The sequence below is a fragment of the Saccharothrix sp. HUAS TT1 genome (assembly GCF_040744945.1).
In the GTDB taxonomy this organism is placed as follows: domain Bacteria; phylum Actinomycetota; class Actinomycetes; order Mycobacteriales; family Pseudonocardiaceae; genus Actinosynnema.
This window is the reverse complement of the sequence record NZ_CP160453.1, coordinates 8,271,247-8,384,293: the sequence shown is the minus strand read 5'-3', so window position 1 is coordinate 8,384,293 and position 113,047 is coordinate 8,271,247. Positions and strand designations below refer to the sequence as shown.

The 113,047-nt window shown below is 72.3% G+C and carries 107 protein-coding genes (1 of these 107 cut by a window edge); 55 read left to right on the top strand and 52 right to left on the bottom strand.

Going from position 1 to position 113,047, the window contains the following annotated elements; all coding sequences use genetic code 11:
* Together AB0F89_RS36760 and AB0F89_RS36755 are read right to left on the bottom strand one after the other, a co-directional pair.
* On the bottom strand, positions 1-925 hold the 5' portion of the coding sequence (locus AB0F89_RS36760; RefSeq protein ID WP_367131018.1) for an aldo/keto reductase family protein. The gene continues 62 nt to the left of window position 1, outside the view; 925 of the gene's 987 nt are visible here — the first part of the coding sequence; the start codon lies at positions 923-925; its stop codon lies off the left edge, out of view.
* Between the two features lie 60 nt (positions 926-985).
* On the bottom strand, positions 986-1,618 hold the full coding sequence (locus tag AB0F89_RS36755) for a DUF3043 domain-containing protein (protein WP_367131016.1): 633 nt from the start codon (positions 1,616-1,618) through the stop codon (positions 986-988).
* 42 nt (positions 1,619-1,660) lie between these two features.
* Here AB0F89_RS36755 and AB0F89_RS36750 point away from each other — a divergent pair, with 42 nt between their 5' ends.
* Both AB0F89_RS36750 and AB0F89_RS36745 read left to right on the top strand, forming a co-directional pair.
* Positions 1,661-2,674 carry a glycerate kinase gene (locus tag AB0F89_RS36750; RefSeq protein WP_367131014.1) on the top strand — a complete coding sequence of 338 codons (1,014 nt, stop codon included), beginning with the start codon at positions 1,661-1,663 and terminating at the stop codon, positions 2,672-2,674.
* Between the two features lie 88 nt (positions 2,675-2,762).
* On the top strand, positions 2,763-3,137 hold the full coding sequence (locus AB0F89_RS36745) for a HesB/IscA family protein (RefSeq protein WP_367131012.1): 375 nt from the start codon (positions 2,763-2,765) through the stop codon (positions 3,135-3,137).
* A gap of 103 nt (positions 3,138-3,240) precedes the next feature.
* Here AB0F89_RS36745 and AB0F89_RS36740 read toward each other — a convergent pair whose 3' ends face one another.
* Both AB0F89_RS36740 and asnB read right to left on the bottom strand, forming a co-directional pair.
* A complete protein-coding gene (locus tag AB0F89_RS36740) occupies positions 3,241-3,411 on the bottom strand; it encodes a hypothetical protein (RefSeq protein ID WP_367131010.1) in 171 nt (56 codons plus the stop codon).
* A 97-nt stretch (positions 3,412-3,508) separates the two neighbouring features.
* Positions 3,509-5,437: an asparagine synthase (glutamine-hydrolyzing) gene (asnB, locus tag AB0F89_RS36735; protein WP_367131008.1), complete on the bottom strand. Its 1,929-nt coding sequence runs from the start codon at positions 5,435-5,437 to the stop codon at positions 3,509-3,511.
* A gap of 209 nt (positions 5,438-5,646) precedes the next feature.
* Between asnB and coxB the strand changes: the two genes are divergently transcribed.
* Complete coding sequence (gene coxB / locus AB0F89_RS36730; RefSeq protein ID WP_367131006.1) at positions 5,647-6,579, top strand: cytochrome c oxidase subunit II; 933 nt, start codon at positions 5,647-5,649, stop codon at positions 6,577-6,579.
* A 12-nt stretch (positions 6,580-6,591) separates the two neighbouring features.
* Positions 6,592-7,008 carry a cytochrome c oxidase subunit 4 gene (locus AB0F89_RS36725; protein ID WP_367131004.1) on the top strand — a complete coding sequence of 139 codons (417 nt, stop codon included), beginning with the start codon at positions 6,592-6,594 and terminating at the stop codon, positions 7,006-7,008.
* Between the two features lie 50 nt (positions 7,009-7,058).
* On the opposite strand, the gene AB0F89_RS36720 is transcribed toward AB0F89_RS36725, so the two are convergent.
* From AB0F89_RS36720 to AB0F89_RS36695, 6 genes are all read right to left on the bottom strand, one after another.
* Positions 7,059-7,724: a lysophospholipid acyltransferase family protein gene (locus tag AB0F89_RS36720; protein WP_367131002.1), complete on the bottom strand. Its 666-nt coding sequence runs from the start codon at positions 7,722-7,724 to the stop codon at positions 7,059-7,061.
* A gap of 23 nt (positions 7,725-7,747) precedes the next feature.
* Positions 7,748-8,197 (bottom strand): hypothetical protein, encoded by a 450-nt coding sequence (locus AB0F89_RS36715; protein ID WP_367131000.1) that lies wholly within the window; start codon positions 8,195-8,197, stop codon positions 7,748-7,750.
* 39 nt (positions 8,198-8,236) lie between these two features.
* Entirely contained in the window at positions 8,237-8,419 is a 183-nt protein-coding gene (locus AB0F89_RS36710; RefSeq protein ID WP_367130998.1) for a hypothetical protein, read from the bottom strand.
* Positions 8,420-8,562: 143 nt separating this feature from the next.
* Entirely contained in the window at positions 8,563-9,618 is a 1,056-nt protein-coding gene (gene trpD, locus AB0F89_RS36705) for an anthranilate phosphoribosyltransferase (RefSeq protein WP_367130996.1), read from the bottom strand.
* A gap of 5 nt (positions 9,619-9,623) precedes the next feature.
* On the bottom strand, positions 9,624-10,034 hold the full coding sequence (locus AB0F89_RS36700; protein ID WP_367130994.1) for a hypothetical protein: 411 nt from the start codon (positions 10,032-10,034) through the stop codon (positions 9,624-9,626).
* Positions 10,035-10,085: 51 nt separating this feature from the next.
* Positions 10,086-10,478 carry a hypothetical protein gene (locus AB0F89_RS36695; protein WP_367130992.1) on the bottom strand — a complete coding sequence of 131 codons (393 nt, stop codon included), beginning with the start codon at positions 10,476-10,478 and terminating at the stop codon, positions 10,086-10,088.
* An 84-nt stretch (positions 10,479-10,562) separates the two neighbouring features.
* Between AB0F89_RS36695 and AB0F89_RS36690 the strand changes: the two genes are divergently transcribed.
* Genes AB0F89_RS36690 through AB0F89_RS36675 form a run of 4 tightly spaced genes read left to right on the top strand, consistent with a single transcriptional unit; the run spans position 10,563 to position 14,813 of the window.
* Positions 10,563-11,171, top strand: coding sequence for a heme-copper oxidase subunit III (locus AB0F89_RS36690; protein WP_367130991.1), 609 nt, complete (start codon positions 10,563-10,565; stop codon positions 11,169-11,171).
* A gap of 44 nt (positions 11,172-11,215) precedes the next feature.
* Positions 11,216-12,025: a c-type cytochrome gene (locus tag AB0F89_RS36685; protein ID WP_367130989.1), complete on the top strand. Its 810-nt coding sequence runs from the start codon at positions 11,216-11,218 to the stop codon at positions 12,023-12,025.
* Positions 12,022-13,146: a ubiquinol-cytochrome c reductase iron-sulfur subunit gene (locus AB0F89_RS36680; RefSeq protein ID WP_367130988.1), complete on the top strand. Its 1,125-nt coding sequence runs from the start codon at positions 12,022-12,024 to the stop codon at positions 13,144-13,146. Before AB0F89_RS36685 ends, AB0F89_RS36680 begins: the two co-directional genes overlap by 4 nt.
* The gene (locus AB0F89_RS36675; RefSeq protein ID WP_367130986.1) at positions 13,143-14,813 is read left to right on the top strand and encodes a cytochrome bc complex cytochrome b subunit; all 1,671 of its coding nucleotides are present in this window, start codon (positions 13,143-13,145) and stop codon (positions 14,811-14,813) included. Before AB0F89_RS36680 ends, AB0F89_RS36675 begins: the two co-directional genes overlap by 4 nt.
* 70 nt (positions 14,814-14,883) lie before the next feature.
* On the opposite strand, the gene AB0F89_RS36670 is transcribed toward AB0F89_RS36675, so the two are convergent.
* The 3 genes from AB0F89_RS36670 to AB0F89_RS36660 all read right to left on the bottom strand — a co-directional run bounded on the left by AB0F89_RS36670 (position 14,884) and on the right by AB0F89_RS36660 (position 17,666).
* Positions 14,884-15,060 carry an Imm1 family immunity protein gene (locus tag AB0F89_RS36670; RefSeq protein ID WP_367130984.1) on the bottom strand — a complete coding sequence of 59 codons (177 nt, stop codon included), beginning with the start codon at positions 15,058-15,060 and terminating at the stop codon, positions 14,884-14,886.
* A gap of 574 nt (positions 15,061-15,634) precedes the next feature.
* Complete coding sequence (locus tag AB0F89_RS36665; protein WP_367130982.1) at positions 15,635-15,919, bottom strand: Lrp/AsnC family transcriptional regulator; 285 nt, start codon at positions 15,917-15,919, stop codon at positions 15,635-15,637.
* Positions 15,920-15,962: 43 nt separating this feature from the next.
* On the bottom strand, positions 15,963-17,666 hold the full coding sequence (locus AB0F89_RS36660) for a DEDD exonuclease domain-containing protein (RefSeq protein ID WP_367130980.1): 1,704 nt from the start codon (positions 17,664-17,666) through the stop codon (positions 15,963-15,965).
* A 168-nt stretch (positions 17,667-17,834) separates the two neighbouring features.
* On the opposite strand from AB0F89_RS36660, the gene AB0F89_RS36655 reads away from it, so the two are divergent.
* The 4 genes from AB0F89_RS36655 (at position 17,835) to AB0F89_RS36640 (ending at position 22,941) form a co-directional block, all read left to right on the top strand.
* Positions 17,835-19,145, top strand: coding sequence for an NYN domain-containing protein (locus AB0F89_RS36655; protein WP_367139160.1), 1,311 nt, complete (start codon positions 17,835-17,837; stop codon positions 19,143-19,145).
* A 297-nt stretch (positions 19,146-19,442) separates the two neighbouring features.
* Entirely contained in the window at positions 19,443-20,483 is a 1,041-nt protein-coding gene (locus tag AB0F89_RS36650) for an NlpC/P60 family protein (protein ID WP_367130978.1), read from the top strand.
* Between the two features lie 61 nt (positions 20,484-20,544).
* Entirely contained in the window at positions 20,545-21,801 is a 1,257-nt protein-coding gene (locus AB0F89_RS36645) for a hypothetical protein (RefSeq protein WP_367130976.1), read from the top strand.
* Positions 21,802-21,810: 9 nt separating this feature from the next.
* Positions 21,811-22,941, top strand: coding sequence for a glycosyltransferase family 4 protein (locus AB0F89_RS36640; protein WP_367130974.1), 1,131 nt, complete (start codon positions 21,811-21,813; stop codon positions 22,939-22,941).
* 116 nt (positions 22,942-23,057) lie between these two features.
* On the opposite strand, the gene AB0F89_RS36635 is transcribed toward AB0F89_RS36640, so the two are convergent.
* Both AB0F89_RS36635 and AB0F89_RS36630 read right to left on the bottom strand, forming a co-directional pair.
* The gene (locus AB0F89_RS36635; protein ID WP_367130972.1) at positions 23,058-26,003 is read right to left on the bottom strand and encodes a BTAD domain-containing putative transcriptional regulator; all 2,946 of its coding nucleotides are present in this window, start codon (positions 26,001-26,003) and stop codon (positions 23,058-23,060) included.
* Positions 26,004-26,291: 288 nt separating this feature from the next.
* Positions 26,292-28,100 carry a long-chain fatty acid--CoA ligase gene (locus tag AB0F89_RS36630; protein WP_367130970.1) on the bottom strand — a complete coding sequence of 603 codons (1,809 nt, stop codon included), beginning with the start codon at positions 28,098-28,100 and terminating at the stop codon, positions 26,292-26,294.
* A gap of 111 nt (positions 28,101-28,211) precedes the next feature.
* On the opposite strand from AB0F89_RS36630, the gene AB0F89_RS36625 reads away from it, so the two are divergent.
* The 7 genes from AB0F89_RS36625 (at position 28,212) to AB0F89_RS36595 (ending at position 33,451) form a co-directional block, all read left to right on the top strand.
* The gene (locus tag AB0F89_RS36625) at positions 28,212-28,592 is read left to right on the top strand and encodes a polyketide cyclase / dehydrase and lipid transport (RefSeq protein ID WP_367130968.1); all 381 of its coding nucleotides are present in this window, start codon (positions 28,212-28,214) and stop codon (positions 28,590-28,592) included.
* A gap of 11 nt (positions 28,593-28,603) precedes the next feature.
* Positions 28,604-29,392 (top strand): metallophosphoesterase, encoded by a 789-nt coding sequence (locus AB0F89_RS36620; protein WP_367130967.1) that lies wholly within the window; start codon positions 28,604-28,606, stop codon positions 29,390-29,392.
* A 26-nt stretch (positions 29,393-29,418) separates the two neighbouring features.
* Positions 29,419-29,856 (top strand): SRPBCC family protein, encoded by a 438-nt coding sequence (locus tag AB0F89_RS36615; protein ID WP_367130965.1) that lies wholly within the window; start codon positions 29,419-29,421, stop codon positions 29,854-29,856.
* Entirely contained in the window at positions 29,853-31,061 is a 1,209-nt protein-coding gene (locus tag AB0F89_RS36610; protein WP_367130964.1) for an ArsA family ATPase, read from the top strand. The genes AB0F89_RS36615 and AB0F89_RS36610 overlap by 4 nt, the downstream gene beginning before the upstream one ends.
* Positions 31,062-31,066: 5 nt before the next feature.
* Positions 31,067-31,447, top strand: coding sequence for a hypothetical protein (locus AB0F89_RS36605; RefSeq protein ID WP_367130962.1), 381 nt, complete (start codon positions 31,067-31,069; stop codon positions 31,445-31,447).
* Positions 31,441-32,412, top strand: a complete 972-nt coding sequence (locus AB0F89_RS36600) for an ROK family protein (RefSeq protein WP_367130960.1) — start codon at positions 31,441-31,443, stop codon at positions 32,410-32,412. Before AB0F89_RS36605 ends, AB0F89_RS36600 begins: the two co-directional genes overlap by 7 nt.
* A 109-nt stretch (positions 32,413-32,521) precedes the next feature.
* Positions 32,522-33,451, top strand: a complete 930-nt coding sequence (locus tag AB0F89_RS36595; protein WP_367130958.1) for an anti-sigma factor RsbA family regulatory protein — start codon at positions 32,522-32,524, stop codon at positions 33,449-33,451.
* Positions 33,452-33,611: 160 nt separating this feature from the next.
* Here AB0F89_RS36595 and AB0F89_RS36590 read toward each other — a convergent pair whose 3' ends face one another.
* The gene (locus AB0F89_RS36590; protein WP_367130956.1) at positions 33,612-34,079 is read right to left on the bottom strand and encodes a hypothetical protein; all 468 of its coding nucleotides are present in this window, start codon (positions 34,077-34,079) and stop codon (positions 33,612-33,614) included.
* Positions 34,080-34,279: 200 nt separating this feature from the next.
* On the opposite strand from AB0F89_RS36590, the gene AB0F89_RS36585 reads away from it, so the two are divergent.
* The 3 genes from AB0F89_RS36585 to AB0F89_RS36575 all read left to right on the top strand — a co-directional run bounded on the left by AB0F89_RS36585 (position 34,280) and on the right by AB0F89_RS36575 (position 36,667).
* A complete protein-coding gene (locus AB0F89_RS36585; RefSeq protein ID WP_367130955.1) occupies positions 34,280-35,026 on the top strand; it encodes a lysophospholipid acyltransferase family protein in 747 nt (248 codons plus the stop codon).
* Positions 35,027-35,048: 22 nt separating this feature from the next.
* Entirely contained in the window at positions 35,049-35,561 is a 513-nt protein-coding gene (locus AB0F89_RS36580; protein ID WP_367130954.1) for a polyadenylate-specific 3'-exoribonuclease AS, read from the top strand.
* A gap of 80 nt (positions 35,562-35,641) precedes the next feature.
* On the top strand, positions 35,642-36,667 hold the full coding sequence (locus tag AB0F89_RS36575; RefSeq protein WP_367130953.1) for a 6-phosphofructokinase: 1,026 nt from the start codon (positions 35,642-35,644) through the stop codon (positions 36,665-36,667).
* A gap of 56 nt (positions 36,668-36,723) precedes the next feature.
* Here AB0F89_RS36575 and AB0F89_RS36570 read toward each other — a convergent pair whose 3' ends face one another.
* On the bottom strand, positions 36,724-37,743 hold the full coding sequence (locus tag AB0F89_RS36570; RefSeq protein ID WP_367130952.1) for a DUF2891 domain-containing protein: 1,020 nt from the start codon (positions 37,741-37,743) through the stop codon (positions 36,724-36,726).
* A 64-nt stretch (positions 37,744-37,807) separates the two neighbouring features.
* On the opposite strand from AB0F89_RS36570, the gene AB0F89_RS36565 reads away from it, so the two are divergent.
* Complete coding sequence (locus AB0F89_RS36565; RefSeq protein ID WP_367130951.1) at positions 37,808-39,196, top strand: class II 3-deoxy-7-phosphoheptulonate synthase; 1,389 nt, start codon at positions 37,808-37,810, stop codon at positions 39,194-39,196.
* A gap of 69 nt (positions 39,197-39,265) precedes the next feature.
* On the opposite strand, the gene AB0F89_RS36560 is transcribed toward AB0F89_RS36565, so the two are convergent.
* Positions 39,266-41,341, bottom strand: a complete 2,076-nt coding sequence (locus AB0F89_RS36560) for a PASTA domain-containing protein (RefSeq protein ID WP_367130949.1) — start codon at positions 41,339-41,341, stop codon at positions 39,266-39,268.
* 185 nt (positions 41,342-41,526) lie between these two features.
* Between AB0F89_RS36560 and AB0F89_RS36555 the strand changes: the two genes are divergently transcribed.
* Entirely contained in the window at positions 41,527-41,892 is a 366-nt protein-coding gene (locus AB0F89_RS36555) for an Rv2175c family DNA-binding protein (RefSeq protein WP_367130947.1), read from the top strand.
* 131 nt (positions 41,893-42,023) lie between these two features.
* On the opposite strand, the gene mptB is transcribed toward AB0F89_RS36555, so the two are convergent.
* From mptB to AB0F89_RS36540, 3 genes are all read right to left on the bottom strand, one after another.
* A complete protein-coding gene (mptB, locus tag AB0F89_RS36550) occupies positions 42,024-43,565 on the bottom strand; it encodes a polyprenol phosphomannose-dependent alpha 1,6 mannosyltransferase MptB (RefSeq protein ID WP_367130945.1) in 1,542 nt (513 codons plus the stop codon).
* 364 nt (positions 43,566-43,929) lie between these two features.
* Positions 43,930-45,423, bottom strand: coding sequence for a phytoene desaturase family protein (crtI, locus tag AB0F89_RS36545; protein WP_367130943.1), 1,494 nt, complete (start codon positions 45,421-45,423; stop codon positions 43,930-43,932).
* Between the two features lie 2 nt (positions 45,424-45,425).
* Positions 45,426-46,493, bottom strand: a complete 1,068-nt coding sequence (locus AB0F89_RS36540; RefSeq protein ID WP_367130941.1) for a polyprenyl synthetase family protein — start codon at positions 46,491-46,493, stop codon at positions 45,426-45,428.
* A gap of 104 nt (positions 46,494-46,597) precedes the next feature.
* On the opposite strand from AB0F89_RS36540, the gene AB0F89_RS36535 reads away from it, so the two are divergent.
* Positions 46,598-47,482 carry a methylenetetrahydrofolate reductase gene (locus tag AB0F89_RS36535; RefSeq protein ID WP_367130939.1) on the top strand — a complete coding sequence of 295 codons (885 nt, stop codon included), beginning with the start codon at positions 46,598-46,600 and terminating at the stop codon, positions 47,480-47,482.
* A 49-nt stretch (positions 47,483-47,531) separates the two neighbouring features.
* Here the strand turns inward: AB0F89_RS36535 and AB0F89_RS36530 are convergent, their stop codons facing one another.
* Entirely contained in the window at positions 47,532-48,185 is a 654-nt protein-coding gene (locus tag AB0F89_RS36530; protein ID WP_367130938.1) for a DUF3153 domain-containing protein, read from the bottom strand.
* Between the two features lie 105 nt (positions 48,186-48,290).
* Between AB0F89_RS36530 and AB0F89_RS36525 the strand changes: the two genes are divergently transcribed.
* Positions 48,291-49,970 (top strand): DUF885 domain-containing protein, encoded by a 1,680-nt coding sequence (locus AB0F89_RS36525; RefSeq protein ID WP_367130936.1) that lies wholly within the window; start codon positions 48,291-48,293, stop codon positions 49,968-49,970.
* Between the two features lie 87 nt (positions 49,971-50,057).
* On the top strand, positions 50,058-50,684 hold the full coding sequence (locus tag AB0F89_RS36520) for a CHAP domain-containing protein (RefSeq protein WP_367130934.1): 627 nt from the start codon (positions 50,058-50,060) through the stop codon (positions 50,682-50,684).
* 39 nt (positions 50,685-50,723) lie between these two features.
* Here the strand turns inward: AB0F89_RS36520 and AB0F89_RS36515 are convergent, their stop codons facing one another.
* Positions 50,724-51,284 carry a GNAT family N-acetyltransferase gene (locus tag AB0F89_RS36515; protein WP_367130932.1) on the bottom strand — a complete coding sequence of 187 codons (561 nt, stop codon included), beginning with the start codon at positions 51,282-51,284 and terminating at the stop codon, positions 50,724-50,726.
* Entirely contained in the window at positions 51,281-51,781 is a 501-nt protein-coding gene (locus AB0F89_RS36510; RefSeq protein WP_367130930.1) for a YbaK/EbsC family protein, read from the bottom strand. The genes AB0F89_RS36515 and AB0F89_RS36510 overlap by 4 nt, the downstream gene beginning before the upstream one ends.
* 182 nt (positions 51,782-51,963) lie before the next feature.
* Between AB0F89_RS36510 and AB0F89_RS36505 the strand changes: the two genes are divergently transcribed.
* The 3 genes from AB0F89_RS36505 (at position 51,964) to AB0F89_RS36495 (ending at position 55,182) form a co-directional block, all read left to right on the top strand.
* Entirely contained in the window at positions 51,964-52,377 is a 414-nt protein-coding gene (locus tag AB0F89_RS36505) for an SAV_6107 family HEPN domain-containing protein (RefSeq protein WP_367130928.1), read from the top strand.
* Complete coding sequence (locus tag AB0F89_RS36500; protein WP_367130926.1) at positions 52,374-53,138, top strand: maleylpyruvate isomerase N-terminal domain-containing protein; 765 nt, start codon at positions 52,374-52,376, stop codon at positions 53,136-53,138. The genes AB0F89_RS36505 and AB0F89_RS36500 overlap by 4 nt, the downstream gene beginning before the upstream one ends.
* Before the next feature lie 340 nt (positions 53,139-53,478).
* Entirely contained in the window at positions 53,479-55,182 is a 1,704-nt protein-coding gene (locus AB0F89_RS36495; RefSeq protein WP_367130924.1) for an AIPR family protein, read from the top strand.
* Between the two features lie 25 nt (positions 55,183-55,207).
* On the opposite strand, the gene AB0F89_RS36490 is transcribed toward AB0F89_RS36495, so the two are convergent.
* Complete coding sequence (locus tag AB0F89_RS36490; protein ID WP_367130922.1) at positions 55,208-56,782, bottom strand: alkaline phosphatase D family protein; 1,575 nt, start codon at positions 56,780-56,782, stop codon at positions 55,208-55,210.
* A gap of 308 nt (positions 56,783-57,090) precedes the next feature.
* Here AB0F89_RS36490 and AB0F89_RS36485 point away from each other — a divergent pair, with 308 nt between their 5' ends.
* The 3 genes from AB0F89_RS36485 to AB0F89_RS36475 all read left to right on the top strand — a co-directional run bounded on the left by AB0F89_RS36485 (position 57,091) and on the right by AB0F89_RS36475 (position 60,794).
* Positions 57,091-58,716: a vWA domain-containing protein gene (locus AB0F89_RS36485; protein WP_367130920.1), complete on the top strand. Its 1,626-nt coding sequence runs from the start codon at positions 57,091-57,093 to the stop codon at positions 58,714-58,716.
* 430 nt (positions 58,717-59,146) lie between these two features.
* Complete coding sequence (locus tag AB0F89_RS36480) at positions 59,147-59,797, top strand: GntR family transcriptional regulator (protein ID WP_367130919.1); 651 nt, start codon at positions 59,147-59,149, stop codon at positions 59,795-59,797.
* Position 59,798: 1 nt separating this feature from the next.
* Complete coding sequence (locus tag AB0F89_RS36475) at positions 59,799-60,794, top strand: 1-aminocyclopropane-1-carboxylate deaminase (RefSeq protein WP_367130917.1); 996 nt, start codon at positions 59,799-59,801, stop codon at positions 60,792-60,794.
* 4 nt (positions 60,795-60,798) lie between these two features.
* Here AB0F89_RS36475 and AB0F89_RS36470 read toward each other — a convergent pair whose 3' ends face one another.
* From AB0F89_RS36470 to AB0F89_RS36455, 4 genes are all read right to left on the bottom strand, one after another.
* Entirely contained in the window at positions 60,799-61,698 is a 900-nt protein-coding gene (locus AB0F89_RS36470) for a helix-turn-helix domain-containing protein (protein WP_367130915.1), read from the bottom strand.
* Positions 61,699-62,436: 738 nt separating this feature from the next.
* Positions 62,437-63,411, bottom strand: coding sequence for a hypothetical protein (locus AB0F89_RS36465; protein WP_367130913.1), 975 nt, complete (start codon positions 63,409-63,411; stop codon positions 62,437-62,439).
* Positions 63,408-63,641 (bottom strand): hypothetical protein, encoded by a 234-nt coding sequence (locus AB0F89_RS36460; protein WP_367130911.1) that lies wholly within the window; start codon positions 63,639-63,641, stop codon positions 63,408-63,410. The genes AB0F89_RS36465 and AB0F89_RS36460 overlap by 4 nt, the downstream gene beginning before the upstream one ends.
* A 638-nt stretch (positions 63,642-64,279) precedes the next feature.
* Entirely contained in the window at positions 64,280-68,923 is a 4,644-nt protein-coding gene (locus tag AB0F89_RS36455; protein WP_367130909.1) for an ATP-dependent helicase, read from the bottom strand.
* A 76-nt stretch (positions 68,924-68,999) separates the two neighbouring features.
* On the opposite strand from AB0F89_RS36455, the gene AB0F89_RS36450 reads away from it, so the two are divergent.
* Together AB0F89_RS36450 and AB0F89_RS36445 are read left to right on the top strand one after the other, a co-directional pair.
* On the top strand, positions 69,000-70,955 hold the full coding sequence (locus AB0F89_RS36450; RefSeq protein WP_367130907.1) for an Hsp70 family protein: 1,956 nt from the start codon (positions 69,000-69,002) through the stop codon (positions 70,953-70,955).
* Between the two features lie 52 nt (positions 70,956-71,007).
* Positions 71,008-72,231, top strand: coding sequence for an MFS transporter (locus tag AB0F89_RS36445; RefSeq protein ID WP_367130905.1), 1,224 nt, complete (start codon positions 71,008-71,010; stop codon positions 72,229-72,231).
* Here the strand turns inward: AB0F89_RS36445 and AB0F89_RS36440 are convergent, their stop codons facing one another.
* Positions 72,232-72,357: a hypothetical protein gene (locus AB0F89_RS36440; RefSeq protein WP_367130903.1), complete on the bottom strand. Its 126-nt coding sequence runs from the start codon at positions 72,355-72,357 to the stop codon at positions 72,232-72,234.
* A 109-nt stretch (positions 72,358-72,466) separates the two neighbouring features.
* On the opposite strand from AB0F89_RS36440, the gene AB0F89_RS36435 reads away from it, so the two are divergent.
* From AB0F89_RS36435 to AB0F89_RS36420, 4 genes are all read left to right on the top strand, one after another.
* Positions 72,467-72,661, top strand: coding sequence for a DUF3046 domain-containing protein (locus AB0F89_RS36435; protein WP_367130901.1), 195 nt, complete (start codon positions 72,467-72,469; stop codon positions 72,659-72,661).
* 171 nt (positions 72,662-72,832) lie between these two features.
* A complete protein-coding gene (gene recA / locus AB0F89_RS36430) occupies positions 72,833-73,876 on the top strand; it encodes a recombinase RecA (protein ID WP_367130899.1) in 1,044 nt (347 codons plus the stop codon).
* Between the two features lie 51 nt (positions 73,877-73,927).
* Positions 73,928-74,470, top strand: a complete 543-nt coding sequence (locus tag AB0F89_RS36425; protein WP_367130897.1) for a regulatory protein RecX — start codon at positions 73,928-73,930, stop codon at positions 74,468-74,470.
* A 168-nt stretch (positions 74,471-74,638) separates the two neighbouring features.
* Positions 74,639-75,028, top strand: coding sequence for a hypothetical protein (locus AB0F89_RS36420; RefSeq protein WP_367130895.1), 390 nt, complete (start codon positions 74,639-74,641; stop codon positions 75,026-75,028).
* Here AB0F89_RS36420 and AB0F89_RS36415 read toward each other — a convergent pair.
* Positions 75,009-75,698, bottom strand: coding sequence for a hypothetical protein (locus tag AB0F89_RS36415; protein WP_367130893.1), 690 nt, complete (start codon positions 75,696-75,698; stop codon positions 75,009-75,011). The two genes, AB0F89_RS36420 and AB0F89_RS36415, sit on opposite strands and share 20 nt — an antisense overlap.
* 55 nt (positions 75,699-75,753) lie before the next feature.
* On the opposite strand from AB0F89_RS36415, the gene AB0F89_RS36410 reads away from it, so the two are divergent.
* Complete coding sequence (locus AB0F89_RS36410) at positions 75,754-76,395, top strand: HAD family hydrolase (RefSeq protein WP_367130891.1); 642 nt, start codon at positions 75,754-75,756, stop codon at positions 76,393-76,395.
* A 43-nt stretch (positions 76,396-76,438) separates the two neighbouring features.
* Here AB0F89_RS36410 and eda read toward each other — a convergent pair whose 3' ends face one another.
* Both eda and edd read right to left on the bottom strand, forming a co-directional pair.
* Positions 76,439-77,089: a bifunctional 4-hydroxy-2-oxoglutarate aldolase/2-dehydro-3-deoxy-phosphogluconate aldolase gene (eda, locus tag AB0F89_RS36405; protein WP_367130889.1), complete on the bottom strand. Its 651-nt coding sequence runs from the start codon at positions 77,087-77,089 to the stop codon at positions 76,439-76,441.
* Positions 77,086-78,951, bottom strand: coding sequence for a phosphogluconate dehydratase (gene edd / locus AB0F89_RS36400; RefSeq protein ID WP_367130887.1), 1,866 nt, complete (start codon positions 78,949-78,951; stop codon positions 77,086-77,088). Before edd ends, eda begins: the two co-directional genes overlap by 4 nt.
* Before the next feature lie 226 nt (positions 78,952-79,177).
* Here edd and AB0F89_RS36395 point away from each other — a divergent pair, with 226 nt between their 5' ends.
* The 4 genes from AB0F89_RS36395 to AB0F89_RS36380 all read left to right on the top strand — a co-directional run bounded on the left by AB0F89_RS36395 (position 79,178) and on the right by AB0F89_RS36380 (position 82,995).
* Entirely contained in the window at positions 79,178-79,474 is a 297-nt protein-coding gene (locus AB0F89_RS36395; protein WP_367130885.1) for a hypothetical protein, read from the top strand.
* 118 nt (positions 79,475-79,592) lie between these two features.
* Positions 79,593-80,354, top strand: a complete 762-nt coding sequence (locus AB0F89_RS36390; RefSeq protein ID WP_367130884.1) for a hypothetical protein — start codon at positions 79,593-79,595, stop codon at positions 80,352-80,354.
* Positions 80,355-80,363: 9 nt separating this feature from the next.
* On the top strand, positions 80,364-82,241 hold the full coding sequence (locus AB0F89_RS36385; RefSeq protein WP_367130882.1) for a fumarate reductase/succinate dehydrogenase flavoprotein subunit: 1,878 nt from the start codon (positions 80,364-80,366) through the stop codon (positions 82,239-82,241).
* A gap of 1 nt (position 82,242) precedes the next feature.
* Entirely contained in the window at positions 82,243-82,995 is a 753-nt protein-coding gene (locus tag AB0F89_RS36380) for a succinate dehydrogenase/fumarate reductase iron-sulfur subunit (protein WP_367130880.1), read from the top strand.
* Positions 82,996-83,399: 404 nt separating this feature from the next.
* Here AB0F89_RS36380 and AB0F89_RS36375 read toward each other — a convergent pair whose 3' ends face one another.
* The 7 genes from AB0F89_RS36375 to AB0F89_RS36345 form a co-directional block, all read right to left on the bottom strand.
* Positions 83,400-84,371, bottom strand: a complete 972-nt coding sequence (locus AB0F89_RS36375; RefSeq protein ID WP_367130878.1) for an ADP-ribosylglycohydrolase family protein — start codon at positions 84,369-84,371, stop codon at positions 83,400-83,402.
* 58 nt (positions 84,372-84,429) lie between these two features.
* A complete protein-coding gene (locus AB0F89_RS36370; RefSeq protein ID WP_367130876.1) occupies positions 84,430-84,789 on the bottom strand; it encodes a cytotoxic translational repressor of toxin-antitoxin stability system in 360 nt (119 codons plus the stop codon).
* A gap of 65 nt (positions 84,790-84,854) precedes the next feature.
* Positions 84,855-85,271, bottom strand: a complete 417-nt coding sequence (locus AB0F89_RS36365; RefSeq protein ID WP_367130874.1) for a type II toxin-antitoxin system HicB family antitoxin — start codon at positions 85,269-85,271, stop codon at positions 84,855-84,857.
* A 124-nt stretch (positions 85,272-85,395) separates the two neighbouring features.
* Positions 85,396-85,923, bottom strand: a complete 528-nt coding sequence (locus tag AB0F89_RS36360) for a hypothetical protein (protein ID WP_367130872.1) — start codon at positions 85,921-85,923, stop codon at positions 85,396-85,398.
* Between the two features lie 324 nt (positions 85,924-86,247).
* Positions 86,248-89,097: a vitamin B12-dependent ribonucleotide reductase gene (locus tag AB0F89_RS36355; RefSeq protein ID WP_367130870.1), complete on the bottom strand. Its 2,850-nt coding sequence runs from the start codon at positions 89,095-89,097 to the stop codon at positions 86,248-86,250.
* 100 nt (positions 89,098-89,197) lie between these two features.
* The gene (gene nrdR / locus AB0F89_RS36350) at positions 89,198-89,656 is read right to left on the bottom strand and encodes a transcriptional regulator NrdR (protein WP_077007489.1); all 459 of its coding nucleotides are present in this window, start codon (positions 89,654-89,656) and stop codon (positions 89,198-89,200) included.
* A gap of 346 nt (positions 89,657-90,002) precedes the next feature.
* Positions 90,003-90,500 (bottom strand): LysM peptidoglycan-binding domain-containing protein, encoded by a 498-nt coding sequence (locus AB0F89_RS36345; RefSeq protein ID WP_367130868.1) that lies wholly within the window; start codon positions 90,498-90,500, stop codon positions 90,003-90,005.
* 256 nt (positions 90,501-90,756) lie between these two features.
* On the opposite strand from AB0F89_RS36345, the gene lexA reads away from it, so the two are divergent.
* Positions 90,757-91,419, top strand: coding sequence for a transcriptional repressor LexA (gene lexA, locus AB0F89_RS36340; protein ID WP_367139158.1), 663 nt, complete (start codon positions 90,757-90,759; stop codon positions 91,417-91,419).
* A gap of 58 nt (positions 91,420-91,477) precedes the next feature.
* Here the strand turns inward: lexA and AB0F89_RS36335 are convergent, their stop codons facing one another.
* Genes AB0F89_RS36335 through AB0F89_RS36325 form a run of 3 tightly spaced genes read right to left on the bottom strand, consistent with a single transcriptional unit; the run spans position 91,478 to position 94,494 of the window.
* Positions 91,478-92,479 carry a hypothetical protein gene (locus AB0F89_RS36335; protein WP_367139157.1) on the bottom strand — a complete coding sequence of 334 codons (1,002 nt, stop codon included), beginning with the start codon at positions 92,477-92,479 and terminating at the stop codon, positions 91,478-91,480.
* 31 nt (positions 92,480-92,510) lie between these two features.
* Positions 92,511-93,956 (bottom strand): GTPase HflX, encoded by a 1,446-nt coding sequence (gene hflX, locus AB0F89_RS36330; protein WP_367130866.1) that lies wholly within the window; start codon positions 93,954-93,956, stop codon positions 92,511-92,513.
* Positions 93,957-93,999: 43 nt separating this feature from the next.
* Entirely contained in the window at positions 94,000-94,494 is a 495-nt protein-coding gene (locus tag AB0F89_RS36325) for an ArsR/SmtB family transcription factor (protein ID WP_367130864.1), read from the bottom strand.
* 53 nt (positions 94,495-94,547) lie between these two features.
* Here AB0F89_RS36325 and AB0F89_RS36320 point away from each other — a divergent pair, with 53 nt between their 5' ends.
* Both AB0F89_RS36320 and AB0F89_RS36315 read left to right on the top strand, forming a co-directional pair.
* A complete protein-coding gene (locus tag AB0F89_RS36320) occupies positions 94,548-95,771 on the top strand; it encodes an MFS transporter (RefSeq protein WP_367130862.1) in 1,224 nt (407 codons plus the stop codon).
* Positions 95,772-95,782: 11 nt separating this feature from the next.
* Complete coding sequence (locus AB0F89_RS36315) at positions 95,783-96,640, top strand: SMP-30/gluconolactonase/LRE family protein (protein ID WP_367130860.1); 858 nt, start codon at positions 95,783-95,785, stop codon at positions 96,638-96,640.
* 6 nt (positions 96,641-96,646) lie between these two features.
* Here AB0F89_RS36315 and dapF read toward each other — a convergent pair whose 3' ends face one another.
* The 3 genes from dapF to AB0F89_RS36300 are packed head-to-tail and all read right to left on the bottom strand — an operon-like array spanning position 96,647 to position 99,047.
* On the bottom strand, positions 96,647-97,447 hold the full coding sequence (gene dapF, locus AB0F89_RS36310) for a diaminopimelate epimerase (protein ID WP_367130858.1): 801 nt from the start codon (positions 97,445-97,447) through the stop codon (positions 96,647-96,649).
* Between the two features lie 9 nt (positions 97,448-97,456).
* On the bottom strand, positions 97,457-98,359 hold the full coding sequence (miaA, locus tag AB0F89_RS36305) for a tRNA (adenosine(37)-N6)-dimethylallyltransferase MiaA (protein ID WP_367130856.1): 903 nt from the start codon (positions 98,357-98,359) through the stop codon (positions 97,457-97,459).
* 4 nt (positions 98,360-98,363) lie between these two features.
* Positions 98,364-99,047, bottom strand: a complete 684-nt coding sequence (locus AB0F89_RS36300; RefSeq protein ID WP_367130854.1) for a hypothetical protein — start codon at positions 99,045-99,047, stop codon at positions 98,364-98,366.
* Between the two features lie 185 nt (positions 99,048-99,232).
* On the opposite strand from AB0F89_RS36300, the gene AB0F89_RS36295 reads away from it, so the two are divergent.
* Entirely contained in the window at positions 99,233-100,567 is a 1,335-nt protein-coding gene (locus AB0F89_RS36295) for a DUF349 domain-containing protein (RefSeq protein ID WP_367130852.1), read from the top strand.
* On the opposite strand, the gene AB0F89_RS36290 is transcribed toward AB0F89_RS36295, so the two are convergent.
* Genes AB0F89_RS36290 through miaB form a run of 3 tightly spaced genes read right to left on the bottom strand, consistent with a single transcriptional unit; the run spans position 100,564 to position 103,063 of the window.
* Positions 100,564-101,121 carry a GNAT family N-acetyltransferase gene (locus AB0F89_RS36290; RefSeq protein ID WP_367130850.1) on the bottom strand — a complete coding sequence of 186 codons (558 nt, stop codon included), beginning with the start codon at positions 101,119-101,121 and terminating at the stop codon, positions 100,564-100,566. The two genes, AB0F89_RS36295 and AB0F89_RS36290, sit on opposite strands and share 4 nt — an antisense overlap.
* Before the next feature lie 2 nt (positions 101,122-101,123).
* On the bottom strand, positions 101,124-101,597 hold the full coding sequence (locus tag AB0F89_RS36285; RefSeq protein ID WP_367130848.1) for a hypothetical protein: 474 nt from the start codon (positions 101,595-101,597) through the stop codon (positions 101,124-101,126).
* Positions 101,597-103,063, bottom strand: a complete 1,467-nt coding sequence (gene miaB, locus AB0F89_RS36280) for a tRNA (N6-isopentenyl adenosine(37)-C2)-methylthiotransferase MiaB (RefSeq protein ID WP_367130846.1) — start codon at positions 103,061-103,063, stop codon at positions 101,597-101,599. The genes AB0F89_RS36285 and miaB overlap by 1 nt, the downstream gene beginning before the upstream one ends.
* A gap of 57 nt (positions 103,064-103,120) precedes the next feature.
* Between miaB and AB0F89_RS36275 the strand changes: the two genes are divergently transcribed.
* Both AB0F89_RS36275 and AB0F89_RS36270 read left to right on the top strand, forming a co-directional pair.
* Entirely contained in the window at positions 103,121-104,068 is a 948-nt protein-coding gene (locus AB0F89_RS36275) for a TAXI family TRAP transporter solute-binding subunit (RefSeq protein ID WP_367130844.1), read from the top strand.
* A 255-nt stretch (positions 104,069-104,323) separates the two neighbouring features.
* Positions 104,324-105,259, top strand: coding sequence for a beta-propeller fold lactonase family protein (locus AB0F89_RS36270; protein ID WP_367130842.1), 936 nt, complete (start codon positions 104,324-104,326; stop codon positions 105,257-105,259).
* Between the two features lie 76 nt (positions 105,260-105,335).
* Here AB0F89_RS36270 and AB0F89_RS36265 read toward each other — a convergent pair whose 3' ends face one another.
* Together AB0F89_RS36265 and AB0F89_RS36260 are read right to left on the bottom strand one after the other, a co-directional pair.
* A complete protein-coding gene (locus AB0F89_RS36265; protein WP_367130840.1) occupies positions 105,336-106,715 on the bottom strand; it encodes an ATP-binding protein in 1,380 nt (459 codons plus the stop codon).
* Entirely contained in the window at positions 106,716-107,387 is a 672-nt protein-coding gene (locus AB0F89_RS36260; protein WP_367130838.1) for a response regulator transcription factor, read from the bottom strand.
* A gap of 161 nt (positions 107,388-107,548) precedes the next feature.
* Here AB0F89_RS36260 and AB0F89_RS36255 point away from each other — a divergent pair, with 161 nt between their 5' ends.
* The 4 genes from AB0F89_RS36255 (at position 107,549) to AB0F89_RS36240 (ending at position 110,813) form a co-directional block, all read left to right on the top strand.
* Entirely contained in the window at positions 107,549-108,277 is a 729-nt protein-coding gene (locus AB0F89_RS36255) for an amino acid ABC transporter ATP-binding protein (RefSeq protein WP_367139155.1), read from the top strand.
* Positions 108,278-108,339: 62 nt separating this feature from the next.
* The gene (locus AB0F89_RS36250; RefSeq protein WP_367130837.1) at positions 108,340-109,224 is read left to right on the top strand and encodes a glutamate ABC transporter substrate-binding protein; all 885 of its coding nucleotides are present in this window, start codon (positions 108,340-108,342) and stop codon (positions 109,222-109,224) included.
* 69 nt (positions 109,225-109,293) lie between these two features.
* Positions 109,294-109,968 carry an amino acid ABC transporter permease gene (locus AB0F89_RS36245; RefSeq protein ID WP_367130835.1) on the top strand — a complete coding sequence of 225 codons (675 nt, stop codon included), beginning with the start codon at positions 109,294-109,296 and terminating at the stop codon, positions 109,966-109,968.
* Positions 109,965-110,813, top strand: a complete 849-nt coding sequence (locus AB0F89_RS36240; RefSeq protein WP_367130833.1) for an amino acid ABC transporter permease — start codon at positions 109,965-109,967, stop codon at positions 110,811-110,813. The genes AB0F89_RS36245 and AB0F89_RS36240 overlap by 4 nt, the downstream gene beginning before the upstream one ends.
* A gap of 58 nt (positions 110,814-110,871) precedes the next feature.
* Here the strand turns inward: AB0F89_RS36240 and AB0F89_RS36235 are convergent, their stop codons facing one another.
* Positions 110,872-111,951, bottom strand: coding sequence for a Vms1/Ankzf1 family peptidyl-tRNA hydrolase (locus AB0F89_RS36235; protein WP_367130831.1), 1,080 nt, complete (start codon positions 111,949-111,951; stop codon positions 110,872-110,874).
* A gap of 48 nt (positions 111,952-111,999) precedes the next feature.
* Here AB0F89_RS36235 and AB0F89_RS36230 point away from each other — a divergent pair, with 48 nt between their 5' ends.
* Positions 112,000-112,698, top strand: coding sequence for an EcsC family protein (locus tag AB0F89_RS36230; protein WP_367130829.1), 699 nt, complete (start codon positions 112,000-112,002; stop codon positions 112,696-112,698).
* Positions 112,699-113,047: the final 349 nt, after the last annotated feature.

Below are 113,047 nucleotides of genomic sequence, written 5' to 3'. Positions count from 1 at the left end.
TCTTCAGCAGCTCCTCGTCCAGCTTCACGCCGGCCGCCTTCACGTTCTCGTGCACCTGCTCGGGACGCGAGGCGCCGATGATCGCGCTGGCCACGTTCGGGTTCTGCAGCACCCACGCCACGGCGAGCTGGGCGAGCGACAGGCCCGCCTCGTCGGCCAGCGGCTTGAGCTGCTGCACCTTGGTGAGCACGTCGTCGTTCAGGAAGCGCTGGATGAACTTCGAGCCGGTCTCGTCGGTCGCCCGGGAACCCTGGGGCACCGGCTGGCCCGGCAGGTACTTGCCGGTCAGCACGCCCTGGGCGATGGGGGACCAGACGATCTGGCTGATGCCCTCGCGCTCGGACGTCGGCACGACCTGCGACTCGATGACCCGCCACAGCATCGAGTACTGCGGCTGGTTGGAGATGAACGGGACGTTCAGCTCGCGCGCCAGCGCCGCGCCGCGGGCGATCTGGTCGGCGTTCCACTCGGAGACGCCGATGTAGAGCACCTTGCCCTGCCGCACGAGGTCGGCGAAGGCGAGCATCGTCTCCTCCAGCGGCACCGACTTGTCGTAGCGGTGGGCCTGGTAGAGGTCGACGTAGTCGGTCTGGAGGCGCTTGAGCGAGCCGTTGATCGACTCCGCGATGTGCTTGCGGCCGAGGCCCTTGTCGTTGGGGCCGCCGGGGCCGGTCGGCCAGAAGACCTTGGTGAAGATCTCCAGCGACTCGCGGCGCTGCCCGGCCAGGGCGCGGCCGAGCACCGCTTCGGCCTTGGTGTTCGCGTAGACGTCCGCGGTGTCGAACGTGGTGATGCCCGCGTCGAGCGCCGCCCGGACGCACGCCGTCGCCTGGTCCTCCTCGACCTGCGATCCGTGGGTGAGCCAGTTGCCGTACGAGATCTCGCTGATGTTCAGGCCACTGCGGCCGAGGCGTCGGAACTCCATGCCGCCAAGCCTAGTACCGGGTCGTTCGGGTTGCTAATGAACTCCGGTCGACCGGGGCCGTCAGACCTTGTCGCCGGGGCTGACCCGGGGCTTGGGCACGCGCAGCCTGCGCAGCTGGCTCGCCCTGATGAACGAGTACCAGCCGATGGACAGGCCGCGGGTGGTGTCGGTCGGGAACTTCAGCCGCACCCGCTTGTTCACCAGGCGGCCGAGGAAGAAGCCCTCCACGATCATCGCCAGCAGCATGAACGTGGTCAGCAGCGTCGCGTACTGCTGGATCGCGGGCATCGGCACGAGCAGCGCGACGAACACCAGGATGGCCAGCGGCATGAACAGGCCCATGAGGTTGCGCCGCGAGTCGACCAGGTCGCGGATGTAGGCCTTCACGGGGCCGCGGTCGCGGGGCAGGAGGTACTTGTCCTCGCCCGCCATCATCCGCTGCCGGCGCTCGACCGCCGCCGCGCGGCGCTCCTCCTTGGAGACCTTGCTGCCGCGCGAGCGCTTCAACGCCTCGCGCTGCGTGCGGGGTGGCGGTGGGACGGGACCGCGCCGCTTGCCCTCGGCCTCGCGCCGCTTCGGCGTGGGCCGCCCCTTGCCGGGGGTGCGCGACGGATCGGCCGGGCCCACCTCCGCGGGGGCGTCCTCGGCGGTGGTCTCGGCGGCTTCGTCGGCGTTGCGGCGCAGGAACCTCACCGCACCAGAGTAGGAGATGCCCCGATAAGTACTGTTCGCCAGGTGCGAGTTGTTATTGCGCCGGACTGCTTCGGCGGAACGCTGACCGCGCGGGAGGTCGCCGAGGCCGTGGCCCGGGGCTGGCGCCGCACCGCCCCCGACGACGAGTTGAGCCTGCGCCCGCTGGCCGACGGCGGGCCCGGGTTCGTGGACGTCCTGCACGCCGCGCTGGGCGGTGCCCTGCGCACCACGACCGTGACGGGGCCGCTGGGCACGCCCGTCGACGCGCGGTGGCTGGAGCACGACGGCACCGCCTACGTCGAGTCGGCGCAGGCGTGCGGCCTGCACCTCGTCCCGCCCGACCGGCGGTCGGCGACCGCCGAGACCGCCACCACCAGGGGCGTCGGCGAGCTGGTCAACGCCGCTCGCGGCGCTCACACGATCGTGGTCGGCCTGGGCGGCTCGGGCACCACGGACGGTGGCGAGGGACTGCGGGAGGCCCTGCTCCCGGTCACGGCGCGCCTGGTGGCCGCGGCCGACGTGGAGAACCCCCTGCTCGGCCCGCACGGCGCCGCGCGCACGTTCGGCCCGCAGAAGGGCGCGTCACCCGAGGCGGTGGACCGGCTGGAGGCGCGGCTGGCCGCGATGACCGAGCTGGCCGACGTGCGCGACCTGCCCGGCGCAGGGGCCGCCGGCGGCCTGGGCGCCGCGCTGCTGGCCCTGGGCGCGACCGTCGCGTCCGGGGCGGGGATGGTGCGCGAGCTGACCCGGCTGGACGAGGCGCTGGACCACGCCGACCTCGCCGTCACCGGCGAGGGCAGCTTCGACTGGCAGTCGCTGCGCGGGAAGCTGGTCACCGCCGTGGCTGGCGGCGCGGCGGAGCGCGGCGTGCCGTGCGTGGTGCTGGCCGGCCAGGTGGCCGTCGGCAGGCGGGAGGCCGCGGCGGCGGGCGTTCAGGAGTCGTACGCGGTGGCCGAGCACGCCGGATCGGTCGAGCGCAGCCTGGCCGACCCGGCCGGCACCCTGGCGGACCTGGCCGAACACGTGGCGAGGCACTGGTCACACCCCCGGCGCTGACGTCTGTGCGACCATGGGGGCAGGAACAAAGCGGGTACTTCCCGTGTTGCCCGGAACAGATGCCCGCAAAGGACCTCTGAGGAGAGCCATGACGACCGCTCAGGACGCAGTCACCTCGACTCCTGAAGCCCCGCCCACCCACGGCGTGAAGCTGACCGACGCGGCTGCCGTGAAGGCCAAGGCGCTGCTCGACCAGGAGGGGCGCGACGACATGCACCTGCGCATCGCCGTCCAGCCCGGTGGCTGCGCGGGGCTGCGCTACCAGCTGTTCTTCGACGAGCGCACGCTCGACGGCGACGCGCTGCGCGACTTCGACGGCCTGAAGGTGGCCGTGGACCGCATGAGCGCCCCGTACGTCGAGGGCGCCGTGATCGACTTCGTCGACACGATCGAGAAGCAGGGTTTCACGATCGACAACCCGAACGCCGGCGGTTCGTGCGCCTGCGGCGACTCGTTCCACTGATCGACCGCTGGAACCGCAGTTCGGGAAGGGCCCTCGCCACGCGGCGGGGGCCCTTCCCGTTCCCGTGGGGCGTCCGTCGACGTCGAACGGTCGAGCGCAGGGCTCAGACGTACACCTCCAGCTCGGCGACCTGCGCGTAGTTGGCGTCGTCCACCTGCCACGGCGCGGCGGTCTCGGGGTCGGGGACGGGCTCGGCCTCGCCGCGCAGCTCCCGCGGCAGGTCGGTGCAGTCCTCGATCAGCTGGTCCAGCGTGTCCGCTTCGGTGTTCCTCACCCGCTCGACCGTATTCGGGTGCGGGCCTTGACAAAAGCCTTACCGGGCGGTAATCGCACGACGAAGGCCCCCGTCGCCGGGGGCCTTCGCGGTGGGACTAGAGCTTGACGGGGTAGTGCGGCTCCGGGACGACCGGGCGGATCCGGCCCTCCACGAAGATCCCGTGCCAGATCATGAACACCAGCAGCGCCCAGATCCGCCTGCTGTGGTCCGCGACACCGGACCGGTGCTCCTCGATGACCCGCAGCACCGCGTTCTTGTCGATGTACTGGTCGGTCTGCGACTGGCGGACGGTGTCCACCGCCCACTCGTGCATCTCGTCCTTCAGCCAGTGCCGGATCGGCACCGGGAAGCCGAGCTTGCGCCGGTTGAGCACGTGCGCGGGCACGATGTCGCGGATCGCCCGGCGCAGCGCGTGCTTGGTGGTCTCCCTGGTCAGCTTCAGCTCCGACGGCACCTGCGACGCGATCCGGAACACCTCGGGGTCCAGGAACGGCACCCGCAGCTCCAGCGAGTTCGCCATCGTCATCTTGTCGGCCTTGACCAGGATGTCGCCGCGCAACCAGGTGAACAGGTCGACGTGCTGCATCCGCGTCACCGGGTCCCAGCCCTCGGACTCCCGGTACACGTGCGCGGTCACGTCCTTGTGCGACACGTTCGGGTCGTACGTGCGCAGCACCTGCCGCAGCTGGTCGTCCATGAAGATCCGCGCGTTGCCGTAGTAGCGCTCCTCCAGCGTGAGCGCGCCCCGCCGCAGCAGGTCCTTGCCGCGCACGCCCTGCGGGATCTTCGTGGACACCTTGCCCATGGCCTTGCGCAGCGCGCCCGGCACCTTCTCGAACGGCGCCAGCGACAGCGGCTCGCGGTAGATCGTGTAGCCGCCGAACAGCTCGTCCGCGCCCTCGCCCGACAGCACGACCTTCACGTGCTCGCGCGCCTCGCGGGCGATGAACCACAGCGGCACCAGCGCCGGGTCCGCCACCGGGTCGTCCAGGTACCAGGTGATCAGCGGCAGCGCGTCCATCATCTCCTGCGCCGTCACCGCCCGGACCACGTGCTTCACCCCGATCGCGGCGGCCGACTCGGCGGCCACGTCGATCTCGGAGTAGCCCTGCCGCTCGAACCCGGTGGTGAACGTGATCAGGTCCGGGTTGTGCTCCTTGGCCAGCGCCGCGACCACGGTCGAGTCGATGCCGCCGGACAGGAACGAGCCGACCGTCACGTCCGCCCGCATGTGCTTGGCGACCGAGTCGCGCAGCGCCTCGGTGATCTCGTCGTACAGCCGGTTCTCGTCCGCGTCGCCGCGCACCGCGCGCGGCCGGAACGTGGCCGGGAAGTACCGCTCGACCACCGGCGTGCCGCCCGGCTTGAGCGTGAACGACGTGCCCGACTCGATCCGGTGGATCTCGGTCTGCAGCGACTCCGGCTCCGGCACGTACTGCAGGATCAGGTAGTGCTGCAGCGCCTTCTCGTCCACCCGCGGCCGGATGCCGATCGCCGGCGCCAGCTCCAGCACCGACTTCTTCTCGCTGGAGAACGCCACGCCGCCCGGGCCGGCCGCGTAGTACAGCGGCTTGATGCCGAACGGGTCGCGCGCGCCGAACACCACCCGGCGCGCCTTGTCCCAGATCAGGAACGCGAACATGCCGCGCAGCCGGGCCACCGCGGCCGGGCCCCAGTAGTGGTAGGCCGCCACGATCGTCTCGGTGTCGCCGTCGGTGGCGAACACCGCGCCGAACTGCTTGGTCAGCTCCGCGCGCAGCTCCACGTAGTTGTAGATCTCGCCGTTGAACAGGATCGCGTACCGACCCTGCTGGTCGTGCGGCCCCCAGTGCAGGGGCTGGTGCGAGTGCTCGATGTCGATGATGGACAGCCGGTTGAAGCCGAAGACGACCTCACCGCCCTGCCAGGTGCCGCTCTCGTCGGGGCCGCGGTGGCGCATGCAGCGCAGTGCCCCCGCCACCGCCGAGCGCGCCCGCTCGGCCTCGTTCTCGCCAGGGCAAACCAGTCCTACCAGGCCGCACACGCCGTAACACCCTTCGTGTCGTGTGGAGAAGAGTCCAGTATGCCGGGGTGCCCGTGTGTGACCGAAACTGCACTCCACGGGGACGGCCCCCGAGGGGTGACCTGCCGTGCGCTGAGCTACGCTCCCGCATGATCCGGCACGGGGCCCAAGGCGGCCCCTGCCTGCGAGCTTTGAGTAGCGGTTGAGGGCGACTGAGGAGGCGGCGAGCAGTGGGCCTGAAGGAGGGCACCAGGGCAGCCCGGCTGGCGAAGGTCGGCGGGCTGGTCGGCCTGGTCGGCGTCGGGGCCACGGGTTGCTCCACGGAAGAGGTGCTGCGCTTCGGCTGGCCGGTGGCCGTGACGCCGCAGGCCGAGGCGATGCGCGAGCTGTGGACCTGGTCGGTCGTCGCGGCGCTGGCGGTCGGCGTGATCGTGTGGGGCCTGATCCTCTGGTCGGTCGCGTTCCACCGCAAGAAGAGCGAGGAGCTGCCCCGCCAGGTCGCCTACAACCTGCCGCTGGAGCTCGTGCTGCTGGTCGTGCCGACGATCATCGTCGCGGTGCTGTTCTACTTCACCGCCGTGACGCAGAACTACGTCACGGACAAGTCCGAGGACCCGGACGTGACGGTCGACGTGATCGCCTTCCAGTGGAACTGGGAGTTCCGGTACCCGGAGTTCAAGACCGAGGAAGGCGACCTGCCGGTGAGCACCGTCGGCACGTCCGGCGAGATCCCGCTGCTGGTCCTGCCGCAGGGCAGGTCGGTCCGGTTCAACCTGGAGTCGACCGACGTCATCCACTCGTTCTACGTGCCCGAGTTCCACTTCAAGCGGGACGTCTTCCCGGAGCCGAAGAAGAACAACCAGGACAACGCGTTCCAGATCGACCAGATCGACCGGACCGGGTCCTTCGTCGGCCGCTGCGCCGAGCTGTGCGGCGTCTACCACGCGGTGATGAACTTCGAGGTCAGGGCGCTGGAGCAGGCCGACTTCGACCGCTACATCGAACTGCGGCAGCAGACGAACGCCGACACCGGCCAGCCGTACACGGCGGCCGAGGCGCTGACCGAGCTGGACTGCGGTGAGCTGTGCACGCCGCACGCCGTGACGACCAAGCCCTTCGACACCGACCGGACTGTCCGCGAGGCGTCCGACGGTGGGAAGTAGGAGGACGCTGCGATGAAGGTCGAAGCCCGCATTTTTGACTTGGTGATGGCGTTCTCGTTCCTGGTGGCCGTCGTGTACGGCTACTGGACGTGGGCGGACACCGGCGCCGTCGAGCCGACCGGCACGGTGGCGCTGGCCCTGACCGGCGGCCTGGCGCTGATCGTCGGCACGTACTTCCGGTTCGTCGCCCGGCGCATCGAGGTGCGGCCCGAGGACAACGCGGACGCCGAGGTCAGCGACGGCGCCGGTGAGCTGGGCTTCTTCAGCCCCGGCAGCTACTGGCCGATCGGCCTGGCGGCGGCGGCCGCGACGGCGGGCGTGGCGATGGCGTTCTGGCACGTGTGGCTGCTGGTGATCGCCGTCGTGCTGCTGCTGATCGCCGTCGGCGGCCTGGTGTTCGAGTACCACACCGGTCCGAGCCACGACTGAGCACTGATCGTCGAAGGGGGTCACCCGGTCGGGTGGCCCCCTTTCGCGTGTCAGGCGGCTTTCGAGTTCTGGTAGCGGTCCACGTACTCCTGTTCGGACAGTTCCAGGATGCGGTAGACGATCTCGTCGGTGACCGAGCGCAGCACCGGCAGCGACTCCTGCATGCCCGCGTAGCGGTCGAAGCGCAGCGGCCGGCCGAACCGGACGGTCACCGGGTGGACGCGCGGCAGCCTGCGGTCGACCGGCTGCACCTGGTCGGTGCCGATGAGGCCGACCGGGACGACTGGCGCGCCGGACTCCAGCGCCATCCGGGCCACGCCGGTGCGGCCGCGGTGCAGCCGGCCGTCCAGCGAGCGCGTGCCCTCCGGGTAGATGGCGAACGCGCCGCCGCCGTCCAGGATCTCCTTCGCGGTGTCCAGCGAGGCCCTGGCGGCCCGGCCGAGGCCGCGGCGCACCGGCACGTGGCCCAGCGAGCCGAAGAAGTAGCGGGAGAGAGCGCCCTTGACGCCCTTGCCCTCGAAGTACTCGGCCTTGGCCAGGAACGACACGCGGCGCGGCACCACCATGGGGATGACGATGCTGTCGATGAACGACAGGTGGTTCGGCGCGAGGATCACCGGACCGTCGACGGGCACGTTCTCCAACCCCTCGACCGTCGGCCGGTAGACCAGCCGCGCCGTGGGCGCCACCACTCGCTTCATGACCGTGTAGAGCATGCTCACAGCATGACCGGTCGCTGTTACCCGGCGGTGAAAAGGTGGTCGTCGTCTCGGCCCGGGTGGGGCAGTTCCGCGCACAGGCAGCCGATGCCCTTGTCGACCCACTCGCGACCGGACCACTCCGGGCGCCGCTCGACCACCGGCGCCGCGACCTCGGCGGCGATCGCCTCCTCGGCCATGCCCGCGGCGCTGCGCGACCACGTCTCGTCGCGCAGCAGCCGGAGGTGGTCGCAGGCTTCGGTCAGCAGCCGGGCGCCGCCCACGTCGCCGGGCCCGGGAACGACGGTCCGCGCGCCCTCGGCGACGAGGCGGTCCAGCACCGCGAGCCAGCGGGCGCCGGAGACGTCGGCGAGCCTGCGCGCCACCGCCGGGTCGAGGCCGCGGAACATCTCCAGGTAGCCGGGGCCCTTGCGGGCCAGGTCGTCGGCCTGGTCCCGGTTGACCAGGTAGGTCGCCGCGCCGGCGAACACCTGCGCCGAACGCGTGCTCCGGGTGGAAGTGGGTCGTGGTCAGGTCTCGACCACGAGCACCGAGTGCGTGCCGCCGATGACGCCGATGTCGGGCACGAGCGGCAGGCCGCCGTCCGGGACGACCACCAGGTCGCGGGCGAGCTGGCGGGCGTCGGTGGCGTCGACGGCGGGATCGGGCAGGGCGTGCTGGGGCAGGTCGGGCCGGGGAGTCGGTTCGGTCATGCGACCAGTCGACCCCGGCACCGGTCCGCGCGTCCAAACCGGTGCCGACCAGGCCATACCTCGCGGGTATCGCGCCTGGTGACGGACCTGCGCGAGCTGCCTTAGGGCGGGGGCGAGCGTTGACGGGGCGGGTCCGCCGGGGCTCACCCGTCGCTGAGCGCTGCCTTCAGCTCCGACGACCGCGCCGCCCACCGCCGCAGCAGGTCCGCCGCCGCGCCCGAGTCGATCGCGCCCGCGGCCCGGGCCATCGAGCCCGCCAGGTCCGCGTGCAGGTCGCCGGAGAGCCCGCCGTGCGCGGCGAGCGCGCCCGCCGCGTTGAGCAGCACCGCGTCCCGCACCGCGCCCGGCTTCCCGGCCACCAGGTCGCGCACCACCTCGGCGTTCACCGAGGCGTCGCCGCCCTTCAGGTCCTGCGGCAGCGCCGGCGCGATGCCCAGCGCCGACGGGTCGACCCGGTCGGTCCGCACCTCGCCGCCGTCGACCACCCACACCGACGTCGTCGTGGTCGTGGTGATCTCGTCCATCCCGTCGTCACCGCGCACGACCAGCATGGTGTTGCCCCGACGTGCGAAAACACCCGCGATCAGCGGCGCGAACGCCACCCGCGCGCACCCGACCAGGCCGACCTTCGGCTGCGCCGGGTTGGTCAGCGGCCCGAGCAGGTTGAACGAGGTCGGGATGCCGATCTCGCGCCGCGGCCCGCCCGCGTGCCGGAAGCCGGGGTGGAACACCGGGGCGAAGCAGAACCCGATGCCGACCTCCTCCACCGTCCGCTGCACGCCCGCCGGCGGCAGGTCGATGGCCACGCCCAGCGCTTCGAGCACGTCCGCGGTGCCGCACTGCGACGACGCCGCGCGGTTGCCGTGCTTGACCACGGGCACCCCGGCGGCGGCGGTGACGATCGCCGCCATGGTCGAGATGTTCACCGACCCGGAGTTGTCGCCGCCCGTGCCGACGATGTCCGCCGCACCCACGTCCACGGTGAACCGGCGGGCGTGCCGGAGCATCATCGACGCGATGCCGTCGACCTCCTCCGGCGTCTCGCCCTTGGCCCGCAGCGCCACCGCGAACGCGGCGATCTGCGCGGGCGTCGCGGCGCCCGACATCACCTGGTCCATCGCCCAACCGGTGTCGCCCTCGGTCAGGTCGACCCGGTCGATGAGCCGGTTCAGCAGTAACGGCCAGGTGCGTTCGTCCACGGCGGTCAGCCCCGGACGACGGGCAGCGTCGTCGAGCGCAGCACCTCGGCCACGGTCTCGGCGGCGGCCAGCGGGTCGAGCGGGTGCACCAGCACCGCGTCCGCCTGCGACCACGTGGCCAGCCAGCGGTCGTCCTTGCGGCGGACCGCGACGACGATCGGCGGGCAGTCGGTGATCTCGTTCTTGAGCTGCCGGGACAGCCCCATGCCACCGGTCGGCTGGGCCTCGCCGTCCAGGATCGCCAGGTCGACGGTGTTGTTGTCCATCTCGTACAGCACGTCGGCGATGGCGCCGACCTCGACGTACTCGACGCGGCCCAGGTCCGGCGCGGGACGGCGACCCACCGCAGTGATGATCGTCTCACGCACCTCGGGGCGGTGGCTGAACACCAGGATCCTGGTCGTCTGCGTGCTCATCGGCGCGGTCCTCCGGCGGGTCGGGGTGCCAGGTGGACTGATGCTATCCGGCTAGCGCCGCGTGACTTGCAGTGCGTCCCACCCGATCCAGTCGCCGCCCAGCCGCTGGGCCAGGCCCGCCATCCGGGCCCGCTCCCGCGCGCACCCCAGCGCGTCCAGCTCCTGCACCCGCAACGCGTGCCAGTGATCGTCCCGGCGCAGCTCCCAGCCGTCCGGCGCGAGCAGTTCGCGCGCGCGTTCTACCTGGTCAGGGGGCAGTTCGAGGTGGTGCCGGAGCACCGCGGGCCGGTCCGGGGACCACCTCGGCGACCTGGCCAGCGCGGCCGAGTCGGCCTCGGCGACGTCGAACGCCTCCACCACCACCTCCAGCCCCGGTGAATCGACCTCCAGCGCGGGTCCACCCCGTCGTGCGCGTCGATCGCGCAACCGGCTCAACCACCCCATGACCACCCTCACCCCGTGTGTGACCCAGATGACCTGCGCACGTGCCCCGGACCCGATGGGCGGAGCGAAAACCTGCAAGCAATAATGCGTCGTGTGACAACGGCAGCGCCCTCAATCGGCCAGCGCGTGCACTCGCTGAACCGCCCGAACATGGTCAGCGTCGGCACGATCGTCTGGCTGTCCAGTGAGCTCATGTTCTTCGCCGGGCTCTTCGCCATGTTCTTCACGGTGAAGGCCCAGAACGAGGGGCACTGGCCACCGGCACCCACCCACCTGAACGTGCCCTACGCACTGTTCTTCACGATCATCCTGGTGGCCTCCTCGTTCACCTGCCAGTGGGGCGTGTTCGCCGCCGAGCGCGGTGACGTGTTCGGCCTGCGCCGCTGGTACTTCGTGACGCTGGTGATGGGTGCGATCTTCGTCGCCGGCCAGGCCGGTGAGTACGTCACGCTCGTGAGCGAGGGCACGACGATCCCGGCGTCGGCCTACGGCACCGTGTTCTACCTGACGACCGGCTTCCACGGCCTGCACGTGATCGGTGGTCTGATCGCGTTCGGCTACCTGCTGGTCCGCACGAAGCTGAGCAAGTTCACGCCCGCGCAGGCGACCTCCGCGATCGTCGTGTCGTACTACTGGCACTTCGTCGACGTCGTCTGGATCGGCCTGTTCGCCATCATCTACATCGTGCCCTGACCAGCTCGAACCCCGAACTCACACCAGCAAGGGTTGCCGCACACATGACCACCAACACCACACGGGCCCGGAAGCGCGGCACCAAGCTGCGCAGGCGGATCTCGGGCCTGCTCGCGCTGGGCTTCGCGCTGCTGGCCGCGGGCTTCCTGTTCAGCGCCCTCGCGCCGCAGCCGCAGACCGCGCAGGCGCAGGACGACCCGGCGCAGGTGCGACTGGGCGAGCAGCTCTACAACAACGCCTGCATCACCTGCCACGGCAAGAACCTCGACGGCGTCGAGGACCGCGGCCCGAGCCTCATCGGCGTCGGCGAGGCGGCCGTGTACTTCCAGGTGTCCTCCGGCCGCATGCCGATGGCCCGCCAGGAGGCGCAGGCGCAGCGCAAGCCCGCCAAGTTCACGCCCGAGGAGGTGGACGCGCTCGGCGCGTTCATCCAGTCCCGCGGCGGCGGCCCGCAGAACCCCGAGGAGCGCGGTGAGGCGCTGCGCGGCGAGGACCCGGCCCGCGGCGGCGAGCTGTTCCGGTTGAACTGCGCGGCGTGCCACAACTTCACCGGTCGCGGCGGGGCGCTGTCGTCCGGCAAGTTCGCACCCGAGCTGGACGGCGTGACCGAGGAGCAGATCTACACCGCGATGCTCTCGGGTCCGCAGAACATGCCGAAGTTCTCCGACCGGCAGCTCACGCCGGAGGAGAAGGAAGACATCATCGCGTACATCAAGTCGGTGACCGACGGTAACAACAACCCCGGCGGTGCCTCCCTCGGCGGCTTCGGGCCGGTACCGGAGGGACTGATCGCGTTCATCGTGGGTATCGCCGCCCTGATCGGCGTGACCCTCTGGATCGGAGCCAAGGCATGAGCGGCGAGAAGCCGACCACCGTGCCCGGTGAGGCCGAACTCGCCGGCATGAGCAGGGACGAGCTGGTCAAGCTCGGCACGAACCTGGACGGCGTGGAGCTGGTCCACTACGAGGAGCGCTGGCCGGTCAAGGGCACGCGCGCGGAGAAGCGCGCGGAGCGCCTCGTGGCGCTGTGGTTCCTCATCGCCGCCCTCGGCGGCATCGCGTTCCTGGTCGCCTTCATCTGGTGGCCGTGGAAGTACGAGGCCCCGAACACCGAGCACCACTTCCTGTACAGCCTGTACACGCCGGTCATCGGCCTGACCCTGGGCATCGCGGTCCTGGGCCTGGGCGTCGGCGCGCTGCTCTACACGAAGAAGTTCATCCCGGAGGAGCTGGCCGTCCAGCAGCGCCACGACGGGGGGTCCTCCGAGGTCGACAAGGCCACCGTGCTGGCCGAGCTGGCCGACGCGGGCGAGCGGTCCACCCTCGGCCGCCGGTCGCTCATCAAGCGCACCGCGGGCCTCGGCGCCGGCGTGTTCGGCCTGGGTGTCCTGGCCGTGCCGCTGGGCGGCCTGATCCGCGACCCCTGGGCCGACAGCGACTCCAAGGACTCGCTGTGGCACACCGGCTGGAAGTCGGAGAACGGCGAGAAGGTCTACCTGCGCAACTACACCGGCGACCCGCACGAGGTCGTCCTGGTGCGCCCCGAGGACCTGGACGCGGGCGGTTACATGACGGTCTTCCCGTTCCGGGAGTCGGAGCGGGAGGACGAGCACGCGCTCATCGTGGCGACCAAGCGGGTCGACAACCCGGTCCTGCTGCTCAAGTTCCGCCCGAACCAGCAGATCGTGAAGCGCGCGGGCCAGGAAGACTTCAACTACGGCGACCTGTACGCGTACTCGAAGATCTGCACCCACCTCGGGTGCCCGGCCTCGCTGTACGAGCAGCAGACCGGCCTGCTCCTGTGCCCCTGCCACCAGTCGCAGTTCGACGTCTTCCACTACGGCAAGCCCCGGTTCGGCCCGGCGACCCGTGCCCTGCCGCAGCTTCCGATCACGGTGGACGAGGACGGATACTTGATTGCCCGCAGCGATTTCATCGAGGCTGTGGGTCCGGCGTTCTGGGAGCGTAAGTCATGAGCGGCATCACCACGCCGACGAAGCGGCAGGGCGCGGGCGCCCGCGCGGCGGGTGGCGCCGCCAAGTGGGCCGATGACCGGTACCACATGGCCGGTGGCATCCGGAAGCAGCTGAACAAGGTCTTCCCCACGCACTGGTCGTTCCTGCTGGGCGAGATCGCGCTGTACAGCTTCATCATCCTGCTGCTGTCCGGCACGTACCTCGCGCTCTTCTTCGACCCGTCGATGGAAGAGATCATCTACGACGGCGTGTTCACGAACCTCCAGGGCATCCCGATGTCCCGGGCGTTCGAGTCGACCCTGGAGATCTCGTTCGAGGTCCGCGGTGGTCTGTTCGTCCGCCAGGTGCACCACTGGGCCGCGCTGCTGTTCATGGCCGCGATCGTCGTGCACATGTTCCGGATCTTCTTCACCGGCGCGTTCCGGCGCCCGCGTGAGATCAACTGGGTCATCGGCATCCTGCTGTTCATGCTGGGCGCGATCGAGGGCTTCCTCGGCTACTCGCTGCCCGACGACCTGCTGTCCGGCACCGGCCTGCGGGTGATGGCGGCGCTGATGCTGTCGTTCCCGGTGGTCGGCACCTGGATCAACTGGCTGGCGTTCGGCGGCGAGTTCCCCGGCACGGAGATCATCCCGAGGCTCTACACGCTGCACATCCTGGTCATCCCGGCCATCATCCTGGCGCTGATCGCGGTGCACCTCGGCCTGGTCTGGTACCAGAAGCACACCCAGTTCCCGGGGGTGGGCCGCAAGGAGAACAACGTCGTCGGCGTGCGCATCATGCCGGTGTTCGCGGCCAAGGGCGGCGGCTTCTTCGCCGTCGTCGTGGCGGTCACGGCCATCATGGGCGGCGTCTTCCAGATCAACCCGATCTGGAACCTCGGCCCGTACAACGCGGGCCAGGTGTCCGCGGGCGTGCAGCCCGACTGGTACATGGGCTGGACCGACGGCCTGATCCGGCTGTGGCCCGCGTGGGAGCTGTACCTGGGCAACTACACGGTGCCCGAGCCGTTCCTGCCGTTCATGCTGGGCCTGCCGCTGCTGACCGGCATCGCGGCCGTGTACCCGTGGATCGAGCGCAAGCTGACCAAGGACTACGCGCACCACAACCTGCTCCAGCGCCCGCGTGACGTGCCGGTCCGGACGTCGCTCGGCATGATGGCGATCGCGTACTTCATGGTGCTGCTGATCTCGGGCGGCAACGACATCATCGCGCTGAAGTTCGACATCTCGCTGAACGCGATGACGTGGATGGGCCGCATCGGCATGCTCCTCGTCCCGCCGCTGACGTACCTCATCACCTACCGCATCTGCATCGGCTTGCAGCGGGCGGACCGCGAGGTGCTGGAGCACGGCGTCGAGACGGGCATCATCAAGCGCCTGCCGCACGGCGAGTTCATCGAGGTGCACCAGCCGCTCGGCCCGGTGGACGACCACGGCCACCCGCTGGAGCTGGCCTACCAGGGCGCTCCGGTGCCGAAGAAGATGAACAAGCTGGGGTCGGCCGGCCACCCGGTGCCGGGCAGCTTCATGACCCCGGACCCGCCGGAGGAGACCTCCGCCCTGGCGCGGGCCCGTGCCCGGCACGGCGTCTCCGGCGACTCCCTGTCCGCCGAGAACAAGCCCGCGGGCGAGCTGGCCGGGAAACCGTCCCAGCCCGAGGACTGACCGCAGGACGACGAGAGGGCCCCGCACCTGATGCCAGGTGCGGGGCCCTTCCGCGTGGTCGGTCGCCGGCTCACCCGGCGGTCTGCCACTCAATGCCCTCGGGACGTCGTCCGGTCGTCAGGTAGTCGACCACCGCCGCTTCCAGCTCTGCCACCGGCAGCTCCGCGTGCGGCGGGAACTCGCTGTCCGCCGGAGGGCTGTCCTCCCCGGCGTAGCGCAGGCCCCCCTTGTCCCCGTCGATCCCCACCGTCAGCTCCGATGCCCAGGGGTCATCCATCGGCGGGCACGACCGTCACGAGCAGGGCAGTGCCCGCCGAGCACTTCGCCCGCACGGCTGCGAACAGGTCCCGGACGTCGTCGGGAGTGGTCACGACAACCGGATCGGCTGTGTGCTGCTTCTCGTAGTAGGCGTTCAGCGCTTGCGCCGCGGTGGGGTGGCCCCTCCTCGGTGTGAGCCGCGATGTCGGGCAGTCCGCGTCGGAACCCTGTGGCGGGAAAAGTTCCCTCGCGCTCGTCCAGGCGTCCGCCGTAACGGCTCACCAGCGGACGCACCTCCCGTCAGGGGTGATCCACCTGCCGTGCGTCTTCTGCCCGGTGTTGGGCATCACGGGCGGCGGCAACTCGCGCCGCAGTCGTTCGACCCCGCTCGGCGTGATCGCGGGCGGGTGGTCTGGCTCGGCCCCGGAGGGTCGAGGGCTGGGCCGGCCGGGAAGTGAAGTCCTCGGCGGCTTTCACGGCTTCGTCGAGCAACGGCCGCGTCGGATTCGAGGTGGCGCGCACCCGCCACCGCGCGAGCCGTCACCGATCGGGTGAGGGCTGGGTCAGGCGTCTTCCAGGCCGATGGCGAAGGCCGCGTCGGTGTCCCGCTTCGAGTACGACCGGAACGAGATGTGGGTGTCCGTGTTCAGCACGCCGGGCACCTTGGAGATGCGGCCCGGGACCAGGTCGGCCAGGTCCTCGTGCCGGGCGACCTTGACCAGCGCGATCAGGTCGACGTCGCCCGCGCACGAGTAGACCTCGGTGACGCCCTCGATGTCGGCGATCGCCTGCGCCGCGTCCGGGATGGTGTCGGCGGCGGCCTGGATCAGCACGATCGCGGTGATCACAGCGGTCCTCCACAAGTCGTCGGGGGTATCGACCGACCACATGCTAGTGGCCCGCCACCCGGTACTGGTCGCGACCGGCCTCGGCGCGGGTCACCCAGTCGCGCCACGCGCCGGCGGCGTGCGCGGGCGACGTCCACGGGCGCGCGCAGCTCACCAGCCGGGTGCCCGGCCGGTCGATCCACCGCAGCACCACGCCGACCTCCTCGGCGGGCGCGCCGAGCAGCGGGCCGTCGCCGGGCAGCACCGTCTCCGCGGCCGCCACCAGCGCGTCCACCACCGGCATCGGGCGGGTGCCGCGCCGCGCGACCCCGGCCGACGCCAGCCGCCCGTGCCGCACCACGGCGAACTCCCACCCGCCGGAGCCGTCCGGCCGCGCGGCCACCACCTCCGGCAGCGCGGCGAGGCCGGCCAGCCGCTGCGCCCGGTCCAGCGATCGCACCAGCACCGACATCCGGTCGCGGCGGGCGGCGGCGTCCTCGAAGCGGTGGGCCTCGGCGAGGGCGTCGATCTGCGCGGTGAGGCCGTGCAGCGGCGTGACGTCCGCGCCGGCGACCAGCCGCCGGAACGCGTCGGCGGCGGGGGAGTAGTCGGCCACCGGCTGCCGCCCCGCGCACGGCGCCTTGCAGCGGCCGAGTTCGAGCAGCGCGCACGGCGAGGCGGACGGGTTGCGCGCGGGGATGCGGATCGAGCACGCCCGCAGCGGCACGGCCTCCAGCACGGCCTCCAGGGCCGCCTCGGCCAGCCGCCGGGACCGGAACGGGCCGAACGCCCCCTCGCGCGGCGTGCGGACCACGGAGAGGCGCGGGAACGCCTCCTCCGTCAGCACGAGCCACCACGCCTGCGCCTGGTTCTTGGAACGCCGGTTGTACGCGGGCTTGTGCGCGGTCAGCAGCCGCAGCTCCCGCACCTCCGCCTCCAACGAGTGCGCGCACTCCACCGCGTCCACCCGGACGGCCAGCGAGACCATCTCCCGCAACCGCCGCCGACCCTCACTGGCGGTGAAGTACTGCCGCACCCGCCGCCGGAGGTCGGACGCCGTGCCGACGTACAGCACCTCCTCCGACGGGCCGCGGAACAGGTAGACGCCGGGCGTGGACGGCAGGTGCGCGGCGAGGTTGCGCTTGCGCCGCTGCGCCGGCGTCACCTCCGGCAGGTAGGCGACCAGCTCCTCCAGCGAGTGCACCCCGACCGACCCGACCCGCTCCAGCAGGTGGTGCAGCACCTCGACGGTCGCGCGGGCGTCGACCAGCGCCCGGTGGTTCGGCTGCTCGGGCACGCCGAACAGCTCGGCCAGCGCCGACAGCCGGCAGCTCGGCGCCTCGTCCCGGCTCAGCACCCGGCGGGCCAGCTTCACCGTGCACACGACGGTCGGCTTCGGCCACGTGTACCCGTGCCGGGCGCAGGCGGCCTTCATGAAGCCGACGTCGAAGCCGGAGTTGTGCGCCACCAGCACCGCGCCGGCGGCGAACTCCAGGAACGCGGGCAGCACGGCGTCCAGCCGCGGCGCGCCGGTCACCATCAGCTGGGTGATCCCGGTCAGCGCCACGACCTGCGGCGGGATGCCGCGCTCCGGGTCCACCAGGGTGCCGAACTCGCCGATCACCCGCCCGCCGCGCACCTTCACCGCGCCGATCTCGGTGATCGAGTCCTCGTCCGCCCGCCCGCCGGTGGTCTCCAGGTCGAACACGACGAACGTGGTCTCGCGCAGCGGGGTGCCCAGTTCGTCGAACGTGAGCTGAGTAGTCATCGCGCGGCACGGTAGCCGCCCCCACCGACAGTCCCGACCGACAGGCCCGTCGGCGGTCCGTCGGCGGTCCGCCGTCGAGCAGCGGTGATCGAGGACGGCGACCCCGTCGGGCACAGCTAGCCTGTACGGGTGCAAGACCCGACAGCGCCCGCCGACGGTGCCGACGACCTGGAGCCCGAGCAGGCCGTCGAGTCCACTGTGGACTGGTCCGCGCTGCCCGAACCGCTGCGGGCCAGGCTCGCGGAGCTGAGCGCGGACGCGCTGACCGACCTGGCGAAGGTGGACGTCCCGCAGTCCCTGCGCGCGGTGGCGAGGTTCGCGCCGACCAAGCGGGCCCGGCTGGGCGGCCCGGCGCTGATCGGCGGGCTGAGGGCGTCGGCGAACTTCCGCGCCGCCGTCGTGGACTGGCTGCGGAACAACCGGCCCGCGGTGCTGGAGGTGACGTCGCCGGACCCGGTGGCGGCGGGCGCGGCGGCGATCCTGCAGGGCGAGGAGGTCGCCGGCCACTTCATCGAGCTGGTCGGCAGGCGGGCGGCGGACGCGGCGCTGCGCTCCGAGCGCGACCTGGCCGTGCAGCGGCTGGAGCGCCTTGAGGTCGAGCTGGACCGGTTGAAGGCGGAACGGGCCGAGACCGGCGGCGCGGTGGACAAGATCCGCCAGGAGGCCGACGTCGAGCTGGAACGGCTGCGCAAGCGGTTGCGCGAGCAGGGCGTGCGGCTGCGCGAGGCCAAGGACCGGGCCGAGTCGGCGGCGGCCGAGGTGGAGCGGGCGCGCGCGGAGGCCGACGCCGATCTGCGCCGGCTGACCGCCGAGCGGGACCGCGAGCGCGAGCGCGCCGAGCACGAGCGGGCCAAGGCGCAGCGGGCGGTGGCCGACGCCGAGGTGGCGCGCCAGTCCGCCAGGGAGGCCCGCCAGGCCGACGAGGTGCGGTTGGCGCTGCTGGTCGACACCCTGGACGGCGCGGTGAACGGCCTGCGCCGCGAGCTGGCCCTGGGCGGCGCCGGACCGCGGCCCGCCGACCTGGTCCGGGGCGCGAGCGCGGCGCAGGGCGCGGTCGGCCGGGTGGAGGACCCGGCGGCGTTGGACCGGCTGCTGGCGCTGCCGGCCGTTCACCTGATCGTGGACGGCTACAACGTCACCAAGACGGGTTACCCGGAGCTGTCCCTCTCGGACCAGCGGGACCGGTTGGTGCACCAGTTGGCGGTGTTGGCGGCGCGCACCGGCGCGGAGGTGACGCTGGTGTTCGACGGCGCCGGCGTGGTCGCCGTGCCGACGTCCGCGCCGCGCGGGGTCCGCGTGCTGTTCAGCGATCCCGGCGTGCTGGCCGACGACGTGATCCGGGCGTTGGTGACGGCCGAGCCCGAGGGCCGTCCGGTCGTCGTGGTGACGTCCGATCGGGCGGTGGCCGACTCCGTCCGGCGGCGGGGCGCGCACCCGGTGCCGTCCGCGGTGCTGTTGGCCCGGCTGGGCCGGGTGTGACACAGATCGTGTTTTTAACACCACTGGGGGTCACACGACCAGGTCACGGCTGGACCGTTCGTGAACTCAGCGGAACAATCGTCGATTTCCCCGCCCAGCCGGTGGACGGCGGCACTCACTTTTCGTAACCTAGCCGAGATCTCGCGGCGGGCAGTGGTCCAACCTGGGCCGCGACGCGGGTTCACCGCCGAGTCGGCCTGTCGGGGAGCCGAGCCGGAACTCGAACACGAGGGCAGTCGGGTCGCGTCACGCGCCCGATCGGCAGGCGGGTCCAGATGTGAGGAGACACACGCGACTGTGGCGTCGCAACGACTCAAGCGCGGCCTGCGCGGGGCGATGGCGGCCACGGCGGTGGCCGCTGCCGCGGTGGGCGTCCTGCCCGTACCCGCCGGAGCCCAGCCGAACACCCCCGCGAACGCCTCCGAGGCGCTGAAGAAGTACAACGAGCTGGCCGAGCAGGCCACCAAGCTCAACGAAGAACTGCTGCGCGCCGAGGAGCAGCGCGACGCGAACCAGGCGGAGCTGGACAAGGCCAACGCCGACCTCGCGCAGGCGACCCAGGCGGGCGAGCAGGCCAGGACCGACGAGGAGAACTTCCGGGTCCAGGTCGACAAGCTGACCGAGGCGTCGTTCGAGGGCGCGCGGTTCAACCAGCTGTCGGCGCTGCTGGTGTCGGACTCCCAGCAGGACTTCCTCAACCGCATGTCGGCGCTCGGCGTGCTCGCCTCGGACAGCAACGAGTCCCTGGCCCGGCTCTCCGGCGCGGTCGACGCGGCCGAGGACGCGAAGAAGAACGCGGCCGACGCTCAGGGCCGCGCGCAGGCCGCCACCGACGAGGCGACCCGGATCGCCGATGACGTCAAGAAGCGGCAGACCGAGCTGCAGGGCCAGATCACCGAGGTCAAGAACCAGCTCAACCGGCTGAACGCGCAGGAGCGCAGCACGCTCACCAGCGTCGGCGAGCGGGTCAGCACCAACGTGCCCGCGGGCGCGGCGGGCGCGGCCCTCCAGTTCGCCCTCGACCAGCAGGGCGACATGTACCTGTACGGCGCGACCGGTCCGGACCGCTGGGACTGCTCCGGCCTGACGTCGAGGGCGTACGCGTACGCCGGCGTGACCATCCCGCGCACCTCCGGCGGCCAGGCGGGCGCCGGGCGGCCGATCAGCCGCGGCGAGGTCGGCCCCGGCGACCTGATCATCTACAACGGCGGCAACCACGTGGGGATGGCGGTGGACAACGGGCGGGTCGTGCACGCGTCCACCGACGGCGTCCCGGTCAAGGTCGTGTCGCTGGAGGCCCCGGGCTCGATCTACGCGATGCGCCGCATCGCGGGCTGACAGCCGTGCGCCGGCAGGGCCATCCTGGTCTGGGTGGCCCTGCCGACGACTTTGGAGGCCCGTGAGCCGCTTCAGGGTCCTGCTGGCCGCGCTGGTGGCCGCGACCTTCCTGGCCGGGCTGACCGCGGCCGTGACGCCGGCGAGCCCGACCCCGGTCGACGCCGCCGCCCCCGCTCGCGCGGACGCCGTCCGGTCGCTGCTCGACCGGCGGGCGCGAGCGCTGCTGGACCGCGACGAGACGGCGTTCACCGCGGACCTCGACCCGCTGGCCGACGCGGGGTTCCGGCAGCGGCAGCGCGACTTGTTCCGCAACCTGTCCGCCGTGCCGCTGGCCGAGTGGGCGTACGCGACCGGCGGGGCGGGCGCGGACCTGTCGTCCCTGAAAACGCCCGTCGCCGACGAGTCGTGGGCGCCGGACGTGCGGCTGGCGTACCGGCTGCGCGGCGTGGACGTCGAGCCGAGCAGCCAGGAGATGGCCTACCTGTTCACCCGGCGCGGCGACCGCTGGTACCTCAACTCCGACACCGCGCTGGAACCGCTCGGCAAGCGCACCTGGCGCGGGCCGTGGGACTTCGGGCCGTGCCAGGTGCTCACCGGCACGGGCGGGTTCGTGCTGAGCCACCCCGGCGGCGAGGCGCTGGCCGCGCGGGTGCTGGCGGAGCTGGACGGCGCCGTGACGGCGGTGACCGAGGTGTGGGGGCAGGCGTGGGCGCGCCAGGTGGCCGTCCTGATCCCGGCGAGCCAAGCCGAGGTGGTCGCGCTGGTCGGGCCGGGGTTCGCCACCGGGTCGATCGCCGGGGTGGCGGTGGCCGACCGGGTCGACCCCGACACGCGCACGGCCCGCGGCCAGCGGGTCGTGCTGAACCCGGACAGCGCCGGCGCGCTGTCGCCGCTGTCGCTGCGGGTGCTGCTGCGGCACGAGATCACGCACATCGCCGCGCGTGGCGAGACCGTGGACGGCGCGCCCATGTGGGTGCTGGAGGGGTTCGCGGACTACGTGGGCTACCGGCACAGCGACGTGCCGCTGCACCGGGCCGCGCCGCTGCTGGCCGCCCAGGTCCGGGAGGGGTTGCCGACCGCGTTGCCGTCCGACGCCGACTTCCGCGGGGCCGCGATGGAGCTGGCCTACCAGCAGTCGTGGTCGCTGCACCTGCACCTGGCGTCGGTGCTCGGCGAGCCGGGGCTGGTGAGGCTGTACCGGCGGCTGGCGCGGGTTCGGGCGTCCGAAGTGGACGGCGTGCTGGTCGAGGTGACCGGCGAGGGCGCGGCGGCGCTGGTGCGCGGGTGGCAGGACTTCCTGCGGCGCGGGTTCCCGTAACGTGGGCGCGTGCGTCGGACCCTGTTGGTGACCAATGACTTCCCGCCGCGGCCCGGTGGGATCCAGGCCTACCTGCACGCGCTGGCCGTGCGGCTGCCCGAGCTGGTGGTGTACGCGCCGTCGTGGGAGTCGCCCACCGGGTCGCACCCGGAGTTCGACGCCGCGCAGCCGTTCGAGGTGGTGCGGCACCCCGGGACGTTGATGCTGCCCACGCCGGACGTCGTGCGGCGGGCGTCGGACATCCTGCGCGGAGCGCGCTGCGACGCCGTGTGGTTCGGGGCGGCGGCGCCGTTGGCGTTGATGACGTCACGGCTGCGCGCGGCGGGCGCTGAGCGGGTGGTGGCGTCGACGCACGGGCACGAGGTCGGCTGGTCGATGCTGCCGGGCGCGCGGCAGGCGTTGCGGCGCATCGGGTCGGACGCGGACGTGGTGACGTTCGTGAGCCGGTACACGCGGTCCCGGTTCGCGGCGGCGTTCGGCCCGCTGGCGGCGTTGGAGCACCTGCCCTCCGGGGTGGACACGTCGGTGTTCGCGCCGTCGGCGTCGGCGCGGGCGGAGGTGCGGGCCCGGTACGGGTTGGGCGACCGGCCGGTGGTGGTGTGCGTGTCGCGGCTCGTGCCGCGCAAGGGGCAGGACGTGCTGGTGCGGGCGTTGCCGGAGATCCGGCGGCGGGTGCCGGGCGCGGCGTTGCTGCTGGTGGGCGGTGGGCCGTACCGGGGGAAGCTGGAACGGCTGGCCGCGTCGGTCGGGGTGTCCGAGCACGTGGTGCTGACCGGGTCGGTGCCGTGGGAGGAGCTGCCCGCGCACTACAACGCCGGTGACGTGTTCGCCATGCCGTGCCGGACGCGTGGCCGCGGGCTGGACGTCGAGGGCCTGGGGATCGTGTACCTGGAGGCGTCGGCCACCGGCCTGCCCGTCGTGGCCGGCCGCTCCGGCGGCGCGCCCGAGACGGTGCGCGACGGCGTCACCGGGCGCGTGGTCGACGGCCGCGAGGTCTCCGAGGTGGCCGACTCCGTCGCCACCCTGCTCGCCGACCCCGACACCGCCGCCAAGATGGGCGCCGCCGGCCGCGAGTGGGTGACCGCCAACTGGCGCTGGGACGCCCTGGCCGACCGCCTGACCACCCTGATCAACACCTGAGCGTTGAACTCGGGGCACCTGAGTGTTCGACTCGCGCGGCCCGAACGTACGACTCTCGCGCGAGTCGTACGTTCAGATACCGCGAGTCGAACACTCAGGGGCGGTGAGTTGAACGGTCAGGGGTGGCCGATGCGGGCTTGGAGGTCGGCGGCGCGGGTGGCTTCGGTGGCGGCCGCGGCCTCGTCGCCCAGGGTGCGGTGGACGGTGGCCAGTTCGGTGCGGGCGGTGCGCTCGGTCAGCCGCAGGCCGAGGCGCGAGGTGATGCCCACGGCCTGGGTGGCCAGGGACCTGGCCTCGGTCGACTGCCCCAGGAGCCTGCGGACGCCCGCCAGGCCGACCAGCGCCCGCGCCTCGCCGGGCAGGTAGCCGATCCGGCGGGCCTTGGTCAGCGCCTGCTGGAACTGCTCGTCCGCCGTGCGCAGGGACCCGAGGCCGCGGTTCGCCGACGCCATCACCACCAGCACGTTCGTGGTGATCCGCTGGTCACCGTCCTCCCGCAGCTCGGCCAGCGCCCGGTCGGCCAGCTCCAACGCCTCGGCGGGCTCGCCCAGGTCCAGTCGCACGGACGCGATGCTCTCCAACACCCGCGCCGTCGCCTCGCGGAAACCCCCCTCGGTCGACAACCGCAACGCGCCGGCGAGGTGGGTGAGCGCGCGCTGCGGCTCACCCATGAGCCGTGACGCCACGCCCAGGAACGTCAACGCGGTGATCTCACTCCCGCGCAGCCCGTGCTCCACGCTGATCGCCAACGCCTCGCCCAGCAGGTCCAGCGCCTCCGCCAGCTCGCCGGTCTCGATCGCCAGCACGCCCAACCCGGTCAGCACGCTCGTGTCACCCGACCGCGGCCCGCCCGACTCGCGCTTCAACGCCAGGCACGTCTCCAGGTCGTTGCGCGCCGACGCCAGGTCGCCGGACTCCAGCCGCACCACGCCGAGGTTCCCGCGCACCTCCGCCTCCGCGGCCAGGTCGCCGGACAGCCGGTGCAGCTCGACGGCCCGCGTGTAGTGCGCGACCGACGTCTCGAACTCGCCCAGCCGCCAGTGCAGCGTGCCCAGGTTCTGGTGCATCGCCGCCTCGCCGGCCACGTCGCGCTGCTCGTGCGCGGCGTCCAGCCCGTACTGCGCGGTCGACAGCCACTCGGTGACGTGCTTGCCGATCCACAGGTAGCCGCGCAGCCCGTCGGCCAGCCGCCACGACACCGCGGCCGGCCCGCGCTTGGCCGCCGAGCGGATCGCCGCCGCCAGGTTCGACCGCTCCGCGTCCAGCCACGCCCGCGCCTGCGCCGCCGTCTCGATCCGCGGCAGCCGCACCGCCCGCCCGGCGGGCGTCGGCAGCCGCATCAGGTCCGGGTACAGCAGCTCGGCGCAGTGGTCCACCGCGCGCACGTAGAACTCCAGCAGCCGCACGCGGGCCGCGCCGACGTCCTCACCGCCCGCCTCGGCCATCTGCGCGGCGAACACCGCCAGCTCGTCGTGGAGCGCGTACCGGTCGCCGGTGGACCCGACCAGCCGCGCCCCGGTCAGCCTGCCGAGCAGCGCGGCGGCCTCCGGCACCGGCAGGTCGGCCGCGTTGGCCGCCGCCTCGGCCGTGAAGTCCGGCCCCGGCACCACGCTGAGCAGCCCGAACAGCCGCCGCGCGGCCGGGGGCAGGGCGGCGTGCGCCAGGTCCAGCGGACGGCGGTCGCCCAGCCGCTCCAGGTACCGCGCCACCGAACCACCGCCCACCGACGCCGCCGCGACGTGCAGCGCCAGCGGCAGGTGGCCGCAGCGCCGCGCCAGCTCCTCGGCCGCCTCCCCGGACCGGTGCAGCAGGGCCAGCGACTCGTGCGGCTCGAACACGTCCAGCCCGACCCGCCGGGCGCCGTCGACGGCGATCAGCCCGCGCAGGTCGTCCCGGCTGGTCACCAGCACCGGGCAGCTCGCCGCGCCGGGCAGCAGGGGCCGCACCTGGTCCGGCGCGGCGGCGTTGTCCAGCACCAGCAGCATCCGCCGACCGGTCAGCAGCGAGCGGAACAGCGTGCTCTGCTCGTCGGGGTCGGCCGGGATCTGCTCCGGCGGCACGCCGAGCGCCCGCAGGAACCGGGTCAGCACCTCCACCACCGGCGTCGCCGGTCCCGACGCGTACCCGCGCAGGTCCACGTACAGCCGGCCGTCCGGGAACCGCTCCCGCAACCGGTGCGCCACGTGCACCGCCAGCGCCGTCTTGCCCACCCCCGGCACGCCGGTCAGCGCCACGATCGGCACCGCCGTGCGCGGCCCGTCCGGCGCGATCAGCCGCGAGATCCGGTCGACCAGCTCGGCCCGGCCGACGAACCCGGGCACGTCCGGCGGCAGCTGGTCGGGCACGTCCGGGTCGACGCCCCCGGTCGGCGCGGCCAGGCTCGGGTCGCCGACCAGGATCGCCTGGTGCAGCTCGCGCAGCGCCGTGCCCGGCTCGATGCCCAGCTGCTCGTCGAGCATCCGGTCGACCAGCCGGAACGCCTCCAGCGCCTCGGCCTGCCTGCTGCCCCGGTACAGCGCCACCATCAGCTGCGCCCAGAGCCGCTCCCGCAGCGGGTGGTCCGCGGTCAACGACCGCAGCACCGGCACCAGCCGCTCGTGGTTGCCCAGCGCCAGCTCGACGTCGTTGCGCTCCTCGTGCACGACCAGCAGCCGCTCGGCCAGCCGCGGCACCTCCTCGTCGCGCAACGCGTCCGACGGCACGTCCGACAGCGCCGGACCGCGCCACAGGCCGAGCGCCCGGGCGTACAGCTCGGCGGCATCGGCCAGGTGCCCGGACTGCGCGGCCTGCCTGGCCAGGCCCGCCGTGGTGGTGAACCGGTGCACGTCCACCTGCTCCGGCGGCACGACCAGCCGGTAGCCGTCCGATGTGGTCCGGATCAGCGACGGGTCGCCCAGCAGCTGCCGCAACCGCATGACGTAGGTCTGCAACGTGCCGCGCGTGCGCGCCGGCGGGTCGCCGCCCCACAGGAACGAGACCAGCTCGTCAACCGGGACGACCCGCCCCGCGCGCAGGGTCAGCGCAGCCAGCAGCGCCCGGTGCTTGCCTGCCCGAACGGACACCGGTTGTCCCTGAATGCGCACCTCAAGCGGGCCGAGAAGGCCGAACCACGGCCCAGCGCCCATCCGTCTGCGTCCCCTCGTTCCGCCTCCCCGGGACACAGCCTAGGGCGATCGCTGACGGCGCGAGTCATCGCCGCGTCAGCGATACGACAGCGCGTTGCGGCACTCTATGAGTCGTCCCGGTTGGGGGACCGGGACAACAAAGCTTCTCGGGTCCGCGTCAGCGGATACGCGATCACTGGGGGTCGAGTGGCCCGCACCTAGTCGGTGCGGGCCACTCGTCTTGTGTCAGGCGCTGTAGATCGCTTCGATGTCCTGCTTGTAGGTGCTGGCGACCACGGACCGGCGCAGCTTCAGGCTCGGCGTCATCTCGCCGCCCGCCTCGGTGAAGTCCACCGGCAGGATGCGGAACTTCTTGATCGCCTCCGCCTTGGACACCGCCTGGTTGGCCTCGTCCACCGCCGCCTGGATCTCGGCGCGCAGCGTCTCGTCGTCCACCAGCTCGGCCACGGTCGCCGACGCCGGCTTGCCGTTCTGCTCCTTCCACGCCGGGAAGAACTCGGGGTCGACGGTGATCAGCGCCCCGATGAACGGCTGCGCGTCGCCGACCACCATGCACTGGCTGATCAGCGGGTGGGCGCGCAGGCGGTCCTCCAGCACGGCGGGCGAGACGTTCTTGCCGCCGGCGGTGACGATGATCTCCTTCTTCCGGCCGGTGATCCGGAGGAAGCCGTCCGCGTCCAGCTCGCCGATGTCGCCGGAGTGGAACCAGCCCTCCTCCAGCGCCTCCTCGGTGGCCGAGGGGTTGTTCCAGTAGCTGCGGAACACGATGTCGCCCTTGATCAGGATCTCGCCGTCCTCGGCGATGCGCACCGAAGTGCCGATCACCGGACGTCCGACCGTGCCGACCCGGAAGGCCGCCGCCGTGTTCACGCACGCCGCCGCGCTGGTCTCGGTGAGGCCGTAGCCCTCCAGCACCGGCACGCCGATGCCGCGGAAGAAGTGCGCCAGCCGCTCGCCGAGCGGCGCGCCGCCGGACACCGCGTTGGTGCACCGGCCGCCGAGCGCCGCCTGGAGCTTGCTGTAGACGAGCTTCGAGAACAACGCGTGCTTGAGCTTGAGCCCCAGGCCCGCGCCACCGGTGTCCAGCGCCTGGCTGTAGGCCACCGCGGTCTCCTCGGCGGCGTCGAAGATCTTGCCCTTGCCCGCCGCGTGCGCCTTCTGCTTCGCGCCGTTGTAGACCTTCTCGAACACCCGCGGCACGGCCACCACGAACGTCGGCCGGAACGACTGGAGGTCCGCCACCAGCTTCGTCACGTCCGAGGTGTGGCCCATGGTGACGCGGGTGTACACACCGCACACCGACAGGGCGCGGGCCAGGATGTGCGCCAGCGGCAGGAACACCAGCAGCGAGTTGCCGGCCTGCATGAGCTGCGGGAACGCGGTGATCCCGCCGCGCACCTCGGACAGCAGGTTGCGGTGGGTCAGCTCGCAGCCCTTGGGCCGGCCCGTGGTGCCGGAGGTGTAGACGATGGTCGCGGTGTCGTCCGCGCCCACCACCTTGCGCCGGGCGCGCGCGTCCTCGTCGGACACCGAGGCGCCCAGCGCGGTCAGCTCGTCGATCGCGCCCGCCGCGTCACCGGAGGGCCCGTCGAGCTGCCACACGTGCCGCACCTCGGGCACGCCCGCCACCACGGAGTCGACCATGGCCCGGTGCGCGGGGGTCTCCACGAACACGGCCTTGGCCGAGGAGTCGGACAGGATCCACTCGACCTGCTCGGCCGAGGAGGTCTCGTAGATCGGGACCACGACGCCGCCCGCGTGCCAGATGGCGAAGTCGAGCAGGGTCCACTCGTAGCGGGTCTTGGACATCAGGCCGACCCGCTCGCCCGGCTCCAGCCCGGCGGCGATCAGGCCCTTGGCGACGGCGAGGACCTGGGCGGCGAAGTCGCGGGCGGTGACGTCCACCCACGTGCCGTCCACGCGGCGGCGGAAGCTGACGGCGTTGCCGAAGCGCTCCGCGTTCGCCCACACCATGTCGGTGAGGTTCTCCTCGGCAGCCACAGTGGCGGTGGCGGGGACGCTGAACTCGCGCACGTCAACCTCCGGACGTTGGTTGTTACCGGTGGGGAAACCTAGCCTGTGATTCCGGCGATACACCAGGCCGGAAGGTGTTTCCGTAACCGTGTCGTGGCACTCTTCCCACCCGTGCCCAGTGTCGACGTCGTGGACGAGACGTTCCTCGCAGTGCCTCCGCCCGTGGTCGCCGCCGCTTTCGCGCCGCCCGCCGCCTGGCCGCGGTACTGGCCCGACCTGGTCCTGGACGTCTACGCCGACCGGGGGACCCAGGGGTTGCGCTGGACGGTCGGCGGCGCGCTGGTCGGAACGATGGAGGTGTGGCTGGAGCCGGTCCTGGACGGCACCCTGCTGCATTACTTCCTGCGTGCCGACTTGCCGGGCGATGCGTCCGACAAGCGGATACGGCACGAGGTGCGCCGCCGCCAATTGGCCGCCAAGCAGGTGTCACTCGGCCTCAAACTGATCTTGGAGGACGGCCGGCCCCCTGGTGTGGCGCCCGCGCTGCCGTAGATTTGGGTCTTGTGCGCGTTCACGTCGTCTCGGATGTCCACGGCAACGCGGAAGCCCTCGCCCGCGCCGGTGACGGGGCCGACGCGCTGGTCGTGCTCGGTGACCTGGTCGACTTCGTCGACTACTACGACCACGGCAAGGGCATCCTCGGCCGGGTCTTCGGCGCGGAGAAGGTCGCGGTGTTCGCCCGGCTGCGGCGCGGCCGGTTCGGCGCCGAGACCGTCAGCTACATGCGGTCGCTGTGGGAGGGCCTGGACAACGCCGCCGACGTCGTCCAGGAAGCGGTCATGGAGCAGTACACCGCGCTGTTCGGCGTGATGAGCGCCCCCACCTACGCCACGCCCGGCAACGTCGACAGCCCCGAGCTGTGGCCGCTGTTCGCCCGCGACGGCGTGCACGTGCTGGACGGGCAGGTGGCCGAGATCGGCGGGCTGCGGTTCGGCTTCGCGGGCGGCGCGCTGCTGCACCCGGGCTTCGTGCCGAACCGGCGCGGGCCGTGGCGGCCCTACCTGCGCACCGAGGAGGAGTTCGGCGCGGCCCTGGCCGGGCTGGGCGAGGTCGACGTGCTGTGCACGCACGTGCCGCCCGCGGTGGCCGAGCTGACCTACGACGTCGTCGCCCGCCGCCCCGAGCTGGGCTCCACGTCGCTGCTGAAGGTGATCGAGCGCGACCGGCCGCGGTGGTCGGTGTTCGGGCACGTGCACCAGCCGATGGCGCGCCGGGTCCGGGTCGGCTGGACCGAGTGCGTCAACGTCGGGCACTTCCAGCGCACCGGCACGCCCCACGTGCTGCGTTGGTGAGCAGGTGCACGGGGTAGCCTCCGGGCATGGCCGACGAGTCCACCCAGTCCATCGTCATCGACGCGACGCCCGAGGAGATCGCGGCGGTCATCGCCGACTTCGACGCCTACCCGGAGTGGGCCAACGGGGTGAAGCGCACCGAGGTGCTGGAGACCGGTGAGGACGGCCGGGCGGCCCAGGTCAAGTTCAACATCGACCAGGGCCCGATCAAGGACGAGTACGTGCTCGCCTACGACGAGTGGTCGCCGGGCCGGATCTCGTGGCGCCTGGTCAAGGGCCAGATGCAGAAGTCGCAGGAGGGCAGCTACCGGCTGACCCCGCGGGGCGGCTCGACCGAGGTCACCTACACGCTGTCGGTGCAGCTGGTCGTCCCCATGATCGGCCTGTTCCGGCGCAAGGCCGAGAAGATGATCATGGACACCGCGCTCAAGGAGCTCAAGCGGCGGGTGGAAAACGCTGGATGAGCGCTCGCCTGCTGCTGTTCACCGGTAAGGGCGGGGTCGGCAAGACGACCCTGGCCGCCGCCACCGCCACCGCGCTCGCCGCGGCCGGCCGCAAGGCGCTGGTCGTGTCCACCGACCCGGCCCACTCGCTGGGCGACGCGTTCGGCGTGCCGCTGTCCGGGCACGTCGAGGAGGTCGACGGCGCCGGTTCTTCCGGGGTGCTGCACGCCGTCCAGGTCGACCCGCGCGCGCTCGTCGACGACGCGTGGCGCGACCTGCGCGAACACCTGCGGACCGTGCTCGCCGGCGCGGGCGTGGACGAGCTGGACGCCGAGGAGCTGACCGTCCTGCCGGGCGTGGAGGAGCTGCTGGCGCTGTCCGAGGTGCGGCGGCTGGCCGGTGGCGGGCCGTGGGACGTGGTGGTCGTGGACTGCGGTCCGACCGCCGAGACGCTGCGCCTGCTCGCGCTGCCCGAGGCGTTCGCCTCCTACCTGGAACGGCTGTTCCCGACCCACCGCCGGGTGGTGCGCGGGCTGCTGGCCGGCGTCGCGGGCAGCGCGGCGGTGGAGAAGTGGGACGCCACCGCCGACGCGCTGGGCAGGCTGGCCGAGGAGCTGGAGCAGCTGCGCGAGCTGCTGACCTCGCCGACGACCAGCGTGCGGCTGGTGCTGACCCCCGAACGGGTGGTCGCGGCGGAGACCAGGCGGACCGTGACGGCGCTCGCGCTGCAGGGCATCCGGGTCGACGGCGTGGTGGCCAACCGGGTGGTGCCCGACCCCGGCGACGACCGCGGTCCGGCCGCCGGGTGGCTGCGCACCCGTCGGGCCGAGCAGGACGCCGTGCTGGCCGAGCTGGCCGACCTCGGGTCGGTGCGCGCGGTCGGGCACCGGGCCGCCGAACCGGTCGGCACGACCGCGTTGCTGGACCTCGCGCAGGGCCTCTACCAGGGGCGGGACCCGCTGGACGGCGTCGCCGACGACCGGCCGCCGCTGACGGTCGAGCGGACCGGCGACCAGGAGTACACGCTGCGCCTCGCGCTGCCGGTCGGCGACTCGGCGCTGGACCTGGCCCGGGTCGGCGACGACCTGGCCGTCACCGTGGACGGACGGCGTCGGCTGGTCGCGCTGCCGTCGCTGCTCCAGCGCTGCCTGGTGACCGGCGCGGAGCTGGACGACACCGGGTTGGCGGTGCGGTTCGCACCCGACCCCGATCTGTGGATGCGGTGAGGCACGTGGACTCGAAGCTGGCCGAGGAGCTGCGCCTGCTGCTCGACGCCGCCGCCGAGCGGGCGCAGCCGTGGCTGCACCGGGTGGCCGCCGCCGAGGGCGGGCACGACACCCGCACGTGCGGCTGGTGCCCGCTGTGCAACGCGGTCGCGCTGGCCCGCGGCGACCGGTCCGAGCTGGCCGCCAAGGCCGCCGAGCACGCGGCGGGGCTGCTCGCGGTGCTGCGGGCGGCGTTGGAGGAGCCCACACCCCCTGCCGCGGCTTCTTCCGCGACCTCTGCGACCTCTGCGGCTTCGTCGGAGTCGTCAGAGCAGTCGGAGCCGTCGCCGAAACCGCGGGTCCAGCACATCCCGGTGGTGCGGCGCGGCCAGGGGTCGCAGTGCTGACTGTCGGCGTCGACGTCGGCGGGACGAGCGTGCGCGCGGGTGTGGTCGACGGCGACGGCGCGGTCCTCGACACGGCGCGCGCGGCCACGCCCAGCGGCGAGGAGGCGTTGGAGGAGGCGATCGGCTCGGCCGTCGCCGAACTGGCCGCCCGGCACCGGGTGACCGCGGTCGGCCTGGCCGTGGCCGGGTTCGTCGCCTCGGACCGGCGGACCGTTCGGTTCGCGCCGCACCTGGCGTGGCGGCAGGCGCCGGTGGCGGACCGGATCGCCCGGCGCGTCGGCCTGCCGGTGGTGCTGGAGCACGACGCGAACGCCGCCGCGCTCGCCGAGCACCGGTTCGGCGCGGCGCGCGGCGCGAAGATCGCCGCCCTGGTCGCGATCGGCACCGGGATCGGCGGCGCGCTGCTGATCGACGGGCAGGTGTTCCGCGGCGCGTACGGCGTGGCGCCCGAGCTGGGCCACCTGCGGCTGGTGCCGGACGGGCGGCCGTGCCCGTGCGGCAAGAACGGCTGCTGGGAGCGGTACTGCAGCGGGACGGCGTTGAGCACGACGGCGGTCGAGCTGCTGGCCCGCCACCCCGGCGGGTCGACGGTGCTGGCGCGCGAGGCGGTGGGCGACCCGCGGGCCGTGACCGGGCGGCGGGTGGCGGGCGCGGCGCGTGACGGCGACCCGTTGGCGCAGCGCGCGATGGCCGACCTGGCGCGGTGGCTGGGGGAGGGGTTGGCGCTGGTCGCCGACGTGTACGACCCCGAGGTGGTGGTGATCGGCGGCGGCGTGTCGGAGTCCGCGCCGCTGTTCCTGGACGACGCGCGCGAGCGGTACGCGGCCGTCGTCACCGGGTCCGGGCACCGGCCGCTGGCCCGGATCCGGACCGCGCAGCTGGGCGACGACGCCGGCATCGTCGGCGTGGCGAGCCTGGCGCGCGACGTGGCGGTGCACACAGCCCGCAACGGCCGGCACCGTTGACCTCCGGGTCCGCGTAGCATCGCGGGATGCGGACCTCCGGCGCCGTGACCGTCATCCGGGGACCGCGCGACCACGATGTCCGCGTGTCCCCGTGCCCTGTGGTGCGCGGATGAGGACCGGTGCGGCGCTCGGGCACGTCGGGTACTTCCACGAAACCGCGTTCTACGGCAGTGACGACGACTTCCGGTCGGTCGTCGTGCCGTTCCTCGACGAGGGCGTGTCGGCGGGCGAGCCGGTGGTGGTCGCGTGCCTGCCGGGCAACGAGCGGCTGATCCGGGACGCGGTGGCCGAGCCGTCCGGTGTCGTGTTCCTGACCGCCGACCAGTACGCGCGGCCGACCGAGGCGATCGTGAGCTACCGGAAGCTGTTCGCCGAGTACGCGGGCGTGGCGCAGATCCGGGTGGTGGGCGACGTGCCGCACCCCGGCGTCGGCGCGGCGTGGGACTGGTGGTCGCGCTACGAGGCGGCGGTGAACGAGGTGTTCGCCGAGTACCCGCTGTGGGGGCTGTGCCCGTACGACCTGCGGACCACGCCGGCCAGGGTGCTGGCGGACGTGCTGCGGTCCCACCCGCGGGTGGCCGGTGTCGACGGCGCGCACGAGCCGAACCCGCGCTACCGGCCGTCGTGGGCGTTGCCGTCGGCCGGTTCGACGGGGTTCGAGGCCGGTCCGCCGCTGGTCGAGCTGACCGACCCGACGGCCGCGCAGGCGCGGCGGGCGGTGACGTCGGTGTGCGCGACGACCCGGTTGAGCCGGGACGAGGTGGACGACATCGTGTACGCGGCCAGCGAGGCCGTGACCAACGCGCAGTGCCACGGGCTGCCGCCCGTTCGGCTGCGGGTGTGGGCGGGGCCGGCGCACGTGCTGGTGGCCGTGACGGACCGGGGTGGTGGTCCGGCGGCGCCGTCGGCGGGCCTCGTGCCGACCGACCGCAGCGCGACGGCGGGCGTCGGCCTGTGGCTGACCCACCGCACGTGCCGCGACGTGACCATGACCCACGACGCCGACGGCTACACCATCCGCATGACCGTCGGCCCCTAACCCGCGAGTCGAACCTCCACGTCCCGCGTGTCGAACACTCACGCCCGGTGAGTCGAACCTTCAGGCGCGCCCCGGCGGACGGCTCGTGGGTCCTGAGCGTTGAACTCGGGGGTCCTGAGCGTTCGACTCGCGGGACGTGAGCGTTCGACTCGCGCGGGGGTTAGAGGACGGCGCCGTCGTCCCAGCCGGAGTCGGGGGGTGGGGTGTTGCGCATGCGCAGGATCAGCCAGCCCGCGCCCGAGCACATGACGATCAGCGCCAGCGGGGTGCCGACGGCGCCGGTCAGGCCGACCAGGGACGGGAACAGGAGGAGCACCACGCCCGCCAGGATCAGCAGCAACGCCGCGATCGTGCCCGGTCGCAACGCGGGCAGCGGCGGCGGGTCCGGTGGCACGAAGTGGTCGTTCGGGTCGTCCGGCTCGTCGTCGGGGTCGACCTCGGCGGTGGCGACGGCCGGCCCGCCCTCGGGCTGGGACGAGCGCACGGGCTCCGCCTCGTCCTCGTCCTGTTCGACCTCGTCGGGCAGGGCCTGGCCGCCGACACCTTCGCGTTCCAGGCTCGCCACGATCTCGGCGAAGGTCGCGTCCACGTCCTCCGGGCCGTCGGTCGAGTCGCGTCGGGAGTTCATCGGCGTGCTCCAGCCCTCCTGGTCGTGAAGGCCAATCCTCTGCCAGGTCCATCGTCCCACGACACCGCTGTGTTGCGGATCGCGGCGGCCGGTGGACCTTGGGACCGTACCGCCTCGGCGCGGGTCTTCGTTGTGTGTTTCGCCGCCGGCTCCGTAGGCTGGCGGCGGGGATCAAGCACGTCGAGGAGGCGCTCCCAGCGGTGCTCTACTGGTTGATGAAACACATCTTTCTCGGACCACTCCTGAAGCTGTTCTTCCGACCCCGGATCATCGAGGGCGCGGAGAACATCCCCGAGGGGGGCGGCGCCATCCTGGCGAGCAACCACCTCGCGGTCTCCGACTCGTTCTTCCTCCCGTTGAAGCTGTCCCGCCGGGTCACCTTCCCGGCCAAGATCGAGTACTTCACCGGCAAGGGCCTCAAGGGCGCCCTCCAGCGCTGGTTCTTCTCCGGCGTCGGCCAGGTGCCGATCGACCGGTCCAGCGCCTCGGCGGCCCAGGGCGCGCTCGACACCGGCGTGCGGATCGTGCGCGAGGGCAAGCTGCTCGGCATCTACCCCGAGGGCACCCGGTCGCCGGACGGCCGGCTGTACAAGGGCAAGGTCGGCGTCGCCTGGATCGCGCTGGAGTCCGGCGCGCCGGTCATCCCGATCGCGATGTTCGGCACCGACAAGGCCAACCCCATCGGCTCGAAGATGTGGCGGCCGCACCCGATCCGGATCAAGATCGGCAAGCCGCTGGACTTCTCCCGCTACGAGGGGCTGTCCGGCGACCGGTTCGTGCTGCGGTCCATCACCGACGAGATCATGTACGCCCTGATGGAGCTGTCCGGCCAGGAGTACGTCGACGTCTACGCGGCCAAGGCCAAGGAGGAGCCCAAGGGGCCCGCTCAGGGCGGCGCGAAGAAGGCGAAGGGCGTCGATCGGCTGCCCGAGGCGAAGGCGGGCTGATCGGCACCCCTAGGGTGGTGGGGTGCGGTTCTTCTACGACTGTGAGTTCATCGAGGACGGGGTGACGATCGACCTCGTCTCCATCGGAGTGGTCGACGAGGAAGGCCGCGAGTTCTACGCCGTGTCCACCGAGTTCGACCCGGCCAAGGCCGGTCCGTGGGTGCGCGCCAACGTGCTCAACCAGCTGCCGTCGCCCGCGGACAAGGCGTGGCGCAGCCGGGAGCGGATTCGCGAGGACCTGCTCGACTTCCTCGGCGGCCGCAAGGCCAACCGGGACGACATCGAGCTGTGGGCGTGGTTCGCGGCCTACGACCACGTGGCGCTGGCGCAGCTCTGGGGCCCGATGCCGGCGCTGCCGCGCTGCCTGCCCCGGTTCACCCGCGACCTGCGCCAGCGCTGGGAGGACGTCGGCAAGCCGCGGCTGCCCCAGGCGCCGGCCGACGCGCACGACGCACTGGCCGACGCGCGGCACAACCTCGCCCGCTGGAAGGTGATCGAGACCGAGCGGCAGCGGCGCGGCTTCGCGGTCCGGTAGGTGGACCCTCGCTTGCTGCACCGATCCAGCACGTGTCAGGCTTGGGTGACCCACGCCACGAGAAGAGATTGGCTAAGCAAATGCGCATTGGTGTGCTCACCGGCGGTGGCGACTGCCCCGGCCTCAACGCGGTCATCCGCGGTGTGGTCCGCAAGGGCATCGAGGCCCACGGCTGGGAGATCGTGGGGTTCCGGAACGGGTGGCAGGGGCCGGTCGAGAACCTGACCAAGCCGATCGGGCTCGATGACGTCGAGGACATCCTCACCAGGGGCGGCACCATCCTCGGCTCGTCGCGCACCAACCCGTACAAGATCGACGGCGGTGTCGACCGGATCCGCGAGACGCTGGCCGCGAACAAGGTCGACGCGCTGATCGCCATCGGCGGCGAGGACACCCTCGGCGTCGCCAAGCGGCTGACCGACGACGGCATCGGCGTCGTGGGCGTGCCGAAGACCATCGACAACGACCTGGGCGCGACCGACTACACGTTCGGCTTCGACACCGCCGTGCACATCGCCACCGAGGCGATCGACCGGCTGCGGACGACGGCCGAGTCCCACCACCGCGCGCTCGTGGTCGAGGTCATGGGCCGCCACGCGGGCTGGATCGCGCTGCACTCCGGCCTGGCCGGCGGCGCGAACGTGATCCTGGTGCCGGAGCGGCAGTTCAGCGTCGACAAGGTGGTCGAGTGGGTGGAGCGGCGCTTCGAGCGCCAGTTCGCCCCGATCATCGTGGTCGCCGAGGGCGCGATGCCCGAGGGCGGCGCCGAGACGCTGCACTCCGGTGAGAAGGACGCGTTCGGCCACGTGCGGCTGGGCGGCATCGGCACCTGGCTGGCCGAGGAGATCGCGGAGCGGACCGGCAAGGAGTCCCGCGCGGTCGTGCTGGGCCACGTCCAGCGCGGCGGCATCCCGACCGCCTACGACCGCGTGCTCGCCACCCGGTTCGGCCTGCACGCGGTGGACGCGGTCGCCGACGGCGACTTCGGCGTCATGGTCGCGCTGCGCGGCACGGACATCGTCCGGGTCAAGCTGTCCGAGGCCACCGAGGAGCTGAAGACCGTTCCGCTGGAGCGCTACCAGGAGGCCGAGGTCTTCTTCGGCTGATCGACCCGTTCGCCCGAGCCCCCGGTGTCACCCGACGCCGGGGGCTCGGTCGCGCTTCAGGCGTCGGTGAACGCGCCGAGGTCCAGGTAGGCGGCGAACGTGCCCAGCCAGTGCTCGGCGTAGTAGCCGTGCCCGAACACGTGCCGGAACCCGGCCTCCCGGTGCGCGTCCGCGGCCGTGCGGGCCAGGTCGGCGTACCGGTGGCCGGCGGGCAGCGCGTCGGCGACGGCCCGCCACTGCCACGCCCGCGACAGCGCGAGGCCGACGAGGTGCGAGCCGTGGGGGTCGCCCGGGTCGTCCACCGGCACGGGCTCGCGCAGCACCTTCCAGCGCGCCTCGTCCAGGTTCGGCAGGAACGCCTCGAACCACGCGGTGAACCCGTCGGCGGGCAGCACCCGCCGCACGAGGTCGGCCTCGGTCAGCGCGGGTGACAGGAAGTCCGCCGCGTCCGGCTCGAACCCGCCGTAGCCGACGTCCTCGCGGTGCCACCGCAGCGCCGCGCCCGCGCACGCCGCGGCCAGCTCCTCGTCGCCCACCGCGCGGGCGGCGTCCAGCACGAGCCCGGTCGCGAACGCGGTGTTGCCGTGCGTGCCGGTCCGGGTCGGCAGCCGCGATCCCGTCACCCTGGCCAGGTACCGCTCGCGCAGGACCGCGCTCAACGGCCGCAGCGCCTCCGCCAGCGGCGAGCCCCACGTGCGCAGCTCCGCGTCGAGCACCAGCAGCCACGCCCACCCGTAGGGGCGCTCCCAGAACCCGCCGTTCGGGCCGTCGAAGAACGCCGCCTCGGTCCGCGCGTGCTCCTCGGTGATCAACGAGCCCAGCACCCGGTGCGCCCGCTCCGCGCCGTCGACGCCGGGCCGCAGCCGCAGCAGGCGGACCGCCAACCAGGTCTGGTGCACGCACGAGTGCCAGTCGAACGACCCGGCGAAGATCGGGTGCAGCTCCCGCTGCGGCACCAGGTCGGCGTCGCCGGTGACGACGTGCGACCAGTGCACGGGGTGGTCCCGCTGGACGTTCTCCACCGCCGTGGTCAACAGCCTGGCGGTCGTGTCGTCATCCATCCGGGTGTCGGGCATGGTCAACATGATGCACAACGCGGACCCGAGTCCGTCTCTCAGTGTGGACAGCTATCTTTAACGTGTGAACTGGACCGTGGACGTGCCCGTGGACACGCTTCCCGAGCTTCCGCCCCTCCCGCCGGAGATGCGCGATCGCCTCGACGCCGCGCTCGGCAAGCCCGCCGCGCAGCAGCCGGAGTGGCCGGACGCCGAGCAGGTGCGCCGGGTGCGCGCTGTGCTGGAGAGCGTGCCGCCGATCACCGTGCCCGCCGAGATCGACCGGCTGCGCGCCAGCCTGGCCGAGGTCGCCCGCGGCGAGGCGTTCCTGCTGCAGGGCGGCGACTGCGCGGAGACGTTCGCCGACAACACCGAGCCGCACATCCGCGCCAACATCCGGACCCTGCTGCAGATGGCCGTCGTGCTCACCTACGGCGCGAGCCTGCCGGTGGTGAAGATCGGCCGGATCGCCGGCCAGTACGCCAAGCCGCGCTCGTCGGGCATCGACGCGCTCGGCCTGCCGTCCTACCGCGGCGACATCGTGAACTCGCTGGTGCCGACGCCCGAGGCGCGCGTGCCCGACCCGTCGCGGATGATCCGCGCCTACGCCAACGCGGGCGCGGCGATGAACCTGCTGCGCGCGATGACCACCGCGGGCATGGCCGACCTGCACCGGCTGCACGACTGGAACAAGGACTTCGTCCGCCAGTCGCCCGCCGGCGAGCGGTACGAGGCCCTGGCCGGCGAGATCGACCGCGGCCTGCGGTTCATGTCGGCGTGCGGCGTGAACGACATGTCGCTGCACACCACCGAGATCTTCGCCTCGCACGAGGCGCTGCTGCTGGACTACGAGCGGGCGCTGCTGCGCCTGGACGTCACCGGCGACCAGCCGAAGCTGTACGACCTGTCGTCGCACTTCCTGTGGATCGGCGACCGGACCAGGCAGCTGGACGGCGCGCACATCGCGTTCGCCGAGCTGCTGTCCAACCCGATCGGCCTGAAGATCGGCCCGTCGACCACGCCGGAGATGGCGGTCGAGTACGTCGAGCGGCTGGACCCGCACAACCAGCCCGGCCGGTTGACCCTGATCAGCCGGATGGGCAACGGCAAGGTGCGCGACGCGCTGCCGCCGATCGTGGAGAAGGTCACCGCCTCCGGCCACCAGGTCATCTGGCAGTGCGACCCGATGCACGGCAACACGCACGAGTCGTCCACCGGCTACAAGACCAGGCACTTCGACCGGATCGTGGACGAGGTGCAGGGCTTCTTCGAGGTGCACCGGCGCCTCGGCACCCACCCGGGCGGCATCCACATCGAGCTGACCGGCGAGGACGTCACCGAATGCCTCGGCGGCGCCCAGGAGATCTCCGACCTCGACCTCGCGGGTCGCTACGAGACCGCCTGCGACCCGCGGCTGAACACGCAGCAGTCGCTGGAGCTGGCGTTCCTGGTGGCGGAGATGCTGCGCAGCTGACCCCGTCCTGATCGGACAGCGGCCCCCGACTCCGCGGAGTCGGGGGCCGCTGTCGTCCACCGCCGCCGGCTACAGCGCGATGATCGTGACCTTGGTGTCCTTGGGCACGCGCTGACCGCCGCGCACCGACTGGTTGACCACCCGGGCCCGGTCGCGGTCGTTGAACTGCACGTCGACCTTGAGACCGGCCTCCTCCAGGGTCTTCTTGGCCTCCTTGACCGACTTGCCCTCGACCTGCGGCACGGTCACCGCGTTGGAGAGCACGACGGTCACCTTCCGGCTGCCCGCGGGCACGTTCGAGCCCGCCGCCGGGTCGGTCCGGACCACCTTGCCGCCGTCGACCGACTCGGAGAACTCGGCCTTGCCCTCGACCGGCTCGAACCCGGCCGCGCTCAGCTCGGCGAACGCCTCGTCCTTCGACTTGCCGGTCACGCTAGGCACCGGCTTGGGCTCCGAGCCCTTGCTCAGCACGATCGTCACCACCGAGCCGATCGGCACCTGCGTGCCGGGCGCGGGCTTCAACGTCACCACCTTGCCCTTGGGCACGCGGTCGCTGAACGCGTCGTCGGCGGGGTTGAGCTGGGACTTCAGCCCGACCGAGGCGATCTCCCCCTCGGCCGCCGCCACCTCGACACCGGGGTTGACCTGCGGCACCACCGGCTTGCCCGCGGACACCACGAGCCGCACCAGGTCACCCCGGTTGCCCTTGGTCCCGGCGGGCGGGTCGGAGCTGATGACCTGCCCCGTGGGCACGGTGTCGCTGTTCTCGGTCTGCTGCGTGTGCTTCAGCGACGCCTCGTCCAGCAGCGCGGTGGCCGTGGTCAGCTCCTTGCCGACCAGCTCCGGCACGGTGGTGACCCGACCGACCACCAGCCACCAGCCGGCGATGCCGATCAGGACCGCGGCCACCGCCACGATGCTGATCCACGTGATGAACTGCCGCTTGCTGCGCGCCCGCATCTCCTCGTACAGCTGCTCGGGCGTCTTCTTCTTCGGCTGCCTCTTGGGCCGCGGCCGAACGCCCGGCGGCTGCGGCGGCTGCGGCGCCTGTGGCCCGACCGGCTTGGGTTCCGGTGGCGCGAGCAGTTCCGCTCGCGGGATCGCCCTGGTGCCCTGAGGGCCGGACGTCGGCGGCACGAGCGGGTTCGGCCGGTGCACCGGCACGGTCGGCTCGGCGAACGGCACGCCCGCCGCCACCCGCACCGGCTCCACCCGCAACGTCTGCTCGGCCGGGTTCGGCGGCGCGGGCACGTGCTGGGTCGCCTCGTCGGCGGGCCGCGCCGCGACGGGCACCGGCACGTCCACCGCGGCCAGCCCGAGCCGCGCCCGCGCGGTCTCCACCTCGGACAGGAACGACTCGGCGTCCGCGGGCCGCAGGAACGGCTCCTTGCGGGTCGCCCGCCGCACCAGCTCCGCCACCTCGGCCGGGACGTCCGGCACCGGCGGCACCTCGTCGTTCACGTGCCGGTAGGCCACCGAGATGGCGTTGTCGCCCACGTACGGCGGCGCCCCGGTCAGCATCTCGTACAGCAGCACGCCCGCCGAGTACACGTCGCTGCGCGCGTCCGTGTTGCCCGTGGTGACCTGCTCGGGGGAGAGGTAGGCGACCGTGCCCAGGATCATGGTGTCGCTGGTGACGCCCGCCGTGGAGACGGCGCGGACCAGCCCGAAGTCGGCCACCTTCACCGCGCCGCCGGACCCGATGAGCACGTTCTCCGGCTTCACGTCCCGGTGCACCAGGTCGGCCCGGTGCGCGGCGGCCAGCGGCGAGAGCACCTTCTCGATCACGGTGAGCGCCAGCGCCACGTCCAGCTTGCCGCGGGCGTTGAGCAGGTCGCGCAGCGTGCCGCCGTCGACCAGTTCCATGACCAGGTAGACCCGGTCCTCGTCGACGCCCTGGTCGTGCACCTGCACCACGCCGGGGTGGTGCAGCTTCGCCGCGGCCCGCGCCTCGCGCTCGAACCGCGCGACGAACTGCGGGTCGGCGGAGAACCGGGGGTCCATGACCTTGATGGCCACCGTGCGCTCCAGGCGGGTGTCCACGCCCTGGTACACGGTGGACATGCCGCCCCGCGCCACCAGGGGGCCGACCCGGTAGCGTTGTTCGAGCAGCCCGCCGATCACGTTCGTCGCCGACCTTTCCACAGCCGTGGATCGTACGGTGGGTGGTGCCGACCGATCGCTGTGCGCTGGAGCATCCCACGCGCGCGTGTGGGATCCGTGTCAAAGCCGGTCCCAACGGTGGGTGTCCGCAAGCCGACCCGCGGGTGTACCGCCACCACCCGGTTGGCGCAGGGCGTCGCCCACGTCGTTGTGGCATCGTGACGCACGTGAGTGCGATTCCTGCCGCTGCGGATGTGCTGGCCCCCGACCTGGAGGTCCTGTCCCTCCCCGACGTCGGCGAGCGCCTTGGCCTGCCGATCAACCGAGTCCACCAGTTGCTGCGCGACGGTCAACTGCTCGCCGAGCGCCGTGACGGTGTCCTCGTCGTCCCCGCCCAGTTCCTCGCCGCCGGAGGCGTGGTCAAGGGGCTGCCCGGCACCATCACGGTGCTGCGCGATTCCGGCTTCTCCACCGAGGAGATCCTGCGGTGGCTGTTCACCGAGGACGAGACCCTGCCCGGCACGCCGATCGAGGCGTTGCGCGGCGACCGCGGCCGTGAGGTGAAGCGGCGGGCGCAGGCACTGGGCTTCTGACGAGCTCCGCACCACCCCAGACGACCGGATGACGTCCGGGCGGTCGCCCCTGACCGGGTGGCCGCCCGGACGTCGTGTCGTTGCCGGACACCGGTCGTGATCCCCGCCACGCGGCCCGGCGGGCAGGCCGGTCACCCGTACCGGTCGGACAGCCGCAGCGGGTCGGGCCTGGTCAGCGACACGCACGCCAGCGCCGACACCGCCGCGACCCCGGCCAGGTAGACCCACGAGTACAGCGCCGTGTCGCCGTTGGGGAAGGTCACCAGCAGCAGCCAGGTGGAGAAGAACGCCGCCGCCTTCAGCCCGGTCGTGGTCCACGGCAGCGCCGCGGCCATCACCAGCGGCCAGCTGAAGTACCAGGGCAGCGTGGCGGGGGAGAGCAGGGCCACGGCCAGCATGGTGATCGCGGCGCGGCGCATCGCGTCCGGACCGCCGTCCTGCGCGGCCCGCCACTGCCGCCACGCGATGAAGACCAGCAGCACCGAGCCGAGGCCGCGGGCGATGGTCATGAACCAGCCCGGCTCGACCCGGACGAACGCGTTGACCGCGGTGTGCGCGAAGTCGCCGACCGCGCTGGGCAGCGACAGCCAGTTCACGATCGCGGACGACGAGCTGAGCGCCGGTATCCAGCCCAGGTCCAGGCCGGACACGGCGGTGGTCGCGGCGAACACCGCGGCGAACGTGACCACGCCGCCCACCAGGGCCTTGCCGAGCTGCGCGGTCCGCGTGCCGGGCAGCCGGCGCGCCCACACCAGCACCAGGAACGGCAGCGCGACCACGGCGGTGGCCTTGACCGCGAACGCCAGCGTCACCAGGGCGATGCCGGGCACGTGCCTGCCGTCCAGCACCAGCAGCACGCCGGCCGCCAGCAGGCCGACCATCAGCAGGTCGTTGTGCGCGCCGCCGATGAGGTGCACCAGCATCAGCGGGTTCGCCGCGGCCACCCAGAGCGCGATCGCGGGCCGCCCGCCGAGGTGCCGGGTCAGGCCGGGCAGCGACCAGCACAGCAGCCCCAGGCCGACGGCCAGCACCAGCCGCATGATCACCACGCCGCCGATGACGCTGCCCCCGGTGACCCACACGACGCCCTCGGCGAGCATCAGGAACAGCGGCCCGTACGGCGCCGGGGTGTTCTGCCAGACCCAGCTCACGTTGTCCGACAGCGGGCTCTGGAGCACCGCCGGGCCCACCCGGTACGGGTCGAGGCCGTTGAGCGCGATCTGGCCCTGCGCCAGGTAGCTGTAGATGTCCTTGCTGAACAGCGGCGGCGCGAACAGCAGCGGCAGCGTCCAGGCGACGATCGCGGTGAGCACGGCGGCGGTGCCGACGTGCCCGTTGCGCACCATCCGGCCCAGCCGCACCCACGACCAGATCACCATGCCGAGGCCGGCGTAGAGCACCGCGGTCGCCAGGTCGTGGCCGTGGCCGTAGCGGATGAAGCTCAGCGAGGTGTCGGTGAGCAGCGGGTCGTGCTTGAGGATCGCGCCCGCGCCGGTGCCGCCGAGCGCGATCAGCATGACGCCGCCGACGCCGAGCAGGATGGTGCGGATGGGGATGCCGCCGGGATCGGGTCGGTCCGCCGGGTCCCCCCGGTCCTGAACCCGGGTAGCCGACGACCGCACCGGCTCGACAGGTGCGGCGCTCGATCGTGGATAGGACGGGGTCGCGGCCATCGCGGCAACATCGTCGCACAGGGCCGCGAGGGGCCGGCACGTGATGGCGGAGTCTGGTGACAGGCTCGTAACACCCGGAGCGATCTTCGCACGGGCGGGTCACCCGGGGGAGTGACCACTTGGAGTATTCGGCTTGCTGTTCGGGATCGGTCCGACCGGCGCGGAGCCCGCCCGATCGCTCGACCGGGTGCATCCGTCGGCGCTGGTCGGACGTGGTCGGCCCGACCTCCGGGTGCGGGGCGCCACGCCGGGGCGGGTGATCACGGAACGCGGTCGGCTCGACGGCGGACCCGGCGTCCGGCGCCCACGGGCCCGGCGTTCAGCGCCCACGAGCCCGGCGTTCAGCGCCCACGGGCCCGGCGGGTCACCGGGGGGCGTGGGCCCGCGACCTCGCCACCGGTCGCCGCGACCGCGCGCCCGTCGACCCGGTGATCCGCTGGGCGGCCAACCGTCCCGAGATCAGCACCGGCGGCACGCCGACGCCCGGCGTGGTGCCGCAGCCCGCCAGCACCGCGTTCTCCAGCACCAGGTTCCGCGGCCGGAACGGGCCGGTCTGGGCGACCGTGTGCGCGGCCGAGAACGGGGTGCCCGCGGCCAGCCCCATCGCCGCCCAGTCGCGCGGCGTGACCAGGTGCTCGACCTCGATGGCCGAGCCGAAGCCGGTCAGCCCGCGCGACTCCAGCACGCCGACCAGCTCGTCCCGGTAGGCCGGGCCGACGCGCTCCCAGTCGATCGGGCCGGTGCGCAGGTTCGGCGTCGGCGCCAGCACGAACAGCCCCCGCCCCGGCGGCGCGGTGACCAGCAGCGACGGGTCGCTCATCAGCGTGCCGCGGCGGGTCAGCTCGTCGAACGTGCGGTCCCACTCCCGGCCGAAGAACAGCGTGTGGTGCGCCAGCTCCGGCCACGTCCGGTCCACGCCCGCGTGCAGCACCACCGCCGACGGCGACCACGTGATCGGCAGCGGCCGGCGCGGCTGGTGGCCCAGCAGCCGGTACGACATCGGCAGGTCCGGGGTGAGCACCACCGCGTCGCACGGGATGCGCTCGCCGCGCGCGGTGCGGACCGCGGTGACCCGGCCGCCGATGCGCTCCAGCCAGGCGACCGGGGTCTGGAAGCGCAGGTCCGCGCCCGCGTCCCGGGCCGCCGCGGCCAACGCGTCCGGCAGCGCCCGCATCCCGCCCTCCGGGTAGTGGACGCCCGCGACGGTGTCCATGTACGCGATCACGGCGTACGCGGCGAGCGCCCTGCGCGGCGGCACGCCCGCGTACAGCGACTGGAACGAGAACACCCGCTGCAACCGCTCGTCGCGCACGAACCGCGCCACCGACGGCCCGAGCCGGGCGAACCCGCGCAGCGCGGCCAGCTTCGCCAGCTGCGGCGTGAGCAGCGACAGCGGCGAGTCGAAGTTCGCGCCGATGAACCGCTCGCGCTCCACCCGGTGCAGCTCGGTCAGCCAGCGGCGCAGCGCCCGGTACCCCTCGGCCTCGCGCGGACCGGCGAACCGGCGCACCTCGGCCTCCATCGCCTCGGCGTCGGCGTGCACGTCCAGCGTGCTGCCGTCGGCGAAGCGGGCCCGGTAGGCGGGCTCGACGGGCCGCAGGTCGAGCCGGTCGCGCAGCGAGTCGCCGACCGCGTGCAGCGCCTCGTCCACCAGCTCCGGCATGGTCAGCACGGTCGGTCCGGTGTCGAACCGGTAGCCGCCCAGGTCCAGCCGCCCGGCCCGGCCGCCGGGCACGGCCTCGCGCTCCACGACGGTCACCCGGCGTCCCGCGCCGAGCAGGTGCAGCGCCGCGGACAACCCGGCCAGGCCCGCGCCGACCACGACGACGTGGTCCGTGCGGCCGGTCACCGCCCGCATGGTCAGGAGGTCCGCTTCGTCGCGCTGATCGCCAGCTCCGCCAGCCGCTCACCGGCCGGTTCGGCGACCGGCGCGCGGTCGAGCGCCCGCAGCGCGGACCCGGTCAGCTCGGCGATCCGCTCCTCGACCGCGTCCACCGCGCCGACCTCGCGCAGCCGCGACCGCACCTCGTCCACCATGGCCACGTCCAGGTCGGGCCTGCCCAGCGCCTCGTGCAGCACGTCCGCGCCGTACTCCACGCCCAGCGCGACCAGCAGCGTCCGCTTGCCCTCGCGCAGGTCGTCCCCGGCGGGCTTGCCGGTCACCGCCGGGTCGCCGAACACGCCGAGCAGGTCGTCGCGCAGCTGGAACGCCACCCCGATGTCGGTGCCGAACGCGCGCAGGCCCGCGACCAGCTCCGGCGACGCCCCGCCGATCGCGGCGCCCATGTGCAGCGGCCGTTCCACGGTGTACGCGGCGGTCTTGAGCCGGTCGATGCGCAGCGCGGCGTCCGGCGAGCTGTCGCCGCGCGCCTGGGTGAGCACGTCGAGGTACTGGCCGGCCAGCATCTCGGTGCGCATGTCGCGCCACGGCAGGCTCAGCCGCTGGAGGGCGTCGGTCGGCAGGCCGGCGGCGAACAGCATGTCGTCCGCCCAGGCCAGCGCCACGTCGCCGATCAGCACCGACGCGGCCAGCCCGAACCGCTCGGGCTCGCCGAGCCAGCCCTCGTCCCGGTGCCTGCGCGCGAACCGGACGTGCACGGTCGGCATCCCGCGACGGGTCTCGGAGGCGTCCATCAGGTCGTCGTGCACCAGCGCGCACGCCTGGATCAGCTCCAGCGAGCTGACCGCGGTGAGCACGGCCCCGGCCAGCTCGCCCTCCGGGTCGCCGGCCGCGGCGCGCCAGCCCCACCACGCGAACGTGGGCCGGATCCGCTTGCCGCCGCCGAGGACGAAGTCGGCCAGCGCGTCCACCGCGCCGGTGAACGTCTCCTCCATGCGCGCACCCAGCGCCCGGCGGTCGGCCAGGTAGCCGGCCAGGGCTTCGTCGACGTGCTTGGGCAGTTCGAGGTCCAACGGGTGGGGCGGCACCCGTCTATCGTCACCTCTGCCGCCTCCGCGCGGCCAACCGGGGGGTTGGTCCCACCAGATGAAAGACATCTCCCACGGTCCGGACCTACCTCTAGGCTGGTGGCATGACGTCGGTGGTCGAGCGCCTGCACGGGAGGTCTCCCGTGTTCTCCGTCGAGTTCTTCCCGCCGCGCGACGAGGCGGAGGAGACGGTCCTCTGGCGCGCGATCCGCGAGCTGGAGGCGTTCGACCCGGCGTTCGTGTCCATCACCTACGGCGCGGGCGGGTCGGCGCGCGACCGGACCATCCGCACCACCGGTCGGGTGGCGCAGGAGACGACGCTGGTGCCGATGGCGCACCTGACCCTGGTGGACCACTCGGTGGCCGAGCTGCGCAACGTGATCGGCTGGTACGCGGCGGTCGGCGTGCGCAACATCCTGGCCGTGCGCGGCGACCCGCCCGGCGACCCCAACGGCGAGTGGGTGGCCCACCCGGAGGGGCTGACCTACGCCGAGGAGCTGGTCCGGCTGTGCCGCGAGCTCGGCGACTTCTGCGTCGGCGTGGCGGCGTCGCCGTACGGCCACCCGCGGTCGACCGACCTGGACGAGGACACCAAGTACCTGGTGCGCAAGCTGCGGGCCGGCGCGGACTTCGCGATCGCCCAGCTGTTCTTCGAGCCGGAGGACTTCCTGCGGCTGCGCGACCGGGTGGCGGCCCTGGGCTGCGAGACGGTGCTGATCCCGGGCCTGATGCCGCTGACGACGCCGCGGACGCTGGCCAAGACGGTGGAGCTGTCGGGTTCGTCGGTGCCGGACTCGGTGGCGCGCCGGCTCGACCCGTACGCCGACGACCCGGCGGGCTTCCGGGCGGCCGGCATCGACCTGGTCACCGAGCTGGGCGAGCGGCTGCTCGCCGAGGGCGTCCCGTGCCTGCACTTCTACACGTTCAACAGGTCGAAGGCGACGCGCGAGATCGTCGGCCGGCTGGGGCTCGTGCCCGCTCGCGCCTGAGCGGCGGTCAGGCGGCCCGGCTGCGACGGCCGGGCTCAGGCGGCCGGGCTCAGGCGACCCGGCTGCGGCGGCGGGCGACGATGGCCAGCACCAGCACGATCAGGGCCGCGCCGCCGGTGAGGCCGGCCACCAGCATGGTCCAGCCGAAGTACGACACGGAGTTGGCGCCGGCGTAGCGCGCCGTCGCGGTCAGCGTCGACGCCTGACCGGGCTTCGGGGACCACGCGATGGTGGCGTTGTCCTCTTCTTCCCCGTTCGTGTCGATGATTTCACCCGGAAAGCTGATCTTGACCTGGATGTCCGCCCGCTCCGGCGGCACCTGGGTCAGGTCGACCGACCCCGACAGCGTCACCAGGTCGCCCGAGCGCCGGAACGTCAGCTGGTACCGGCTGGACGACGCGCTCGTCGCCGTCGACAACGCCTTGACCTCGTCGAACGTCAACCCGTTGAACGACAGCCGGGTGCCGACGTAGTCGTCCGCGCCGTACGGCTCGGTGGTGACCCGACCGGCCAGCTCCTCGGGCACCTTCAGCTGCGGACCGGGGTCGTTGTCCCTGCTCGGCGGGGTCGCGGCGGTGATCTGGCCGGACACCTTGTCGTCGGAGGACAACGCCATCGCGGCGTGCAACCGGACGCACCCCGTGAGCGACAGCAGCGCGAGCACGAGGAACGTCGGCAGGAGGAGCGCGGAGGCCCTGGACACCCGGCCATCCTGCCGGCAGCGGTCAAAAGTTGACCGCTGGGACACGGTCGTGAGCGTCGCTAATTACCTGTTGGAGTGACGCGACCCGGAGGTAACGTGCGACGCATGTCAACCTCCTCCGCCGGCGTGCACGGCATCAGCAACCAGTTCGTCGCCGACTACGCGGCGGCGGACCCGTTGGCCGCGACGTTCATCGGCAAGCCCGGTCACGACGACCGGTTGACCGACTACTCGCCGGAGGGGCACGCGGCTCGCAGGGAACTGGCGCAGCGCGCCCTCGCGGCGATCTCCGCGGCCGAGCCCGCGGACAAGTCGGAGGCCGACGCGAAGGCCGTGTTCCTGGAGCGGGTCGGCCTGGAGGTGGAGATCCACGAGGCCGGTCTGATGGAGGGCAACCTCAACGTCATCGCCAGCCCCGTGCAGTCGCTGCGCGAGGTGTTCGACCAGATGCCCGCCGACACCGCCGACGACTGGGCCGTGATCGCCAAGCGGCTGACCGCCCTGCCGGAGGCGGTGGCGAACCTGCGCACCGGGCTCGCCCACTCCGCCGACAAGGGCCACGTGGCGGCGTTGCGGCAGGTCGGCAAGGTCGCCGAGCAGTGCGACACGTGGGCGGGTCGCGGTGGCCAGTCGTCGTTCTTCGCCAACCTGGTCGCCGGCGCGCCGGTGGACGGCGCGCTGCGCACCGAGCTGGAGGCGGGCGCGAGGGCCGCCGCCGAGGCGTACGGCGACCTGGCCGCGTTCCTGCGCGCCGACCTCGCGCCCAAGGCGCCGGAGAAGGACGCCGTCGGCGAGGACGTCTACCGGCTGCAGTCGCGGTACTTCACCGGCTCCCGCCTCGACCTGGCCGAGGCGTACGAGTGGGGCTGGGAGGAGTTCACCCGGATCGAGGCCGAGATGGCGCGGGTCGCGAACCGGATCAAGCCGGGCGCCTCGCTCGCCGAGGCCGCCGCCGCGCTCGACGCCGACCCGCGCTACCTCGTGCACGGCCAGGACGGCCTGCGGTCGTGGATGCAGGAGCTGTCCGACAAGGCGCTGCTCGAAGTCCGCGGCGTGCACTTCGACCTGCCGGACGAGCTGATGAAGCTGGAGTGCCGCATCGCGCCGCCCGGCGGCGGCGTCGGCGCGTACTACAGCGGCCCCACCCCGGACTTCGCCCGGCCGGGCCGCATGTGGTGGTCCGTGCCGGACGACAAGGAGGAGTTCTCCACCTGGCGCGAGGTCACGACCGTCTACCACGAGGGCGTGCCGGGCCACCACCTCCAGGTCGCCACGGCGGTGTACCAGGCGGAGAAGCTGAACGAGTTCCAGCGCCTGCTGTGCTGGGTGTCCGGCCACGGCGAGGGCTGGGCGCTGTACGCGGAGCGGCTGATGCGCGAGCTCGGCTACCTGGAGGACGACGGCGACCTGCTCGGGATGCTGGACGCGCACCTGTTCCGCGCCGCCCGCGTGATCATCGACATCGGCATGCACCTGGAGCTGGAGATCCCCGCGGGCACCGGCTTCCACGAGGGCGAGCGGTGGACCCCGGAGCTGGGCCTGGAGTTCATGCTCACCCGCACCATCACCGACCCGGCGCACGTGCGCGACGAGATCGACCGCTACCTGGGCTGGCCGGGGCAGGCGCCGTCGTACAAGCTGGGCGAGCGGCTGTGGCTGGCGGCCCGCGACGACGCCCGCGCCCGGCACGGCGACGCGTTCGACCTCAAGGCGTTCCACCGGGACGCCCTGGAGATGGGCGCCATGGGGCTGGACACCCTTCGCGAGCGGCTCGCGGAGCTCTGAGCGCCGAGCCGGTGACCTCGGCCTCACGCCGAGGTCACCGGGACCGGTGTTGGATGGACGGGCGAACACCTGCGGCAGGGGGAACTGATGACCGGACGTGCGCGGCGGGTCGCGCTCGGGGTGACGATGGTCGGCGCGCTGCTGGTCGGCGGCACGCCCGCGATCGGCCAGGCCCAGCCGGTCGGCGACCTGGCCCAGTGGCGGATCCGGCAGGACATCGTGGACCACGCGCTGCGCGAGGTCGGTCAGCGCGAGGGCGCCGGCAACCTGTTCCCGCAGCAGTACCAGGTGCCCGGCCAGGGCGTCCTGCGCCCGGCGGAGTGGTGCGGCGTGTTCGTCAACTGGGCGTGGACGACCGCCGGCGTGCCGGACCGCCCGTCGATGCGACCCGCGCCGGGCGCGTCCGTGCTGGACCAGGGGCACTGGGCGACGTACTGGCAGAAGTGGGGCAAGGCCAACGGGCGGTGGAAGGACATCGCCGAGCGCGACGTGGCCCCCGGTGACGCGGTGGTCTACGGCAACTACCCGGACATGCACGCCCACGTCGCCCTGGTGGTCGAGGTCAAGTACGACCGGACGGGCCGCGAGGCCACCCACGTGCGGACGGTCGAGGGCAACTTCGGGGACCGGGTGGTGTACTCGAAGCTGCGGAAGATCGAGGGGCTGAACGCGGGCAAGTACCTGCAGGCGACCGGGTTCGTGTCGCCGTTCTAGCCCGGGTGCTCGGGTCCCCGGGGTTCCGGGGCTCGGGCATCAGTCGATCGGCAGGGTGCGGCCCAGGACGGCGAACGGTCGTGGGTCGCCGGTGAACTGGTAGTGCCGCAGCACGTCCGCGAAGCCCATCCGCCGGTACAGCCGCCAGGCCCTGCTCGGGCCCTCCGGGGTGGACAGCAGCACCCGCGCCGTCGGCACGCCCTCCAGCAGGTTGCGCAGCACCTGCTCGCCGACGCCGCGGCCCTGCGCGCTCGGCAGGACGTGCAGCTCGGTCAGCTCGAAGTAGTCGCGCATCCACTCCTCGACGGCGTTCGGCCCGGAGACCATGGTCAGGCCGTGCCGCACCTGCTCGTGCCACCACTGCCCGACCGAACCGCGGTAGCCGTAGCCGATGCCGATCAGCTCGTCCCGCTCGTCCAGCGCCACCACGCACCGCCAGCCGTCGCGCAGCATGTGCGCCAACCACATGGGCGCGCGCTGCTCGGCCGTGCCGGGCGGGTACTCCATGGCGCTCACGTAGAGCGCCAGCGCCTCGTTCAGCCGGGCGTTCAGCTCGCGCGCGGACAGCGTGACGATCCGCTGCGACGGCGCGGCGGTCACCGGGCCACCTCGGCGGGCGTGCCGCCGGTCAGGTCCACCAGGCCCGCGTACGTCGTCGGGTAGACCGCGTGCGGGTGCCCGGCGGCGGCCCACACCACCTCGTACTGCTCCAGGGCGACGTCCACGAACGTGAGGATCGGCGCCGGGTGCCCCACCGGGGACACGCCGCCGATCACCTGGCCGGTGTGCTCGCGGACGAACGCGGGCGTGGCCCGCTCGATCGCGTCGGCGCCCGCCAGCGCGGCCAGCTTGTCGGTGTCCGCCCGGTGCGCGCCGGACGTGAGCACGAGCAGCGGCGCGGCCACGCCGTCGCGGACGGCGGCGAAGACCAGGCTGTTGGCGATCGCGCCGACCGGCACCCCCACCGCCTCGGCCGCCGCGGCGGCGGTGCGGACGGCGTCGGCCAGCACGCGGATCCCGTCGGCGGCTTCGTGGTGGCCCGCCTCGGACAGTGCGGCGGCCACCTTGCGGATGCCCGGGTGGTCGAGTGCGCTCACCTGTTCATGAGACCACGGCCGGTCCGCTTGAGGAGTGCCGGGCCGGCAGGATAGGCTGGACTGGCTCGAACACCTGTTCGAGCAATGCCTTGGTGGTGGGGCGGGGGAAGCGCCCCACCACCAAGTGCCGCCGTCTCCCCGCGGCGGTCGTCGCCGTCCCGACGCCGCGAGGAGGCCGCGAAATGACCCGGACCTCTTCCCGCCGCGTCCCGCTCCCGCTGCCACCGACGTCGGCGGTGACCCTCCTCGGCCAAGCCCGCGAGTGCCTGGCCGAGGCCGGGCGGGACCCCGCGCCGCACACCCGCTTCGCCACGGCCTACCTGGCCGCGATGCGGGCCGCCGCGGCCGTGCTGGCGGCCAGGGGCCGACCCCACCGGGGCCGGGCCAGGCCGACCAGCGTGTGGGTCCTGCTGCCCGTCCTCGCGCCGGAGCTGCGCGAGTGGGCCGCGTTCTTCGCCGAGTGCTCGGCGACGCGCGCGGCCGTGCAGGCGGGCATCACCAGGCGGGTCACCCAGCGCGCGGCCGACGACCTGGTGCGCCAAGCGGCGCAGTTCACCGAGCTGGTCGACGAGATCATGTACGAGGACGGACTGTGAGCAGGGGACTGGTCGCCTACGACCGCCTGATCGACGTGGTGGAGGCCGAGGCCGAGCGGCTGGCGGCGTCGGCCGAGGGGCAGCGCCCGGAACGCCAGGTGCCCGCGTGCCCGGGGCTCAACCTCGGCGAGACGGCGCGGCACGTGGGCAGCACGTACCGGATGGTGTCGACGTGGCTGGGGGAAGGCAGCCAACCCCTGGTGTGGCAGCAGGACCCGGAGCCGGGGCAGCCGCTGCCGGAGTACGTCCGCTCCGGCGTGCCGCCGCTGGTGCGGTCGCTGCGGGCGCACGGGCCGGACGACCCGTGCGAGACGTGGTGGCCCGCCGAGCGCACCCACCGCTTCTGGGCGCGGCGGCTGGCGCACGAGTCGACCGTGCACCGGATGGACGTCCAGGCGGCGGCCGGGCTGCCGGTCGACCCCGTGGCCGACGACCTGGCCGAGGACGGCGTGGACGAGGTGCTGACGCTGTGGCTGGGCCACCGGCTGGACCTCCTCGGCGTGCGCGGCACCCGCGAGGGCACGGTGGCGATCCGCGCCGGCGCCAAGGTGTGGCTGGCCACCACCGGCCCGGAACCGGCGGTGGCGCGGCTCGTCACCGAGGAGGAGGCCGCGTCGGCGGACGGCGGGGTGGCCGGCACCCCGATGCAGGTGTACCGCTGGCTGTGGGGTCGCATCCCGGACCGCGACCTGCCGCCGACCACCGGCGACCACGACGCGATCGCCCAGCTGTGGGCGCTGCTGAGGCTGGCCACCAAGTAGCCGCCCGCGAAGACGTGCGCCCGCCGCCGGGCTACCCGACCCCCGGCCCGGCGGCGGGTGCACCCCGCGTCACAGCGTCAGGTCCGGATTGGTCGTGCTGATCCTCGCGATTCCGCCCCGTCGCCTTCGGCCTGAAGTCCGCCTGTCCTGCTCTCGTGGCCCTGAACGACGTTGTTGTTGTTCCTGTTCGGCCATTCGTGTGACGTGAAGGCGACGTCGCGCGTTGCAGCCTGGCCATTGTGGATCGATTTGCTAGCTTCTGACCTCCGAGAGCGGCTACGCGTAACGGTTCAGAGCCCTCGGTCGAAGTCCTGATGGCGGAACCGTGAGAGGTGGAACGTTGGCGACCAACGACCTGGTGCTGATCGACCAAGTGCTCGAGCAGCGTGCCGAAGAGTCGCAGTTGCCGCCGGCCAAGGTCTTCGAGATCTTCGCGTGCGAACAAGCTGTGACATTGGGCGATTTGACGCTGGAAGAGGTCGAGAACGGCATCGTCGGTGGTGCCGGCGACGGGGCGGTCGACGGTGTGTACCTGTTCCTCAACGACCGGCTGCTCGCTGCGGACGACCACTTGGTGGCCGGCGACGTCCCCTCCGGGTCGAAGCTCGTGCTGTGGCTGGTGCAGGCGAAGCTCGAGAAGTCCTTCACGGAAACCGCCATCGATCTCGCGGCATCGTCCACCCGGCGCCTGCTGGACCTGAGCGAATCGGAGCAGGACCTCCTCGAGCTGTACGGGGAGGACCTGGTCGAGAGGATCGGCGTCTTCCGCAAGACGCTCAAGTCCCTCGTGCGTCGCCAGCCGCAGGTCGAGGTCCGCTTCACCTATGTGACTCGCGGGGACACCGCCCGGGTCAACGCCAAGGTGCTGCGCAAGGCGAAGGACCTGGAAAAAGATTTCGCGGACCGGTTCACGGGTGGTTCGGGTTATGTCGAGTTCCTCGGCGCCGCGGAACTGTGGCAGCGCTCCAGCAAGATTCAATCGCACACGCTGGTGCTGCCCTACCAGGAGAGCATCACCCACGGCACGAGCCACATCGCCCTGGTGCGGCTTCGGGACTACCTCGACTTCCTCAGCGACAACGACGGCTTGTTGCGCCGGCACATCTTCGACTTGAACGTGCGCGACTTCGCGGGCAGCGTCGAGGTCAACCGGGAGATCAAGCAGTCCCTGCTGGAGCCGAAGGCGCCGCAGTTCTGGTGGCTGAACAACGGCGTCACCATCATCTGCTCCAAGGTGTGGACCGTGGGCGGGAAGGTTTTCTCGCTCGACGACGTCCAAGTGGTGAACGGACTGCAGACCTCGCACACCATCCACCAGACCTTGACCGAGTTGCTCGACGTCGATCCGAACCACCCGTCGTTCGACAACCTGGTTCAGGTCCGGATCCTCCGGACCGACGACGCTGCCGAGCGTGATCAGGTCATCCGGGCGACCAACAGGCAGACCAAGGTGCCGGACGCCTCCCTGCACGCCACGGACGAGAACCAGAGGAAGATCGAAACGTACTTCTTCGACAACGGCTGGTTCTACGATCGGCGGAAGAACTACTACCGGAACCTCGGCAAGCCGACCGATCGCATCGTCAGCATCCCGTCCCTGGCGCAGTCGTTGATGGCGATGGGCTTCAGCCAGCCGGACAACTCCCGGGCGAGGCCGTCGAGCCTGCTCAAGGACTCGGTCAAGTACAAGAAGCTCTTCCCCTCGACCGTTCCGCTGGCCGTCTACCTGTGGCTGGCCAGGCAGCAGCGCCTGGTCGACGTCTTCCTGGCAGCTGAGGTCAGCGCTTCCGATCGGACGAACCTGCGGTTCCACCTCGCGATGCTGAGCGCGGCCAACCTGCTCGGATCGAGGGTGCACTCTCCGCAAATGCTGGGGAAGCCGGCAGATGAAGAGATCCACTCGACACCGGAGGAGCTTCGTCGGTTGCTCGTGCTCCTGCGCGATGAGCTGGCCCGGTACGCAGAGGAGAAAGACCAGAGCTACGACAAGATCGCCAAGGGACCTGATTTCGTCGAGATCGTGTTGAAGGCGGCCGGGTACTGAACCGGGTCGGCGGGCGCACCCCGCGTCACAGCGTCAGCGAGGTGACCTCGTCCAGCCGGTCGTCGCGGGCGGTCTCCAGGCGGAAGCGGGAGGTGCGGCCGTCGATCTCCAGCACGCCCACCGAGTTGCCGAAGTGCGGCCCGCTGAGCTTGTGCCACTCCACCGGGTCCGGCGAGATGCCCCGGCGGTCCGCCAACCACCGCAGCGCGCGGGCGATCGGCTTCGACCACGACAGCCGGAACGCGGGCCGGAACACCCACGGCGGGTCGTTGTGCACCGGCGAGCACACGAGCTGGTACACCTTCGCGTCCACCGAGGAGGGGAACACCGCCCGCGCCGCGTAGCTGTGGTGCACGTCCCCGGACAGCACGCACACCGTGCCGGGCGCGTCGTCCCCCCGCGAGATCCGCTCCAGCAACCGCGAGAGCCGCAGGAACGACGCCCGGAACGCGGGCCAGTGCTCCAGGTCCGACACCTGCCGCACCTTCTCGCCGACCCGGCCGCGCCACCCCGGCAGGCCCGCCATCCGCTCGTTCAACGACTGGAAGTGGCTCAACCCGTGCGGCATCAGCCACGGCAGCGACGAGCCGATCAGCAGGTGGTCGAAGTCGCCCTCGGCGTTGGCCTCGATCCAGTCGAACTCGCCGTCGCCGACCATCAGCCGCTCCGGCCCGGACAGGATGCGCCCGCTGCGGGTGTCGATCACCAGCAGCCGCACCCGGCCGAAGTCGCGCCGGTAGCTCCACCGCGTCGACTTGCCGCCGTCGACCTCCTGGTCGGCCTGCTCGGCGAAGTCCTCCAGCAGCTGCTGCACGTCGCCGCCGCTGGAGCGCACCTTCGCGTACAGCTCGTCGTGCGCCAGCTCGTCCGGGCTGAGGTTGCCCAGGTGCTGGTAGACCCAGTACGACGCGAGCCCGGCCCGGATGCGCTCCGGCCACCACCGCTTGTTCGCCATCTGCTCGCGCCACGTGCGCGAGGTGTTCCAGTCGTCGCGGATGTCGTGGTCGTCGAAGATCATCGAGGTCGGCACCGCGGACATCAGCCAGCGGATCTCCGGGTCGGCCCACGACTCGTGGTACAGCTCGGCGTACTCGCGGAACGACACCACCTCGCCCTTGGGCTCCGGCCTGCGCTCGGCCAGCCACTCGGTGATCTTCGGCGTCGGCTCGTCGGCGTAGACCTGGTCACCGAGCAGGATCAGCGCGTCCGGCCAGCGCTCCACCGGCTCGTCCTTCATCCGCAACGCGTACGCGTCCAGCGCGTCCGGCCCGAGCTTGTCCGGCGTCCCCTCGCCCTTCGCCGCGCGGCACGACCCGAACAGCAGCTTGCGCACCGTCGTGGTCCGGATGCACGGCGCCGGGAACGACGAGTCCGGCCGCGGCCACACCACGTGACCGTCCAACCGCACGTCGTAGGGCGTCACGGTGCCCGGCGTCAGCCCTTCGACCACCACGAGCGCGAAGTGCTGCTCGCCGACCTGGAAAGTCTCCGCGCGGTGCCCCGCGACGGTCACCTCGCAGGACGCGTCGGTCTCGACCCACACCGTCGCCGAGGTGGAGTCGACGTGCCGCAGCACCGGACCAAGAACCAGCTCCGCCATTGGGCAGACGTTACCTCCGCGCCGGGGTGGAGGTCCGCGACGATCCTGCGGCGCTCGTCACCGCCGACCCGGACCAGGACGTCCGGCGCGCGCGATGCGGCATCCGGCGCTGCTCGCTTCGGCGGATGGCGGACGACCTACCCAGCTCGGCGCGCGCGGCTGCCGTTTGCCGGACAGCGCGCGGCTCGAAGTTGCTCTGCTCGGACCGTACTCGGCGGGTCCGCCGGTCATCCGCTTGGCGTGTCCGGACACCGGTGTCCGGGGACCCGGGCCCCTGCGCCCGGCAGCGTCCAGCGGAAAGAGATCAGATGCGTCCCTCCCGCAGACGCGGCGTGCTGCTAGCCGTCGCCGCGTTGACCGTCTCCGCCGTCCAGCTCACCTCACCGGCGTCGGCCGCACCCGCCCCTGCCGCGCCCGCGCCCGCCGCCGTCTCCAAGTGCGGCCCCCTCGACGTCGCGTTCGTCCTCGACGACACCGGCAGCATGGGCGGCGCCATCGCCAACCTGAAGACCGGCATCAACGCGATCGTCAACGACGTGGTGACCGCGTCCGGCGGCGACTACCAGCTCGGCCTGGTGACGTTCAAGGACAACGTCACCGTCCACAACAACCTGGCGCCCGGCAACGCGGCGGCCGTGACGAACTACATCACCAACACCCTGGCGGCGGGCGGCGGCAGCGGCGAGCCCGAGGCGTCCGACGAGGCCCTGAACACCGTCGTGAACAACCGGGCGGCGGCGGGTCGGCCGCAGAACGTCGACTTCAACGGCACGTGGCGGTCCAACGCGATGAAGTTCGTCGTGCTGGTGACCGACGCCCGTCCCGGCGGGTTCGACGACGCGCACACCGCCGCGGACGTCGCCAACGCCGCGCAGTGGGCCAACGACGCCCTCTCCCGGGGCATCAAGATCAGCTCGGTGTACGTGCCGACGTCGGCGCTGTACACCCCGGTGATCACGCCGATCATGCAGAACTACGCGACGACGACGGGCGGGATCTTCCTGCAGGCGACGTCGACCGGCGCGGGCACGGCGGACGCCATCCGGAAGTTCCTGTCCGACTGCCGGCAGACCGACGTGTTCATGCGCGACCAGGTGACCGACACCGGCGTCGAGACCAACCCGAACGGCACGGTCTGGAACAGCCCGGACATCAAGGTCTGCCCGACCCTGGCGGACTGCGCCCCCGGCTTCCAGCCCGTCGTCGGCGCGACGAACTACGTGCACGTGCGGCTGAACAACCCCGGCCCGTACGGCTCGGGCACGGCCAACGGCACGCTCAAGGTCTACCGCACCCCCGCGGGCGGCGGCACGACGTGGAACAACGTGACCAACGGCAGCTGGGTGTACATCGGCCAGCAGGCGCTCAGCGTGCCGGCCGGCGGCGCCGTGGCGAAGATCCCGTGGTCGGGCATCCCCGGTCCGGGCCACTTCTGCCTGCTGGCGCGCTGGGTGTCGGCGACGGACCCGATGACGTTCGCCGAGACCTCGAACACCGCGCTGAACACCAAGAACAACAACAACATCGCGTGGAAGAACCTCCAGACCGTGCGTGGTCGCGTGCTGGAGCCGGTGCGGTCCTGGTTCACCCTGGGCAACGGGACCGAGCGCGAGGTCAAGACCGACCTGGTGCTGACCGGTGAGAAGCCGGTGGACGGCGCCGTGGTGATCGACCTCGGCCGTGAGCTGCTGGAGCGCTGGCGGGCGGGCGGCGGTCAGGCCGAGGGCGTGAAGCAGGTCGGCGAGACCGCGTTCCAGCTCGACCCGAAGCGCGCCGCGCTGTTCGGCGTGCCGCTGCGCCCGGGTGAGACGTTCACGACGGAGCTGACCTTCACCCCGAGGACGGCGGGCGAGTACCTGACGAACCTGGTCCAGTTCGTCGAGGGCGAGGACCACGGAGGTGTGGCCTACCACGTCATCACCGAACGCGGGTGACCTGCTGATCGGCCGCCGCGCCCCGTGCCCTCGTCGGCACGGGGCGCGGCGTTCGCGTTCGCGGGCCGGTGGGGTGCGATCACCGGGTCGGGGCCTGCGGGCAGCCCTGGGTCGGAGGAGCGGCGGGGATGCCCGCCGTCCTGGCCGACGAGGCCCACCCGGCACGTCCGGCGCTGGAGGCGTCGAGCTGGGTCGCCGGGATCGCGAGCCTGGCGGTGGCGGTGGTGACGTGACCGGCGGCACGGGTTCCGGGCCGACGACGCGGGGGCGCATCGGCGGCCCACCGGGCCCGAACATCCCGACACGTTGCTGTCTCGCAACAACCTCGCGTTTGCCTGTTGGTCGGCAGGCGACGTGAAGCGGGCGATCGGGTTGTTGGAAGAGGTCCTGGTCGACGCCGAGCGGGTGCCGATCTTGCGGCCGAGGGGCTATGGTGACCGGTATGCAATATATTAGCCGGGCGTTGTTCCGCGACCAGGCGCTGACCGCGATCCGCGAGGCGATCATGGGCGGCGACCTGGCACCCGGCACGGCGATCAAGGACGTGGAGCTGGCCGAGCGGTTGGGGTTGTCGCGGACGCCGGTGCGCGAGGCGTTGGCCCGGTTGACCGACGAGGGCCTGGTCGAGAGCAAGCCGCACAGCTACACGAGGGTCACCCCGCTGGACCCGGCGGCGGTGCGGGACGCGCACGTGGTCGTCCAGACCATGCACGCGCTCGCCGCGCGGTTGGCCGCGCCGCACGTGGTGGAGGCCGACCTGGCCGCCATGCGCGCCGCCAACACGGCGTTCGCCCACGCGCTGACCGCCGGTGACGTGCCCGCCGCGCTCGCCGCCGACGACGAGTTCCACGCGGTGGCCGTGCGGCGCAGCGGGAACTTCGCCGTGGTCGCCACCATCGAGCGCTACACACCACTGGTCCGCCGGCTGGAGCGGTCGCGGTTCGCGGCGCCCACCGGTCGGCACTCGGTGGCCATGCACGACGAGATCACCACCGCCTTCGCCGCGGCCGACGCCGACCTCGCGTCCCGGCTGGTCGAGCGGAACTGGGCGACGTTGGCCGACCTGCTCGAGGAGGACTGACATGGCGCTGGACGACTTCGCGCGCTTCCCGCTGACCTTCGGACCGTCGCCGGTGCACCGGTTGGAGCGGCTGACCAAGCACCTCGGCGGCGCGCAGGTGTGGGCCAAGCGGGAGGACTGCAACTCCGGGTTGGCCTACGGCGGCAACAAGACGCGCAAGCTGGAGTACCTGGTGGCCGACGCGCTGGCCACGGGCTGCGACACGCTGGTGTCGATCGGCGGCGTGCAGTCCAACCACACCCGCCAGGTGGCCGCGGCGGCGGCGCGGTCCGGGCTGAAGTGCGTGCTGGTGCAGGAGAGCTGGGTCGACTGGCCGGACGCCGTGTACGACCGGGTGGGCAACATCCTGCTCAGCCGGTTGATGGGCGCCGAGGTGCGGCTGGTGGAGGCGGGCTTCGGCATCGGCGTGAAACCCGCGTGGGAGCAGGCGATCGAGGACGTGCGGGCGGCGGGCGGCAAGCCGTACGCCATCCCGGCCGGCGCGTCGGACCACCCGCTGGGCGGGCTCGGTTTCGCCGGGTGGGCGGTCGAGGTCGAGCGGCAGGAGGCCGAGCTGGGCGTGCGGTTCGACACCGTGGTCGTGTGCTCGGTGACCGGCAGCACGCAGGCGGGCATGGTCGCCGGGTTCGCGGGCAGCGGCCGCAGGGTGATCGGCATCGACGCCTCCGCCGAGCCGTGCGACACCCGCGACCAGGTCCTGCGCATCGCCAAGAGCACGGCGGACCTGGTCGGCGTCGAGGTGGCCGACCCGGACGTGATCCTGGACGACCGCTTCCACGAGGGCATCTACGGCGTGCCGGGCGAGGCCACCCTGGAGGCCATGCGGCTGGGCGCGCGACTGGAGGGCATGATCACCGACCCGGTGTACGAGGGCAAGTCGCTGGCGGGCCTGGTGGAACTGGTGTCCACCGGCGAGATCCCACGCGACTCCACCGTCCTCTACGCCCACCTCGGCGGCCAACCGGCGCTGAACGCCTACAGCGCCCTGTTCCGCTGAACCGTCAGAGCACCACCGCCCCTATGCACAGGCCGATCGCCAGCGCCGCCAAGGACGCGACCAGCGTGAAGGTGTACTTCCGGACCGTCGGTTCGACCGGCGCCAGCTCGCGTTCGGGTTCTTCCTGCTGCTTCAACGTCTGCCAGGCCCGGTGCCAGCGGACGCACAGCTCGAGCGATCCACCGCATGCCTGGATGAACGCGACCACGCGCTCGCCCTTGGCCGGCAGCTTCGGCTTCTTGGGGTCGCACATGGCGTGCAGCGAGCTGCCCGACGAGTAGTAGGTGCTCCTGGTCGCTTCGGACAACGTGTTGAACGAGCGACCGCACCCGGCCTGGATGGCCCGCATCGCCCTGACGAAGTCGAGGGTGCTCGTGACCTCTTCGGGCAACGGCCACAGGGAGGTGTCCGCAGGGACCTCCGGGGCCGTCGGCGAGGCGTGGCGGCTGTGCTCGACCGATTGCCGGGGGTGTTCGGGTCGGACGTCCGTGCGGCGGACGACGAGCCGTTCGGGGTCCGGTACACCCTGGTCCTCGAGGAACTTCAGCAGGCGCACCGTCGGTGGGCTGACTTGGTCGACGTGCTCGACCGGCGCGGCCTTGGGCGGCTTGGGCGCTGCCGGCGGAGTGGTCTGCTGCCGAGCCGCACGGTCACGGGCCCGGTCCTGCTCCCACCGGTCCCGCAGTGTGTTGCGCACCATGTGAGGTGCGCGGCCTGCGGTCAGGTAGACCTCGACGACGTGCCACGCGGGCAACACCTGGTCCGCCTCGATGGCCGCGATGGCCGTCTCGGGCAGACCCGCGCGTTCGCCGAGCGCGGACGGTGAGAGGCGAGCGCGATGGCGCAACGATCGCAGCGCTTCACCCAGCATCGGAAGTGGAGGCGGTGCCGCCTCGGCGCTCATGGTCAGACCGCCTCGCCGTTCGACGCCGACAGGCGGAGTCCGGGTAGGGCTTGGTGGCGGTGTTCACGGCAGAGCGGGGGGCACGAATGGCACACGACGAGCACAGGCGTTCCTTTCGACCGGTGCGTCACAGTGGGGTGCGGACGGGCGTTTCGTGGTGTGGGAAGTCGTCCATTCGACGCGGTGGCCGGTGTGCAGCCGGGCCTGCCTCGTCGGACAGGAACATCTTGGCCGAAGGGCAAGCGGATTCAAAGTCGAGAACGCTTCCGGGGGTGAAATCGCTTCTACTCCTCGGTAACATTCATCCGGTCCGGACGGAGTTGGCGTTCGGGCGTGTTCAGGAAATGCGGCAAGTCGATCAAAGGGGTTCGACCTCGTTCGTGTGAACGTTGACGAACGGCCAGGTAGAAGCCGTTTTGGACGAACTCGAACGGCAGTCGGACGAGTTCGGACGACTAGATCACCCGTTCGTGTCTTGCGCGCACGGTGTCGTGCGTGAGGGAATGTGTCGCGACACGGGATCCAAGCCGAAGTCTGCATTGGGGTGCGGACGGGCCGGGATGCACAGGTCGAATCGCGAGACGTCCCCAGTGCAGCCGGGGCGACTCGCGTGAAGCAGATCCGAAGCAGATCCTTCGATTTGCTCGACAATTCCAGTTCGCCGGGAAATCGACGGTGGGCCGGTCTTGGCCTCCGATGATCGCCACACGCGCGTGTGGCGATCATCGGATCGGCGCGTCACGTCGGTGATCGGCGGTGTCGGCGCTCTAAGCGGAGGTCGCGGACCTTTCCGTACACGGTCACGACGGTGGTGGTCAGCGTCATCATGAGGAGCATCGCGGTGCTCAAGGGCTCGGTGGTGATGCCGGAAGAGTTCTCCGAGTCGGTCGTGGACTGGGAGAACACCCACCCGGACACGGAGGAGATCACGATGGCAGCCAGTGCCAGCCTCAGCCAGTTCACCGTGCGGTTCATCCTCCACGAACGGCTGGAGGGGCGGGAACGCCTCGACGATCGGACTTCGGCACGCCGGTCGAGCGCTGTCGGCAACGACTCGCGTCCGTTGGCGGGTGTCGACCCGCCGGTGGACGACTCGACCTCCGCCGGCGCGGAGGCGTCGACCGCGCTGTCGAGTGCCGCCTTGCCCTGGCGCAGCTCGGCCCACAGTCGCATGACCCGGTCCACCTGAGGCGATCCCAGGCCGCACGCCTGGGTCAGCGCCACGATCTGGTCGGGCTTGGTGGGGAGCACCGTGTTGGCCGGGCTGAGCAGGTGATAGGTCGTGCTGGTCGGAAGACCCGACCGGCGGGCGAGTTGGTTGCGGTTGCTGCCGGAGTTCACCGCGACGAGCCGCAGCAGTTCCATGAACTCCTCCACCGTGCGGGCTTGCAACGCGGAGTCCTGCGTCTCCACCACAGGCCGGTAGGCCCGTTCGGCTCCCCTGGTGGAGGTTGGACGCCGCAGCCGCACCGTAGACGCGACAGCCAGTTGGTACCGACCTCGCATGACCCTCGTGACCTGCCCCGAAAGATCCGCGGGGATGAGGTACTCGGGCCACGGCAGCAGCCGACCACCTCGGATGGCGGTCCGGACGTGGTCGGGCACGGTGTGCTCTAGCCGCCCCGCGATCCGCATGTAGAACGCGTGGAACTGCGTCACCGGACCTTCGTCCGCGAACGCCAGGACCGCGTCCTCCGCTGTCACGGTGGTCATCGAACTCCCCGTTCCGCGGACTCGTCGGCCAGGGCACGAGCCGCCCGTCGGCGCAGGGTGTGCGCGACACCGGTCGTAGTGATCAACATCGTGCCGGCCAGGCCGCCCAGGGCAAGCCCCAACGCGATGTGCGGTTGGTACCCGGACATGATCAGCCAACCGGTGAAGCCGAACACCATCAGCAGCGCCACGAGGTGCTCGGTGGTGAGACCCCGGTGCGGGATCGCCACTGCGGCTCCTGCGTCGGACGGTGGATCCACGGGCGTGAGGTTGCGCGACATGGCAAAGCTCCCTTGAAGGCATCGACGACGCGGCGGGCGCACACCCCGTGTCAAGGACAGGGAGGTAGTGCACCCACCGCAAAGGGGGTCAGCCGGAGGCTGTCGTGGGCGTTGCGTCACGGCCGGCGCATTTGGCCCTGCGCCTACCGCGGAGTGCCGCTGACGGATCAGCGGTGCCGAACATCCTGACACCGTTATGCGAGAGTCGGCAAACCAGTGCGCACGTGTCGCGTTCGGAGCGTCCTACGCGCTTTCCAACGGCTTCCAACAGGGGCTGTCGCGGCCACTTCGTTACCTGCCGTCGACGTCCGTCCACAGCTTGCGGAATTTTCGGCATGCCCTGGTAGAAGGCTTCCAACGGCTTCCAGTACGGCGTTCTCGGCCTGCGCCGGACCTCGACGTGTCGTTAGGGTGTGTAACGCCAACTGGGGGCAGTCGCGACTGAACACGCGTGTCCCCGATCCCTGGGCATCGCTGTGGGTCAGCCGGAGCGCAGGGACAGGCGGGTCGACCTTGGCCGGTCGCCCGCCAGGCCGATCGGCTCTCACCGCACGGCACATCGCGGTGTGGTGAGAGCCCCCTGCCTTTCACGCGCGCAGCCGCAACCCCTTGGGGGTGGCGCGGAAGCCCGCTTCCTGGAGGACGCCGGCCAGCCGGGAGCCCAGCGCCACCTCGCCGTCCGCCCGCTGCACCGCCAGCTGGCCCAGCCAGCCGTCCCGCACCGCCCGGCTCAGCGCCTGGGCCGCCGCGCGCAGCGGGTCCTCCTCCTCGGTGAACGACAGCAGCGACCGGCCGCCCCGCTCCACGTACAGCGTCGCCAGCCCGTCCACCAGCACCACCAGCGCACCGGACTTGCGGCCGGGGCGGTGCTTGCCGTCGCCGGTCTGCTCCGGCCACGCCAGCGCGGCGCCGTAGGGCTGTGCCGGGTCGGCGGCCGCGAGCACCACGGCGGCCGGTTTGCCGGTGTGCTCCTGGCCCGGCGGGCGGGACGACGCGCGCAGCCGGTCCACCGCGCCCCTGGCCGCGAACTGCGCCGCCCCCAACCCCTCGACCACGTAGCCGCGCACGACCTGCCCGGACTCCTCCATCGCCCGCAGCACCCGGTACACGCCGCTGAAGCCGCCGGTCACCCGCTCGGTGTCCAGCGCGCCCCGCGTCAGCACGCCGTGCCGCTCCAGGAACGCCTCGGCCCGCGCGTGCGCCCGCCGCGTCGCGTCCGTCGCGGGCACCACGGCCGGCGACCAGCGGCCCGCCACCGCCGGCGGCCCGGTGCGGCTGGGCATGTCCGGTCTCCCGGCCCGCATCCGCGCGTACCGCCCGCGCGGCGCGGCCCGGCGCGGTTTGTGCGCCGTGCCGCCGCCCGCGACCAGCGCCCGCAGCGGCGCCAGCGTGTCGTTGGTGACCACGCCCGCCCACACCAGGTCCCACAGCGCGCCGACGACCTCGCCGTCCGTCGTCGGGCCCTGCAGCGACACCCGGTCGACCACCTGCCGGAAGAACAGCGCCCCGCCGCCCAGCGCCTCCACCACGGCGGTGTGCAGCGACGAGTCCGGCGCCGCCTCGGGCACCAGGTCCGGCAGCAGCAGGTCGGCCACGTCCGTCGGCGCGAGCGCGATCCAGCCGTCGCCGCCCGCCAGCGAGCCGCACCCGGTCCACGTCACCTCGCCGGACGCGGTCAGCTCGTCCAGCAGCGCGGGGTTGTAGCCGGGCAGCCGCGCGGGCAGCACCAGCGACTCCACCGCGCTCGCGGGCAGCGGCGCGCCCGCCAGCTGCTCGACCACCGAGTACACGTCGTCCACCGTCGGCGCGGACCGCAGCCGCCTGCCCACCCCGTGCCAGCCCGGCAGGAACCGGCCCAGCGCGGCGGGCTCCACCGGCTCGACCTCGGCCCGCAGCCTGGCCAGCGACGCCCGCCGCAGCCGCCGCAGCACCTCGGCGTCGCAGTACTCGGTGCCCGCCCCCGACCCCTGGTGGCCCGCGAGGGACAGCGGCCTGAGCTCGCCGCGCACCAGCCGCCCGGCGGCGGCCATCCGCTCCAGCACGCCGGTCACCACGGCGACGCCCAGCCCGAACCGCTCGGCCGCCTCCGCCGCCGGGAACGGGCCGTGCGTGCGCGCGTACCGCGACAGCAGGTCGCCCAACGGGTCGGCCACCGGCTCGGTGAACGCCTCCGGCACGCCGACCGGCAGCGCCACGCCCAGCGCGTCGCGCACCCGGCCCGCGTCCTCGATCCCGATCACCCGGTCCGCGCCGGCGATGCGCACCCGGATCGCCCGCCGCTGCGCCACCAGGTCCGCCAGCCACTCCGGCCGCACGCCCCGCTCCAGCGCCTCGGCCTCGGACAGGTCGCCGAGGAACCGCAGCAGGTCCGCCGCGCCCTCCGCGTCCCGCGCGTGCCGGTCCGGCGCGAGCCGCTGGAGGTTCCGCTCGACCTCCTCGACCACCTCCGGGTCCAGCAGCTCCCGGATCGCCTCCGAGCCGAGCAGTTCGGCCAGCAGCGCCGAGTCCAGCGACAGCGCCGCCGCCCGCCGCTCGGCCAGCGGCGCGTCCGCGTCGTACAGGAACATCCCGACGTACCCGAACAGCAGGCTGCGCGCGAACGGCGACGGCGACGGCGTCTCCACCTCGACCACGCGCACCCGCCGCGCCCTGATGTCGGTCATCAGCTCGCGCAGGCCGGGCACGTCGTACACGTCCTGCAGCACCTCCCGCATGGCCTCCAGGACCACCGGGAAGCTCTCGTACTTCGCCGCCACCGACAGCAGCTGCGCCGCCCGCTGCCGCTGCTGCCACAGCGGTGTGCGCTTGCGCGGGTCGCGCCGGGGGAGCAGCAGGGACCGGGCCGCGCACTCCCGGAACCGGGCCGCGAACACCGCCGAGCCGCCCACCTCGGCCACCACCACCTGCTCGACCTCCTCGGGGTCGAGCAGCACGTCGTCCGCGCCCGCCACCACCTGCGCGCCGTCCAGGTCGACCGCGTCGGGCAGCCGGATCACGATGCCGTCGTCGGAGTGCGCCGCCTGCACCTCGATCCCGCGCCGCTCCCGCAGCCGCGCCGCGATCGCCAACGCCCACGGCGCGTTGACCTGCGCGCCGAACGGCGAGTGCACCACCAGCCGCCAGTCGCCGAGCTCGTCGCGGAACCGCTCCACCAGCACGACCCGGTCGTTGGGCACGTGCCTGGTCGCCTCGCGCTGCTCGCCCAGGTAGGCCAGCAGGTTCGAGGAGGCCCACGCGTCCAGCCCGGCCGACGCCGTGCGCTGCCCGGCCGCCGCGTCGTCCATGGTGGACACCTCGCGCAGGAACTTCCCCAGCGCCCGCCCCAGCTCCAGCGGGCGGCCCGGCGCGTCGCCCTTCCAGAACGGCATCCGCGCGGGCTGACCCGGCGCGGGCACCACGATCACCCGGTCGTGGGTGATGTCCTCGACCCGCCACGACGACGTGCCCAGCAGGAACGTGTCGCCCACCCGCGACTCGTAGACCATCTCCTCGTCCAGCTCGCCGACCCGCGAGCCGGGGCCGCGCTCGGACGGCGGCGTCATCACCGCGAACAGGCCGCGGTCGGGGATCGTGCCGCCGGAGGTCACCGCCAGCCGCTGCGCGCCGGGCCTGCCGCGCAGCTCGCCGGTGATCCGGTCCCAGGTGATCCGGGGCCGCAGCTCGCCGAACTCGTCGCTCGGGTACCGGCCCGAGAGCATGTCGAGCACCGCCTGCAGGGCCGACTCCGGCAGCGCGGCGAACGGCGCGGCCCGCCGGACCAGCCCGGCCAGCGCCTCCACCGTCCACGGCTCCATCGCCACCATGGCCACGACGTGCTGCGCCAGCACGTCCAGCGGGTTGCGCGGGTACCGCACGGCCTCGATCGCGCCGTCCCGCATCCGCTCCGCCACCACCGCGCACGACACCAGGTCGCCGCGGAACTTGGGGAACATCACGCCGCGCGACACCGCGCCGACCTGGTGACCGGCCCGGCCGACGCGCTGGAGCCCGGAGGCCACCGTCGGCGGCGCCTCGACCTGCACCACCAGGTCGACCGCGCCCATGTCGATGCCCAGCTCCAGCGACGAGGTCGCCACCACGCACGGCAGCCGGCCGGACTTCAGCTCCTCCTCGACCACGACCCGCTGCTCGCGCGACATGGAGCCGTGGTGCGCGCGGGCGATCGTGGTGGAGCGCTGGGTGGTGACGCCGGACTGGCCGACCGCCGCGGCCGGGAACTGCTCGCCCGGGAACCGCTCGGGCGGAGGTCCCCCGATCGGGGACTCGTCGGCCGGGACTCCCTCGGCGGCGGCTCGTCCGGCCTCCGCCGCCTCCTCGGCCAGCTCGTTGAGCCGCGCGGTCAGCCGTTCGGCCAGCCGGCGGGAGTTGGCGAACACGATCGTCGACCGGTGCTGCCGGACCAGCTCCAGCACCCGGTGCTCCACCGCGGGCCAGATCGACGCCCGCTGCTCCGCGCCCGCCGCCGACCCGGACACCTCGCCGGTCGGCTCGCCGAGCACCGACATGTCCTCGACCGGCACCTCGACCCGCACCTCGATGGTCTTGGCCGCCGCCGGTTGCACGACCCGCACCGGCCGACCACCCGCCAGGAACGTGCTCACCTCCTCGACCGGCCGGACCGTCGCGGACAGCCCGATCCGCTGGGCGGGCCGTTCCAGCAGCGCGTCCAGCCGCTCCAGCGACAGCGCGAGGTGCGCGCCGCGCTTGGCGCCCGCCACCGCGTGCACCTCGTCCACGATCACCGTCTCGACACCGCGCAACGACTCCCGCGCGGCCGACGTGAGCACCAGGAACAGCGACTCGGGCGTGGTGACCAGCACGTCCGGCGGTGTGCGGGCGAAGGCGCGCCGGGCGTCGGCCGGCGTGTCACCGGTGCGCATGCCGACCGTGATGTCCGGCTCGGGCAGCGACAGCCGGTGCGCGGCCTGCCGGATGCCCGCCAGCGGCGCCCGCAGGTTGCGCTCCACGTCGACCGCCAGCGCCTTCAGCGGTGAGACGTACAGCACCCGGCACCGCCGCTTGGGCTCGTCGGGCTTCGGCGTGGCCGCCAGCCGGTCCAGCGCCCAGAGGAACGCGGCCAGCGTCTTGCCGGAGCCCGTCGGGGCGATGACCAGCGCGTTCTCCCCGTCGGCCGCCGCGTCCCAAGCGCCGGCCTGGGCTGCCGTGGGCGCGGCGAAGGCCCCGGCGAACCACTGCCGGGTGGCGGGGGAGAAGCGGTCCAGGACGTCCACCCCACCATCCTGAACCAGGGGTCCGACAAATTCCGGTTGTGGCACGATCACCCCGTTCACATCAAAGGGGTGGATCGTGCGCGTCCTGTCCGTCGACCTGGGCACTTCCAACACCGTCGCGGTGCTCGCCGCGCACGGCCGGCCGCCCAGGGTCGTGGAGGTGGACGGCTCGGCGACCATGCCGTCGGCCGTCTACTGCGAGGAGGACGGCACGCTCGTCGTCGGCCGTGACGCCGAGCGGCGCGCCCGCCTCGACCCGGCCCGCTTCGAGCCGAACCCCAAGCGCCGCGTGGACGACGGCGTGCTGCTCCTGGGCGACAACGTGGTGGCGGTCACCGACGCGCTGGCCGCCGTGCTGCGCCGCGTCCTGGAGGAGACCACCCGCCAGCTGGGCGGCGAGTCGCTGGACGAGGTCCGCCTCACCCACCCCGCGCAGTGGGGGCCGACGCGCCGCAACGTGCTGCTGTCCGCGGCCCGCCTCGCGGGCGTGTCCTGCGAGGTCGTGCTGGTCCCCGAACCGGTCGCCGCCGCCTCCCACTACGCCTCGCTCTCGGTCGGCCAGGCGCTCGCGGTCTACGACCTGGGCGCGGGCACGTTCGACGTGGCCATCGTCGGCGCCACCCAGAGCGGCTTCACGGTGCTCGCCGAGGACGGCCTGCCCGACCTGGGCGGCCTCGACGTCGACCAGGCGCTGCTGGAGCACGTCGGCCGGCAGGTCTCGCACCGCGACCCGGCGGCCTGGCAGCGGCTGCTGCGCCCGGAGTCCACGGCCGACCGGCGGGCCCGCCGCACGCTGCAGGAGGACGTGCGGGCGGCCAAGGAGTCGCTGTCGCGGCACGCGCACACCGAGGTGCCGATGCCGGAGCCGTTCGAGGACGTGCTGGTCAACCGCTCCGACCTGGAGGCGCTGGTCCGGCCGAGCATGATGCGCAGCGTGGAGCTGCTGGAGTCCACGATCCGCTCCACCGGCATGGCGCCCAACCAGCTCGCCGGCATCTACCTGGTCGGCGGCTCCAGCCGCATCCCGCTGGTCGCGACCATGATCGCCGAGCAGGTGCGGATCGTGCCGACGAGCCTGGACCAGCCGGAGACCTCGGTGGCCCTGGGCGCGCACCACGTGCCCAAGAACGGCGTCACGCCGCGTTCCCAGGAGCCGACCAGGCCCAAGGAGCCGGACACGGTCGTCACCACCCCGGTGCCCCCGACCGGCGGCCACCACCACCCGGCCACCCCGGCCGGTGGCCACCACCTCGCGAACCCGGCGGTCAGCGGCGCGCACCCGGTCAACCCGAACACCAGCGGCGCCTACCAGGTGAACCCGAACGCGAGCGGCGCGTACCAGGTCAACCCCGGCGCCAGCGGGCCGTACCAGGTCAACCCGAACGCGAGCGGGCCGTACCAGGTCTACCCGCAGACCGGGCCGCAGCAGTTCAACTTCCCGACCGTCAGCCCGCGCGCGCAGGCGAAGCCGGAGAAGAAGCCCAACCGGACCCTGCTGGTCGCCGCCGGCGCGGCCGTGGTGCTGGTGCTGGCCGTGGTCGGCGGCATCTTCGCGTTCGGCGGCACGGGCGTGCCCGACGCGCAGGAGTGCAAGAGCGACACCCAGCAGGACGACAAGGGCTTCACCGAGTGCCTGCGGCTGCTCGCGGGCGCCATCCCGGACACCAGCACGTGCAAGGCGGGCGGCACGCCCGGCGTGGGCGGCGTCAACGGCATCAAGGGCACCGTGGTCAGCTGCGCGGTGAAGGACGACTACTCGGTGCAGTACGTCCTCACCGAGACGGTCGTCGGCGCGCAGCACGGCGCGGAGGCCGTCGTGCGGTCCCTCAAGACCGACATGGTCGAGGCGCAGTGGGCGGGCAACGGGCTCACCGGCAAGTACCGGGCCGCCGCCGACGGCGGGCTGGGGCTGCTCGTGTTCACCGCGAACGACCTGCCGCTGCTCGGCATCGTGACCAAGAGCGGCGGCGAGGAGCTGACCGCCGACCAGGTCGCGGACTTCTTCGAGACTGCGGTGCAGCCCGGGACTTGAGACCCGGACGGTGGCTGGTAGGGGTCGGAACCCCCTGGCAGAGTCAAAGATCATGACCGTGGTCGACGTCGTGCAGCGCAGGGTCCTGCGGGTGTTGGCGGTGACCCAGGTCCTCGGCGCCGCGGGCGTCACCATCGGCCTGGCGGTGAGCACGCTCCTCGCGTCCGTGCTCGCCGACTCCGACGCGGTCGGCGGGATGGCGCAGACCGCCGCGGTGCTCGGCGCGGCGCTGTTCGCTTTGCCGGTGGCCCGGCTGGCGGCCCGGAGCGGACGCCGCCCGGCGCTGGTCCTCGGCTACGGCGCGGGCGCGGCCGGCGCGGCGGTGGCGGCGTGCGCGGTGGTGCTCGGCTCGTGGCAGGTGCTGCTGGTCGCGCTGGTGCTGTTCGGCGCGGCGTCCAGCGCGAACCTCGCCGCCCGGTACGCGGGCGCCGACCTCGCCCACCCGCACCGCCGGGCGCGCTCGCTGGCGCTGGTGGTGTGGGCGGCGACGCTGGGCGCGGTGGCCGGGCCGAACCTGGCCGACCCGGCCGGTCGGGCGGCCGTGCGGCTGGGGCTGCCGGTCGGCGCCGGGCCGTACCTGCTGTCGGCGGTGGTGTTCGGGCTGGCCGCGCTCGTCGTGCTGCGGTTCCTGCGACCGGACCCGCTGACCCTGGCGACCTCCGCCGCCACGCCCGTGCCGCGGGTGGCGGCCAAGGGGTCGGCGGCGGTGTGGCGGTCCCTGCCCGCCGCCGGGAAGCTCGCGCTGGGCGGCGTGACGCTGTGCCACACCGCGATGGTGGGGCTGATGTCGATGACCCCGGTGCACATGGACCACGCGGGCTCGTCGCTGCGGGTCGTCGGCGTGGTGATCAGCCTGCACGTCGCCGCGATGTACGCGGCCAGCCCGCTGTTCGGGTGGATGGCCGACCGGCTCGGCCGGGTGCCGGTGCTGGCGATCGGCGCGGCGCTCGTGGTCGCCGCCTCGGGCATCGCGGGCATGGCGCCCGCGCACGACGCGCCGCAGCTGGCCGCGGGTCTCGCGCTGCTGGCGTTCGGCTGGTCGGCGGGCATGGTGGCCGGGTCGGCGCTGCTCACCGAGTCGGTGGCGGTGGTGGACCGGCCGGCCGCGCAGGGCCTGTCGGACCTGTGCATGAACGTCGGGGGAGCGCTCGGCGGGGTCACGGCGGGCGTGGTGGTGACGGCGTGGTCGTACGCCGCGCTGGGGCTCGTCGTCGGGTTCACCGCCCTGCCGCTGCTGGTGACGTGCCTGTTCGCGTCGTTGCAGCGGGTGCGCTGATCAGCGCTTGCGGTTGTGCCAGAGCGCGCGCAGGCCGACCACGATCGCCGCGACGAGCCCGGCGATCATCACGACCGTGGCGATCGGCGACGACATGCCCAAGGGGTCTTCCTGCAGCAACAGCACCGGTCGAGGTTAGCGCGGCGACCACCGGCCGGGTGCCCGATCCGGTCGAGCGGCGGGCGGTGGCGCCACGGCCGACCGGCCCGGCGGGCGACCGGCTAGCCTGGTCCCGATGCGCATCACGATGTTCCGCAAGCTGATGGCCGCCGAGTTCGGCGAGGTCAGGGCGGAGATGGTGGCCAGGGACCACGTGCTGTCGGCGCTCGGTGGCCGGACGCCGGACCAGGCGTTGGAGGCGGGCCTGCCGACCAAGGAGATCTGGCAGGCCGTCTGCGACGCCTTCGACGTGCCGGAGCAGCGGCGGTGACCTGGCGTGTCGACCACTTGGTCGAACACCTGTTCGGCTACACTCCCCGACACGACCGAGTGACAACACCCCGCGGGTGACCCGGTCCCCGCCGAAAAATGTCGGACCCCGCCCGTAACGTCGGCCCCGACATCGCACAGCGACCCCAAGACACCCCGAGGTGGACTCCAGATGGCACCCCAGGCTCCCGACCGGGACAAGGCCCTCGAACTGGCCCTGGCCCAGATCGACAAGCAGTTCGGCAAGGGCTCGGTCATGCGGCTGGGCGAGGAAGCCCGCGCCCCGATCCAGGTGATCCCCACCGGCGCCATCGCGCTCGACGTCGCGCTCGGCATCGGCGGCCTGCCGCGCGGTCGCGTGGTCGAGATCTACGGCCCGGAGTCGTCCGGTAAGACCACGGTGGCGCTGCACTCCGTGGCCAACGCCCAGCGCAACGGCGGCATCGCGGCGTTCATCGACGCCGAGCACGCGCTCGACCCGGACTACGCGAAGAAGCTGGGCGTCGACACCGACGCGCTGCTGGTCTCGCAGCCCGACACCGGCGAGCAGGCGCTGGAGATCGCGGACATGCTGGTCCGCTCCGGCGCGCTCGACATCCTGGTGATCGACTCGGTGGCGGCGCTGGTGCCCCGCGCCGAGATCGAGGGCGAGATGGGCGACAACCACGTCGGTCTGCAGGCCCGCCTGATGAGCCAGGCGCTGCGGAAGATCACCGGTGCGCTCAGCTCGTCCAACACGACCGCGATCTTCATCAACCAGCTGCGCGAGAAGATCGGCGTGATGTTCGGCTCGCCCGAGACCACGACCGGTGGCAAGGCGCTGAAGTTCTACGCGTCCGTGCGGCTGGACGTGCGGCGGATCGAGACCCTGAAGGACGGCGGCGAGCCGGTCGGCAACCGCACCAGGGTCAAGGTCGTGAAGAACAAGGTGGCCCCGCCGTTCAAGCAGGCCGAGTTCGACATCCTCTACGGCCACGGCATCAGCCGTGAGGGCTCGCTGATCGACATGGGCGTCGACCAGGGCATCCTGCGCAAGTCGGGCGCCTGGTACACCTACGAGGGCGACCAGCTGGGCCAGGGCAAGGAGAACGCGCGGAAGTTCCTGCGCGAGAACCCGGACGTGGCCAACGAGATCGAGAAGCGGATCAAGGACAAGCTGGGCATCGGCGCCACCCTCGACGCGGACGAGACCGCTGCGGCGCCGGTCGAGTTCTAGTCGGGCGTGGCAGGACGAGGTGGCCGTGGTCGCGGGGCGTCCCGCGACCCCTTGGCCGATGACGACACCGAGCCGCGTCCGGTCGACCCGGCGAAGGAGCAGCGCAAGGCGACCGACATCTGCTACGCGCTGCTCACCGCCCGCGCCCGGACGCGGGTGGAGCTGAAGGACGCCTTGCTGCGCAAGGGCATCGGCGAGCAGACGGCCGAGCTGGTGCTGGCCAAGTTCGATCGGGCGGGCCTGATCGACGACGCCGCCTTCGCCGAGGTCTGGGTCCGGTCGCGGCACACCTACCAGGGCCTGGGCCGGCGTGCCCTGGCCATGGAGCTGCGCCGCAAGGGCGTGGCGGACGAGGTCGCCGCCGAGGCCGTCGCGGCGGTGGACGACGAGGCGGAGGAGGACCGGGCCAGGGACCTGGTGCGCAAGAAGCTGCGCGCCATGTCGGGCCTGGACGACACCACCAGGATTCGCCGCCTGGTCGCCGCCCTGGCCCGCAAGGGTTACGCGGAGGGCTTGGCGTACCGGGTGGTGCGCGAGGAACTGCGCCGGGCGGGCGAGGACGCGGAAGCGCTGGACGAGCTGACCCAGGACTGAGGCCCGGACCGCCGCCGGGCGCGGCGAGCGGTCACCGCGGGCCGAGGACCGGCTTGAGGCGGAACAGGTTGTCGGTCGGGTCGACCACCGCCTCGAAGCGGGCGCCCACCCGGTGCTCCGGCCGGTGCCGGACCCGGTAGGTCGCGTCGAACGGCGGGCGGCACGTCGTTGCCGCCGACGCGCAGGCTCAGCACCGACGTGCTGGGCCCCTCCTCTTGGTGGACCACCTCCACCGCGACGACCTCGCCGGTCGCGGGCCGACCGGCTCGCCGCAGCCGCGCGGTGTCCGCCCGGGCCTGGTTCGCCCTCGTCCACATCTCGCCGCCGAGCGCCACCACGACCAGCATCGCGAGGGCCGTGGCGGTCAGCGCCCACCACGGCCAGTCGAGGTCTTCGAGGTGCCACACCGCGAGCGGGACGAGGGCGCACAGCCAGGAGAACACCGCGCTGACCCGGAGCCACAACCGCGCGCCCGGGCCGTCGACCTCCGCCTGCCGGGCGTTCCCGTCGGCGCGACCACCGGGCGGGTTGCCCGCGCTCACGGCAGCGCTCGGGTGAGCCGCCAGTACTGCCGCTTCTTCTCCTCGCGCACGACCACGCCGAGCCGGCTCAGCTCGTCGCGCAGCTCGGCCGCGTCGTCGTTGTCGCCCTTGCGCAACGCCTCGGCCCGCACCTTCAGCAACGCGTTCGCCCCCGGCGGGAGGTCCGGCGTTCCGTCGGCCCACCGCCGGTACTCCTCGCGGTACGGGTCGCCGTCCAGCCACTGGTAGCCGTGCGACTGGAACGCGTCCGCCAGCTCCTCCGGCTTCAGGTCGTGGGTCTCGCGGGCCAGTTCGCTGGTGTCGACGCCGAGCAGCACGAGCTTCTTGCCGTCCAGGAACACCCCGGACACCACGGTCCGGTCGAAGCTCTTGTGCCGCCCGCCCCGCAGCACCTCGACGCCCTCGTTGAACACCTCGACCACCAGCCGCTCGTGCGCCGCCAACCCGGCCACCACCAGCCCGAGCAGCGCGCCGACGGCCACCGACCCCACCGTCGCCCACGGCTCCGGGATGGACGAGACCAGCTCGAACGGCCCCTGCATCGGCGCCCACGACAGGCCGGCCACCCACCCGGCGATCGACTTCAAGCCCCACACCACGACCGCGCCCAGCACCGGGAAACCGACCGACACCAGCGCCACCTGGCCGCGCGGTTCGGCGACGACCGTGGTTCGTCGCGCGTTCATCCCCCACTACCTCCCCAGAAGGTGAGCACCCAACCTATCGCCGTAGCCTGATGGGGTGAGGATCAGGGCCGAGCACGTCGTCTGGGACTGGAACGGCACCCTGTTCGCCGACAACGACGCGGTGCTCGCCGCCGTCAACCGGGTCTGCGCCGACTTCGGCCACGCGGCCGTCACGCTGGAGCACTGGCGCGAGACGTTCAGCCGCCCCATCAAGGACTGCTACGAGCGGATGTTCGGCCGACCGCTGACCGCCGCCGACTGGGCCCGCATCGACACCGCCTACCACGCCGAGTACCGGGCGCTGGTGGACCTGTGCGGGCTGGCCGACGGCGTCCCCGACCACCTGAAGGCCCTCCGGCACACCCAGTCGCTGCTCTCGATGTGGTTCCACGACGAGCTGGTGCCGCTGGTCGCGCGCTTCGGCCTGGGCGAGCTGTTCACCAGGGTGGACGGGCTCCGGACCGCCGCCGACGGCGGCTCGAAGTCCGAGCACCTGGCCGTGCACCTCGACGCGCTGGACCTGCGCCCCGCGGAGGTCGTGCTGATCGGCGACGTGGCCGACGACGCCGAAGCCGCCCGGAACGTGGGCGCGCAGGTGGTCCTGGTCGCCACGGGCACCAGCTCGCGCCGGGTCCTGGAGCGCACCGGGGCCCCGGTCGCCGACTCGATCCCGGAAGCGCTCGCCCACCTGGCATGACGAAGGGCGCCCCCCGACCGGGAAGGCGCCCTCCGCCCACAGCTCACAGCGCTGAAGCGGCCCGGGCCAACTCCTCGATCCGCGCCCAGTCACCGGACACCAGCGCGTCCTTCGGCGCGAGCCACGACCCGCCCACGCACCCGACGTTGGCCAGCGCCAGGTAGTTCGGCGCGGTCGCGGGCGTGATGCCGCCGGTCGGGCAGAACCGCAGGCCGGGCAGCGGCCCGCCGATCGACTTCAGGTAGTCGACCCCGCCCGCGGCCTCGGCCGGGAAGAACTTCAGCGAGGTCAGCCCGCGCTCGGCCAGCCGCATCGCCTCCGACACGGTCGCCGCGCCCGGCAGGAACGGCAGCCCGGTGTCCTCGGCCGCGTCCAGCACCCGGTCGGTCGACCCGGGCGTGACGAGGAACGCCGCGCCCGCCTTCGCGGCCTGCTCGGCGTGCTCCGGCGCGGTCACCGTGCCCGCGCCGATCACGATGCCCGGCACCTCCGCCGCCACCCGCTCGATCGCGGCCAGCGCGGCGGGCGTGCGCAGGGTAAGCTCGATCACGCGGACGCCACCGCGCAGCAACGCCCGCGCCAGCGGCACGGCGTGCTCGGCGTCGTCCACGACGACGACCGGGATGACGGGCGACAGCGCGAGCAGGTCCGCCGCCGTCGAGTGGGCGGGAGCTGACTCCTCTGGGTGGGTCACCGGGACACCTCCTGGTTGAGCTGGCCTTCGAAGTGCGAGGCCGCGATCGGTCCGAACACGCTCGCGCCCCGGTCGGCGGGTCCGATCGCCCGGCGCAGCGCGGCGAACAGCTCCCGGCCCGTGCCGGTCCACGCCTGCGCGTCCGGCGGGAAGTCCACCAGGTCGCGCCCGGCCAGCTCCGCCGGGTCGACGAACACCTCCAGCGTGCCGGTCTCGGCGTCCAGCCGCAGCACGTCGCCGTCGCGCACGCGGGCCAGCGGACCGCCGACGGCCGCCTCCGGCGTGACCTGGATGGCGGCCGGGATCTTGCCCGACGCGCCGGACATCCGGCCGTCGGTGACCAGCGCGACCTGGAAGCCCCGGTCCATCAGCACGCCCAGCGCGGGGGTGAGCTTGTGCAGCTCGGGCATCCCGTTGGCCTGCGGCCCCTGCTGGCGCACCACCACGACCACGTCCCGCTCCAGCTCACAGGCCTGGAACGCGGCGCTGAACGCCTCCTGCGAGGTGAACACCCGCGCGGGAGCCTCGACCACCCGGTGCTCCGGCTCGACCGCCGACACCTTGATCACCGCGCGCCCGAGGTTGCCCGACAGCATCCGCAGGCCGCCGTCGGCCGCGAACGGCTCCGACACGGGCCGCAGCACGTCGGTGTCGAGCGAGCGCGGCGGGCCCGGGCGCCACTGGAGCACGCCCTCGACCAGCACCGGCTCCTGCCGGTAGCGGTCCAGCCCGTCGCCCGCCACGGTCTTCACGTCGGCGTGCAGCAGGCCCGCGTCCAGCAGCGTCGAGACGAGGAACTGCACGCCGCCCGCGGCCTGGAAGTGGTTGATGTCCGCCGAGCCGTTCGGGTAGACCCGGGCCAGCAGCGGCACCGCCGACGACAGCTCGGAGAAGTCGTCCCAGCTCAGCTCGATGCCCGCGGCCGAGGCGATGGCGACCAGGTGCATGGTGTGGTTGGTCGACCCGCCGGTGGCCAGCAGCGCGATCACGCCGTTGACCACGGACTTCACGTCGACCACGTGCCCGATCGGGGTGTAGTCCCCGCCGCGGCTGATCTCCACCGCGCGCCGCGCGGCCTCCTCGGTCAGCGCCTTGCGCAGCCTGGTGCCCGGCGGCACGAAGCTCGCGCCGGGCAGGTGCAGGCCCATGACCTCGACCACGAGCTGGTTGGAGTTCGCCGTGCCGTAGAACGTGCAGGTCCCGGGGCTGTGGTAGGACTGCGCCTCGGCTTCGAGCAGGTCCTCGCGGGTGGCCTTGTCCTCCGCGAACAGCTGCCGCACGCGGGCCTTCTCCGAGTTCGGCAGGCCGGAGTGCATGGGGCCCGCAGGCACCAGGATCGCGGGCAGGTGCCCGAACGACAGCGCGCCGATCAGCAGGCCGGGCGTGATCTTGTCGCACACGCCGAGCAGCAGCGCCGAGTCGAACATCTCGTGCGCCAGCGCGACGCCGGTGGCCATGGCGATGACCTCGCGGCTGAACAGGGACAGCTCCATCCCCGCACGGCCCTGGGTGATGCCGTCGCACATCGCGGGCACGCCGCCCGCGAACTGGGCCACGCCGCCGACCGCGCGGGCGGCGTCCTTGATCCACGCCGGGTACTCGTGCATCGGCTGGTGGGCGGACAGCATGTCGTTGTACGCGGACACGATCGCCACGTTCGGGCGACGCAGGGCGCGGAGGAGGTCCTTGTCACCGCCCGTGATCCCGGCGAAGCCGTGCGCCAGGTTGCTGCACGCCATGTCCCGGCGGGCGGGGCCCTCCTGCTGGGCCTGGGCGATTCGTTCGAGGTAGGCGGACCGGCCGGCGGCGCTGCGGGCGGCGATTCGAGCCGTCACCGCGGCGACGACGGGATGCACGCTCATGATTCGCTGTCTCCGGTGGTGATCACGGGCCGTGGTGGGCCCGGTGGGACGACAGCGCTGGCGTCGCACGGACGGACGTGACAGCAAGCACACTATGTCACGACACATGATCGTCACAAAAACGATTCAGATCCTGAGACGCGACTCGTGCTCTTGTGGTGCTTGTCACAGCGGCGTGGACTTGGCAGAGTCGGCACACGGATCGACCCGAGGGAGGTGCCTGACCATGACGTCCTCCGAGATCGTGGAGCTGCGCCGGGCGCTCGGCCGGCTGCGCCAGTGCGTCGGCGGCCTGCGTGCGCGGTACGGCGACGTGGCCGCGGTGCAGCGGCTGGCCAACGACGTCGAGCGGCTGGACATCGACGCGACCGAGCTGCTGGACCTGGACAGCACGCCCCGGCAGCGCGAGGCGCCCCGGGTCGAGCGGGAAGTCGTCGTCGTGCCCGACACGCCGTACGACCCGCAGCTGTGGCGGGACGCCGACGACGAAGGGCTCGGCGGCTACCGCAGCCATCGGACCTGACCAGTTGGCGAGACCGGCCCCCGCGTGCGAACGCGGGGGCCGCTCCCGTTTCAGGCCCCCTTGTGTGTCCCAAACCACATTGTGTCCCGCACCACAACGACGTGGAACGAGGTGAGGTATGAGGGCGCAGATCGCCCAGCGCACGTTGCGCACGGACCGGTGGTGGCTGCCGCCGTTGGTGACGGTGGTGGGCCTGCTCCTGATTTCGATCTACGCGGCCGTGCGCACGTTCATGGGCGACTTCTACTGGGTGGACGAGTACCGCTACCTGACACCCATGTACTCGCCGTGCCTGAGCCAGGAGTGCCTGCCGAACGCGGCGCACTTCGGCCGGCCGCTGCCCGAGCTGCCGGGGTTCCTGACCCCGCCGGTGGTGATCATCCCGTTCCTGCTCGGCTTCCGGGTGACCTGCTACTACTACCGCAAGGCGTACTACCGGGCGGCGTGGATGTCCCCGCCCGCGTGCGCGGTGGCCGAGCCGCACGCCAAGTACACCGGTGAGACCCGCTTCCCGCTGATCGCGCAGAACCTGCACCGCTACTTCTTCTACGCGGCCTCGCTCCTGCTGCTGATCAACATCTACGACGCGTTCTACGCCTTCAGCACCGGCATCGGCCTGGGCAACATCGTGCTGCTGGTGAACGTCGGCCTGCTGGCCGCGTACACGCTGTCGTGCCACTCGTGCCGGCACATCGCGGGCGGGCGGCTGAAGCACTTCTCCAAGCACCCGGTCCGGTACTGGGCGTGGACGCAGATCTCCAAGCTCAACGCCAAGCACATGCAGCTGGCCTGGGCCTCGCTCATCTTCGTCTGCGTCACGGACCTCTACGTCGCGCTGGTCGCCTCCGGGACGATCGCCGACCTCCGATTCGTCAACTGAGGAGTGGTTTTGCCCGAGCTGGAACGGCATTCGTTCGACGTGCTCGTGATCGGTGCCGGCGGTGCGGGGCTGCGCGCCGCGATCGAGGCCAGGGAACGCGGGATGCGCACGGCGGTGCTGTGCAAGTCGTTGTTCGGCAAGGCGCACACGGTGATGGCCGAGGGCGGCATCGCCGCGGCCATGGGCAACGTCAACTCCAACGACAGCTGGCAGGTCCACTTCCGCGACACCATGCGCGGCGGGAAGTTCCTCAACAACTGGCGGATGGCCGAGCTGCACGCCAAGGAGGCGCCCGACCGGGTGTGGGAGCTGGAGACCTACGGCGCGTTGTTCGACCGCACCAAGGACGGTCGCATCAGCCAGCGCAACTTCGGCGGCCACGAGTACCCGAGGCTGGCGCACGTCGGCGACCGCACGGGGCTGGAGCTGATCCGCAGCCTCCAGCAGAAGGTGGTGTCGCTGCAGCAGGACGACCTCGCCGAGACCGGGGACTACGAGTCGCGGCTCAAGGTGTTCCAGGAGTTCACCGTCACGGACCTGGTGCTCGACGACGGCAAGGTGGCCGGCGCGTTCGGCTACTGGCGCGAGTCCGGCCGGTTCGTGCTGTTCGAGGCGCCCGCCGTGGTGCTGGCCACCGGCGGCATCGGCAAGTCCTTCAAGGTGACGTCGAACTCGTGGGAGTACACCGGGGACGGCCACGCGCTGGCGATGCGCGCGGGCGCGTCGCTGATCAACATGGAGTTCGTCCAGTTCCACCCGACCGGCATGGTCTGGCCGCCGTCGGTGAAGGGCATCCTGGTCACCGAGTCGGTCCGCGGTGACGGCGGCGTGCTGCGCAACTCCGATGGCAAGCGGTTCATGTTCGACTACATCCCCGAGGTGTTCAAGGACAAGTACGCCGACAACGAGGCCGAAGCCGACCGCTGGTACTCCGACCCCGGCGCCAACCGGCGGCCACCGGAGCTGCTGCCCCGCGACGAGGTGGCCCGCGCGATCAACTCCGAGGTCAAGGCCGGGCGCGGCTCCGAGCACGGCGGCGTGTTCCTGGACGTCTCCACCCGGCTGCCCGCCGAGGAGATCATGCGGCGGCTGCCGTCGATGCACCACCAGTTCAAGGAGCTGGCCGACGTCGACATCACCGCGCAGCCGATGGAGGTCGGGCCGACCTGCCACTACGTGATGGGCGGCGTGCGGGTCGACCCGGACACCGGCGCGTCGTCGGTGCCGGGGCTGTTCGCGGCGGGCGAGGTGTCCGGCGGGATGCACGGCTCGAACCGGCTGGGCGGCAACTCGCTGTCCGACCTGCTGGTGTTCGGCCGCCGGGCCGGGCTGGGCGCGTCGGACTACGTGGCCGGGCTCGACGCGCGGCCGGTGTGCTCGGACGAGGCGGTCGCGGAGGCGGAGCGAACGGCCGTGGCGCCGTTCTCGGGCGCCGACGCGGGCGGCGAGAACCCGTACACGCTGCACATGGAGCTGCAGCAGGCGATGAACGACCTGGTCGGCATCATCCGGCGGGCCGAGGAGATGGACCAGGCGGTCCAGCGGCTGGCCGAGCTGAAGCGGCGGGCCGCGACCGTGGTGGTCGAGGGGCACCGGCAGTTCAACCCGGGCTGGCACCTGGCGCTGGACCTGCGCAACATGCTGCTGGTCAGCGAGTGCGTGGCGCGTGCCGCGCTGCTGCGCACCGAGAGCCGCGGCGGCCACACCCGCGACGACTACCCGAGCATGGACGCCGACTGGCGGCGCAAGCTGCTGGTGTGCCGGTTGGCCGACTCCTCGGTCGAGGTGGTCGAGGAGCCGCAGGTCCCGATCCGGTCGGACCTGCTGGAGCTGTTCGAGGCGAGCGAGTTGCAGAAGTACCTGACCGCGGACGAGCTGGAGGGCTGACATGGGGTACCAGGGGCACTTCCGGGTGTGGCGCGGTTCGGACGAGGGCGGCGGCCTGGAGGACTTCACCGTCGAGGTGAACGAGGGCGAGGTCGTGCTCGACATCATCCACCGGTTGCAGGCGACCCAGACGCCGGACTTGGCCGTGCGGTGGAACTGCAAGGCGGGCAAGTGCGGGTCGTGCTCGGCGGAGATCAACGGCAGGCCCAGGCTGCTGTGCATGACGCGGATGTCGGTGTTCGCGGAGGACGAGACGGTGACCGTGACGCCGATGCGCACGTTCCCGGTGATCCGCGACCTGGTCACGGACGTGTCGTACAACTACAAGAAGGCGCGCGAGATCCCCGCCTTCAAGCCGCCGGCCGGTGTGGCGCCGGGGGAGTACCGGATGCAGCAGGTCGACGTGGAGCGCTCGCAGGAGTTCCGCAAGTGCATCGAGTGCTTCCTGTGCAACAACACCTGCCACGTGATCCGCGACCACGAGGAGAACAAGGAGTCGTTCGCCGGGCCGCGGTTCCTGATGCGGGTCGCCGAGCTGGAGATGCACCCGCTGGACGAGGCTGACCGGGTCCAGGAGGCGCAGTCGTCGCACGGCCTGGGGCTGTGCAACATCACGAAGTGCTGCACCGAGGTGTGCCCGGAGCACATCAAGATCACCGACAACGCGCTGATCCCGATGAAGGAGCGCGTGGCCGACCGGCGCTACGACCCGCTGGTCTGGCTGGGCAACAAGCTGTTCCGCAACAAGTCCTGAAACCCCGCCGGTCCCGCGTCACCGCGAGGTGGTGGCGTGGCGCGGGACCGGCGAGATCCGGCGCAGGTCGGGGAGCAGGGTGACCAGCCCGAGCACCGCGAGCCCCGCACCGAGCCACAGCGGCGAGCGCAGGCCGTGGTCGGTGATCAGCAGGCCGCCCAGCCACGCCCCGATGGCCCAGGCGCTCGCCGAGGAACGTGGCCAGCGGCAAGCCGAGGAGGGTGCCGAGCACCAGCCCGTTCATGCCGGCGGCGGTGGCCCGGCACAGGTCCTCGGTGGACGTCGCTTCGCAGCCGTTCGCCCAGAACGCGCGCATGGCGGCGTCGAGCGCCTGCTCCTCGTCGAACTCCCCGAGGCGCGGCACGCCCGCGACGGCAGCAGGTTCTGGGCCGCCCTGTCCAAAACTAGTCCCACAACCGCCCGAACGCGGCCAGCTCGGTGCCGTGCTCGATGCGCTCGGCCCACTCCTCGGGCCAGGCCCCGAGGCCGTGCGCCGCACCCGCGAACGCGCCCGCGAGGCACGCGATCGAGTCCGAGTCACCGGACGTCGTCGCCGCCCGCGACAGCGCCGCCACCGGCTCGTCGCGGAACATCAGGAAGCAGTGCAGCGCGGTGGCCAGCGCCTCCTCCGCGATCCACCCGGCGCCCGTGGCGAGGCAGGGGTCGGCGTCCCGGTCCGGCTCGGCGGCGGCGAGGACGTCGAGCGCGGCCGCGCACTCGTCCCAGCCCCTGGCGATGAACTCCTCGGGCTCCGACACGCCGGGCCGGACCCACAGGTCGGCCAGCCACTCGTCGCGGTAGGTGGTCCGCTGCTCCGCGCACCGCTGCCGCAGCGCTGCCGTCAGGTCACCGGCATCCGTGCCGCCGCGCAGCCAGTGCACCGCGAACGCCGTCAGCTCGCTCGCCGCCAGCGCCGTCGGGTGGCCGTGCGTGAGTGCGGACTGGAGCTGCGCGATCCCGGCGCGGTCGTCGTCGGACAGGCCGGGGACCAGGCCGACCGGCACGACTCGCATGTTCGCGCCGCAGCCCTTGGACGAGGCCCCGGTGGCCTCCCGCCACGGCAACCCGTCGGCCAGCTTCTCGCACGCCTGGAGGCACGTCATGCCGGGCGCGCGGTTGTTGTCGGGCGACTTCCACCACCGCACGAAGTGGTCCCGCAACGCGTCGGCGATCCCGTCCAGGCCGCCCTCCAGCGCCCGTGCGACCGCCAACGTCATCTGGGTGTCGTCGGTGATCAGCGCGGGATCACCTTCCAGCTCCCGCGGCCCACCGACCCCGTACCGCCGCTCGATCTCGGCGACCGTCATGAACTCCGTCGGCGCACCCAACGCATCGCCGTACGCCAACCCCAGCAGTGCCCCACTCGCCTTCGTCACGGCGACAGCGTAGGTGCCGCCCGTGCCGCGAAGCGCGGGAAAAAGCCGCTGCGGTCGGTCAGGAGCCCTCGGTCCAGTAGCGCTGGAGCCTGGCGACCGCCTCGTCCTTGCTCATCCCGGCGATCTCGGACTCGACCAGGCCGACACGTGAGATCAGCAGGTGCACGAGGTCGGCGGGCAGCGCTTCCACGGGGATCGGAGCCGTTCCGCGATCAGGCTTGACGTCGTCGTGCACGCACGCCCAGAACTCCGGTTCGCCGACTTCGAGTTGATCGCGGAGGACGTGCCGCCACATGCCCTGCCCGTAGCCGGTGCGGTCCACCGGGTGCGAGACGCGGGTGCGCAGGACCCTGCCGTCGATGAGGACGAGTTCGTACGTGACGTGGTGGGTGCCGGTCCTGCCGCGAGCGTCGCGCACTCGACTCCACTCCTCGACCTGGCAGAAGGTCTCGTGGTCCTTGCGCGTCGGTTGGGGCCAGGAGGTCACCGCGGGGCACCCACGAGCCAGTCGCGCAGTTGATCGTCGTCGCTGAAGCTGATCAACTGCACCAACCCCCAGTTGTCACGGTGGTTCGGCGCATCGCGCAGGCGGTCCTGCCAGTCCTCCGCGTACTCCCGCAGGGCGTCGATCATCTCGGTGATCGCCTCGTCGAACGACGGGCCGTCAGCGGCCACCGGCAGTCCTGGGATGAACACGGACCAGCCGCCGGCCTCAGGGACGACCTGAGCCCGCGATGGCACGATCGACGCGAGGAAGTGGCGCAAGCGCCGGACGTCCACGACGGCGGTCGTGGACGAGTCACGCCGAACCGTGGCGACCCGACCCTGCTCCGCAGCATCGAGAAGGTCCTTCAAGTGCGCCCGAGCTTCGGTGTAGCTGTCGTAGTGAACAGCGGGCATGCCGGCCTCCCTGGCTCGCCTCCAGTGTCCTGTCGCCTGGTACGTACGTCAAGTACGTGACGTACGTACCAGGCATGCGAACGGGTCGCCGGAGTGCGAGCCGGGATGGCGGGCCGTTTTGTCCCTAATGCCCGGCACGGCGGATCGTGTGGTGGCAGCCGGACTGGTACGGAATGGAAAAGGCCGTCAGGTCCTCCGTCGGCCAGTAGCGACGCCGATGGCCGTTGTAGACGGCCTCGACTGAGAACAGGCGTCCCTCATAACCGGAACACTCCATCGCCCGTTCGCGCGCAGGAGAGCCGCGGTACACCTGGCAGTGTTCCACCCCCTCGTCCTTCAGGCGAGCGGTGAGGCCACGCACGTACCAGGTGTTGAACTCCGAGATCGCCAACTGCCGCACTCGCTGACGGAAGTTGAAGCGACGTCCCAGGCTATCGGTCTCCAGCCAGAAGGCCGAGACCGTCAGGTGCTCTGCGAGGTGGTCTTCTGTGCCGTCGACGATCGCGGCGGCCATCAGGCCCGGCCACGCGTCGTTGCCCGCCGGGGTGAGCAGTCGGCTGCGGTAGGGGTTGCCCGACTGTTCTTCGTGCTCGAACTCGCGTGTCATGTACGCACGCGTTTCGGTGTTCAGTTCTTCATACAGCAGTGCCATTCGACCCTGCTTCCCATGAGTGAGGGCTTCAGGAATCCGGAACCACGCCCGGATCAGTGCTCGGCATCGCGGTGATGGCACACGATGGCGAGCCGCCGCAACGGCCACGCAGTTTTGTCGCCGTGGGCAGTCGCATTTCAGTACGGCTGCGGTGGTACGCCCTACGCCTGGTGGATCGCGCTCATGGTGGCGCTCCTCTCATGCCTCGCCGCTGACTTGCAGGCTGAGCGAGAGCACGACAGGATCGCCGTTGCAGATGGGAGCAGGAGTGCTCTCGCTTCGAAACTGGGCCCCGGCGCGCCAACGCCGGGGCCCAGTTGTCTGTCAGCTGCAGCCCGAGGTGGAGCCGCAGCCCTCGCACAGGTAGCACGAGCCGGCCGGGCGCATCTTGGTGCCGCACGTCATGCACAGCGGGGCGTCGGCGGCCTTGCCCAGGTGCAGTTCGAGCAGTTCCGTGGAGCTGCCCACCCGGACGTCCTGCGGCTTGGGCTTCTCCTCCACCTGGGCCGCGGGGGCGGCGTCGACGGAGGTGCGCAGGCCCTCCAGGTCGACGTCGGAGCCGCTGCCGTAGTCGGAGGCCACCTGCGCGGTGCGCTCGTCGGCGGTGAAGATGCCCAGCTGCGCGCGCTTCTCGAACGGCAGGTAGTCCAGCGCCAGCCGGCGGAACAGGTAGTCCAGCACGCTGGTCGCGATGCGGACGTCCGGGTCGTCCGTCATGCCCGCCGGCTCGAAGCGCAGGTTCTGGAACTTCGAGACGTAGAACTCCAGCGGGATGCCGTACTGCAGGCCGACCGAGATGGACATGGAGAACGCGTCCATCACGCCCGCCAGCGTCGAACCCTGCTTGCCCAGCTTGACGAAGATCTCGCCGAGGCCGTCGTCGGGGTACGAACCGGCGTGCAGGTAGCCCTCCGCGCCGCCGACCGTGAACGACACCGTCTGCGACGGGCGCTTCTTCGGCAGCCGCTTGCGGACCGGGCGGTACTCCACGACGGTCTCGGTCTTGGCCTCCGACGACGCGGACGCGGACGACGACGCCTTGGCCGACTTGCCCGCCGACAGCGGCTGGCCGACCTTGCAGTTGTCGCGGTAGATCGCCAGCGCCTTCAGGCCCAGCTTCCACCCCTGGTAGTAGATCTCCTCGACGTCCTCGACGGTCGCCGTCTCCGGCATGTTCACCGTCTTGGAGATCGCGCCCGAGATGAACGGCTGCACCGCGGCCATCATCCGCACGTGGCCCATCGGCGCGATCGAGCGGTCGCCCATCGCGCAGTCGAAGACCTCGTAGTGCTCCAGCCGCAGGCCCGGCGCGTCCACCACGTGGCCGTGCTCGCCGATGTACTCGACGATCGCCTCGACCTGCTCCTCCTGGTAGCCCAGGACGCGCAGCGCGCGCGGCACGGTCTGGTTGACGATCTGCATCGAGCCGCCGCCGACCAGCTTCTTGAACTTCACCAGCGCCAGGTCCGGCTCGATGCCGGTGGTGTCGCAGTCCATCATCAGGCCGATGGTGCCGGTGGGCGCGAGCACGCTGGCCTGCGCGTTGCGCCAGCCGTTGCGGGCGCCGACCTTCTGGCACTCCTGCCACGCCTTGGTCGCGACCTTCTGCACCGCCGCGTCGTTCGCGTGGTACGTGCGCAGCATGTCGTTGGCCGCCGAGTGCTTGCGGATGACCCGCTGGTGCGCCTCGGCGTTGCGGGCGTAGCCCTCGTACGGGCCGACGATCCCGGCCAGCTCGGCCGAACGCCGGTACGCCACGCCCTGCATCAGGGACGTGATCGCGGCGGCCAGGGCGCGACCGCCCTCGGAGTCGTACGCGTGACCGGTCGCCATGAGCAGCGCGCCCAGGTTCGCGTAGCCGATGCCGAGCTGGCGGAACGCGCGGGTCGTCTCGCCGATCGCGGGGGTCGGGAAGTCCGCGAAGCAGATCGAGATGTCCATCGCGGTGATGATGATCTCGACCGACTTGGCGAACAGCTCCGCGTTGAACGAGCCGTCGTCGGAGAGGAACTTCATCAGGTTCAACGACGCCAGGTTGCAGCTGGAGTTGTCCAGGTGCATGTACTCCGAGCACGGGTTCGAGGCGGTGATCCGGCCCGACTCCGGCGTGGTGTGCCAGTCGTTGATCGTGCCGTCGTACTGGATGCCCGGGTCGGCGCACTCCCACGCCGCCTGCGCCAGCTTGCGGAACAGGCCCTTGGCGTCGATGTGCTCGATGACCTCGCCGGTCATCCGGGCGCGCAGGCCGAACTGGCCGCCGTTCTCGTACGAGTGCATGAACTCGTCCGACACGCGGATCGAGTTGTTCGCGTTCTGGTACTGCACGGACACGATGTCCCGGCCGCCCAGGTCCATGTCGAACCCGGCGTCGCGCAGCGCGCGGACCTTGTCCTCCTCGCGCGCCTTCGTCTCGATGAACTCCTCGACGTCGGGGTGGTCCACGTCGAGCACGACCATCTTCGCCGCGCGGCGGGTCGCGCCACCGGACTTGATGGTGCCCGCCGACGCGTCCGCGCCGCGCATGAACGACACCGGGCCGGACGCCGTGCCGCCGGAGGACAGCAGCTCCTTGGACGAGCGGATGCGCGAGAGGTTCAGGCCCGCGCCGGAGCCGCCCTTGAAGATCAGGCCCTCCTCGCGGTACCAGTTCAGGATCGACTCCATCGTGTCGTCCACCGACAGGATGAAGCAGGCGCTGACCTGCTGCGGCGACGTGGTGCCGACGTTGAACCACACCGGCGAGTTGAAGCTGAACACCTGGTGCAGCAGCATCCAGGTCAGCTCGTGCTCGTAGATCTCGGCGTCGTCGGCGGTGGCGAAGTAGCCGTGCCGGACGCCCGCCTCGACGTAGGTCTTCACCACGCGGTCGATGAGCTGGCGCAGGCTGTGCTCGCGCTGCTGCGTGCCCACCGCGCCGCGGAAGTACTTGCTGGTGACGATGTTGGTGGCGTTGACCGACCAGAAGTCGGGGAACTCGACGCCGCGCTGCTCGAAGTTCACCGAGCCGTCGCGCCAGTTCGTCATCACGACGTCGCGGTGCTCCCAGGTGACCTCGTCATAGGGGTGCTTGCCCGCGGTGGTGTAGACGCGCTCCACCTTGAGCTTGGCGTTCTTGTCCCCCGCGCCGTTGCGGGTGGCCGTCTTCTTGCTGGAGCCACCGACGGTCTCCGTCATCCCGGGTCCCTCTCGTCTTGCTCGTCGTGGAATTTTCGGCGCGCGCCCACGGCCGGGTTGCCGTCCGAGGCGGCCGCGCGTTGTCCTGCGTCGCGACGGCTCAGTCGTCAGTGCGCTGGGCGTCGCGAAGATCGGCGATCTCCTTCTCGAAGTCCTCGACGGACGAGAAGGAGCGGTAGACCGAGGCGAACCGCAGGTAGGCCACCTCGTCCAGGTCGCGCAGGGGGCCGAGGATGGCCAGGCCCACCTCGTGGCTCGGGATCTCGGCGTTGCCGCCCGAGCGGATGGACTCCTCGACGCGGTGGGCCAGCTGCTGGAGGGCGTCCTCGTCGACGGGGCGGCCCTGGCAGGCGCGGCGGACGCCGTTCACGACCTTGTCGCGGCTGAACGGCTCGGTGACGCCGGAGCGCTTGACCACCGCGAGCACGGCTTCCTCCACGGTGGTGAACCGGCGGCCACAGCTGGAGCAGGAACGCCGGCGGCGGATCACCTGACCCTCGTCCACCTCGCGCGAGTCGACCACCCGAGAGTCCGCGTTGCGACAAAAAGGGCATCGCACGGCTGGTCTCCCCTCCTCCGCGCAGCGTCCATCGCGTTAGCCCTCACGGTGGGGAATACCCCAACCTGTGGACTAACTACAACGGTGTGACCACTAGATGTAGGGGTCAACCTATGCCCGAGCCCTACTCGACTGCAAGTCGGACACACCGCTCTCGGCTCACTCGTTCGGCTGAGCGGCGCTGCGCGACGCCTCGATCACCGAACGCAACCCCAGCCCGCGTGTCGAACGCTCAGGACCCGCGAGTCGAACGCTCAGGACCCCCGAGTTCGCCATCGGGAACGGTGAACTCGGGGGTCCTGGAGGTTCGACACGCGGGACGCGGGTGTTCGACACGCGGGAGGGGTCAGGGGGCGCCGTGGGGGACGACGAGGGACTGGCCGGGGGCGACGTCGGCGTCGGGGAGGGGGTTCAGCTCGCGGATGCGGGACACGACGGCGTCGGGGTCGCTGCCGGGCGCGCTGCGCTCGGCGACGTCCCACAGCGTCTCGCCCACCTGGACGTGCACCACGTTGGTGCGTTCGGGGACGGTCGTCGCGCCGGAGGCGTACAGGTAGAGCAGGCTCAGCAGGGCGGCGAACACGGCCGCCGCGGCGGCGTAGGCGGCGAACTGGGCGGCCGGGTGGCGGCGGGGCCTGGCCGCGCAGGCGGCGGCGTCCGGCGCGGGCTCGCGGACGGCGAGCGGGCGGGGGCGGGTCGACGGGCGGCGATTGTCCTTGTCGTGTACTTCGAACCGGCGGAGTACCCGTGGTCCTGGTCGCAGTCCGGCTCCGAGGGCGACATCCTCGACGCCGGCGCCGTCCACCAGTTCGAAGCTGTTCCGGGTGCCAATGACCACCGCCATGACGTCCTCCAACGCAGGTCATCCGATCATGATCGAACTTGTGTTCGATCGAACGTCCGTGCGAATGTCTACCACTTCGTCGGGCGAAATCGCCAGGACACGCCGAGGTTTACTTCGAACAGGTGTTTGATCTGGACAAGGAACGCGACTACCGTCCACAACTGAAGATCGTCGGACAGCCGGCCTGGGCAATCGGGACCGGTGAGGAGGAAGCACCGTGGCACGCAAGAACAGTGAAGACCCGCGCACCGCAGCCGTGCCCTCCGCGCCCGAACCGGCGGACATCGCGGGCAACGCCGGGCTGACCCTGCGCCAGCGCAAGGTGCTCGACGTGATCCGCGACTGGCTGGACCGGTTCGGCTACCCGCCCAGCGTGCGCGAGATCGGGGAGGCGGTCGGCCTGACCTCCACCTCCTCGGTCGCCCACCAGCTGCGCGCGCTGGAGCGGAAGGGCTACCTGCGCCGCGACCCGAACCGGCCGCGCGCGGTGGGGGTGCTGCCCACGGAGATCGTGACCGGCCTGGACCCGGCGTCCAAGCCGACGCCCGCGTACGTGCCCATGCTGGGCCGCATCGCGGCCGGTGGGCCGATCCTGGCCGAGGAGGCGATCGAGGACGTGTTCCCGCTGCCGCGCGAGATCGTCGGCGAGGGCGACGTGTTCCTGCTGAAGGTCGTGGGTGACTCGATGGTGGACGCCGCCATCACCGACGGCGACTGGGTCGTCGTCCGCCAGCAGCCGACCGCGGACAACGGCGAGGTGGTGGCCGCGATGATCGACGGCGAGGCCACCGTCAAGACGTTCAAGCGCAAGGAGGACGGGCACGTGTGGCTGATGCCGCACAACGCGGCCTACCAGCCCATTCCCGGCGACGACGCGTCGATCCTGGGCAAGGTCGTGGCGGTCCTGCGCCGCCTCTGACGGCACTCGCGGGACGGAGAAGTCGACGAGCGGTCCGCGCCCCCGTGGCGCGGGCCGCTCACGCCTTTCGCCGCCGTGACCGCCGGACCAGCGCGCCCACCAGCACCAGCGCCACCGCGCCGCCGCCGACCACCGGCCACGGCGACTGCGGCTCGGCGGGTGGGGGAGCGGCGGAGGTGTCGTCGGCGGGTGGGAGCGGCTCGGTCGTCGTGGTGGGCTCGGGCGGCACGGCCAGCGCCGCCGCGCCCGCCACCGCGCGCACGGTGGACGAGGCGCCCGCGTCGCCGAACTCCGAAGCCGACAGCAGCGTGCCGTCCGGGTCGAACGCGATCGACTCGCCGTGCGGCTCGTCGGGCAGCGGCACCCGCACCGGGTCGCCCTCCAGCGCCTTGACCAGGTCGCCGTCGGTCACCGGGAACAGGTAGGCGTCGGTGTAGGTGCGCAACGCCGCCACCCTGCCGTCCCGGCTCATCGCGCCACCGGTCACCAGGCGGGTCACCACGGAGTTCTGCAACGGCCCGCCGGGCGTGTCCGACCCGCTGATCGACACCCGCGCCACCTGCTCCAGCGGTGTCGTCGCGGCCTCGCTCAACCCGGCCGCTGGCCGGTACACCAAAGCCGATCCGAGCGCTTCTTTCGTGACGATGTGCGGAATGCCGTTCGCGTCGATCAACAATGCTTCGGCGTCGTGCTTTCCGTCAGGATAGGTGAGTCGGTGCAAACGGGCCGTGCCGTCGGGGGAAACGGCGTGCAATGCCACGGTTTCGCGAGTCTTGCCGTTGTCCCCGGTGTCCGCCGCCCACAGGGTTCCGTCAGGCGCGAGTGCCAAGTCCTCGACGTCGAACGGGTTGATCGGCGCGGTGATCGTCCGGGTGATCGCGCAATTGCGGTCGAGCACGTGGACCTGGAGCGAACCGTTGTCGCTGTCGTTCACCGCGAACCACCGCTCGCCGTCGGAGGCGAACCCGGACAGCTCCTCCAGCCGCTGGTCGGTCACCGCGCACACGTCGGCGACGGCCGGCTCCGCCGAAGCGGAACCGGCCGTCGCCGACAACAGCACTCCTAGGACGACCGGCAGCGCGCGCAACGGCTCAGGCGTGGCTTCCGTTCACGGCGAACTCGCCGAGCACGCCGGCCAGGTCCGGCCGGACCCGGGCGGACAGCTCGGTGCCCTCCTCGGTGTGCCGCTCCTTGAGCACCTCGCCCTCGCGGTGCACCCGCGCGACCAGCTCGCCCCGCGCGTACGGGACCAGCGCCTCGACCACGACCTCCGGCCGCGGCGTCATGGCCGCGATGCGCTCGCGCAGGTCGGCGATGCCCTCGCCGGTCTGCGCGGACACGAACACCGCCGACGGGAACAGGTGCCGCAGCCGGGCCAGGCCCAGCTCGCCCACCGCGTCGATCTTGTTCACCACCAGCAGCTCGGTCGGCATCGGGTCGTCCCGCCGCGACGAGATCTCGCTGATCACCTCGCGCACCGCGACGACCTGCTTCTCCGGCATCGCGTCGGCCCCGTCGACCACGTGGACCAGCAGGTCCGCGTCGGCGACCTCCTCCAACGTCGACCGGAACGCCTCGACCAGCTGGTGCGGCAGGTGCCGCACGAAGCCGACGGTGTCGGTCAGCGTGTAGGGCAGGCCCTCGGGGGTCTCGGTGCGCCGCGTGGTCGGGTCGAGGGTCGCGAACAGGGCGTCCTGCACCAGCACCCCCGCGCCGGTCAGCGCGTTGAGCAGGCTGGACTTGCCCGCGTTCGTGTACCCCGCGATGGCCACGTTCGGCACGGAGTTCGCCACCCGGCGGTGCCGCTTGGTCTCCCGGATGACGCTCATCGCGGCGATCTCGCGGCGCAGCTTGGAGATGCGCGCGCGGATCCGCCGGCGGTCGGTTTCGAGCTTGGTCTCACCGGGACCGCGCAGACCCACGCCGCCGTTGCCGCCGCCGGCACGACCACCGGCCTGCCGGGACAGCGACTCGCCCCAGCCGCGCAGGCGGGGCAGCAGGTACTGGAGCTGGGCCATCTCGACCTGCGCCTTGCCCTCGCGGGTGGACGCGTGCTGGGCGAAGATGTCGAGGATCAGCGCGGTCCGGTCGACCACCTTGACCTTCAGCTTCTCCTCCAGCTGCCGGAGCTGGCCGGGCGACAGCTCGCCGTCGCAGATCACCGTGTCCGCGCCGCTCGCGATCACCACGTCGCGCAGCTCGTGCACCTTGCCGGAGCCGATGTAGGTGGCCGGGTCCGGTCGGTCGCGCCGCTGCACGAGGCCTTCCAGCACCTCGGAGCCCGCGGTCTCGGCCAGCAGGGCCAGCTCCGCCAGGGACGCCTCCGAGTCGGCCGCCGTGCCCTCGGTCCACACGCCGACCAGCACGACCCGCTCCAGCCGGAGCTGCCGGTACTCGACCTCGGTGACGTCCTCGAGCTCGGTGGACAACCCCGCGACGCGCCGCAGCGCGGCCCGCTCCTCGAGCGCCAGGTCGCCGGTGGACAGCTCGTCCTCGTGGTCGAGCCAGTCGTTGCTGTTGTACGTGTTTTCCGTCATTTGCCCTTCATCGTCCCACGGCACCCCTACCGCGACCGAGTGGTTAATCGCCTGCGTACAGCGCCAGGTAGACCGCCACTCGTTCACCGTCCGGGTGAGCCGGCTCGGCTGCCAGCTCATCGAACAACGAACGGAGGCGGCGTTTTAGTTCCGCCCGGTCGGCCCGGACGACCAACCGGATCTGGTCCAGGGCGGCCGGGCCCACCTCGGCGACCTCGCTCAGGAACGCCTCGAACACGGCCTCGCTGGTCTCGGCGGCCTGCGCGCCGTGGTCCTTCGCGAGCGCCCAGGACAGGCCCGTCGACCGGTACGGGATCTCCCGCGCGCCCCGGTTGCCGGAGCGGGCCTGCTGGGCTTCCAGGAAGCCCGTGGCGACGAGTTTGCGCACGTGGTGCAGGGTCGTCGCCGGGTCCTTGCCGAGCCGTTCGGCGATCTCCTTGTTGGTCAGCGCCCGGTCGTAGGTGAGCCGGATGATGCGCAGCCGCACCGCCGAGGCCAGGGCGGCGGCTTCGGCGTCGGTCGCGGGACGTCTCTGCACCGGCCAAGCATAAGTGATTGACACTTTCCAATCACTCTGGAGACACTTCCGCCGTGTCCCTCTGGTCTCATCGCGACTTCCGCCTGCTGTGGGCAGGCGACACCATCAGCCAGTTCGGCTCCACGATCGGCCGCACCGTGGTGCCGCTGCTCGCGGTGGGCGCGCTGGCCGCCACGCCGTTCGAGATGGGCGTGCTCACGGCGGCGGGCACGGCCGCGTTCCTGCTGATCGGGCTGCCCGCCGGGGTGTGGGTCGACCGGTTGAGCCGCCGCCCGGTGATGCTCGTGGCCGACTTCGCCCGCGCGGCGCTGCTGCTGTCGATCCCGGTGGCCTGGTGGCTCGGCGTGCTCGCGCTGGCGCAGCTGGTCGTGGTGGCGCTGCTGGTCGGCGCGGCCACGGTCATGTTCGACGTCGCCTACCAGTCATACCTGCCGACCCTGGTCGGTCGCGCGCAGCTGGTCGAGGGCAACTCGAAGCTGGAGGCCAGCCGGGCCGTGGCGGCGGTGTCCGGGCCCGCTCTGGCGGGCGGGCTCGCCCAGCTCGTCGGCGCGGCCGTCGGCGTGCTCGCCACCGGGGTCGGCTACCTGGCCTCGGCGCTGTTCCTGCTGCGCATCCGCACCCCCGAGCCCCGGCCGCCCGCGCCGGAGGACCCCGGCCTGCGGCGGGCGATCGCCGAGGGCCTGCGGTTCGTCTTCGGGCACCCGTCGCTGCGCGCGATCGTCGGCTGCACGGCCACCGCGAACTTCTTCGGCGGCATCTCGATGGCCGTGCTGGTGCTGTTCCTGGCGCGGGAGATCGACCTGTCGGAGGCCCTGGTCGGCGTGGTGCTCGCGGCGGGCGGCGTCGGCGGCGTGCTGGGCGCGCTCACCACCGGCTGGTGGAACGCCCGCTTCGGCCAGGCCACGGTCATCTGGTTGTCCGTGCTGGTCACGACCCCGTTCGGGCTGCTCATCCCGCTCGGCGCGGCGGACTGGCGGCTGGTGCTCCCGCTGGTCGGCGAGGCCGTGGTGGGGTACGGCGTGATCGTCTACAACGTCGCCCAGGTCAGCTACCGGCAGTCGATCTGCCCGGACCACCTGCTCGGCCGGATGAACGCGAGCATCCGGTTCGTGGTGTGGGGCGCGCTGCCGCTGGGCGGCCTGGTCGGCGGCGCGCTGGGCGAGGGCGCCGGCGTCACGCCGACGCTGTGGGTCGCGGTCGGCGGCCAGTGCCTGGCCGTGCTGTGGGTGCTGCTGTCACCACTGCGGTCGATGCGCGCCCTGCCCGTTGATCACTAGCCTCTGCCGGCATGGCTGACACCACCGTGCTGCGCGAAGGTCTCCGGTTCGGCGAAGGTCCGCGGCAGGGCCCCGACGGCAGGCTGTTCTACTCCGACTTCTACGACCACGAGGTCCGCGCCCTGGACCTGGCCACCGGCGCGGAGGAGGTCGTCTGCGAGGTGCCCGGCCAGCCGTCCGGCCTCGGCTGGCTGCCGGACGGCCGGCTGCTCGTGGTGTCGATGCTGGACCGCCGGGTGCTGCGGCTGGAGGACGGCGGCCTGGTCGAGCACGCCGACCTCAACGGCGTCGCCACGTTCCACGCCAACGACATGCTGGTCGACGCGAGCGGCCGGGCGTACGTCGGCAACTTCGGCTTCGACCTGCACGCCGCCATCGCCGCCGGCGGTGAGGCGCCGATGCTGGAGCCGGGCTGGGTCGCGCCGGGCACGCCGCTGGCGCTGGTAGGGCCGGACGGCTCGGTCTCGGTGGCGGCCGAGGACCTGAAGTTCCCCAACGGCGCCGGCCTGCTGCCGGACGGGCGGCTGGTCGTCGCCGAGACGCTGGCGTTCGGCCTGACCAGCTTCGCGGTGGCCGACGACGGCGCGCTGTCCGACCGGCGGGTGTTCGCGCCGCTGCGCGAGCACGGCATCGCCCCGGACGGCATCGCGGTGGACGCCGACGGCGGCGTGTGGGTCGCGCCCGCGCTCCAGCCGTTCGCGTTCCGGGTCGAGGAGGGCGGCGCCATCACCCGGAAGGTGGAAACCAGCCAGACCTGCTTCGCCGTCGCCGTCGTCGGTGACAAGCTGGTCTGCTGCACCGCGCCGACCTCGCAGCCCGAGGTGGTGGCCGGCGCGCGGCTGGGCAGGCTGGAGGTGTTCGACCTCTAGGCGCCGCTACAGGCCGTCCCACCAGGCTTGGTCCAGCTCGCCGCGGGCGACCAGCACGGCCGGGCCGCTGAGCGTGGAGCTCTCCTCCTCGATCACCACGGACACCCGTCCACCGAGGACGTCCACAGTGGCCTTGCCGGTCCGCCGGCCCGCGCCGTACAGCCAGGACGCCACCGCGGCCACCGTGCCGGTGCCGCACGACCTGGTCTCGCCCACGCCGCGCTCGTGCACGCGCATCTTGAGCACGCCCTCGTCCAGCACGTTGACGAACTCGACGTTCACCCCGTGCGGGAACAGCACCGGGTCGTGGCCCGGCGGCACGCGCAGGTCCAGCTCCGCGACCGGCGTCGTGGTCACGCAGGCCAGGTGCGGGTTGCCGACGTTCACCGCGACACCGCCGAACGCGTTGCCGCCGACGGTGGCCGTGCCCGTGCCGGTGACCAGCACGCGACCCATGTCCACCGTCACGGTGCCGTCGTCGTGCGCGGTGACGTGCCGCTCACCGGCGCGCGTGCCGATGGTGGACTCGCCCTCCGGCGCCAGCCCAGCCTCGACCAGGTACCGCACGAACACGCGGACGCCGTTGCCGCACATCTCGGCGATCGAGCCGTCGGCGTTGCGGTAGTCCATGAACCACGGGCCCACGTCCGACCGCACGACCCGCAGCACCCCGTCCGCGCCCAGGCCGCGCTGCCGGTCGCACAGCGCGCGCACCCGTGCCTCCGTCAGGTCCAGCAGGCCGTCCGGGTCGGGCAGCACGACGAAGTCGTTCTCGGTGCCGTGGCCCTTCAAGAACTCGATTCCCACGGCCCAAGGCTACGGTGCGACCAGCTTGAGCACGTCGTCGGCCACGGCGGGGTCGCCCGCGTCGAACCAGGTGATCCGCCGGTCGCGGCGGAACCAGGACCGCTGCTTGCGGACGAACCGCCGGGTCGCCTGGGCGGTCGCGGCGGCGGCCTCCTCGACCGCGCACCCGCCGTCGAACGCGGCCAGCACCTGCTGGTAGCCGAGCGCGCGGGACGCCGTGCGGCCGTCGCGCAGGCCGTGCGCCGCCAGCTCGCGCACCTCGTCCACGAGACCCGCCTCGAACATCCGCGCCACCCGCGCGTCGACCCGCCGGTCCAGCTCGGCCACCTCGCGGTCCAGCCCGACCACCACCGTGCCGTACCGGGCGGGACCGGGCTTGGGCAGCGTCGCCGAGAACGGCTGCCCGGTCAGCTCGATGACCTCCAGCGCGCGCACCACCCGGCGGCCGTTGCTGGGCAGGATCGCCAGCGCCGCGGCCGGGTCGAGCTGCGCCAGCCTGCCGTGCAGCACCTCGGCGCCGAACACGGCCAGCTCCTGCTCCAGCTGCGTGCGGATCTTCTCGTCCGTGCCGGGGAACACCAGGTCGTCCAGCACGGCCTGCACGTACAGGCCCGAGCCGCCGACCAGCACCGGCGTGCGGCCCTCGGCGAGCAGGCGCTCCACGACGGCGCGCGCCTCGCGCTGGTAGGCGGCCACGGAGGCGGTCTCGGTCACGTCCAGCACGTCGAGCAGGTGGTGCGGCACGCCCCGCCGCTCGGCCTCGGTGATCTTGGCCGTGCCGATGTCCATGCCCCGGTAGAGCTGCATCGCGTCCGCGTTGACCACCTCGCCGCCCAGCTCGGCGGCCAGTCGCACGGCCAGGTCCGACTTGCCGGTGGCGGTGGGGCCGACGACGGCGATGGGGTTCTGCACGCGCTCAAGCCTCCCAGACGGCGAAGTGGTAGCCGACGCCGAAGGGCGCCTGGAACGCCGACCGGGTGCACCGCCACCCGCCGGGCACGCCCGCGGCCACCTGCCACGCGGCCCGCCCGGCCGCGCCGAGCGAGGACGCCAGCGCCGGGTCGACCGCCCGCAGCGCGGCCGTGTCGGCGGTGGCCAGCGCCTGCCGCACCCCCTCGTCGAACGGCCCGGCCCGCTCGTCCGGCCGCCCCACGGCCAGCTCGCCGTGCCGGTGCGACCCGTCGCCGAGCACCAGCAGCGCCCGCGAACCGGCCAGCCGCGCGCCCAGGGCGACGCACTCGGCGGTCGGCAGGTCCGGCGGCACGAGGTGCACGCGCACCGACCGCGCGCCCACCTGCTCCCGCAGCCACGCCGCGACCAGCACCGGCAGCGGCAGGTCCGGCTCCACACCGGACGCGTCCTGCGACAGCGACACCGGCACGTCGACCCCGAAGCCGCGGAACGTGCCCGCCACGCCCTCGACCACCCGCGGCCCGGACGGGTCGACGCCGACCGCCACCCACTCCGGCGCGTGCGCGGCCAGCTCCCGCGCCGCGGCCAGGCACGCCGAGCGCACCGGCTCGGTGTCCCGCACCGCCCCGCCGACCAGTTCGGGCACCAGCAGCGGGGGGTTCGGCACGACCACCAGGCGCGAGATCATGGCAGCCCACGCTACTCATCGGCCACCACCGGTACCGATGCGAGCCTTGACCTGTTTGAATGCGCGCGAGGTACTGGACACTCTGCAGAGGCGTCGCGGTACTCGGGTGCTGGGCCCCGTCGTAGGCGGGGCGCCCGTGGTCGGCACGGGCACCACGAAGTGGGCAGGCGAGGAGGAAGCCGGCGATGACGGAGCACGAGACGACACCGGGAACCACTGGCGACAGTGGTGCGGGGGCGGTGGTCGAGGAGACCAGGGCGGAGGCGACGCCGGTCACGGCTCCAGCGCCGGTCCCCGTGGCGTCGGACCACCCTGACCGCTGGGGGCGCGTGGACGCGGACGGCACCGTCTACGTCAAGACGGCCGAGGGCGAGCGGGTCGTCGGTTCCTGGCAGGCGGGCGAGCCCGCCGAGGGCCTGGCGCACTTCGCGCGCCGGTTCGACGACATCCGCACCGAGGTCGAGCTGCTGGTGACGCGGCTGTCCTCCGGCGCGGGCGACCCCAAGCACGCGCTGACCAGCGCGAAGCACGTGCAGGAGAGCCTGGCCGACGCGGCGGTGGTCGGCGACCTCGCCGCACTGGCCGCGCGCGTCGAGCACGTGCTGGTGCTGGCCGAGAAGGGCATGGAGGCCGCCAAGGTCGCCAAGGACGAGGCCCGGGCCGCGGCCGGCGCCCGCAAGCAGGAGCTGGTCGAGGAAGCCGAGGCGCTGGCCAACGAGTCGACGCAGTGGAAGTCGGCCGGCGACCGGCTGCGGACCATCCTGGACGAGTGGAAGACCATCCGGGGCGTCGACCGCAAGACCGACGAGCAGCTGTGGCGGCGGTTCTCCAAGGCCCGGGACGCGTTCAACCGCAGGCGCGGCTCGCACTTCGCGGACCTCGACCGGCAGCGCGGGGTCGCCAAGACCCGCAAGCAGGAGCTGGTCGAGGAGGCCGAGAAGCTCATCGAGTCCGACGACTGGGGTCCCACGGCCGGTCGGTACAAGGAGCTGATGGTCGAGTGGAAGGCCGCCGGGCGCGCGCCCAAGGAGGCCGACGACGCGTTGTGGCAGCGGTTCCGCGCCGCCCAGGACGCGTTCTTCGCCAAGCGCTCCGAGGCGTTCAACGAGCGTGACGCCGAGTTCTCGGCCAACGCGAAGCTGAAGGAGGAACTGCTCGCCGAGGCCGAGCGGATCGACCCGTCGCTCGACCTGGAAGCCGCCCGCCAGCAGCTCTACAAGATCCAGGAGCGGTGGGACGCGATCGGCAAGGTCCCGCGCGAGCGGGTCCGCGAGCTGGAGGGCAAGCTCCGCGCGATCGAGGAGCGGGTCCGCGGCGCGGTCGACGCCCAGTGGCGCCGGTCCGACCCGGAGGCCGAGGCCAGGGTCGCCCAGTTCCGCGAGCGGGTCGAGCAGTTCGAGGCGCAGGCCGAGAAGGCCCGTTCGGCGGGCGACAAGCGCCGCGCCGAGCAGGCCGAGGCCCAGGCCAAGCAGTGGCGCGAGTGGCTGACCGCCGCCGAGCAGGCGGTCGCGAGCCGCTAGTGGGCCAGGGGCCCCTTCACCGGCGGTGGAGGGGCCCAGCCCGCGGTGAACAGCAGGTCCGGGCCGTCCTCGCCGAGCCGGTCCAGGTCTTCGGCGCGGGTCAGGCCCGCGTTGACGGCCACTCGCTGCGAGGCGGTGTTGGCCGGCCGGACGCGCGCCACGACCGGGAACGCGGGCAGGTGCTCGCGCGCCCACCGGACGACCGCGCCGGCCGCCTCCGAGGCGATGCCGCGCCCCCAGGCCGCCGGGCTGAACCGGTAGAACAGGTTGAGCGCGCGCCTGCCGTCGACCTCGGTGAACTTCACCCCGCAGAACCCGAGCACCCGGTCCGCGCCGTGCGCGCGCACCACCCAGTAGCCGAAGCCGAACGACCGCCAGTGCTCCAGCCACCGCTCCAGCAGCCGGGCGGCCTCGTCGCGGGTGCTCAGCGCGTCGGACGGGTTGTGCGCGTGCGCCGCCGGGTCGCGGTGGACCGCGTGCACCGCGACCACGTCGTCCGGCTCCGGGCGACGCAGCGACAGCCGCTCGGTGCGCAGTTCGGCGTCGTCGGGCACCGTCAGGACATCGGCGGCCGGGAGGCGGCCAGCCGCAGCCACTTCACCAGCAGCACGACCACCGCCACCACGGCCAGGACCAGCCCGAAGCCCGGACCGGGGCCGGGGTGGTGGCCGGTCGTGGTCTGCGTGGTCCAGATCGACAGCACGCCCGCCACCGACCCGGCGAACGAGGCCAGCGCGCACACCCACGCCAACGCCCACCGCCGCACGGCCAGCGTCAACGCGGGCAGCAGCACGCCCGCGACCAGCGCGAAGAAGCCGAAGATCCGCGGCAGCCCGGTGCCCTGGCCGACCAGCACGTCCAGGCCGCGCGCACCGGCCACCCACGGCAGCACCAGCGACACCAGGATCGCCAGCGCGGCGACGGCGATCGTCAACGCGCCCGCGCCGGGGTCGATGCGCTTGGCCGCCGAGCGACCGACCCCGTTGATCTCCTCGCGCAGCCGGGCCACCTCGTCCGGTTCCTCGCCCATCAGACCGCGCACCCGCCGACGGCCGCGGGCAGCGGCGCGGGCTCGCCGAACGACGGCAGGCCCAGCGTCACCCCCGGAGTCTTCGGCCTCAGCCCGGCCTCGGACCGGTCGCCCGCGACCGTCCGGCGGTGCGACAGCAGCGGGCCGTCCGCGATCAGGTTGTGCGGCGCGCCGTAGGTCACCACGGTCTCCACCACGTCACCGGGCCGCACCCGCGCGTCACCGGGCGTGAAGTGGACCAGGCGGCCGTCGCGGGCGCGACCGGTCATCCGGCGCGTCTCGGCGTCCTTGCGGCCCTCGCCGCTGGCCACCAGCAGCTCGACCCGGCGGCCGACCTGCTCCCGGTTCAGCTCGTGCGCCACGTCGTTGACCAGCGCGACCAGCCGGTCGTACCGCTCCTGCACGACCTGCTTGGGCAGCTGGTCGGGCAGCTCGGCGGCGGGCGTGCCGGGCCGCTTGGAGTACTGGAAGGTGAACGCGGAGGAGAACCGCGCCTCGCGCACGACGTCCAGGGTGGCCTGGAAGTCCTCCTCGGTCTCGCCGGGGAAGCCGACGATGATGTCGGTGGTGATGGCCGCGTCCGGCATGGCCGCGCGCACGTCGTCCAGGATGGACAGGTACTTCGCGGTCCGGTACGAGCGGCGCATCTCCTTGAGCACCCGGTCCGAGCCCGACTGCAGCGGCATGTGCAGCGAGTGGCACACCGCGGGCGTCTCGGCCATCGCGGCGATCACGTCGCCGGTGAAGTCCTTCGGGTGCGGCGAGGTGAACCGGACCCGCTCCAGGCCCTCGATCGAGCCGGTGGCGCGCAGCAGCTTGCCGAACGCGTACCGGTCGCCGAACTCGACGCCGTAGGAGTTGACGTTCTGCCCGAGCAGCGTCACCTCCAGCACGCCCTCGTCGACCAGCGCCCGCACCTCGGCCAGCACCTCGCCGGGGCGGCGGTCCTTCTCCTTGCCGCGCAGCGACGGGACGATGCAGAACGTGCACGTGTTGTTGCAGCCGACGGACACCGACACCCAGCCGGAGTAGGCCGAGTCGCGGCGCGCGGGCAGCGTCGAGGGGAAGGTCTCCAGCGAGTCCAGGATCTCGACCTGGGCCTCGCGGTTGTGCCGGGCGCGCTCCAGCAGCACCGGCAGCGAGCCGATGTTGTGCGTGCCGAAGACCACGTCGACCCACGGCGCGCGCTTGACGATCTCGCCCTGGTCCTTCTGCGCGAGGCAGCCGCCGACGGCGATCTGCATGTCGGGGTTCGCGGACTTGGCGGGCGCGAGGTGACCGAGCGTGCCGTAGAGCTTGTTGTCGGCGTTCTCGCGCACGGCGCAGGTGTTGAACACCACCACGTCCGGCGCGGCGTCGCCCTCGGCGGGCGCGTAGCCCGCGTCCTCCAGCATGCCGGCCAGGCGCTCGGAGTCGTGCACGTTCATCTGGCAGCCGAACGTGCGGATCTGGTAACTGCGGGTCACTGCACCTAGTCCTTCCGTCGGGTCCAGGGTAGAGGCTGGACGTGCGACGATGCGCAGGTGTCGGGAACGCTGCTGCGGTTGCACGCGGTCGGGGCCGCCTTGGCCCTGGCCACCCTGTCGTTGACCGCGTGCGGCGACGACTTCGACCAGGTCAAGCTGACCATGGCGGCCGGCAGCCCCGGCGGGGTCTACCACAAGTTGAGCACGGCGCTGGCCGAGGCGTGGACCCGGGACCCCGGCATCCCCCGGCCGCAGGTGGCGAACACGGCGGGCTCGGTGGACAACCTGGACCGGCTGCGGGCGAACCAGGCGCAGGTGGGGTTCTCCGCGGCCGACGCGGCGGAGGAGAAGCAGAAGGGCGAAGCGGGGCACAAGCTGTACGCGCTGGCCCGGATGCACGACGACTACCTGCAGCTCATCGTGCGCGACGACCTGCCCGCGACCAAGCTGACCGACCTGGCGGGCCGGCGGGTCAGCGTGGGCGCCCGCGACTCCGGGGTGTGGCTGATCGCGCAGCGGCTGCTGGCGTCGGCGGACATGTCGCCCGAGGCCGACCTCAAGGTGCAGTACATGGACCTGCCGACCAGCGTGGCCGCCATGCGCGCCGGTGAGCTGGACGCGTTCTTCTGGTCCGGCGGCGTGCCCACGGACGCGGTGACCACGCTGGCCACGACGGTCAAGGTGCGGATGCTCGACCTGAGCGACGTGCTGCCGGAGCTGCGCGAGGCGTTCCCGGTGTACGGCTCGGCGACGCTGCCCGCGTCGGCCTACCAGCTCGAGGGCGGCCCGGTCGTCACGCTGGTCGTGCGCAACTTCCTGCTGGTCAACGACACGATGCCGGACGACGTGGCGGAGGCGCTGGTCCGCGGCCTGTTCCAGGCCCAGCCGTCGCTGGTGGCGGCCAGCCCGGTGGCCAGGTCGATCGAGGTCCGCTCGGCGATCGAGACGACGCCGATCGAGCTGCACCCCGGCGCCATGCGCTACTACCGCGACGTGAAGGTCTAAACCGGCGGCGCGGCCGGATCAGCCGCATGGCTGAAACTCCGCGCTTGGCACGAGCCCGGGTCGGGGGACAGCGCGTCGCTCACGCGGCGCTGCCGGCCACTAGGCCGTTAGCGTGATGGAGGGGTGCCGGGCACCGAGCCCGCGCCGGGTCCACAGAACCGCTACGGGGAGCTCATGTCCGTCCAGCCGGGAACTGCTCGATCCCACTCTCATGCTCCGAAGGTCACCCGTTCGCGCCGGCTCACCCGAACGGGTGTGGCCGTCGTGCTGCTCGCCCTGCTCTCGGCGACCGGCTTCGACGCCACACCCCGCTGGCCGTCACGGGTCCAGGTGTTCGTGGCCAACAGCGGCTCCGACAACGTCACCGTGTACGACACGCGGCTGGGGAAGGTGACCGCCACGGTGGGTGTCGGCGACTACCCGGCGGGCGTCGGCGCGCACCCCGCCGGCCACCGGGTCTACGTGACCAACGAGTCGTCCAACACCGTCTCGGTGATCGACACCCGGACCCTGTCGGTCGTCGCCACCGTGCCCGTGGGCGCCAACCCGTACGGCGTCGCCGCCACGCCCGCGCACGCCTACGTCACCAACTTCGGCTCCGACAGCGTCACGGTGATCGACACCGCGACGAACGCGCCGGTGACGACGATCCCGGTCGGCCGGTTCCCGCACAGCGCCGTGGCCAGCCCCGACGGCTCGCGGGTGTACGTGACGAACAACGGCGGCGACAGCGTCACCGTCATCGACGCCCGCTCGCAGACCGCCGTGCACACCATCCCGGTCGGCATCTTCCCGGCGGGCATCGCCATCAGCGCCGACGGCAAGCGGCTGTACGTGGCCAACACCGGCAGCGGCACGGTCACCGTCATCGAGACCCGGACCAACCGCCCCACCGAGACCACCAAGGTCGGGTCCGCGCCGCTGGGCGTCTCGGTCACCCCGGGCGGCCGGGTGCACGTGGCCAACACCGGCTCGAACACGGTCAGCGTGCTCGGGCCGACCGGCGACCCCGTCGAGGTCGTCAAGGTCCAGCGGATGCCCGAGGGCTCCGGCGCGGCGCCCGACGACAGCTTCGTCTACGTCACCAACACCGGCTCCGGGACCGTGTCGGTGATCAACGCCAAGAACGGCAGGACGGCCGACCCGATCCCGGTCGGCAAGGGACCGGAGGGGGTGGCGGTCACGTCCTGACCCGGCCGGCCCGGCTCGCGCGGCGGAGAGTTCGACCACGCCCGCTCACGCGGCGGGGGGCCCGGACCACGCCCGCTCACGCGGCCGGGAACTCGACCACCACCCGCAGGCCGCCGCCGTCCGGCGACTCCAGCCGGACCGCGCCGTCCACCCGCTCCACGACCTGCCGGACCAGCGCCAGCCCCAGCCCCGAGCCCTGCACGTTCTGGTGCGCCGGGCTGCGCCAGAACCGGTCGGTGGCGCGCTCCAGCTCGTCCGGCGCCAACCCCGGCCCCTCATCCTGCACCGACAGCCGCACCACGCCGTCCCGGCGGCGGACGTCGATGCGCACCAGGGTGCCGTCGGAGGTGAACTTGAGCGCGTTGTCCAGCAGCGCGTCCAGCACGGTCTCCACACCGCGCGGCGGCACCAGGGCGACGCCGCCGGGCTCGCCGTCGAGCACCAGGTGCACCTCGCGGGCCGCGGCGGCGGGCTGCCACGCCGTCAGCCGCCCGGCCACCACCCGGTCCACGTCCACCGGCAGTGGGTCGACCGACTGGGTGCCCGCCCGCGCCATGGACAGCAGCTCGTCCAGGATGCGGTTCAGCCGGTTGGCCTCGTCCAGGGCCGCGACCTGGTGCGCGACCCCCTCGCCGACCACGTGGTCCTCCAAATTGGACAGACGCAGCTTGAGCGCGGTCAGCGGGTTGCGCAGCTGGTGCGAGGCGTCCGCGACGAACGCCCGCTGGGCCGCCAGCACGTCGCCGACGTTCGCCGCCATCTGGTCGAACGACCGCGACAGCTGGCGCAGCTCCGGCGGGCCGTCGGACGAGCCGACCGGCTGCACCGGCTGCCCGGACACCACCGCCGCGAGCAGCCGCCCGGTCGCGTCGTCCAGCCGGCGCACGGGTCGCAGCGTCCAGCGGACCAGCGGCAGCGCCACGAACACGCCCACCACCAGCACCAGCAGGCTCGACCCGAGCAGCACCACCCACCACAGCAGGATCTCGGACCGGGTCTTCGTGGTCGGCGAGAACGTCACCACCGCGCCCCGGACCTCGCCCGCCTCCAGCACCGGCTCGGCCACCACCAGCTCGGTCCGCTCCCACGGCATGACCAGCTCGGGCGCGACCGGCTGGCGCCCGGCGAGCGCGCCGCGGACCAGGTCGGCCACCTCGGGCGAGGACACGTCCACGTCGTCCGAGGACGCCGCCACCACCTTCCCGTCCGTGCCGAGCAGCGCCACCCGGACGCCGTACAGCTCGTGGTAGCGGCGCAGCTCGGCCTCCAGCACCTCCGGCTGGTCGTCGATGAACGGCCGCTGCGCCACGGACGCGAACCGGGTGGTGTCGGTGAGCCGGTCCAGGAACATCTCCTGCTGCTCGGTCTGGGCCACGCCGCGCCCCAGCGGCACGCCCATGCCGAGCAGCACCAGCACGACCAGCGTCAACACGATGCCCAGCAGCCGCGACCGCACTCAGCCCCCGCTCAACCGGTACCCGACACCGCGCACCGTCTCCAGCAACGAGGGGCGCCCGAGCTTGGTCCGCAGCGTCGCCACGTGCACGTCCAGGGTCCGGTTGGCCCCGGCCCAGGTGCGCCCCCACACCTCCGCCAGGATGCGCTCCCGGGTGCACACCGCGCCACCCGCGGCCACCACCAGCGCCAGCACCTGGAACTCCTTGCGCGACAAGGCCACCACTTCACCCGCCACGGTGACCTCGTGCCGGCCCAGGTCGACCCGCACGTCGGCCACCTCGAACACCTCGGTGCCGGTGCCGCCGACGCCGACCGGGTCGCCGCGCCGCCGTCGGACGGCGTGCACCCTGGCCACCAGCTCGCCCACGTCGTAGGGCTTGACCAGGTAGTCGTCCGCGCCGGCGTGCAGGCCGAGGATGCGGTCGTCGATCTCGCCGCGGGCCGAGACGACGATGATCGCGACGTCACTCGCCGCACGGATGTGGCGGCAGAGCGTGACACCGTCCACATCGGGCAGCCCCAGGTCGAGCAACACGACGTCGACCCCTGCCAGCCGATCGAGCGTCCCCCGACCGGTGGCTTGCCGGTCGACCGTGAAACCGCGGCGCGTCAGCGCCGGCACCAGCGCTTCCGCCACGCGGTCGTCGTCCTCGACCAACAGCACCCGCACCGTGGAGCCTCCCCGATAAGTGTCGCCACCCTGTGACAGAGTTGAGACCCTAAGTCTTGCTCAACCGCCTGGACTGGTGTGGTGATTCACACCTAGGTTTCCGCCATCGCTCAGGAACCCCTACTGGAGGACTGATGACCGCCGCCACTCCTGCTCCGCCGATGATCCGGATGGCGGGCGTGGACAAGTTCTTCGGGCCTCTGCACGTGCTCAAGGACGTGACGCTGGAGGTGCCGAAGGGGCAGGTCGTCGTGGTGCTCGGACCGTCCGGCTCGGGCAAGTCGACGCTGTGCCGGACGATCAACCGGCTGGAGCCGATCGAGTCCGGCGTGATCGAGGTCGACGGCCAGCCGCTGCCCGCCGAGGGCAAGGAGCTGGCCCGGCTGCGCGCCGACGTCGGCATGGTGTTCCAGTCGTTCAACCTGTTCGCCCACAAGAGCATCGTGGACAACGTGATGCTCGCGCCGGTGAAGGTCCGCAAGACCCCGGCGGCCCAGGCCCGCAAGACGGCCATGGAGCTGCTGGAGCGGGTCGGCATCGCGAACCAGGCGGAGAAGTTCCCCGCCCAGTTGTCGGGTGGGCAGCAGCAGCGCGCGGCGATCGCCCGCGCCCTGGCGATGCGGCCCAAGGTGATGCTGTTCGACGAGCCGACCTCCGCACTGGACCCCGAGATGGTCCAGGAGGTGCTGGACGTGATGACGACCCTGGCCAAGGAGGGCATGACCATGCTCGTGGTGACCCACGAGATGGGCTTCGCCCGCAAGGCCGCGGACCGGGTCATCTTCATGTCCGACGGCGAGGTCGTCGAGGACTCGACGCCGGAGGCTTTCTTCTCCGCGCCGAAGTCCAACCGCGCGAAGGACTTCCTTGGCAAGATCCTGACCCACTGAAGTCCCACGACCGCGGCGCTGAGCCTGGCGCCGCTCTACCGATGAAGAGCAGGAGAACGACGATGAGGGTTCGCACCCTTGCGGTGGTGCTGCTGGCCGGCGGCCTCGCCCTGACGGCATGCGGCAAGGAGGGTGGCCCCGGCGACACCGGCGCGCCCTCGCAGCAGGTGGCCGCCGACGTGGCGGTGGACGGCTCGCCCACCTTCGACAAGATCAAGGCCCGTGGCCGGGTCGTCATCGGCGTCAAGGAGGACCAGCCGGGTCTGGGTTACAAGGACCCGACCAGCGGCAAGTTCAACGGCTTCGACATCGAGATCGCGAAGCTGGTCGCCGCCAAGCTCGGCTACGACGACACCAAGATCGACTACAAGGCGATCCCGTCGGCCGGCCGCGAGCAGGCGCTGATCAACGGCGACGTGGACTACTACGTCGGCACCTACACGATCAACGCCAAGCGCAAGGACCAGGTCGCGTTCGCCGGCCCGTACTTCACCGCCGGTCAGGACCTGCTGGTGAAGAAGGACGACAACTCGATCACCGGCCCGGAGACGCTGAAGGGCAAGAAGGTCTGCTCGGTGACCGGCTCCACGCCGATCCAGAAGGTCAAGTCCGACGGCCTGACCGAGCCGGAGAACATCGTCGAGCTGCAGAACTACTCGCAGTGCGTCGAGCAGCTGGAGCAGGGCGCGGTCGACGCCGTCACCACCGACGACGCGATCCTGAAGGGCTACGCCGCGCAGTCGCCGACCACGCTGAAGGTCGTCGGCAAGCCGTTCTCGAACGAGCCCTACGGCATCGGCCTGCCGAAGGACGACAAGGCGCTGCGCGACAAGGTCAACGACATCCTGGAAGCGGCCATCACCGGCGGCGACTGGCAGGCGGCCTACGACGCCACCCTGGGCAAGTCCGGCTCCACCGCCGACAAGCCCGTGCTCGACCGCTACTGATCACCGTTCCGCGGCCGGCCGTCGGTGCTCCGACGGCGGCCGCACCACACCACCTAGCCGAGGAAGCCGATGGACGTCCTGCTCGACAACCTCGACCTGTACGGGCCCGGGTTCCTCAACACCGTTGAGCTGTTCCTGATCTCCGCGGTCGGGTCGCTGGTGTTGGGGACGGTCCTGGCGATGCTGAGGGTCGCTCCGGTCCCCGTGATGCGAGCCATGGGCGCCGCCTACGTGACGATCGTTCGCAACACGCCGCTCACCCTGGTGTTCTTCTTCTTCGCCTTCGCGTTCCCGCTGCTCAAGATCGTGGACGCGGACACGTTCGGCGGCTCGGCGGCCAGCTACTACTTCTCCGCCGCCCTCGCCGCGCTGATCCTGTACACGGCGGCGTTCGTGTGCGAGGTCGTGCGCGCGGGCATCAACACCGTGCCGGTCGGCCAGGCGGAGGCGTCCCGCGCGCTGGGCCTGACGTTCGGCCAGATGCTCGGCTCCGTGGTGCTGCCGCAGGCCACCCGCGCGGTCGTGCCGCCGATGATGAGCACCATGATCGCGCTGCTGAAGAACACCACCATCGCGGCGGGCTTCTCGGTGTTCCAGGCGGGCTCCATCAGCCTCAACCTGTCCGAGCGCGGCGAGAACCAGCTGATCGGCCTGCTCTGGGTCGCGGCGTTCTTCATCGTGCTCGTGATCCCCATGACCCTGCTGCAACGCAGCCTTGAGAAGCGGTGGAGCATCGCCCGATGAGCTCGGTCCTGTTCGACGTCCCCGGGCCGCGGGCCCGGCTGCGCCACCGCCTCTACGCGATCCTCGGCGTCGCCGTGCTGGTCGCCGGGATCGGCTTCGTGGTCTACCGGTTCGCCGAGAGCGGCCAGTTCGCCGGCGAGAAGTGGTCCTGGATCCAGTACGAGAAGGTGCAGACCGACCTGCTCGACGCCCTGGTGAACACGCTCAAGGCGTTCGCCGCGGGCGCGGTGCTGGCGCTGCTGTTCGGCGCGATCTTCGCCGCCGGGCAGCTGTCCGACCACAAGGTCATCCGCGTGCCGGCGATGGTGGTCGTCGAGCTGTTCCGCGCGGTGCCGCTGGTCGTGCTGATCTTCGTGTTCCACTACGGCCTGTCGCTGGGCGCGCCGTTCTACTCGGTGGTGCTCGGCCTGACGCTCTACAACGGCTCGGTGCTCGCCGAGGTGTTCCGCGCGGGCGTGCTGTCGCTGCCGCGCGGGCAGAGCGAGGCGGCCTACGCGGTGGGCATGCGCAAGACCCAGGTGATGAACAACGTGCTGCTGCCGCAGGCGGTGCGGGCGATGCTGCCGGCCATCATCAGCCAGCTCGTCGTGCTGCTGAAGGACACCGCGCTCGGGTTCCTCATCACCTACGACGAACTGCTCGACTACGCCCGCTACCTGGGCAGCATCTTCGAGTTCGGCCGGCCGCTGGTGCCCGTCACGATCGTGGTGGCCGCGGTGTACATCGCGATGTGCCTGCTGCTGACGTGGCTGGCGACGTACCTGGAGAAGCGCAACCGGCGCAACAAGAAGGTCGTCGAGCTGGAGAAGAAGCCCGCCGAGGACGTCGTCGCGGCGGCCGTCTGACGGACGCCCGCACCACCGCCGCGCTCCCTGCCCGGGAGCGCGGCGGTGGCGTTTCCGGCTAGTGGCGCAGCAGCGCGCCGACGCCCTCGAAGAGCGAGGCGTTGTCGGTGACCAGCACCTGCGCGCCGGTCGCGGCGGCGGCGATGGCCAGGGCCTCGTCGGCCCTCCGCTCGCCGAGGTGCTCGATGCCGAGCCCGCGCAGCTCCGACTCGCGCAGCGCCACCTGGGCCGGGTCGTCGCCGGACCAGACCGTGCGGTCGCCGAGCACCGGGTCGGCCACCAGCAGCGCGGCCACGTTCGCCTCGCGCAGCGCCTCCACCACCGGTTCCAGGCCCTGCACCGCGCGCCCGCTCGACCGGTCGGCCTCGGCGGCGAACTCCTCGACCACGTCGTTGTCCAGGTCGGCCTGGTACTGCGACACCAGCGCCTGCACCGCGTCGTCGAACGCCTCGTCGTCCGCGCCCTCGGCCAGGCTCGCGCCCTCGACCTCGATCAGCACGTCACGGCACCGCGCGCTCAGCTCCGCCCGCACGCCCGCGCGGGCCTGCACCTCGCCGCCGAGGATCAGCAGCCGGGCGTTCAGGCCGGTCACCATCCTGTCGGCCTGCTCGGCGATCAGGGCGGCGTTGCGCTTGGCGTTCTCCTCCACCGAGTGCTGCATCCGCAGGTGCGACCACCCGCCGCCGCGCACCTTGTGCACCGGGTGGTCGTCGCCGCGCACCTCGGCCGAGACCTCGCCCCGGCCGTCGTAGCCGTGCAGGTCGGCGCCGACCCGGTCGGCCAGCACGACCACGTGCGGCACGTCCGACTGCAACGACGACGCCAGCGGCAGCAGGTGCGGCAGGTCGGACCAGCGCGCGGTGTCCGTGGCCGGCGGGCGGGGCAGCACCCGGTCCAGCAGCAGCGCCCCGTGCGCGGCGATCAGCGCCCGGCCCGCCTTGCCGACGACCGGCGTCAGCGCCGACGACTCCAACGCCGCCAGCGTCGCCTCGTCCGCGCCCTGCCGGGCCAGCTCCTCGCGCACCCCGCGCCAGCGCAGCTCCATGGCCTTGGCCGCGTCCTCGGTGTCGTGCGAGGCGTCCAGGTAGACCGACGCGAACGGGCCGCGTTGCCTGACCAGCTCTCCCAACGAAGACATGTCCATTGGCCACGGCTACCCGCTCGCGCGCCGCGTAACCTCAGGGGCATGGTGGACGAACCGGGTGCGATCACCAAGGTGCAGCAGAACGCCGTGGACCACTTGCTGAAGGTGGGCATCAACGGGTTCGGGCCGTTCAAGGGCGCGCAGCAGATGGCCGCGGAGGCGTTGGAGAAGGGCTTGGAGCCGGCGGCGGCGATCAAGCACCTGATCCGGACCCACGTGGCCGCGGCGGGCGTGCAGGGGTTCGCCACGAACATCGGCGGCCTGATCACGCTGCCGGTCACCCTGCCCGCGAACCTGACCGCGTCCTACCTGGTGCAGACGCACCTGATCGCCTCCATCGCCGCCGTGCACGGGCACGACCTGGAGAGCGACGAGGTGCAGACGGCGATCCTGGTGTGCCTGCTCGGCAACGCCGGGGGCGAGCTGCTGAAGAAGGCGGGCATCAAGGTCGGCTCCAAGCTGACGATGAACCTGATCGAGCGAATCCCGGCGCAGCTCATCAAGGAGATCAACAAGCGCGTCGGCTTCACCCTGCTGGCCAAGTACGGCACCTCGAAGGCGACCGTCACCCTGGCCAAGGGCGTGCCGCTGGTGGGCGGCGTCATCGGCGGCGCCTTCGACGCCGTCACGACCCGCGCGGTGGGCGCCTTCGCCGCCCGCTTCTTCACCGACCGCGAGGAGACCCCGGCGGTCGTGGACGGCACCGTGATCGACGGCGAGGTGCTGGAGATCCGGGAGTGACCCGCGGCGGGGTTCTGCTGCGCGGTGCCGGCGGGTGCACCCGATCGGGGTTCGACCTCGCGCCGGCCGACCAGCAGGGCTGGTACCAGGGGTTTTCCGCCGTGAGGCCGGCCGCCGCGCCCGCCGTGGCGTGGTCCCGGAGGGTGAGTGCCGATAAAACCATTGGCGTCACGGCGGCGAGCGCGCTAACGTCTTGACCATGTTCTTCCAGATCTACCTCTGAGGACTTCTTCCTCCAGCGCCGCACCGGCCTCGGGCCGTGCCGCGCCTTCTCCTGGTGGCCCCAGCGGCTCTTCGCGCGATCCCGTCCACGCACGGGTCGCCGCCCTTTGCACGCCTCGACTCCGAG

What these genes read in the sequence shown, in the direction of transcription:
- AB0F89_RS36745 (WP_367131012.1), top strand. Translation starts at nt 2,763, where the DNA reads ATGACGACCGCTCAGGACGCAGTCACCTCGACTCCTGAAGCCCCGCCC.
- AB0F89_RS36725 (WP_367131004.1), top strand. Translation starts at nt 6,592, where the DNA reads ATGAAGGTCGAAGCCCGCATTTTTGACTTGGTGATGGCGTTCTCGTTC.
- AB0F89_RS36720 (WP_367131002.1), bottom strand. Translation starts at nt 7,724, where the DNA reads ATGCTCTACACGGTCATGAAGCGAGTGGTGGCGCCCACGGCGCGGCTG.
- AB0F89_RS36710 (WP_367130998.1), bottom strand. Translation starts at nt 8,419, where the DNA reads ATGACCGAACCGACTCCCCGGCCCGACCTGCCCCAGCACGCCCTGCCC.
- AB0F89_RS36700 (WP_367130994.1), bottom strand. Translation starts at nt 10,034, where the DNA reads ATGAGCACGCAGACGACCAGGATCCTGGTGTTCAGCCACCGCCCCGAG.
- AB0F89_RS36695 (WP_367130992.1), bottom strand. Translation starts at nt 10,478, where the DNA reads ATGGGGTGGTTGAGCCGGTTGCGCGATCGACGCGCACGACGGGGTGGA.
- AB0F89_RS36690 (WP_367130991.1), top strand. Translation starts at nt 10,563, where the DNA reads ATGCGTCGTGTGACAACGGCAGCGCCCTCAATCGGCCAGCGCGTGCAC.
- AB0F89_RS36685 (WP_367130989.1), top strand. Translation starts at nt 11,216, where the DNA reads ATGACCACCAACACCACACGGGCCCGGAAGCGCGGCACCAAGCTGCGC.
- AB0F89_RS36680 (WP_367130988.1), top strand. Translation starts at nt 12,022, where the DNA reads ATGAGCGGCGAGAAGCCGACCACCGTGCCCGGTGAGGCCGAACTCGCC.
- AB0F89_RS36675 (WP_367130986.1), top strand. Translation starts at nt 13,143, where the DNA reads ATGAGCGGCATCACCACGCCGACGAAGCGGCAGGGCGCGGGCGCCCGC.
- AB0F89_RS36660 (WP_367130980.1), bottom strand. Translation starts at nt 17,666, where the DNA reads ATGACTACTCAGCTCACGTTCGACGAACTGGGCACCCCGCTGCGCGAG.
- AB0F89_RS36615 (WP_367130965.1), top strand. Translation starts at nt 29,419, where the DNA reads ATGGCCGACGAGTCCACCCAGTCCATCGTCATCGACGCGACGCCCGAG.
- AB0F89_RS36610 (WP_367130964.1), top strand. Translation starts at nt 29,853, where the DNA reads ATGAGCGCTCGCCTGCTGCTGTTCACCGGTAAGGGCGGGGTCGGCAAG.
- AB0F89_RS36595 (WP_367130958.1), top strand. Translation starts at nt 32,522, where the DNA reads ATGAGGACCGGTGCGGCGCTCGGGCACGTCGGGTACTTCCACGAAACC.
- AB0F89_RS36590 (WP_367130956.1), bottom strand. Translation starts at nt 34,079, where the DNA reads ATGAACTCCCGACGCGACTCGACCGACGGCCCGGAGGACGTGGACGCG.
- AB0F89_RS36575 (WP_367130953.1), top strand. Translation starts at nt 35,642, where the DNA reads ATGCGCATTGGTGTGCTCACCGGCGGTGGCGACTGCCCCGGCCTCAAC.
- AB0F89_RS36570 (WP_367130952.1), bottom strand. Translation starts at nt 37,743, where the DNA reads ATGCCCGACACCCGGATGGATGACGACACGACCGCCAGGCTGTTGACC.
- mptB (WP_367130945.1), bottom strand. Translation starts at nt 43,565, where the DNA reads ATGGCCGCGACCCCGTCCTATCCACGATCGAGCGCCGCACCTGTCGAG.
- crtI (WP_367130943.1), bottom strand. Translation starts at nt 45,423, where the DNA reads ATGCGGGCGGTGACCGGCCGCACGGACCACGTCGTCGTGGTCGGCGCG.
- AB0F89_RS36535 (WP_367130939.1), top strand. Translation starts at nt 46,598, where the DNA reads ATGACGTCGGTGGTCGAGCGCCTGCACGGGAGGTCTCCCGTGTTCTCC.
- AB0F89_RS36525 (WP_367130936.1), top strand. Translation starts at nt 48,291, where the DNA reads ATGTCAACCTCCTCCGCCGGCGTGCACGGCATCAGCAACCAGTTCGTC.
- AB0F89_RS36520 (WP_367130934.1), top strand. Translation starts at nt 50,058, where the DNA reads ATGACCGGACGTGCGCGGCGGGTCGCGCTCGGGGTGACGATGGTCGGC.
- AB0F89_RS36505 (WP_367130928.1), top strand. Translation starts at nt 51,964, where the DNA reads ATGACCCGGACCTCTTCCCGCCGCGTCCCGCTCCCGCTGCCACCGACG.
- AB0F89_RS36490 (WP_367130922.1), bottom strand. Translation starts at nt 56,782, where the DNA reads ATGGCGGAGCTGGTTCTTGGTCCGGTGCTGCGGCACGTCGACTCCACC.
- AB0F89_RS36485 (WP_367130920.1), top strand. Translation starts at nt 57,091, where the DNA reads ATGCGTCCCTCCCGCAGACGCGGCGTGCTGCTAGCCGTCGCCGCGTTG.
- AB0F89_RS36480 (WP_367130919.1), top strand. Translation starts at nt 59,147, where the DNA reads ATGGTGACCGGTATGCAATATATTAGCCGGGCGTTGTTCCGCGACCAG.
- AB0F89_RS36475 (WP_367130917.1), top strand. Translation starts at nt 59,799, where the DNA reads ATGGCGCTGGACGACTTCGCGCGCTTCCCGCTGACCTTCGGACCGTCG.
- AB0F89_RS36470 (WP_367130915.1), bottom strand. Translation starts at nt 61,698, where the DNA reads ATGAGCGCCGAGGCGGCACCGCCTCCACTTCCGATGCTGGGTGAAGCG.
- AB0F89_RS36465 (WP_367130913.1), bottom strand. Translation starts at nt 63,411, where the DNA reads ATGACCACCGTGACAGCGGAGGACGCGGTCCTGGCGTTCGCGGACGAA.
- AB0F89_RS36445 (WP_367130905.1), top strand. Translation starts at nt 71,008, where the DNA reads ATGACCGTGGTCGACGTCGTGCAGCGCAGGGTCCTGCGGGTGTTGGCG.
- AB0F89_RS36435 (WP_367130901.1), top strand. Translation starts at nt 72,467, where the DNA reads ATGCGCATCACGATGTTCCGCAAGCTGATGGCCGCCGAGTTCGGCGAG.
- recA (WP_367130899.1), top strand. Translation starts at nt 72,833, where the DNA reads ATGGCACCCCAGGCTCCCGACCGGGACAAGGCCCTCGAACTGGCCCTG.
- AB0F89_RS36415 (WP_367130893.1), bottom strand. Translation starts at nt 75,698, where the DNA reads ATGAACGCGCGACGAACCACGGTCGTCGCCGAACCGCGCGGCCAGGTG.
- edd (WP_367130887.1), bottom strand. Translation starts at nt 78,951, where the DNA reads ATGAGCGTGCATCCCGTCGTCGCCGCGGTGACGGCTCGAATCGCCGCC.
- AB0F89_RS36395 (WP_367130885.1), top strand. Translation starts at nt 79,178, where the DNA reads ATGACGTCCTCCGAGATCGTGGAGCTGCGCCGGGCGCTCGGCCGGCTG.
- AB0F89_RS36390 (WP_367130884.1), top strand. Translation starts at nt 79,593, where the DNA reads ATGAGGGCGCAGATCGCCCAGCGCACGTTGCGCACGGACCGGTGGTGG.
- AB0F89_RS36380 (WP_367130880.1), top strand. Translation starts at nt 82,243, where the DNA reads ATGGGGTACCAGGGGCACTTCCGGGTGTGGCGCGGTTCGGACGAGGGC.
- AB0F89_RS36365 (WP_367130874.1), bottom strand. Translation starts at nt 85,271, where the DNA reads ATGCCCGCTGTTCACTACGACAGCTACACCGAAGCTCGGGCGCACTTG.
- AB0F89_RS36360 (WP_367130872.1), bottom strand. Translation starts at nt 85,923, where the DNA reads ATGGCACTGCTGTATGAAGAACTGAACACCGAAACGCGTGCGTACATG.
- AB0F89_RS36355 (WP_367130870.1), bottom strand. Translation starts at nt 89,097, where the DNA reads ATGACGGAGACCGTCGGTGGCTCCAGCAAGAAGACGGCCACCCGCAAC.
- AB0F89_RS36345 (WP_367130868.1), bottom strand. Translation starts at nt 90,500, where the DNA reads ATGGCGGTGGTCATTGGCACCCGGAACAGCTTCGAACTGGTGGACGGC.
- hflX (WP_367130866.1), bottom strand. Translation starts at nt 93,956, where the DNA reads ATGACGGAAAACACGTACAACAGCAACGACTGGCTCGACCACGAGGAC.
- AB0F89_RS36315 (WP_367130860.1), top strand. Translation starts at nt 95,783, where the DNA reads ATGGCTGACACCACCGTGCTGCGCGAAGGTCTCCGGTTCGGCGAAGGT.
- AB0F89_RS36300 (WP_367130854.1), bottom strand. Translation starts at nt 99,047, where the DNA reads ATGATCTCGCGCCTGGTGGTCGTGCCGAACCCCCCGCTGCTGGTGCCC.
- AB0F89_RS36295 (WP_367130852.1), top strand. Translation starts at nt 99,233, where the DNA reads ATGACGGAGCACGAGACGACACCGGGAACCACTGGCGACAGTGGTGCG.
- AB0F89_RS36285 (WP_367130848.1), bottom strand. Translation starts at nt 101,597, where the DNA reads ATGGGCGAGGAACCGGACGAGGTGGCCCGGCTGCGCGAGGAGATCAAC.
- AB0F89_RS36255 (WP_367139155.1), top strand. Translation starts at nt 107,549, where the DNA reads ATGATCCGGATGGCGGGCGTGGACAAGTTCTTCGGGCCTCTGCACGTG.
- AB0F89_RS36250 (WP_367130837.1), top strand. Translation starts at nt 108,340, where the DNA reads ATGAGGGTTCGCACCCTTGCGGTGGTGCTGCTGGCCGGCGGCCTCGCC.
- AB0F89_RS36245 (WP_367130835.1), top strand. Translation starts at nt 109,294, where the DNA reads ATGGACGTCCTGCTCGACAACCTCGACCTGTACGGGCCCGGGTTCCTC.
- AB0F89_RS36240 (WP_367130833.1), top strand. Translation starts at nt 109,965, where the DNA reads ATGAGCTCGGTCCTGTTCGACGTCCCCGGGCCGCGGGCCCGGCTGCGC.
- AB0F89_RS36235 (WP_367130831.1), bottom strand. Translation starts at nt 111,951, where the DNA reads ATGTCTTCGTTGGGAGAGCTGGTCAGGCAACGCGGCCCGTTCGCGTCG.
- AB0F89_RS36230 (WP_367130829.1), top strand. Translation starts at nt 112,000, where the DNA reads ATGGTGGACGAACCGGGTGCGATCACCAAGGTGCAGCAGAACGCCGTG.